The organism is Truepera radiovictrix DSM 17093 (assembly GCF_000092425.1).
Taxonomy (GTDB): Bacteria; Deinococcota; Deinococci; order Deinococcales; family Trueperaceae; genus Truepera; species Truepera radiovictrix.
Window position 1 is genome coordinate 2,555,056 of the sequence record NC_014221.1, and the last position, 114,735, is coordinate 2,669,790.

The following is a 114,735-nucleotide window of genomic DNA, read 5'->3' on the forward strand; positions in this document are numbered from 1 at the left end:
CAGGTTCGGCGGGGCGAAGAGCGCGGCGAGTAGGAGCAGACACGTACCGACGAGTTCAGCCGTGAGGCTGCGCGTGAAGCGCTTCGGATCTTCCTGCAGCGTGCCTAACAAGGGGAGCCTCCTCGAGAAGAGCTTTGAGCACAGCCGGAGCCGACCGCCTCCCGGCACCCAGCCCCGCACGACGGCGCCGCTGCGTTCGACCCCGCCGCGAACGCCTCTAGGTCGCGTGTGCCCCGCAACAGCGTAGCAACGTAAGCTACAGCACGCTAGGTAACAAAATCCCTATGCTTAGGTACTTTATGCAGGTACTCGCTGCAGGGACATGCTGATAACACTTACTTTCAACACGTCCCCCTCGTTACGCCCGGCGGGCGCTCGAGCGCGAACCCGTGGCGCCCCGAACGCCCTACTTGCCCCCCAAAGCTCGCGCAACGCCTAGCAGCGCCCCGCTCGCCGCATCCCTAAACCACACCTCGCCGAGCTCAGCGCCGCGAATCGCCACCATCACCCAGGGGTGGGTGAGCGCCTGGGTCGTGAGCGCGCCCGGCGCGGGTTCGGTGATGACGAGCTCGACGACCACCGCCGACCCCTCTTCGCGCACCGCCCGCACGTCCACGCTGTAGCCGCCCGTAGGGCGGGTGCCGAGAAACGCTGCCGCCACGCCCCCCTGGCTGAAGTCGACCTGCGGCAGGGGTGGCGGGCTCGTCAGGTTGCCGTAGGCGCGCCGCCAGAGCCCCTCAAACTCGCTCTGGCTGGTCGCGACCTCGAGCGTCACCCCGTCGCCGCCGGCCGCCTGCGAACCGCTCGCCAAAACCTCCCAGGAGAGCGCCTGCTGACCCTTGTCCACGTCCTCACCTGCACCTTCGTCCTCGGCGCTGTCCGCGGCTTCGGGGACGCTCGCCACCGCGACGCCCTCTTGCACCGCCAAGACGGTGTTGCGGTAGCCGCCCAAACCGCCGATCTGCCGCGTGCGGGCTCCCGCTTCGTCCAGCGCGGCCACCACCAGGGGGCCGCGCGCGGCGAGCGCCGCCTCGAACACCGCCGCCTCCTCACGGGTCAGCTCGCCTAGCCCGTAGAGCCCCCCCAAACGCGTGCGCGGCACCACGCGGGAGCGGTAGCCCGCGCGCGCCTCTCCGAGCAGGGTAAACCACCTTTCGCCGTCGTAGTAGAGCGCCCCCGAGAGGTCGCGGCTCACACTGATCACCAGGTCCGACGAAAAGGGCGCGCGCGTCGCGGTAAAGGGGAAGGGCTCAAGGGGCGGCAGGCTCTGGCTCAGGTAGGGTTCACCGCCCACGAGGAGTGCCCCCGGAACGGCGAGCGGGTCGTCGGCGGTGCCGGCGGTGAGCTCGAGCGTGCGCCCGCCGACCTCGAGCTCGGTCCCTTCGCCGTAGACGTAGCCGTAGAGCACCCCGCCCTCGGCGCTAAAGAGCGAGATGTCGTGCAGCACCGGCGCGCCCGGCTGAAAAGCGGGCAGGCACCCCGCGAGCGCGAGGGGCGCGGCCAGCGTCAGGAGGACTTTGCGTGTCATAGGGAGACTCTAGCACCTTTCGCTGAGGGGTTGAGGAGTCGCGGGGGGCCGCTTCACGGCTCCTAAGCCCGCCCCTGCGCCCGGCCCTTCTGTTAGATTGGCCTATGCCACCTCACCGGACGCTCCGGGGCGTGCGACGCGGGCGCGCGCGCCCCACTTCGCTCGTCGGCGGGCTGCTCGCCGCTTTCGTCTGCTTCGCCCTCGCGCCCCTCTGCGCCGCTGCCCCCACGCCCCTACCCTCCGCGGTCGACGTCCTGGTCGTCGGCAGCGAGCCCGAGGGGATCATCGCGGCCGTCGCCGCCGCCGAGGAGGGCGCGCGGACGCTCCTGGTGACCGAAGCCGCGCGCGTCGGCGGCCTTTTCGTCACCGGCGAGATGAACTCGCTCGACCTGCGCACCTCGCCGACGCTTTTGCAACGCGGGCTTTTCGAGAGGTGGTGGCACCGGGTGGGGCGCGCCTCGGCGTTCGACGTGCGGGAGGCCGAAGCCGCGTTTGAGGCGATGCTCGCCGACGCCGGCGTCGAGGTCGTGCGAGGCGCGCCGAGCCCGCGCGTGCTGAGCGAGGACGGGCGCGTGACGGGCGTTCAGGTGGGCGCCTGGACGGTTCACGCGCACCAGGTCGTCGACGCCACCCCCGAAGGCGACCTCGCCGCCGCCGCGGGCGCCCCCTACACGCTGGGCTTCGCCTCGCTCGGCCTAGAGGCGCGCATGGCCGACACGCTCGTTTTCCGCATGACGGGCGTCGACTGGCGGAGGCTGCAGCAAAGCGTGCGGGAGCGCGGCCCCGCCTACGCCGAAGCCGACGCTTACGCCGCCTGGGGGCACTTCGGCGGCTTCCCGGCGGCCTACGAAGCGCAGGAGGAAGGGGTGCGGCTGCGCGGCCTCAACCTGGGGCGGCAGGCGGACGGATCGGTGCTGGTCAACGCGCTGCTCGTTTACGGCGTCGACCCCTTCGACCCAGCGAGCCGCGCCGCGGGGCGGGCGCGGGCCGAGCGGGAGGCGCCGCGCATCGTCGCCTACTTGCGCGCGCTGCCGGGGCTCGAGGGGGCGACCTACGGCGGCGTCGCCGAGACGCTCTACGTGCGCGAGACGCGGCACTTCCGCGCGCGCTGCACCCTTTCGGTCGACGACGTGCTCGACAACGTCGTCACCGAGCGCGACGTCGCGGCCGGGAGCTACCCGCTCGACGTGCAGAGCTTGACCCCAGCGGACAACGGTTTCGTCTACGGGGTGCCCGAGGTCTACGGCGCGCAGCTCTGCGTGGCGCTCCCCGAAGGGGTGGATGACCTCTGGATCGCCGGTAAAACCGCCGGTTACGACCCGCTGGCGGCCTCCTCGGCGCGGGTGGTGCCCTTCGGGATGGCGCTCGGCGAGGCGATCGGGGTCGCGGCGGCGCAGGCCGCGCGGGGCGGCGTGCGCGCGCACGCCTACGCCGACGACGAGGCGCTCATCCAGAGCGTGCGCACGCGCCTGCGGGAGCGGGGTGCGTACCTCCCCGAGGTGCGCGCGCGCGCCCCGAGCGGCCCCGCCGAGCACCCGCACTTCGGCGCCTATCGGACCCTGCGCCGCCGCGGTCTGGCCTTGGGCGGCTACGACAACGACCCCCAGCTCGACGCGGCGATGCCCGCGCGCGGCTTTCTCTACCTGCTCGCGAACGTCGGCGCGCGCTTCTGGGGGGACGCGGGGCTCGGCGAGGCGCTCGTGGCGGCGTTTCCGGAGCTGCCCGAACACCTGACGCCCGAGGTCGCCGGGGGCTTGGTCGAAGCGGCGGGTTGCGCGCTGGGGCGCTGCGAGGGGTGGGCGGAGGTCTTAAGCGGCCTCGAGCCGAGCGGCGTACTGACTCGAGGCGAGGCGTACGCGCTCGCCGCGCACCTGGCTGAGTGGGGGACGCGCGATTAGTCACGACCGGCGCTGCACGGGTGACGACCGGATGCTACCCGCTAGCTGCAACCGGATGCTACCCGCCAACCGTAAGCGCAGACGGTCTTGGCGCTCTGGCGGGGGGATACGCTGGTAGGCGTGGCGTCCGGTGCGCAACCGACCAAATGCGTCTAGCACGCACGGGAGCGGCTGAGCGCCCCTCACGGTTCGGGCACACCGCTGCCAAAAGCTAGCTCAGGAGGCCCTATGGAGAACTCCCGCTGGAACGCCGCCGCCACCGTCGTCGTGGTCGGCGCCAAAGACGGCGTCATCACCAACCGCCCCGAGGACAAGCAGCGCTTCCCTACGCTCAGCGAGGCGGCCCGCGTCTTCCCCGACCTCACCCCCGACGTCGGCGGCTACCGCTTTACCGCCGCCCGCTACGACGATGACACCGACGAGATGGTCTTCTGGACGCGGGCGCTGGCGGAAGCTCAGGAGGCAGGGTCCTGAGGGTCGTAGTAGGGCGACTGGTGCCGGAAGTAGGTGTTGTACAGCTCGGCGTAGTGCCCGTTGCGCTCTAAAAGCGCCGCGTGCGTACCCGACTCGATCACCTCGCCCTGGCGTAGCACGACGATGCGGTCGGCTTGCCGAACCGTCGAGAGCCGGTGGGCGATAACCAGAGCGGTGCGGCCCTTTAAGACGACCTCGAGCCCCTCTTGGATCTGCGCTTCGGTCAGGGGGTCGACGCTCGCGGTCGCCTCGTCGAGGATCAGGATGCTCGGGTCTTGCAGCAGCGTCCGGGCGAGCGCCACGAGCTGCCGCTGCCCCATCGAGATCCCCCGCCCCGCCTCGCCGACGTCGGTATCCAGGCCCTGCGGCAGCGCGTCCAACCAGTCGCCGCCGCCGATGCTGCGCGCGGCGGCCAGAACCGCCTCGTCTGAAGCCTCCTGGGCGCCGTAGCGGATGTTGTCGCGCACCGTCCCGCTAAAGAGAAAGGGGGTCTGCTGCACGATGCCCAGGTGCCGCCGATAGCTGCGGAGGTCGAGCGTGCGGATGTCGCGCCCGTCGATGAGCAGCTCGCCCCCCTGAAACTCGTAAAAGCGCGCTACCAACTTGCCGAGGCTCGACTTGCCCGCGCCGGTGTGCCCGACGAGCGCGACCGTCTCCCCCGCGCCAATGGTGAGGTCAAAACCCCACAGGACCCGCTCCCGCGCGGTGTAGCGAAAGTCCACCCCGCGAAACGCGATGTGCCCCGCGAGCCGCGCCACGGGCTCGTGCGCGCGCTGCACCACGCGCGGCTCGGCGTCGATAAGCGCGAAGACGCGCTCGCTCGCCGAGAGCCCCAGCTGAAACTGGCTCCAAAACGAGGCGACGCTAGTGAGAGGAAACCAGAAGAGCGCGACGCTCTCGGCGAACAAAAACCAGGCGCCGGGGGTGATCTCACCGGCGAGCACGCTGAGCCCGCCGAAATAGACCACGAGCGCCGTCCCGACCCCCGCGATGGTGCCCAGCAGGGGAAAGATAGCGCTAAACACGAGCCCCTGGCGGAGGTTGAGCCGGTACGCCTGCGCGTTCACACGCCCGAAGTCGCCGTAGATGGCCCCCTCCTGGCGAAAGGTCTTGGCGACCGAGATCCCCGTCAAAGATTCCTGGATGTTGGCGTTGACCTCGGCGAGCACGCGCCGCGCGCTCCGCGTGGTGACGCGCGCGACGTGGCGAAAACCGAGCGCCGCGGCGACGATGGCGGGCGCGATGGCGAGCGCGATAAGCGCGAGGCGCGCGTTGATGGCAAACAGCACCCCGACGATGATGCCGACCTGCAAAAGCTGGCTGATGAGGTTTAAGCTCAGCGTCACGACGGTGGCGAAGTCCTGCGTGTCGTTGGTTACGCGCGACACGATCCTGCCGGTGGAAAACTCGTCGTAAAAGGACATGTCGCGCGCCATCACGGCGTCAAAAGCGTCTTTGCGGAGGTTGAAGACGACGTCGCCGACGACCCGCGCTGTAAGGCGCTGCCGGAGGTAGTTGAGCGTCCACGACAAGATCCCCGCCGCGAGGAGGGCTAGCAGCAACCACCCCGTGCGGCGCCACAGCTCCCCCGGGGCGACGCGACCCTCTTGCGCGAGCTGATCGATGCCGCGCGCGATGAGAATAGGGAGCGCCGCGTCGAGCGCGGCGGTGAGCACGATCGCCAGCGCGACAACGAGCATGAGGAGTCCAAAAGGGCGGAAGTAGCGGAGGATGCGGCGCAGCAGCTGCGCGTCCGAGTAGGAGCGGTCGTAGGCCTCGGCCTCGAGCCCGTCCATCACGAAGCCCACGCGCTACCCCCTCTCCACGCGCGCCGCGCCGTGCGGCGCGCACGCAGGCTCGTCGTCGTAGCGCGCGAAGAGGCGCCGGTAGAGGCGGCTGCGCGCGAGCAGCGCCTCGTGCGTCCCCTGGTCGACGACCTCGCCCTGATGCAAGAGCACGATGAGGTCGGCGCGCCGGATCTGCGACAGGCGGTGCGTGATCAGCAGCGTCGTGCGCCCCTCTAGCACCCTGTCGATGGCCCGCTGGATCGCGTCCTCGGTAGCGCTGTCGACCGCGCTCGTGGCGTCGTCCAGGATGAGGATGCGCGGGTCGGTTAAAAGCGCCCGGGCGATCGCGAGGCGCTGCCGCTGCCCCCCCGAGAGCGTGACCCCGCGCTCACCGATCACCGTGTCGTAACCGTCGGTAAACCCCATGATGAAGTCGTGCGCTTGCGCCGCCTTGGCCGCCGCGACGACCGCCGGTTTCGTCGCCCGCTCGCCGAGCCCGAAGGCGATGTTCTCGGCGATGGTGCGCGAAAACAAAAACACGTCTTGCTCAATTACCGACACCTGCGAGCGCAGCGCCCCCAACTGCCACGCGCGCACGTCGACCCCGTCGATCAGGATGCGCCCCGCGGTGACGTCGTAGGCGCGGTTGATGAGCTTAGTCAGGGTGCTCTTGCCCGAACCGGTCTGCCCGACGATGGCGACCGTCGCGCCCGGTGCGGCGCGAAAGGAGACGTTGCGGAGGCTCGGCCGCTCCCCCGCCTCGTAGGCGAAGCTCACGCCGTCGAAAACGATCTCCCCGCGCATCGGGGCGCTGTAGCCGAGCGCGTTCTCATCGAGCTCGGTCTCCTCGCGGATCAGCTCCAAGATGCGCGCCGCCCCCGCCAACCCGAGCTGCACGAGCGAAAAGGTAAAGATGGAGATAAAGGCGGGGAAGCGCAGCGCCCCCATCAGCCCCATGTAGGCGACCAGTTCGCCCGTGGTGAGCTGCGCGCGCGAGAGCAGCACGAGGCCGTGCGCGAAGGCGCCGGTCAGCGCCACGCCGAGCAGCAGCAGCGGCAAGTAGCGCGCCTGCACCCGCCCCTGCGCGACGAAGGCGTCGCGGTAAGCGGACGCGTGACGCGCGAACTTCGCCTTTTCCTGCGCCTCCTGCGCCGTCCCCTTGACCACCTCGATCCCGGTGATCGTCTCGTTGAGCCCCGCGTTCATGGTGCCGAACGCGGTGCGCATGGCCGCCGAGACGGGGCTCAGCTGCCGCAGGTAGTGGCGCAGCGCCAACGCAAACGCCACGACGAAAAGGAGCGGCGCAAGGAGCAGCCGGGGGTCTAAAAAGGCGATGAAGACAAGCGGCACGACGAGCCCAAAGAGCGCCTCGGTGATGAGCGCCACCCCGGGGTTCATCATGGGGTTGAGCTGCCGCACGTCGCCGTTGGCCCGCGCCATGAGGTCCCCGACGCGCTGGCGGTTGTGAAACGTCTGGCTCTTACCGAGCAGGCTGACGTAGAGCTCATCCCTGGCGTCGCGCTCGAGGCGCTGCCCCAAGGTCTCGATGGAGAAGCTGTTGACGAGGTCTACCGCCCCGCGCACGAGCACCGCGCCGAGGATAGCGGCGGCGAGGAGCAGCAACCGGCGGGCGCTGGGGTCACCCCGGAGCACCTCATCGAACGCAAGCCCCGTGAGGCGCGGCACCGCCGAGACGAGCACGTTGGTGAGGAGCGCCGCACCGAGAAAGCTCGCCACGAGCCCCTTGTAGCGCCCCAGGTGCGACAGCACCCAACGCACCGGACTGCGGTGGTCGTAAGCGTAGCGGTCTACGCTAAACTCGCTGCGACTCGCCCGGGTGGGCGGGCTAACGGCCATCGGGGGTGCTCAGGGTGCCTTGCACGCTGTTACGCTCCCATAGACCGCTTGCAACAGTGCGGTTGTGTCGCATGTGTGGTCGCTCATACGCGCTCCCCTCGGCGACAGTGGGGAGCGGGCGAACGCCCGCCTTTCGCACAAGATCAGATGTAGACAAGACCACAGGCCTCCTTAACGCCCGCCCCAATGCCCCGCTCGTCTGACCGAGAAATGGTGGTGACCGAAAGACAGTGGCACGACCCCATCATGCAACACAACCCCATAACCGCCGCGCCGTCGACAACGAAGCTCTCCCCTCGTCGGTGCGCGGGGTCCCTCCAAGCGGGTCGGGACTGGCGACGAAACCCTGCGCCGCTCCGATACCTTAAATATTAAGTATCATGCCAGCGCGCCACCGCGTCTGTCAACCCCCACCGGACAGCTCACAACCCCTGACAGGGGACGCCCCTAAACACCGGGATACTTGGCCGTCGCCACCCAAAGGCGCGTCAGCCGGCACCCCCATAGGCAACCAGACGACTCCTGAGCCCCGCGGGGCTCAGGAGTCGCGTGACGTCTCGGCGGCGCTACGTTACTCGAAGCGGATGTTCATCTCGTCTTCAAGGCCAAAAGCGTGCATCTTGCTGGGGTTAGCGAGCAGCTCCACTTGGTCACCCGGGCTCACGCGCGCGTGCGCGTCGATACGCGCGACCAAGCTCTGGTCGCCGTCGACGGAGGTGATGATCTGCGTCTCGGCGCCCAAGGGCTCGACCACCTCGACGGTCGCCTTGATGACGTTGTCCTGTTCGGGGATGGCGTCGACGCCGCGCAGACCCAAGTCTTCGGGGCGGATCCCGAAGTAGACCTTTTGACCGTTGTGGCGCTGCAGCTTCTGCGCCAGCTCGGGGTCGGGGCGGACGCTAAAGCTCTGCGAGGTGATCTTACCGTCTTGCACGGTGCCGACGAGGAAATTCATGGCGGGCGAACCCATAAAGCCCCCCACGAACTTGTTGATGGGCTTTTCGTAGAGGTTAATAGGCGAGTCGACCTGTTGGATGACCCCGTCTTTCATCACCACGATGCGCGTTCCCATGGTCATCGCCTCGACCTGGTCGTGGGTAACGTAGACGGTCGTAACGCCCAAGCGGCGGTGCAGCTTGGTGATCGAGGCGCGCATCTCGACGCGCAGCTTGGCGTCGAGGTTAGACAGCGGTTCGTCCATCAAAAAGACCTTCGGCTCACGCACGATGGCGCGACCCAACGCGACGCGCTGCCGCTGCCCCCCCGAAAGCTCGCGCGGGCGGCGCTCTAAAAGGTGTTCGATCTGGAGGATCTTGGCCGCTTCGCGTACGCGCTGATCGATCTCCGCTTTGGGCGTTTTGCGCAGCCGGAGCCCGAACGACATGTTCTGGTAGACGTTCATGTGGGGGTACAGGGCGTAGTTCTGGAAGACCATGGCGATGTCGCGGTCTTTGGGCGGCACGTCGTTGACGACGCGGTCGCCGATGCGCAAGGTGCCCTCGCTGATCTCCTCGAGGCCGGCGATCATCCGGAGCGTCGTGGTCTTGCCGCACCCCGACGGGCCGACGAAGACCATGAACTCTTCATCCTTGATGTGAAGGTTAAAGTCCTTGACGACCGTGACCGGTCCGTAACGCTTGTAGATGCTGTCCAGCACGACCTCTGCCATAACTCCTCCAGTGGCGCGACATCCCAGGCGCGAACCGTCCCAGGCGCGGTGGTGTAACCCGTGTGAGCAGAGTTTAACACATGCCAGGGGGGGCGTAAAGCGACGCGCGGGGCCGAAGGCGGGCTGCATAAACCCCCTTGAGCCCTGCATCAAGTTCCATTTTTGCCGTTCTGATCGCGCTTTTTGCCGCGCGTGCTATCTTGAGGCCATGATCAGCATCCTGGGGATTCCGATGGATCTAGGTGCGGGGCGACGGGGCGTCGACATGGGCCCCTCGGCGATCCGGCTCGCGGGGCTCGAGGCCTCCTTAAGGCGCCTCGGCTACGAGGTCAAAGACTACGGCAACGTCGAGTCGCCCGTCGCCGAGTCCTTGGGCGGTACCCCCGAGGCCGAGCCCAACGGGCTCCTCTACGCCGACACCATCGCGGCCGCCTGCCGCGCCGCTTACGAGCGGCTGCGCGGACTCCCCGGAGGGTTCCCCATCGTTTTAGGCGGCGATCACTCGGTGTCGATGGGGAGCGTTGCGGGTGTCGCCCACGCTGCGGAGGGCGCCGGGCGCACGGGGCTCTTGTGGATCGACGCCCACGCCGACCTCAACACCCCGGCCACGAGCCCGAGCGGCAACATCCACGGGATGCCGGTCGCCCACCTTTTGGGGGAGGGTGACCCGCGGCTTTTGGGCATCTGGGGGGGCGGCGCCGTCATTCGCCCCGAAGACGTCGTCTTTATCGGGCTCCGCAGCGTCGACCCGGACGAGCGCAGCTTGATTCGCGAACGCGGGCTGCGCGTCTACACGATGAAAGAGATTGACCGGCGCGGGATCGCGCCGGTCGCCGAGGAGGCCCTGGCGCACCTCGCCCACGTGCCGCGGCTGCACGTTTCGTTCGACGCCGACGTCCTCGACCCGAGCATCGCGCCGGGGGTCGGCACGCCGGTGCCGGGGGGGCTCAGCTACCGCGAGGCGCACCTCTTGATGGAGCTCTTGGCGGACGCCGACGTCGTGACGAGCCTCGACCTCGTCGAGGTCAACCCCATCTTGGACGTGCGCAACGCGACCGCCCGCATCACCGTGGAGATGGCCGCGAGCCTCCTGGGTAAGGCGATCCTCTAGGGCTCCTCTAGGGCTCACGTGTGCGGCGCGCAGCGCGTGGCGCGCAGGGAAGGCCACGCGCTACACGCTGCGCGCCACGAGCGCGCTTAGGCTACCAACACACTTAAAATTTAAGGTATAGTGTCGCTATGACACTCAGCTCCCCTTTGCAAGGCACGTCGTCGAGAGCGGCGCGGCGCATATGAGCCCCGAAGTGGCCGTTTTGGTGCGGGCCGCCCTGGTGGCGCTCGCCGTCTTTGGGCTCGAGGCCCTCGGTAGCGCCCGCACGCGGCGCAGGGGCGCCCTCGCGGCGAAAACGAGGCCGCCCGCCTCACCCCCCCAAGCTCCGGGCCCTGCGCCCGCTATTGTGCGGCTCGCCCCCCGCCCTCGAGCGCCGCACCAGGGCGAAAAGGCGGCCTGACCCCCACCCGAACCCACCGAAGATGGGGGGGTAACATAGGGACATGGCCGACGCTCCTGAACGCTCCACCCCCCTAGCGGCGCCCGCGCACGGTGCGGACTGCGCTTGCCAACCCGTCAAGTTCGCGCACCTCCACCAGCACACGGCGTACAGCCTCCTGGACGGGGCGGCGCGGATCAAAGACCTCATGGCGTGGGTCAAGGAGGTCTCGCCGGAGAACCCCACGGTCGCCATGACCGACCACGGCAACATGCACGGCGCGGTGGAGTTTTACAAAACGGCGGAGAAGTTTGGCGTCAAACCCATCCTCGGTTTCGAGGCCTACGTCACGGCGGGGAGCCGCTTTGAAAAACGGCGCCCCGCCGGCGCCTCGAAGCTCGACGGCGGTTACTTTCACCTAACGCTCCTCGCCAAAAACTTTAAGGGCTACCAAAACCTCTGCAAGCTCAACTCGCGGGGGTGGCTCGAGGGCTTCTACATGAAGCCGCGCGTCGACCACGAGCTCCTGCGCGAGTACTCGGAAGGGGTCATCGCCCTCTCGGGGTGCTTGGGGGCGCAGCTCCCCAGGTACCTGCTCGACTTGGGCGAAGAGGCGGGCGAGGAGATCCTCAAACAGTACCTCGATATCTACGGCGACAACTTCTTTATCGAGCTGCAAAACCACGTCCCCGAAAACCCGAGCGAGATGACCGAAAGCCTGCGCGAACTCACCGAGCAGCAGACGCGCCTCAACCCGATGCTTAAAAGCCTCGCGCACAAGTACGGCCTCGGCATGGTCGCCACCAACGACGGGCACTACGTCAAGAAGGGGGACGCCAAAGCGCACGAGGCGCTCCTCGCCATTCAGACCAAGACGACGCTCTCGGACCCCAACCGCTTCCGCTTTCCCTGCGACGAGTTCTACGTCAAAACCCCCGAGGAGATGGCGCGGGCGATCCCCGAAAGCGAGTACGAGGGGGCGCTCTCGAATAGCGTCTTGGTGGCGGAGATGTGCAACGTGGAGCTGCCCATCGGCTCCAAACGGGTCTATCAGATGCCCGAACTGCCGGTACCGGCGGGTCGCACGCTCGCCGAACAGCTCCGCGTGCAGACCTATGAGGGGCTTTTGGCGCGCTACCCCGTCATCGACGAGGCGCTGCTCCGGCGTTACCTCGCCCTGTCGGAGGTAGCCCCCAAATTAGGGCCTCTAAACACGCTTGAAGAGGTGCTGAGCGGCCTCGCCACCGCCGGGGAGGTGTGTCAGCGGCGGGCGCGCGAGGAGGGCACCAAATACGTCTCTTACGCGCACCTCGAAAAGCTCAAGGCGCAAGGGGGGGTGAGCGAGGAGGCGCTCACCATCTTGGAGCGCGCCGAGTACGAGCTCGGCGTGATCATCGCCATGGGTTTCCCCGACTACTTTCTGATCGTCGCCGACTTTATCAACTGGGCCAAAAGCCAGGGGATCGCGGTCGGACCGGGGCGCGGGTCGGGGGCGGGGAGCCTCGTGGCGTACGCGACGCGCATCACCGACATCGACCCCTTGGCGTTCGACCTGCTCTTCGAGCGCTTTTTGAACCCCGACCGCGTCTCGATGCCCGACTTCGACGTCGACTTCTCCGACGCGCGGCGCATGGAGGTCGTCGATTACGTCCGGCGCAAGTACGGCGAGGAGAAAGTCGCGCAGATCGCCACGTTTGGGACGATGGCCTCCAAAGCGGCCGTGCGCGACGCCGCCAGGGTGCTCGAGGTCCCCTACGCCGACGCCGACGCCGTCTCTAAACTTATCCCCGTCGTCTTCGGACGTTCGACCCCCATCAAAAAGGCGCTCGAAGAGGTTTCCGAGATCCGCACCCTCTACGAGGGGGGCGCCAAGGAGTTCATGGACGTCGCCATGACCCTAGAGGGTTTGACGCGCCACGCCTCGGTCCACGCCGCGGGCGTGATCATCGCGCGCGAGCCCATCCAGGAGCTCGCGCCGGTCTTTCGCAGCGGCGACGGCCCGATCGTCTGCCAGTACGACATGGGTTCGGTCGAGGAGCTGGGCTTTCTCAAGATGGACTTTTTGGGGCTGCGCACGCTCACCTTTATCGAGACGGCGGTGCGCATCATCGAGGAGTCGCGCGGCGTCACCTTGGATCCCGACGCCTTCCCCCAGGGCGACCCGAAGACCTTTGAGCTGCTCTCGCGCGGCGAGGCGGCGGGGGTGTTTCAGTTCGAGTCGCCAGGGATGGTCGACACGCTTAAAAAGCTCCGTCCCAACCGGATCCAGGACCTGATCGCCGTCTCCGCGCTCTACCGCCCCGGCCCGATGGAAAACATCCCGACCTATATCCGGCGCCACCACGGGCTCGAGGAGGTCGACTACACCGCCCAGTTCCCCGTCGCGGGCGAGTATTTGGCCCCCATCTTGGAGGAGACCTACGGCATCCCGGTCTACCAGGAGCAGATCATGCAGATCGCCCAGGCGGTCGCCGGCTACACCTTGGGCGAAGCGGACCTCTTGCGCCGCGCGATGGGGAAGAAAAAGGTCGAGGAGATGCTTAAGCAGCGCGAGGTGTTCCTCGCGGGCGCGGCCAAAAAGGGCATCCCGGCGGCCGAGGCGAGCGCCATTTTCGACCTTTTAGAGAAGTTCGCCAACTACGGCTTTAACAAGTGCTTGGTGGGCGACACGCTCATTCCAAACGCAGAAACGGGCGAACTCGTAACGATAAGAGAGCTTCACGAGGCCGGGTTGCGCCCCACAGTCGTCAGCGTGTCGGCGCTCGAGCTGGTTCGGGCGCCCGTTGCGGAGACGCTCGAAAACGGCGTCAAACCGGTTTGGACGCTCGTGACGTCGCTCGGCAAGCGCATCACGGCGACCGGCAACCACCCCTTTTTGACGCTCGACGGCTGGAAAGACCTCAAAGATCTCCGCGTCGGCGACCGTATCGCTTCACCGGCGAAGCTGCCCGTGCAGGGCACCGAGCGTTGGGAGCCGCATCAGCTCGTGCTGCTCGGTTGGACGCTCTCCGAGGGCAACACGTGCCACCCTTGTGGGGTCTACCTCTACAGCCAAGACGACCAGGCGGTCGCCGACATGGTGGCAGCGGCGCAGCGCTTCAGCAACACCTGCCCGACCGTCACGCGTCGGCCGGAGCGCCAGAACACCTACGACGTCTATCTGGGTACGGGGCGGCGTGGCGCCTCCAGCGGGGGCCGCTCTGGCGCACGGTTGTGGCTCGAGTCGCTCGGGGTCGTGGGGCAAAGCGCTTCAGAGAAGCACTTTCCTAAAGCCGTCTTTTCGCTCACCAACAGCTGCCTCGCCATCCTCCTGGGACGTTACTGGTCGGGAGACGGCTTCGTGGCCGGCAACGGCAACGTCACACCTTACGCAGCGACCGCCTCGAAAAAGCTCGCCACGCAGCTGCAGCACCTTCTGTTGCGCTTGGGCGTGGTCAGCCGCGTGACCCAAAAGCACTTCGCCTATAAAGAGGGCCGCGTAGGCTACACCGTACACGTCGTCGGGCGGCGCAGCGTCGAGGCGTTTTTGGAGCACCTCGCCCCACACATCGTCGGTAAAGAGGCGCAGCTCGCCTGCTTGCGCGAGGTGCTCAAGCGCACCCCGCCAGCGTGTGAAAGCGTCGACACGTTACCCCCGGAGGTCAAAACGTGGGTGCAGGAGGCGCAGCGCGAAAGCGGCTTGACCTGGCGTGAGATTGAAGCGCGGAGCGGGGTCTGTACAAAGGAGTTCTACAGCTCTTTGGGGGCGCACAAAAAGGGGTTTCGGCGCGCCACCATCGGCAAGCTCGCCGCGTTTTTCGGCTCCGAAAAGCTTCTGCGCGCGTGCAGTGAGGACCTCTTCTGGGAGCGCGTCGAGCGCATCGAACCTGCAGGCGAAGCGATGACCTACGACCTCACCGTCGAGGGCACGCACAACTTCGTCGCGGGTGACCTCATCGTGCACAACTCGCACTCGGCCGCCTACGGCGCGCTCTCTTACCAGACTGCCTACTTAAAGGCGCACTACCCGGTCGAGTTCACCGCTGCGCTCCTCACCGTCGAACGCGGCGACTCGGACAAGGTCGCGCAGTACGTTACCGACGCGCGCAAGTTGGGCGTGCAGGTCCTGCCCCCCGACATCAACGAGTCGCGGAGCGACTTTACACCGGTCGGCGAGGTCGTGCGCTTCGGGCTCTACGGGATCAAAAACGTCGGCGACGGGGCGGTCGAGCACATCTTGGAGGTGCGCAAAGCGGGACCTTTTAAAGACCTCTTCGACTTCTGCAAACGGGTCGACTCGAGCCTCGTCAACAAGCGCGCGTTGGAGCACCTCGTCAAAGCGGGGGCGTTCGACAAACTCGGCGACCGCAGCGCGATGCTCGCCAACTTAGAGAGCGCCATGAAGTGGGGTGCGGCGCAGCGCGAGCAGGCGGCGGCCGGGCAGCTGTCGCTCTTCGGCGCCGAGGAGGTCAAACCGCCCGAGGTCAAGGTCGAAAAGCCCTACAGCACCCTCGAGCTGCTGCGCTTTGAAAAGGAGGCGCTGGGGCTCTACATCTCCGACCACCCCATGAACTCGTACCCGGGGCTCGCGCACGCGGCGAGCTGCACGGTCGCGGGGCTCGAGGCGTGCTACCGGGAGCTCGTCGCCGCCTCGCGGGGGGAGACGCGGCAGCGCCTGGTGCTCGCGGGCATCATGCAAAACGTCGTCAAAAAGGCCGCGCGTTCGGGCAACATGATGGCGTTTTTCGACCTCACCGACGAGACCGGCAGCAAGGAGGTGGTCGCTTTCGGGCGCACCTACGAGGAGGTCGCCGACAAGCTCCGGGAGGACGCGCCCGTGGTGCTCGTGGTCGAGGTCTCCGAACGCGAGGGGACGCTGCGGCTGATGGTCGACAAACTCATCCGCTGGGACATGCGGGAAAACCTCCCCGAGGTCGCGGTCGTCACGTTCGACCTCAGCGAGGTCGACGAGCCGCTCCTGACCGACTTTCGCAGCCGCGTCGACGAGCTTGCGGGCACCACCCCTTTGCAGCTCAAGGTGCGCGCCCCGTGGGGCACCGCGACCTATCAGACCGAGGGGCTACGCATCGACAGCGCGCGCCTTAAGGAGCTCGAGCACACCTGCCCCTGGCTCCGCGCGGACGTGACGTTAGACCGCGACGGGCTCCTGCGGGCGGCAGCCAACCGGGGGCGCTTCGGCAAACCCCAGGAGGCGGCGTTCCGCCCCGCCGAGGTGCCCTTTTAGGGGTCCGGTGTCGAGCCTGGGGCGCGCTGCGTGTCCGTATCCGTAGCCCCCACGCGCCACGGGCCACAACCCCGCGACTGCTCTGGTACCTGCAGCACCCGGTGAGGGCGCTCGAGGCTGCACACTTGAGGTATGGCTCCCTACCCCGCCAGAGGGCTGCGCCGCACCGTGCTCGCCGTCGCCCTGCTCAACCTCGCCTACTTCGGCCTCGAGTTCGGCGTCGCGCGGGCGATCGGCTCGGTTGCGCTCTTTGCCGACAGCATCGACTTTTTAGAGGACGGGTCGGTAAACCTGCTGATCCTCTTCGCGCTCGGTTGGAGCGCCCCCAACCGGGCGCGTTTGGGCGTGGGGCTCTCGCTGTTGCTGCTCGTCCCGGGGTTCGCCGCCCTCTGGACGGCGGGGAGCAAGCTCCTGCACCCCCTCCCCCCCGACCCGGCGCCGCTCTCGGCTGTGGGCCTAGGGGCGCTCGGGGTCAACCTGCTCTGCGCGTGGCTGCTGGTGCGCTACCGCGAGCACCGGGGCAGTCTGGTCCGCGCGGCGTTTTTGTCGGCGCGCAACGACGCGCTCGCCAACCTCGCCATCCTCGCCGCCGCACTTCTGACGCTCGCGACCCTCTCGGCGTGGCCCGACCTCGTCGTGGGGCTTGGGATTGCGGCGCTGAACGCCGGCGCGGCCGCCGAGGTCTACCGGGCAGCCCGCGCCGAACGGCACCCCGCCGCCCCGTAGCACCCTCCGTCACGAACCGCGATGCGGGGTCGTGCTGGGGTGAGGTTGGCGAGCCGCGCGCCAATCCGCTAGCAGCGGGGGTGGAGCCACACACCCCCGCGGCGCCCTCACGTCCCGTCACCGCTACGCCAACAGGGTGTCTGGGGGCGGAGGCAGATGAGAGACGTGTGTAAGACGTTGGCCACGTGAGCACCCAGGGGTTCGTTATACTGCCCCAATGGCAGATTACTACGAGCTTTTAGGGGTTTCTAGAACCGCGGACGCCGCCGAGATCAAGTCCGCTTACCGAAAGCTCGCGCTCAAGTATCACCCCGACCGCAACCCCGGCGACAAGACGGCCGAAGAGAGGTTTAAAAAACTCAACGAGGCCTACGCGGTGCTCTCCGACCCGGAAAAGCGCGCCCACTACGACCGCTACGGCACCGCCGAACCGGGCCCCGTGGCGGGCGACATCTTCGACATCTTCGCCTCGGTCTTTGGCGGCGGCGGGTTCGGGACGGGCTTCGGGACGCGCGTGCAGCGCGCGCAGCAGGGTGAGGACCTCGAGACCACCTTGACGATCACCCTCGAGCAGGCGCGCGCCGGGGCTGAGGTCCCCTTGGAGGTCGAGCACCTAGGGGTCTGCAGGCGCTGTGACGGCGCGCGCGCCGAACCGGGTTCGGGGGGGCGGCAGATCTGCCCCACGTGCCGCGGCGCCGGTCAGGTGCGGGCGCAGACGCAGTCGTTTTTCGGCACCGTGGTGACCAACCAACTCTGCGGGCAGTGCCGCGGCCTCGGCGAGGTGATCACCACCCCCTGCAGCGCGTGCCGGGGTGCGGGGCGCACGCGGGTGACGGAGACCGTGACGGTCAAGCTCCCGCGCGGTATCGACGGGGGGTACCGGCTGCGCATCCCGCGCGCGGGCAACGCCGGGCTCGACGGCGGCCCGGCGGGCGACCTGTACGTCTACATTCAGCTCGAGCCGCACCCGCACTTTTCCCGCGACGGCGACGATTTGCGCTACGAGCTCGCGGTCGGCATCGCCCAAGCCGCGCTCGGCTGCGCCTTCGAGGTGCCCACGATGGACGGCAGCGAGGTCATCCAGGTCCCCCCCGGCACCCAACCCGGCACCGAGTTCCGCCTCCGCGGGGAGGGGATGCCGCGGCTCCAGGGTCACGGCGTGGGCGACCTCATCGTCACCGTCCGGGTCGAGGTCCCGCAGAAGCTCTCGCCGCGCGCGCGCGAGCTGCTCGAGCACTACGCCGCCGAGGTGGGCGAGACCATCGAACCGCACGAGGGGTTGGGCGAACGGCTGCGCGGGCTTTTCCGTCGGCCCAAAGTCGAGCGCTAGACCCGTCCGGCCCGCCGCTGACGACCGGCGCCGTGTCCGGCACGCACGCTTTGGCACGCACGCTCGGTGGTGACCGTAAAGCGCGGGGGGCGCAGGCGACGCGCGCCTACATCCACCGCCGGCGCCGCTTGTACGCCTTGACCTCGCGAAACGACTTGCGCTCGCCGCCCCCCGTGGTTCCCATGTAGAACTCCTTAACGTCCGGGTTGTCGCGCAAGGCGGCGGCGCTCCCCTCGAGCACGATCCGCCCCCCCTCCATGATGTAGCCGTAGTCGGCGATAGAGAGCGCGACATTAGCGTTCTGCTCGACCACCACGACCGTCGTCCCGGCAGCGTTGATGGCCCTGATGCGCTCAAAGATGTCGCGCACCAACAGGGGCGCCAAACCGAGCGAGGGTTCGTCGAGCAAGAGCAGCTTGGGCCGCGCCATCAAGGCCCGCCCGATAGCGAGCATCTGCTGCTCACCCCCCGAGGTGTACCCCGCTTGGCGCTGCCGGAGGTCGTAGAGGCGCGGGAAGATCTCGTAGATCCCTTGCAGCTCGGCCCTGACGTCGGTGCCGGCGGGGCGGGTGATCGAACCGACGCGCAGGTTCTCCTCGACGGTGAGGTGCTTAAAGACGCGGCGCCCCTCGGGCACGCTGACGATGCCCAACTTGACGAGCGCGCGCCCCCCGAGGGCGTTTGTACGCCGCCCCTCGAAGGTGATGGTGCCCCCCTGCAGCGAGCCGTTTTCGGGCTTTAACAGGCCCGAGAGAGCGCGCAGCGTCGTCGTCTTGCCCGCCCCGTTGGTGCCGAGCAGCGCGACCACCTTGCCGCGCGGCACCGCGAACGAGACGCCGCGCAGCACCTGGACGATGTCGTGGTAGACGACCTCTAAGTTGTTGACCTCGAGCTGCAGCTCGCCGAGGTCGCTCGGGCGCACGGGGGCGCTGTGAGGGCCTGAGCTAGGCGCGTCCGCTTGGGTCATAGGTGTCCCGTCGGGCGGGTGTGGGGGCGCTAGGGCCCCCGGGCGCCCTAATCGCGAGGGTGAACCTGCGCGAAGGTCTCGGAGTTGTAGGGCTCGGTGATGGCGACAAACTCGCCCTCTTGCACCTGCAGCAGCCTGAGCGCGTCGACCCCGACCCGGTCGGTGTCGCTAAAGGAGATCGGCCCGACGGCGAAACCGGGGTCGAAGGCGCCGTCGGCGTCGTCGTTCATCGCGAGCAGCGCTTCGTACATCGTCGCCGAGGTCACCTCGTCGCCCCGCTCTAGCACCCGCCGCGCCGCCTCCGCGTAGATCGCGACTTGCATCAGACCGGTGGTGTAGTTTACGTCGGCGATCGTCGTTTCGGAGCGGCCGTAGCGCTCGCCGATCTCACGTTGCAGCGCCATACCGGGTGCGTCTTCGTCGCTGCGTACAAAGTACGAGGTCGCCCAGATGTACCCCTCGGCGGCGTCCCCCGCGAGGTCGGTGAGCGTCGCACCGCCCGTGTAGTGCGCGCCCATAAAGGTCATCGTGTCAAAGAGCCCCAACGCTTGTGCCGCGTTGAGCATCGCCGCTACGGGCGACTCGACCGTCTGCGCCAGGACGTACTGCACCCCCTGCGAGCTCCAGCGCTGGAGCATGGCGGTGTAGTCGGTCGCCTCGCCGTGCTCTTGCACGTCAATGATCTCGACGCCCAAAAGCTCCGCCGCCGCCCGCGCGTCGGTTACAGGGTCGCGACCGAACGGGCTCGGGTGGCTCAAGATCGCGATGCGCACCGGGTCCTCACCCTCGTGGTTGTCGGCGACGTACTCCATCAAGGCGAGCAGCTGCTCGCTATAGGTGGTGATCGGCAGGAAGTTGTACTCGTTGTCGGGCGGGTCGATGACCCCGATGTGGTAGCTCGCCGAGATAACCGGCATCTCCTCCTCGACGGCGTTGACTTTGAGCTGCAAGGTCGCGCCGGTCGAGTACGAGATAAAGGCGACCATCCCCTCGTCTAGGTAAGCTTCAAAGTTGCGCAGGGTGTTGTTGTTGTCATACGCGTCGTCGTTGATCAGGCAGCGCAGCGTCGCGCCGTCGGGCAGTAACCCCTCGTCGTTGACGTAGCGGCAGTAGTCGGTCACCCCCTCGAAGACGAAGCGGCCCGCGTCGCTCGTGGGCCCCGTCGCGGCCCCCGACCACCCGATGACGACCTCCTGCGCCGACGCGGCGCCCAAGAGAAGCGGCAGTAGCAGTGCAGCTCTTTTCATCTCTCCTCCTTCAAGCCTTTAGCGCGTGACAAGACGACCGGACATCCAACGAGCGGTAGCTATACCCTGTAGCTATACGTAGCTGTACCCTGGTCGAACCCCCTTTACCTGCAGCCCACGCTTAGGGCGCGGCGCCTGAGCACCGTTAAGCTGCCCTAGTAGCGAAACGGCCAGCGTTTGGCGTACTGCCGCAGCAGGCGCCACCAGTTGGCGAGCCCGCGCGGCTCGAAGATCAAAAAGAGCACGATGATAAGCCCGAAAACGGTCGGCCGCATCGCGGTCGCGACGTCGATCGTAGCGGGCATAAAGCCCCCGACAAAGCCGGCGAACGACTCCACCCAGGGATCCAAAAAGGTGAGGAAGGCGGGGCCGATGAGCGAGCCCACCATCGTCCCGAGGCCGCCGACGATCGCCATCGCGAGGAAGTTGATCGAGATGCCCAGGGTAAACGACTCGATGATCACCGAGCCGTCGTAAAGGGCCAAGAGCGCCCCCGCGACGCCCGCGTAAAAGCCGGCGATGGCAAAGGCCATGACCTTCGTGCGCCCCGGGTCGATCCCCATGGCGTCGGCAGCGCGGTCGTTGTCGCGCACCGCCACGAGCGCCCGGCCGAACTTGCTCCTCAAAAGGTTGCGCATCGCCACCGCGAGGATGATCACCACCACGAGCGCGAAGTAGTAGTAAAAGGGGCCGATAAGCGCCGAGCCGCGGATCTCCTCGCCGAAAAAGCTCACCCGGGGCACCCGGATGCTCCCCCCCTGGTTGAGCCAGGGGGTGTGCCCGACGCTCCAGGTAAAGATGACCTGAAAGGCGAGCGTGGCGATCGCCAGGTAGAGGTGCTTTAAGCGCAAGCTGGGCAGACCGACGAAAGCGCCGACCGCCGCCGCGACGGCGCCCCCCAACGGGAGGAGCAGCGCGGCGAACCAGAAGGGGATGGTGCTTTCAAAGCCCAACACGGGGCCCCCGACGTCGCGCGCCAACACCGCCGCGGTGTAGGCGCCGACCCCCATGAACGCCGCCTGACCGATCGAGATCTGCCCCGCGTAACCGGTGACGATGTTAAGCCCCATGACCGCGACCGTGTAGATGAGCGCGATGTCGAAGAGGCGAAAGAGCGAGCGCGTCATAAAGGGCGCCTGCGGAAGCCAGAAGAGCAGCGCCAGCAGCGCGATCAGCGAGGCGAGCTCGCTGTAAGAGGCGAAGATCGTCTGGTCCTCTTTGTAGGTGCGGCGGTAGTTGCCGGACTGAAACCAGCGGTTAACGGCCATGGGGGAGGGTCCTGTAGGGTTGCGAGCGAGGGCTTATAGCGTGCTCAGAGGTCCGGGGCCGGGGGGCCGTAGCCACTGCTGACTTCTGGCTTCTGGCTTCTGACTCCTGCCTACACACGCTCGATCTCCTCGGTGCCGAAAAGGCCGTGTGGTTTAATGAGCAGAATCAGCAGCAGCACGATAAAGGGAAACACCTCGCCGGTGCCGCCGCCGGGGACGTAGGTGTCTAGGTAGCCCGACGAGAGCTGTTCCAACACGCCGATCAAGATCCCTCCTACGACCGCGCCGGCGATCGAATCGAGGCCGCCCAAGATGACCGCCGGAAAGACGCGCAACCCCACGGCGGTCAGCCCCGAAAACTCGAGCCCGTAAAGCCCGCCGACGATAAACCCCGCCGCCGTCGCGCTGAGCCCCGCCGCCGCCCACGCGAGGCCGAACACCCGCTCGACCGAGACCCCGACGCTGAGGCTCGCGAGCTGATCGTCGGCGACCGCGCGCATGGCGATACCGAGCGTGCTGCGTTTAAAAAACCACATGAGCAGGGCGATAAAAACGAGCGTAAAAAGGATCGCCAGGGCCTGCTCCCAGCGCAAGATGAGCGTCCCACCGGCGACGTTAAAGCGCAGCGGCACCTGCGGCAAAAAGTTGGGGTAGCGCGCTGTAAGGGTGCCGAAGGGCGTAAAGTACACGAGGCCCGAGAGAAGGCTCGCTAGGCCGATCGTTACCATGATGACGCTGATGATCGGTTCGCCGACCATCGGCCGCAGAAAGAGCCGCTCGATACCGCGCCCTAAAAAGAACATCAGGGCGAGCGCGAGGGCGAGCGCCAGCCAGATGTTGAGCCCCGCCCACACGGTGAGGCCAAAGACCGCAAAGGCCCCGATGGCGATAAGCTCGCCGTGGGCGAAGTTGATCACCCGGCTCGACTTGTAGATGAGCACGAAGCCGAGGGCGGCGAGCGCGTAGATGCAGCCGACCGCTACGCCCGTCAGCAAAAGCTGCAGAAAGTAGATCACCCGCTCCTCCCAACCGCCTCGCGCGGCTCGAGGCTCCCCACCGCGCGCGGGGCGTAGACCGTCACTTCGGTCTCGAAGCGCACGCGCTGCCCGTCTTGGTAGCGAAACTCCGCGCTCACCGGTACCCGCGTCCGCGCCGGGTCGTACAGCGCCTCCAGGAGCGCTTTGTAACGCTCCGCGATCACCTTGCGCCGCACCTTGCCGGTGCGGGTCAGCTCCTCGTCGTCGGCGTCGAGGAGTTTGTAGAGGAGCACAAAGCGGTGCACGCGCTCCTCAGGGCGGAGCGTCTCGTTGGCCCGTTCGACCTCGCCGGTGATCAGCTCGCCCACGGCGGGGAGCTGCGAGAGGTCCATATAGGTGGTGTAGGAGATCCCCCGCTCTTCGGCCCAGGTGCCGACCGTGAGCGGATCGATGTTGATCATGGCGGTCAAAAACGGTTTGCCCCCTCCGTAGACCACCGCCTCCTTGATAAAGGGGCTGAACTTGAGTTTGTTCTCGACCGCCTGCGGCGAGAACATGTGCCCGCTCTCGGTGTGCATCACGTCGCTCACCCGGTCGATGATGACGAGGTGCCCGCGCTCGTCTAGGTAGCCCGCGTCCCCCGAGCGGAAAAAACCGTCTTCAGTGATGGTCTCCTCGAACGCTTCGGGGCGGCGGAAGTAGCCGTGGCAGACCCCGGCGCAGCGCGTGAGCACCTCCCCCGCTTCGGAGATGCGCACCTCGACCCCCGGCAGGGGCACCCCGACGGTGTCGGGGCGGATGTCGCCATCGGGTTGGACGTAGGCGAGCCCAGCCGTCTCGGTCTGGCCGTAGACCTGCTTGAGGTTGACCCCGATCCCCTGGAAAAAGGTGAAGGTGTCGGGGCCGAGCGCCGCCCCCCCCGTGTAGGCGCGGCGCAGGCGCAAAAACCCGAGCTGGTCTTTGAGCGGCCGGAAGAGCAGCGCGTGCGCCAAGCGGTAGGCGAGCGCGAGCCCCCAAGGCAGGCGCTCGCCGCGCATGCGGTAGGCCGCCGCGCGCTCGCCGACGCGCATGAGCCGCCGGTAGACCCAACGGTTGAGCGTGTACGACTCGCTGATCTTGACCCAGATGGCGGCTTGCACCCCCTCCCAGACGCGCGGCGCACCGAGCATCATGTGGGGGCCGATCTCCTTAAGGTCGCTCATCGCCGTCTCGCTGTCTTCGGGGAAGTTCACGACCATCCCCGTCAGCAAGGGGAGCGCAACGGCAAAGACCTGCTCGACGATCCAGGCAAAGGGCAGGTACGACACGTAGTCGTCGCCGGAGGCGATCGGGTCGACCTGGTGGAGCGCTGTGGCCATCGCGAGGTAGTTGCGGTGGCTGAGCATCGCCGCCTTCGGGCGGCCGGTGGTGCCCGAGGTCGTCGAGAGGTGGCAGATGTCGTCTGGGTTGCCCTGCGCGACGTGCGCGCGAAAGAGCTCGGGCTCGCGCGCGCCGAGCGCTTCGCCGAGCCTTAAGAGCTCGCTCCAGGTGATAAACCAGGGGTCTTCTAAGTAGGCGCGCATCCCGCGCGGGTCCTCGACGATGACCTTTTTAAGGTGCGGCAGGCGTTCGCGCAACCCGAGCACCTTGTCGACCTGCTCCTGGTCCTCGGCGAGCAACACGCTCGCTTCGGTGTAGCTGAGCAAATAGTCGACCTCGTCGGGGGAGCTCGAGGCGTAGATACCGACCGTCATCGCCCCTAGGCTCTGGGCGGCGAGCTCGAGCAGCAACCACTCGGGGATGTTGTCGGCGAGCACGGCGACGCGGTCGCCGGGCACCACGCCGAGCGACAGCAGCCCCAGCGCGGCGCGGCGCACCTCGCTTTCGACCTCCCCCCAGGTGCGCTCCTGCCACACCCCGAAGTGCTTGTGGCGCAGCGCTACGGCCTTCGGCGCGCGCGCCGCGCGCTCCAAAAGAAGCTGCGGCAGGGTTTTGTCGGGCGTTTTTTCGATCACCTCTACGCCCACGCGCGGTCCCCCCAACCGTTCTCCCCCACGTAAGCGGCGATGACCGCCGGGTCGGCGGCGACCTCCTGCGGCGTCCCGGCGGCGATGCGCTGGCCGAAGTCGAGCACCACGACCTGATCGCTAATGTCCATCACCACGCCGAGGTCGTGCTCGATCAACACCACCGTCACCCCCATCTCCGCCTGCACGTCGAGGATAAAGCGCACGATATCCTCCTTTTCGGCCAGCGTCATCCCCGCCATCGGCTCGTCAAGGAGGAGCAGCTTGGGTGCGAGCGTCAGGGCGCGCGCCATCTCGATCCGTTTGCGCACCCCGTAGGCGAGCTCGCCGACCACCGCCTTGCGAAAGGGCTGCAGCTCCATAAAGTCGATCACGCGCTCTACGTGGGCGCGGTTTTCGGCCTCTTGCTGGCTCGCCCGCCCGTAAAAGACGAGCGACGACCAGAAACCGTACGCGAGGTGGCGGTGGCGCGCGAGCATGAGGTTGTCGACGACCGACAACCCCGAAAAGAGCTCGATGTTCTGAAAGGCGCGCGCGATGCCGAGCTGCGAGACGCGGTGCGGTGGGGCGCCGCCGATCTCGACGCCTTCAAAGCGGATGCTCCCGGACTGCGCCCGGTAAAACCCCGAGATGCAGTTGAGCAAACTTGTTTTGCCCGCACCGTTGGGACCGATGATCGAGGTGATGCTCCCCGCTTCGACGGCTAACGACACCGATGTGAGGGCGTTGAGGCCGCCGAAGGTCAGCGTCAAGTTGTCCACCACGAGCTGCGACGACACGCCGATAAACCCTCCCTGGGTGGCTACCCCCCTTGAGCGTCCTCACGTTGTACAGGCCGTTATGGGGGCAGTATAGCAGCGCGCAGCGTCTTGTCAACCAGCATGCTGCGCCCTTGGGACACCGCCCAGAAGGGTTGACAAGGCCCCGCCGGGCTCTATAGAATCTCTTTCGGCCTCAGGCCTTTGGGGCACGCGGTGGGGTGTCGTCTAATGGTAGGACCGCGGATTTTGGTTCCGTTAATCGGGGTTCGAGTCCCTGCACCCCAGCCAAAAAGCGCTCAGCGTACGCTGAGCGCTTTTTTTGTCGGCCCGTCTTTTGTGAACCCGTCGCGGGCCTGACGAAAGCAGCTCCACGAAGGGCTACCGGTAGCCTCCGTACGGGCAGGGGTGGTTGGGACGAGCGCGTTTCCGCCACGCCTGCTGGGCTACCGCGCGCGAGACCGCGGCGGCCGCACCAGCTGGTGGTGTGCGACGAAGCGCGCGGCGCGCGGGTCGCTGAGGAGCGGGCGCCCCAGCTGCAACGAGAGCACCGCCGGTGCCGGGTTGCCCTCCAACACGTAAAACCCGCCGTCTGTCACCATGACGTCCCAACCGACGCAGCGCAAAAAGGGAAAGCGGCGCACGAGCGCTAGGAGCTGCCCGGTGATCGCCGACCAGTAGGGGACTTTAAGCCCCCGGATGGCCTTGCCCGTCTCGGGGTGCGCGTCGAAGTACACGGGGCGCCCCGCCGTCTGCTCGGGGTACCTGAGCGCCGCGCCGAGCGTTCCCGTCGCGACGTCTAAGGGGACGACGATCCCCCCGCGCGACCAGTTGTCGGTCGGGGCGCTCGAGCGCACCCCGAACTTGTGGTAGGCGGCGGCGATAAAGGGGGCGTCGTCGGCTGCGGGGTCTTGCAGGGTCACGACGCGGAGCGCGTTGCCCGCCTCCGGAAACACCTCCGTCGCGTAGGCGGCGGGTTGCAGCCAGGGGGTGACGAGGTAAGCGTCGAGGGTGCCGATAAGCGCTAGCGCCGCGGCCGGCGAGGTCGTCTCGCCGTTGACGACAAACCGCCCTCCGTCGGCGTGCAGGCGAAAGACCCCCTTGCCCTTGCTGCCGTAGATGGGCTTGAAGACGAGCGGCCGCTGCGCGCGCGCGAGGAGCCCCTGCGGGCTCAGCGCCTCGCCGCTCGGCGACACCACCCGCCCCTGCGCAATGAGCGCTAGGTTGGGCGGCACGCTCACGTGCGCCCCCAAAAAGCGCTCGAAGAGCAGCTTGTCGTTAAGCACGCCCATCGCAAGCGCCCCGTTGGTGCCCCGCAGCGCCCTAAACGCCGCGTCGGGGAGGTAGGCCGAACGGTCCGAAGCGCCGTGCGCGAGGGCGTAAAAGGTCTTCGAGCTCCGCTTGAAGCCGCCGCGCCAGCGCCATACGAGCGCCGCGCGAAGGCGGCTGAAAGGCCCCTCGGACGCCCCGCTCGAGGGGCCGGGGTTAGGGTGCGGGGGGGCGCTCGCGGGCGCACCGTGGGGCGCACCGTGGTAGGGCGCCCCCCCTACCGAGCGCCCCGCGGGGCGAGCGGAGGGCCGCGGCGACGGCCGCGGTGAGTTGGGCAGGTTTGGAGGGTTCATGTGCCTAGGGTAGCGGACCTAGCCTGCGCGCCGCGGCGCATCTGCACAGCGGCGCCCCCACACCCGAACGCTCGCGAGCGCCGCGCCCAACGCTCAAATCCGCCCCCGCCGGGGGTGGGGCGAGGGGGTACACAAGCCCCGGCGTACACCAGCGTTACGGCGTCGCGGGGTGCATAGGGGGTGCATGGGGGGCACAGCTACAGGGCTCCGATAGGCCAGCGCCGTGCGGCGCGGGACCAAGCGAGGGAGCGGGACCTGTTAGGCTAGAGCAACCCCCCACAGCGGGTGATCTCGCTTGTATCTCACGACCGCTATGTCGCTTATGACCGACACGCCCCCCGACGCGCCCCCCCTCGAGGCCGCCCTCGCCGCCTTTGCCGACGTGCTCGAGAAGGCCCGGGCCGACCCCGAGCTCGCCGCAGCGCTGCGGCGAGCAGCGCGCGCGCTGCTCGCCGCGCTCCCCGAGCCCCGTGAGGAGGCCCCGCAGGGCGACGAAGGGGACCCCTCACCGGCCGCGCCGCCGGCCACGGCGGACGAGGTCGCGGCGCTCGTCGCGACCTTCGCGCGCCGGGCGGCGCCCGAAGCTCCCGTGGCCCCCCAACCCTTGCCGCTCGAGGCGGTGCCCGCCCGCCTGCGCCTCAAAGCGCGCGCCTGTCGCTGGCTCCGCGAGCACGGCTTTACCAACGACGAGGAGGCTTTGCGAGCGCGCTACCGGCTGTTAGACGAGGGCCGCGCCGCGGGGTGCCACCTCTGGATGCTCGACCCGAACGTCGTCAACCCCTACGCCACCACCCCCTTGGAGACGCTCGCGGCGGCGTTTGACGCTGCCGCCCGCCTCCTCGAGGCGTGGCTGGCGTCGCCGCCGCCAGCGCCCGAAACCGAGCTGGCGCCGCTGCTCGACGAGGCGCAGGGCGCCCTGCGCGGGGCGGTCGCGGCGGTGCATACGCGCGAGGAGCTCTGGTTCGACGAGGACCAACGGGCGATCTTTGAAGACCTCAAGCGCTACGGCGCCGAGAGGCGGCTCTTTTTGCCCTACTTGAGCCTCAAGCGCCACCCCGACCCCGCGGCGAGCGCCGAGCGCTTGGCGCGGCTCGAGGCGCTCCTCGAGCGCTCGCGCGGCAGCGCCGCGCAGCTCAAAGAGCGGCAAAAGGCGCTTAACCGGCTCGCCTATCACGCGCGGCAGCTCGTCAAAGGCTCGCCGCAACCGGCGCACGAGTGGGCGCGCCTCGAGGAGGCGTTCGCGCGCCTTTTGGAGCTCGGCGTACCGGAGAGCGACCCCGCGCTGCGCGAGCACCTAGGGCCGCTCGCCCCGTTGCGCGCCGCCGCCCCCGCCGAACGGCTCGGGCGCGTGCTCGAGCTGTGCGCGGCGCCCAAACCCGCCCCAGCGCACACGGTACCCCCCCCGCCGCCACCCGACCCCCTGGTGGCGGAGGCCGCCGCGCTCCTCGCGGGGCGGACGCTCGTGCTGATCGGCGGCGAGCCGCGCCCCGAGGCCCGAGAGCAGCTCGAGGCCGCCCTCGGCTGCCGGGTGGACTGGCCGGACGCCCCCAAACACGCCAGCCCAGACCTCTTCAAGCCCGCGATCAGCCGCCAGGAGGTCGGCGCGGTGCTGCTCCTGATTCGCTGGAGCAGCCACGTCTTCGGCGAGCTCGAGCCGCTCTGCGCGGCGCACGGCAAACCGTTTGTGCGGGTGACCGGGGGCTACAACCCCAGGGCGCTCGCGCGGGCGATCCTCGAGCAAGCCGGCGAGCAGCTGCGCGCGCAGCGGGCCGCGGGAGCGCTGCCCAGAGCGTGACGCCGCCTCACGTTTCGCCCTCGGCGCGGCGTATGCGATACTGGCCGCATGCAGATCGGTTTGGTCTTAAGCGGCGGCGGCGCCCGCTGCTTCGCGCAGGTAGGGGCGCTTAGAGCCCTCGAGGAGCAAGGTGCCGAGGTGACCGCGATTGCGGGCAACTCGGCGGGGGCCATTATCGGCGCGTTCTACGCCGCGGGGCACCGCGCCGAAGCCATCGCCGAGATCCTCTGCAACGCCGACTACGGCGCCCTCTTGCGCGTCAAAGGCGGTGCGGGGCTCAGCGGACACGAAAACATCGCGGCGTTTTTGGCCGAGCACCTGCCGGAGACCTTCGACGCGCTCAAAGTCCCCCTCGCGGTTCCCGCTACCGACATTCAGAGCGCCGAGCAGGTGGTCTTTAGCGCCGGCCCCCTCGTCCCCGCCGTGTGCGCCAGCAACGCTTTTCCGGGGCTTTTCTTGCCCATCGAGCACGCCGGCCGCACGCTCGTCGACGGCGGGCTGCTCAACAACTTCCCCCTCGACCTCATCCGCCCCCTGACCTCGGCGCGGGTCGTCGCGCTCGACACCCGCCCCTCCCCTACCGCCCGCCTCGACCTCCCCGCCGAGGACGCGGGGCTGTGGGGGCGCCTCAAGGGCTCGTTCGACGGCCGCATCCCGATGATCGCGCGCGTGCTTGAAAAAGCCTACACGATCACCCAGTCGCGGCTCATCGAGCTGCTCGCCGCCATGCACCCCCCCGACCTGTGGATCAGACCGGCGCTCAGCGACGACTTCGACATCCAGGATTTCGGCCGCTTCGAGGAGGCTTACGAGCTCGGTTATGAGGCCGTGAGCCGCGCGGCGGACGAGCTCAAACGCGTCACGCGCGCGGTCACGTCCGCCGAAGACGCCTGACTCACGTCACCCCGCCAGCCGCCCGAAACGCCCGGTGCGCCCCGCTCCGCAGCAGCTCCTGCAGCGCCGCGACGGTCTGTTCAAGCTCCGCTTCGGTGTTGTAGAGCGCCACGGGCGCGAGCCGCAACAAGTTGGGTGCGCGGTAGTCGGGGATGATGTGGCGCGCGCGCAGCGCGAGGCTCAGCAGGTGCGCTTCGGGGTGCTCGAGCGCGACGTGCGCCCCCCGCGCGCGCGGGTCGCGCGGCGTCTTGACGGAACACTCCGGCAGGTGCGTATCGGCGAGCGCGATGAGGTAGTCCGTGAGCGCCAGAGACCGCTGCCGGACGTCCGCGATCGTCACCTCCTCGAAGACGCCCAGAGCGCCCTCGAGCCCTGCAAGCGCCAGGATGCTCGGCGTCCCCATCTGAAAGGCCCCCGCGCCGCGCGCCTTGCGAAAGGTGGGGGCCATCTCGAACTGCACCGCCTTGTCGCTCCCCCACCACCCCGGCAGCCCCGGCGCGCGCTCAAAGTGCCGTTCGTGGACGAAGAGCCCCCCCGGCGCCCCCGGCCCCGCGTTGAGGTACTTGTACGAGCACCACACCGCGAAGTCCACCCCGTCGTCATGAAAGTCGTGCGGTACCGCGCCGATGGAGTGCGCCGCGTCCCAACCGATGAGCACCCCCGCCTCGTGCGCGGCGCGCGTCAGCGCCGCGACGTCTAGCAGCTGCCCGCTCCGGTAGAGCACGGTCGGCAGCACGGCCACGGCGACGTCGGGCGTCAGGGCCGCCAGGAGGTCCTCTTCGTGCAGCGTGTGCCCGTCGCGCGAGGGCACGAGTTTAAGCTCGCCGCCCCCGCGCTCCGCCCACGCCGCGAGCGCGTAGAGGTCGCTGGGGAAGTCCAGCGCGGTCGCCAGCAGGTTGCGGCGCGCCCCCTCGGGGCGGTAGAAGGTCGCGAGCAGCGCGTGCAGGTTGCTCGTGATGCTGCCCGTGGCGATGACCTCGTCCGGACGCGCCCCCACGAGCTTGGCGAGCGCGGGCGAAAGGCGCTCGGCGAGACCAAACCACTCCTCCCAGGCGCTCACCGCCAGGTGCTGCCACCCCTTCAAGCGGCGCTCGATGGCCGCCTGCGCCCCGTAGCAGAGGGGTCCCAGCGAGTTGCCGTCTAGGTAGATGCCGCGCGGCAGCAAAAAGGCGTCGCGTTTCACGTCGGCCTAGGGCTTGCGCAGCACGGCCCGCACCGGCGAAGCGTCGGCCTCGGGGAGGTTGAGGGGCAAACAGAGGAGCTCGTAACGCCCCTCGTTCACACCCTGCAGGTTGAGCCCCTCGAGGATAAGCACGTCGCGCTCGGCACACGCCCGGTGCGCCGGGAGGTCCTTGCTGTTTAGCGCGTCCACACTCGGCGCGTCCGTACCGATGAGCCGCACCCCGCGGTCCGCCAGCAGGTGGATGACCTCGGGTGAAAAGGTGTGAAAGCGCTCCGGAAACGCCTCCCACACCTCGGGCTGACCGGTAAAGAAGAGCACCCGCTCGGGGAGCCTGGGAAAGGGCTCCAAAAGCCCCGCCTCGAGCCCCGCCAGGGCGTAGATCACCTGCGCGGGGCCGCTTAGCCGCTCGAGCGCCACCTCCCCCAGACGCACCCCGTCCTCGTCGTAGTGGTACGGCGCGTCGAGGTGCGTACCCACGTGCGTCGAGGTCGAGAGCGCCATGACGTTGACAGCGGCGCCCTCGGCGATCTTGGAGGTGGGCTCGAGCGTAAAGGGCGTGTCACCGGGCCAGTTGGGGTGCCCCCGATAGAGGGCGCGGGTAAGGTCGATCATGCGCTACTCTAACGCACCCGTCTGAAGCTTTAGAGCGCTCCAGAACCCGAAACCCTAGCGGCGAACCCCCCTCGTCCGGTTTCAATCCCCTGACGGGGCAGATCCTTTTGCAACCCGCATCCGAAACGTAACATGGCTTGCGGTTGACGAGGTTTTGTTTCAATCCCCTGACGGGGCAGATCCTTTTGCAACCACCGGCTACGACATGGGCACTTTTGAGTTCGGCGGCACCGGTTTCAATCCCCTGACGGGGCAGATCCTTTTGCAACAGGTTTTGACGCCGAGGGGAGCGTCCCCCAGACTCAGGCGGGTTTCAATCCCCTGACGGGGCAGATCCTTTTGCAACAGAGTCCTGGCACGCGCATGTCGAGCGCGCCGGTATCGAGTTTCAATCCCCTGACGGGGCAGATCCTTTTGCAACCGGGGGACATCTACCTCGTCGTACATGGGGCCGCATACTTGTTTCAATCCCCTGACGGGGCAGATCCTTTTGCAACACTCTTAAACATCCCGGCTGAGTTACGGGGTGTCGAGTTTCAATCCCCTGACGGGGCAGATCCTTTTGCAACTTGACGTTACTGACAACGAGTTCTACTCGGTGGACGAGAGGTTTCAATCCCCTGACGGGGCAGATCCTTTTGCAACCTGGGACTCAGGTCAAGTGGGTTGGGCGTACGTCACACGTGTTTCAATCCCCTGACGGGGCAGATCCTTTTGCAACTACTAGAAAGGAGCGGAGATGCAGTACGAGGACTGCGTTAAGTTTCAATCCCCTGACGGGGCAGATCCTTTTGCAACTCAACCCGAACGTGATCAGAGACGACCGGCGACGCTTCAGTTTCAATCCCCTGACGGGGCAGATCCTTTTGCAACCACAGACCCTAGGAAAGATAGGACTGCCTACGAGACGCTCCTGTTTCAATCCCCTGACGGGGCAGATCCTTTTGCAACCGCACCTCGAGCGCCGCAACCTCGACGCCGCCGGTACGCGTGTGTTTCAATCCCCTGACGGGGCAGATCCTTTTGCAACTCACAAGCATTTGGAGGGGAGAAATGATAGTTAATTTTAAAGTTTCAATCCCCTGACGGGGCAGATCCTTTTGCAACATGGCGAGTTTGTTGACCGTCTCCGTAAAACGTGAGATGTGTTTCAATCCCCTGACGGGGCAGATCCTTTTGCAACTCTACCCTCTGGAAGGGCCGTCTGGCAAGGGGTTTTCGAGGGGTCAATTTGCACCCTTCAAGTTATCCACAGCTTGGCCTGTGGATAACCCCAAAAGGACGAGGCGCGGGCTGTGGATAACTGCTAAAGATGACTGACAAACGCTGAAACGTTCTCGGTCGGCGCGGGTTGTCAAGGTGCGCGTCACGGTGGGGGCGTGACGGTATAAGGATAACATACGCTGCGGGGTTATGCAGCTGGGGAGGTGGGGTGGCGGGGTGGGCCGGTGCTGGGGTGCTCGCGAAAGCCGCAGCGCCGCGTCACCCGGGTGGGCAACGCGGCGCGCGGTGGGCGCGGGGGGGTTAAAAGGCCGCCCGTTCGACCACCGAGGCGAGGTCGCGGGCGACCTGTTCGATCACCACGGGGTCGCGCCCCTCGACCATGACCCGCACCAAAGGCTCGGTGCCGGAGGGGCGCAAATTGACGCGCCCCTCGCCGTTGAGGCGCGCTTTGGCGAGCTCGAGCGCGGCGACGACGTGGGTGTGCTCGGCGACCTTGGCCTTGGTCTCCGGCGCCACGCGGACGTTGAGGAGCGTCTGCGGGTACATGGTGATGGCGTCAAACCACGCTTCGAGCGGTTTCCCCGAAGCGCGCACCGCCGCGAGCGTCTGCAGGGCGCTCAAGATGCCGTCGCCGGTGGGGGCTTTGTCGAGAAAGAGCAGGTGCCCCGACTGCTCGCCGCCCAGGGTGAGGCCTTCGGCGCGGAGCATCGCGTGTACGTAGCGGTCGCCGACCGGCGCGCGGTGAAAGGCGACGCCGTGCGAGCGCAGAAAGTGCTCGAGCCCCAAGTTGCCCATCACCGTCGAGACGACCGCCCGTTCGCCGCGGTGCAGCGCGCAGATGGCGAGCATGTGGTCGCCCGTGACGAGGCGCCCGCGGCGGTCGACGAGGAGCGCGCGGTCGGCGTCGCCGTCGAAGGTGACGCCGAGGTCTAGGTTTTCGGCCGCGACGAAGCGCTGCAGCGCGGCGGGGTGGGTGGAGCCGCAGCGGGTGTTGATGTTGAGGCCGTCGGGTTCGGCGTGCAGGGTGCGCACGTCGGCGCCGAGCGCGCGAAAGACCTCCGGCGCGAGGCGGTAGGCGGCGCCGTGGGCGCAGTCGAGGGCGACCTTGAGGCCGCTCAGGTCGGGGCCGTGCGAGAGCAGAAAGTCGCGGTAGGGGTGCGACCCGTTGGTGGTAAAGGTGCTCGCCTCGCCGATCTCGGCGCCCGTGACCTCACCTAGCTCGTGCGTGCGCGCGAGCAGCGCCTCGATCTCGGCCTCGAGCGCGTCGGGGAGCTTTTCCCCCTCGCGGTTAAAGAACTTGATGCCGTTGTCGTCGAAGGGGTTGTGTGAGGCGCTGATCACCACGCCCGCGTCGGCTTGGAGCTCGCGGCAGAGAAACGACACCCCGGGGGTCGGCAGCACGCCGAGGTCGCGCACGTGCGCCCCCCTCGAGGTGAGGCCGGCGGCGAGCGCGAAGGCGAGCATCTGCCCTGAGCGCCGCGTGTCGCGGCCGAGAAGGAGGGTGGGCGCCCCCGAGCGGTCCGCGCGGCCGTGCTGCGCGAGCACCTCGGCGGCGGCGACGCCGACTTTAAAAGCGAACTCCGCGGTCATGGGGGGGCGACCGGCGACCCCACGGATGCCGTCGGTACCGAAATAGCGTCTCACCATACCGGGTATTGTAGCGTGAGAGAGCTTAAGGGAAGCTTAAGATGCACTTTATCTTGCCCCCGCTACTTGGCCCCTGACTACTTGGCCTCGAGCCAGTTGCGCCCCCGCCCGACCTCGGCAACTAGGGGTACGCGCATCGCAAAGGCCCCCTCCATGACCGCTTTGACCTCCGCCGCGACCGCCTCGGCGGCCCCCTCGGGCGCCTCGAGCACGAGCTCGTCGTGCACCTGCAAAAGCAGCTTCGCCCCGTGCGCTTTAAGGCGCGGCAAAAGCCTCACCATGGCGAGCTTGACGATGTCGGCCTGCGTCCCCTGGATGGGCATGTTGTAGGCGGTGCGCTCGGCGTACTCGCGGGCGTTGCGGTTGCTGCTCCTGATGTCGGGGATCGGGCGGCGGCGGCCGAAGAGCGTCTCGACGTAGCCCTTGTCGCGGGCGAAGGCGAGGGTCTCGTCGATGTAGGCGCGCACCTTCGGGTAGCCCTCGAAGTAGGAGCGGATAAAGGCGTCGGCTTCGGCGTAGGGGATGCTCAGCTCGCGCGCCAGGCGGTGCGCCGACATCCCGTAGAGGACACCGAAGTTGATCACTTTCGCGACGCGCCGCCCTTCCGGTGTGACCGCCTCGGGGGGGACGCCGAAGATCTGCGCGGCGGTGCGGCGGTGGATGTCCTCGCCGCGCCGGAAGGTCTCGACGAGCGCCTCCTCGCCGGTGATGTGCGCGAGGATGCGCAGCTCGATCTGCGAGTAGTCGGCCACGAGCAGCGTCGCGCCCTCGTCGGCGACGAAAGCGCGCCGGATCTCGCGCCCCACGGCGGTGCGCACGGGGATGTTCTGCAGGTTCGGGTTGGCGCTCGAGAGGCGCCCGGTGGCCGTGGCGGTCTGGTTGAAGGTGGTGTGGAGCCGCCCAGTGTGCGGGTTGATAAGCCGCGGCAAAGGGTCTAAGTAGGTGCTCTTGAGTTTCGCGAGCTCGCGGTACTCCAGGATAAGGGGCACCACGGGGTGCGCGTCTTTAAGGGGCTCTAGTGCGCTCACGGCGGTCGAGCGTTTGCCGGTGCTCGTCTTGCGGCCCGCTTGCAGCTCGAGCTTTTCAAAAAGGAGCTCGGCTAACTGGTCGCGCGAGTTGAGGTTGAGGTTCGGGTTGCCCGCGAGCTCGCGCACCTCGCGCTCGAGCGCGGCGAGCTTCTCGGCCAGGCTTTCTGACTGCGCCGCGAGGGCGGCGGTGTCGAGGCGGACGCCCGTGACCTCCATGTGCGCGAGCACCTCGGCCACGGGCCGCTCGATCTCCTCGTAGAGCCGCCGGAGCGCCCCCGCCAGCTTGGGGCGCAGGGTGCGGCTCAGCTCGGCGGTCGCGACCGCCCGCGCCACCGCCGTCGCCCCCCACGCGGGGGTGCCGTAGCGCCGCGTCAGGGTCTCGGGGTCGGCGGCGCTGGGGTCGAGCACGTAGGCCATCAAGAGCGGGTCGTCGCCCGGGCGGACCTCGAGGCCGCAGCGCTGCGCGTACACCGCCAGCGCCTTGGCGTCGGCCGCGTGCAGCACCTCCTCGCTGCGCAGCAGCTCGAGCGCGCGCTCCGGCGGCACCTCGGCGACCGCCCCGCCGGCGGCCACGGCGAGCTCCAACAGCTCCCCCGTCATGGGCGAGACGTCGGAGAGCACGAACCCGAGCGAACCGCCGAAAAAGAGGTCTTCGAGGCGCGCCGTCCGGTAGCTCTGGCGCGCCGCCGCCTCCGGCGCCCCCCCCTGGGCGGGGGTGAGCCCCAACTCGCGGATGATCGAGCCGAACTCGAGGCGCTCCAAAAGCTCGCGCAGCGCCTCGCGCTGCGGTTCGCGCTGCGCCCACACCTCGGGTGTGACCGTAAGGTCGGCGTCGGTGATGATGCGCGACAGCTCGCGTGAAAACTTCACGTCCTCCAGGCTGGCGCGCACCTTTTTCGCGGCGCTCTCGGGTTTCACCCGCTCCAGGTTCTCCAAGATGGCGTCGAGCGACCCGTAGTCTTGCAGCAGCTTGGCGGCGGTCTTGGGGCCGATGCCCTTGGCGCCGGGGATGTTGTCCGAGGCGTCGCCGGTGAGCGCGCGAAAGTCGACCCACTGATCGACGCGCACACCGAACTTTTCAAACACCTCGTCGGGGCCGAAGCGCTCGGCTTTGGCGAGCCCACGCACATAGACCCTGTCCGACACGAGCTGATAGGCGTCGCGGTCGGAGGTGACGATCTCGACGGTGTAGCCCTTTTCGGCGCAGCGCGCGGCGATGGTGCCGATGAGGTCGTCCGCCTCGAGCCCGGGCACCTCGATCCGGTAGAGCCCCAAAAGGTCGACGAGCTGCTTGATGATCCGGATCTGCTCCGGCAGGTCCTCGGGGGTGTCGCGCCGCCCCGCCTTGTAGCCCTCGAACTGCTCGTGGCGAAAGCTCTTGGCGGGCGCGTCGAAGGTCACCACCGTCGCGTCGAACTCCCCCTCCTCGGCCAAGATGCGCAGCAGCGAGCGGAGAAAGCCGTAGATCGCGTTTGTCGGCTCGCCGCGCGAGTTGGAGAGCTCGCGAATGGCGTAGTAGGAGCGAAAGGCGAGCGCGTGCCCGTCGATGATGACGATCTTGTGCCCGTTCGTGGGGCGGCGCGCGTCGCCCGGGTCGTCCGTGGCGCCAAGGCCGAGCGCCCGCTGCGCGCTATCCGGCGGCGCCTCAGCCACGACGCGCGTCCTGCAAGGGGTTAGGCGTAAGCATACGCGAGTTTACCGCGCCGGGCGCCCACGGGCCGTCGGCGGCGGGGCGCGCCCCGAAGCGCTGGAGCACGCGGCGCTTTGTACCTCGCTCTGCTTTGTACCTCGCTCTATAGTGTTCGGCCGCTAAAGCGCCCCACAGTGGAGGGGCGGGACCGACCCACCTCGCGTCGTCCTGTGGACGCCGACACCCTTGCCCCCGGTGGATTGCCGTCGGTGCACGCGAGGCGGCTTCCGGTGGGGGGTCCCGCCCTTTTGCCCCGAGCCCGGAGTGGCGCTGACCCCGGCACGATGGGCGCCCGCACGCGTTGCTATAGTTGCCCCATGAAGCTCTTTTCCGCCCACGAGATGCGCGCCGCCGACCAGGCGGCCGCGGATGCGGGGATCCCGCTGCTTCTGCTGATGGAGGCGGCGGGGCGCGCGGTCGCGGACGCCGTCACCCGCCACTTTGCGCACCCCGAGGTGCTCGTCCTCTGCGGTGGGGGCAACAACGGCGGCGACGGCTACGTGGCGGCGCGGCACCTGCTCGCGTCGCGGCGCGTCAGCGTCCTCGAGCTCTCGAGCGCGCCGCGTTCGGACGACGCCCGCACGATGCGGCGGGCGCTCCTCGCGCACGGCCTCACGCCTCGGCCCCTGGAGGAGGCGGCGCTCACGCGCGCGCTCGAGGGGCGCCCCCTCGTCGTCGACGCGCTCTTTGGCAGCGGCTTGACGCGGCCGCTTGAGGGGGAGGTCGCGGCGGCCGTGGCGCGCGTCAACGCGAGCGGCTGCGAGGTCCTGAGCGTCGACGTGCCCTCGGGCGTCGCGTCGGACACGGGCGAGCTGCTCGGGCCGCACGTGCGGGCGACGCGCACGGTGCAGCTCGCTGGTGCCAAGGTCGCCAGCCTCTTTCACCCCGCCCGGGCCGCTTTCGGCGCGGCCGAGGTCGCCGACATCGGGATTCCCAAGGCGATCCTCGAGGCCCACGCCAGCGTCACGGTGCTCTCCCCCGATGGGGTTCGCGCCCATCTGCCGACGCGCGCCCCCGACACCCACAAGTACGAGGTCGGCACCCTGCTCGTCATCGCGGGCTCAGCGACCTACTTGGGCGCGGCCGAGATGGCCTGCCGCGCGGCGCTCCGCGCGGGGGCGGGGCTCGTGACGCTGGCCTCAGAGGGGAGCTTTCCGGGGACCTGGCCGGAGATCATCCACGAACGCCTGGCGTGGGACCACGACCCCTTGGGGACGCTCGCCGAACTCGGCGAGAACCGCGCGCAGGTGCGCCTGATCGGCCCCGGGCTCGACCGCCGCGCGGCGGCGGTGCTGCCGGCCCTTATCGGGCAGCGGCGCGTACCGACGGTGCTCGACGCGGGCGCCCTGGGGGGCGGCGACGCTTGGGAGCGCGCGGTGCGCGACCACGGCCGCTGCGTCCTCACCCCGCACCACGGCGAGGCGGCGAAGCTCCTCGAAACGTCCGCCAAGGCAGTTCGCACCGCACCCCTCGAGGCGGCCCGGACGCTCGCCGAGCGCACCGGCGCGGTGGTCGTCCTCAAGGGCGCGACCACGGTCGTCGCCGCCCCCGACGGGCGCACGGCCGCCCATGCGGGCGGGCACCCGGGGATGGCGACCGGCGGCACCGGCGACGTGCTGGCGGGCCTTTTGGGCGCCTGGTGCAGCGATGAGGGGGCGCTCTTCGAGCGCGCCTGCGCGGGCGTCGTCGCCCACGCCCGCGCGGGGGAGCGCGCGGGCGCGCGCTTCGGCGACGGGCTCATCGCCACCGATCTCATCGGCGCGTTTCCGGAGGCGTGGCGGGAGCTCCGTGAGGGCCGGTGAGCGTGGGGGTGAACGTGGGGGGCGACGTGGGGGGCGGTGAAGCGGAGGGCGCGAGGGTCCGCGTCCCCGCCACGAGCGCCAACCTGGGCCCCGGTTTCGACTGCTTGGGGCTGGCCGTGGGGCTCTACCTCGAGGTGCGCGCGCAGCTCGCCCCCTGCGACGCGTTTTTCTACCGCGGCCCAGGCAGCGTCCCGAGCCGCCCCGACAACCTCACCCACGAGGGGTTCCGGGCGGCCTACGCGGCGCTCGGCCGCCCCGCCCCGCGGGTCCGGTTCGAGGCGCACAACGAGATCCCGCTCGCGCGCGGCCTCGGGTCGTCGTCGGCGGCGCTCGTCGCGGGCGTCGCGCTCGCCGACCACTTTTCGGGGGGGGCGCTCGGGCGGGAGGGGGTCTTCGAGGTCGCTGCGGCGCTCGAGGGCCACCCCGACAACGTCGCGCCGGCGGTCTACGGCGGCTTTACCGTCTCCGCCAAGCGCGACGGCGACGGCTACCTCACCCAGGTGCTCGCTCTGCCCGCGCGCTGGCGGCTGCTCTTTGCCGTCCCCGACTTTGAGCTCTTGACCAGCGCGGCCCGCGCCGTGCTGCCCTCGCGCTACGGGCGCGACGACGCGGTCTTTACCGCGAGCCGCTGCGCCCTCTGGACGACCGCGGTAGCGCTCGACCGGCCCGAGCTCCTGGGGGTCGCCTCGCAAGACCGGCTGCACGAACCCTTTCGTGAACCCCTCATCCCGGGGCTCGCCGCCTGTCGCCGCGCGCTGCTTGGGGCGGGGGCGAGCGCGGCCTTTTTGTCCGGCGCGGGGCCGACGCTCGGGGTGATCTACGTCGAACGCCCCGGCGACGACGGGCTCGGCGAGCGCCTCAAGGGGCTCTTGCGGGCGTTCGCGGGGGCGGGGGAGGTGCTGGCGCTGCCGCCGAGCGCGGGCTACGTGATAGAGGCCGGTGGCTCGTAGCGCGTGGCCTGTGGTTCGTGGCGCGGTCAGTGGGGTTCGGCGTAGGGCGAGCGGCTCAAAGTCGGGGCCTTGGCGCCCCCCTCGGCGACCGTCTCGAGCGCCTCTAAGCCGAGCGCCAGCCCTGCGGTGATCACCAGGGCGTAGAGCGCGATGCTGAGCCCCGAAAAGACCGCCAGCCGGTAGCGGTCCATCCCGAGCCCGACGCCCGTGACCGCGAGCGCCCACACCCCGATGAGCGGGGTGGTCGCGAGCACGAGCCACATCCCGTAGCGGTCGGCGAGCGCGCGAAAGCGTTCGGAGGTGCGCGTCTGGAGCCAAGGGCCGACGCGCGGAAGCCGCCTCAAACGCTCGAAGGCGAGGACGATGAGGAGGATCGGGGTGAAGTTCCCGAGAGCCGCCCACAGGGTCGCCGAGGCGTAGTCGAGGCCGAGCGCCACGGCTGCGGGGATCGCCACGTAGAGCCCGAAAAAGGGCAGAAAGCCGGCCAGCCACGCCGTCGCGGCGCCGATCAGGTACGCCGTCACGGCCCCCTCCGCGGCGCCACGGGCGCGCATGGGCCCATCTTGGTTGGTGTCACGAATAACCTCACAGAGTCGTAGCGAGATTGCGGCCGTAGGGCGACGCCAGCGCCCGCCTAGAGGCGCGCACACGCCCCAGAGACGCCCCCCGGCTAGGTCTTGGTTCCTTTGACTCTACCATACGCTCTGCGGGCAAGAGCGGGGTGTAAAAACGCTCAAAGGGGCTTCATGTTCGCGCGTGGCCCGTGGCCTGTAGCTCGTGGTCCACACACGGGCCACAAGCCACGCGCAAGACGCGTCGGGGTCCCCCCCGCCACCCGACACCGCGGCTTACAGCAACCCCGCCCGCAGCACCTCGATAAACTGCTGCGCCGTGCGCCCAGAAAAGCCGTTGCCCCAGGCGGCAAAGCGCAGGGCCGCCTCGTCGCTGGCGGCGAGCTGCTCGCGCGCGGCGAGGGCGCGGACGATCTCCAGGTAGCGCCGCTGCGTGGCGTCGGGAAACGTGATCACGAGGCCGAAGCGGTCGGCCAGGGCCAAGCGTTCGTGCTGCGTGTCCCAGGCGTGCACGTCGTCGTCTAGGGGGTCGGGGCGGTCGGAGAAGCGCTCGCCGACAAGGTGGCGGCGGTTAGAGGTGGCGCACAAGAGGACGTTCTCGGGGCGCGCCGCGAGCGACCCCTCGAGGAGCGACTTGAGGGGGGCGTAGGCGGCGCTGCCCGCCTCGAACGCGAGGTCATCGGTAAAGAGCAGGTAGCGGTGCGGGCGCCCCCGCAGCACCTCGAGGATCGCCGGAAGGTCGCCGAGGCGCTCCGGCGGGACCTCGACGAGGCGCAGCCCCCGGTCGGCGTAACGCGGCCCCAAGCTCCTAGCAGCGGTCGACTTCCCCGACCCACGCGGCCCGTAGAGGAGGGTGTGCTGCGCCCCCGGCGCGCCCGAGACGAACGCCTCAATGTTGCGAAAAAGGCGTTCTAGCGCCCCCTCCAACCCCACGAGGCGCGCCGCGTCGGGTTGCGCGGGGTGGGAAATCCCCCGGACGCCCGCGGCGCTCCAGCGAAACGCAACGTAGCGCGCCAGCTCGCCCGCGCCGTGCGCGGCGTAGCGCCCGAGCAACCGCGTCAACAGCGCCGCGGCGCCCTCGCGCTGGAGCGCCGCGGCGAGCTCAGCGACGGGCGCGGCGGGGGGCGGGGCCAGGGGCGACAGCGGGGGCAAGGAGCGCCCCAGAGCGCTCTGGGCGTACGCGTGCCAGTCGCGGCGCACGAGCGGCAAGAGGGCCTCCAGGTCGGCGCGGCCCCCCCGAACGAGGCCCTCCGGGGGCGCCTCGGCGCGCTTTGAGAGCGGCGTCTCGAGGTAGAGGAGCGCCTCGGCGGCGGCGTCGGGGAGGCTGCGCGCGCCCGCTTCGCCGAGCGCGCGGTAGAGCTCACAGTAGGCCGCCTCGAGGCTGGTCGCGCACGCCTCGTGGCGCGCGAGCCGCCCGAGCGCGCGGCACCACGGCAGCTCGGCAAGGGCACCGAAGACGAACAGGTTCACCCCCCTACGATAAACCGGCGCGCACCCCCGAGCGCTACCGGCTCGCGTCGGGTGATAGCATAAACGCGTATGGCGGCGATCTACCAACGTGCAAGGCCGATCACGTTTGCTCAGGTGGTCGGTCAAGAACACGTCAAGGCGCCCCTGCAAGCGGCGCTCGCCAAAGGGCGCGTCGGTCACGCCTACCTCTTCTCCGGCCCGCGCGGCGTCGGCAAAACCACCACCGCGCGCCTGCTCGCCATGGCGGTCAACTGCGAAGGGGAGGACAGACCGTGCGGCGCGTGCGAGTCGTGCCTCTTGGTGCGGCGCGGCGCGCACCCCGACGTCACCGAACTCGACGCGGCCAGCAACAACTCGGTCGAAGACATCCGCGACCTGCGCGAAAAGGTGCGCCTCGCGTCGCTGCGCGGCGGGCGACGGGTGTGGGTGCTCGACGAAGCGCACATGCTCTCCAAGTCGGCCTCGAACGCGCTCTTAAAGACGCTCGAGGAGCCCCCCGAGGGGCTCGTCTTCATCCTCGCCACCACCGAGCCCGAAAAGCTCCCCCCGACGATCCTCTCGCGCACCCAGCACTTCCGCTTCCGCCGGCTTTCCGAAGCGGAGATCGCCAGCAAGCTGCGCGCGCTCTGCCACGAGGCGGGGGTGAGCGCCGAGGAGGGGGCGCTCGCGCTCGTCGCGCGCGCCGCCGACGGCGCCATGCGCGACGCCGAGTCGCTTCTAGAGCGGCTCCTCACCACGGGCGCGCCGATCACCCTGCAGGACGCCGAAGGGGCGCTCGGGCTGCCCCCGCAGGCGCGCCTCCAGGCGCTCGCGCGGCACCTCGCGGCGGGCGACTTGGCCTCGCTCTTCGCCGAAGCGAGCGCTCTTTACCGCGACGGCTTCGCCCCGCGCACCCTCGCCGAACGGCTCGCCGCCGAGCTGCGCGGGGCGCTCTACGCGCGCGTGGGGCTCGGCGGCGACTTCACCTTGGAGCTCGGTGAACGCGACCTCTTGCGCGCGCTCCACGCGCTCGACGACGAGATGGAGCGCTTCGTGCGCTACGACGACCTGTTCTCGCTCGAGGTCGCGCTCATCAAGACGCTCAACGCGCTCACGCACAACGTGCCCGCCGAAGCGGTCGCCGACGTCGCGCCGCAGCCGCCCGCCACGAGCGCTGAGACCCGCACTCCGGCGCCGGACACCCCGCCCTTTCGCGTAGGCCCGTCGGCCCAAACCCCAGCCGCGGCCGCCGCGCGCGCGCCCCTACCCGACTTCGACCCGACCGGCCGCCCCGCCCCCGTCCACCCGCGTTCATCCCAGGCGCCCGCGCCGACCGCCACGACGCCCGCCACGACACCCACAACGACATCCAGCGCCACGACACCCAGCGCCACGGCACCCGCCGCCGCGAGCGCCGGGGCGCCGCTGCGGTGGCGCGACGTCACCGCCAAAGCGGGGGTGCAGCTGCGCGCCTTTTTAAACGACGCGCGGGTCACCGTCGAAGACGGGCGCGTGCACCTGAAGTTCGCGCACGACTTTCACTACAAGGAGACGGTTAAACGCCAGGCGGAGCTCGCGGCGCTCGTCGCGCAGGTCTCGGGGCAGGCGCTCAGCCTCGAGCTCGAGAGCCCCAAGGGGGACCTTGTAAAAAAGCCCTAGCGGAGCGCCGCGAGGCCGCTCCGCGCCCCACCCCGCCAGAGCCCCCCGCCGAACCCGCCGCGCCGCGCGCCGCGGCGGCCCCACCGCCGCAGCCCGACCCGCCACCGGGCCCCGGCAGCGCGCCGCTCGTCCCGCCCCCCGGGGTGAGCGCGCTCGGCGCCGTCCGCCCCGAGCGCGCCGCGCGGGACGAAACGGCGCCGCTCGGCCCCGAAGCCCCGACACCCGCTGCGCCCCCCGACGACGCGAGCGCGTTCGCCGACGAGCTGCCACCCGACTTCTGGGAGGAGGTGCCGCTCCCCGACCCGCCGCAGCGCGCGCCCCAGGACGCCGCCCCCGCCGGAGCGGGCACCGACAGAGCGGCGCAGCACCCCGAGGACGACCCGCGGTTTCGGCTGCTCCAGTCGCTCTTCCCAGGGCGCCTCGTCGCGTGGCAGGCGCACGCGCCGCGCAGCGAGGAGGACGCGTACGGCGACGCGGCGTATCGTGACACCCCCGAGACCCTGCACGGCGACGCACACGACGGCTTGGAGGAGGGCGAAACGGTAGACTGAGGTATTAGGTCGCTAGCGCCCGCGTGAAGGGCGGGTGCCGCCCGACGGAGCCGTTGCGAAGCCGGGTCGACCCACACACAAGGAGACGCGCATGAACATGCAGAAGCTGATGAAAGAAGCCCAACGCGCCCAGCAGAAGATGCAGGAGGCGCAGGAGCGCCTCGCTACGCTCTCGGTCGAGGGGAGCGCTGGGGGCGGGCTCGTCACGGCGACCGCCAACGGCGAGGGGACCATCACCGCGATCAAGATCGACCCGAGCACGGTCGACCCGGACGACCTCGAGCTTTTAGAAGACCTCGTGATGGCCGCCGTCAACGACGCCCAGCGCAAGGCCAAAGAGCTGCAAGAGAGCGAGATGAGCGCGGCCATGGGCGGCCTCGGGGGCTTGGGCGGTCTGGGGGGGATGTTCTAAAGGCTCACCAGAAGTCAGGAGGCAGAAGTCAGCCATCTTCTGACGCCTGGCTTCTGACCCCTGACCCCTCCCTATGCGCTACCCCCCCGCTTTGACCCAACTCATCCGCGAGCTCGGCCGCCTCCCCGGGATCGGCCCCAAGAGCGCCCAGCGGCTCGCGTTTTACCTCTTTAACCAACCCGAAGAGGACGTTAAAAGCCTCGCCGAGGCGCTCCTCAACGCCAAGGGCAACCTGCGGCAGTGCGAGCGGTGCTTTAACATCACCGACCAGGAGGTGTGCAGCGTCTGCCGCGACCCGGGGCGTGAACAGGGTCTTATCTGCGTCGTCGAGGCGCCCGCCGACCTGCTCGCCATCGAGCGTAGCGGCGAGTATAGCGGGCTCTACCACGTGCTCCACGGGGCGCTCTCACCGATGAACGGCGTCGGGCCGGACCAGCTGACCATTCAACCGCTGCTCGCGCGCCTGGGCGGGGTGCGCGAGGTGATCCTCGCGACCGCCACGACCGTCGAGGGGGAGGCGACCGCGATGTACCTCGCGCGTCTTTTGGGTGAACTCAAGGTGCCGACCTCGCGGATCGCCTACGGGTTGCCGGTCGGCGGCGACCTCGAGTACGCCGACGAGGTCACCCTGGGCCGCGCCATCAGCAACCGGCGCCCACTCTAGGCCTGTAACCACATTGACAATCTCGAAGCGCTCTATATAATGGCAGCCCGGCTCTGCGCGCGCGGGGGCTGCTTGCGAGCCGTTTGTAAGCTGCGCGGGCGCGCCGCTCCGGCATGCTAGGCACACTGTCGTAAGGCGCCGCCGTCACCACCCGTCACGGCAGCCGCCGCGCAGCCTGTAAAGGAGGAACATGGGTAGGACGAGAGCAGAGACCGGGGGACGCCGGTTGGTGATCGTCGAGTCGCCGACCAAGGCCAAGACCATCCGGCGCTTTTTGCCCCCGTCTTACCGCGTCGAGGCGTCGATGGGGCACGTGCGCGACCTGCCGGCCTCGGCCGCCGAGATCCCCGCCGAGTACAAGAACCAACCGTGGGCGCGGCTCGGGATCGAGGTCGAACGCGACTTTCGCCCGCTCTACATCGTCCCCAGCAAAAAGAAGCGGGTCGTGAGCGAGCTGCGCGCCGCCCTTAAGGACGCCGACGAACTGCTGATCGCCACCGACGAGGACCGCGAGGGCGAGTCGATCGGTTGGCACCTTTTAGAGGTGCTTAAACCCAAGGTGCCGGTGCGCCGGATGGTGTTTCACGAGATCACCGAGGAGGCCATCCGGAACGCGCTGCAAAACACCCGCGACATCGACCGGCACCTCGTCGACGCGCAGGAGACGCGCCGGGTGCTCGACCGCCTGGTCGGCTACACCCTCTCGCCGCTGCTATGGAAGAAGATCGCCCCCAAGCTCTCGGCGGGCCGGGTGCAGAGCGTCGCGGTGCGGCTCATGGTGCTGCGCGAACGCGAGCGCATCCTCTTCGTACCGGCGAGCTACTGGGACCTCAAGGCGTCGCTCGCCAAAGCGGACGGCGCAGCGCAGGCCTTCGAGGCCGTGATGACGCACCACGGCGGCGTGCGGCTCGCCTCGGGCCGCGACTTCGACGACGCCACCGGAGAGCTCAAGGCGGGACTCACCCCCGGCAAAGACGTGCTGCTCTTGTCCGAAGCGCGCGCGCGCGAGCTCGCGTCGCGGCTCCGCACGGCCCCCTGGACGGTCAAAGAGGTCGAGACGCGCGACGGCAAACGCACCCCCGCCGCCCCCTTTACCACCTCGACTTTGCAGCAAGAGGCGAGCCGCAAGCTCGGGCTCTCGGCCAAAGAGACGATGCGCGTCGCCCAGGGGCTCTACGAAAACGGCTACATCACCTACATGCGCACCGACTCGACCAACCTCTCGCGCGAGGCGATCGAGGGGGCGCGGCGGGCGGTGCGGACGCGCTACGGCGCCGAGTACTTGAGCCCCGCCCCGCGCACCTACGCGAGCAAGGCCAAAAACGCTCAAGAGGCGCACGAGGCGATCCGGCCGGCCGGGAGCGAGATGAAAACGCAGGCCGAGCACGGGCTCTCGGGGGTCGAGGGGCGCCTGTATGACCTTATCTGGAAGCGCACCGTGGCGACGCAGATGGCCGACGCCAGGCTGCGCTTCGTCACCGCGCGCATCACCGTCGGGGAGGGCGAGGACGCGAGCGAGTTTCGCGCGTCGGGCCGCACGACCCTCTTCCCCGGCTTTTTCCGCGCCTACGTCGAGGGCTCCGACGACCCCGAGGCCGCCCTCGACGACCAGGAGCAGCCGCTCCCCGAGCTCGCCAGAGGGGACGCGCTGCGCTGCCGGGCGCTCGAGGCCTTGGGCCACGAGACGAAGCCACCGGCGCGCTTTACCGAGGCGTCACTGGTCAAACTCTTGGAGAGCGAAGGCATCGGCCGTCCCAGCACCTACGCCAGCATCATCGACACCGTCATCAGCCGCGGCTACGCGCGTAAAAACGGCGCGCAGCTCGTCCCGACCTTTACCGCTTTCGCCACCAACAACCTCCTCGAGGCGCGCTTCGCGCAGCTCGTCGACACCGGTTTCACCGCCCAGATGGAGGGGGTATTAGACGACATCGCGGCGGGCGAGCAGGAGGCGGGGCCCTACTTGGAGCGCTTCTACCGCGGCCAGGAGGGGCTCGCCGCGCGCACCCAGAGGAGCCTAGGCGACGTCGACGCCAAAGCCATCTCGACGCTGAGCTTTCCCAAGTGGGGCGAGTTCGTCGTGCGGGTCGGGCGTTTCGGCCCCTACGCCGAAGGGGTCATCGGCGGCGAGGTCAAAACCGCCTCGCTCCCCGCCGAGCTCGCACCGGACGAGGTCACGCGCGAGCTGCTCGAAAAGGCGCTCGTCGCGGGCAACGCCGACGACAACGTCATCGGGACGTTTCCCGAAACGCATCAGCCGATGCTGCTCAAGTCCGGCCCCTACGGCCCCTACTTGCAGCTCGGCGACGACGACCAGGAGAAACCCAAACGGGTGTCGCTGCCGCGTGGGCTCGAGCCGAGCGCGGTGACCTACGAGCAAGCGGTCGGCTTGCTGTCGCTCCCGCGCACCCTGGGCGCGCACCCGGAGACGGGCGAAGCGGTCACCGCGGCGATCGGGCGTTTCGGCCCCTACGTCAAACACCAGAGCACCTTCGCCTCGCTCCCCAAAGACGAGGACGTGCTCCGCGTGGGGCTTCAGCGGGCGCTCGAGCTGCTTGCCAAAAAGGCCGCCAGAAACCGGCCGCTGCGCGTCCTCGGCGCACACCCCGAGACGGGCGACCCCGTCGAGCTGCACGACGGGCGCTACGGCCTCTACGTCAAACACGGCAAGACCAACGCGTCGCTCGCGAGCGGGCAGTCGCCGGATGAGTTGACGCTGGAGGGTGCGCTCGCGCTCCTCGCCGAACGCGAGGGGGGCGCGCGCAAGGCCGCCAAGCCAAAACGCGCCCCCGCCAAAGCGGCGAAGGGGGCGGGCAAAGCGGCGGGCAAAGCGCCAAAGGGCTCCAAGGCGCCCGCAAAGGCGTCCAAGGGGCGCCCAAAAACCAAGGGGGCGACCAAGGCCAGCACAAAGCAGCTCGAGGCCTTTTTGGACACCCTCTCCCCCACCGACGCCGAGGTCGTGGCGCGGCTCGAAGGGATGCGCGGCAGCGCGCCGCAGGACCTCGAGGCGGTCGCCGACGCGGTCGGGCTCAGCGAAGAGGCGGTCCGCGCGGCGCACAAGCGGGGGATGTTCAAGCTCCGCATGGCCTTCGGGCGCGCCCGCAAAGAGGCCGAACCGGTCGCCGCGTGAGCGCCTCTGCGGGGTCGCCCCTTAACCTGCTGCACCTCGCCAAGGGCGACCCCGGCGCGCCCCAAACGGTCCCCGGGACGGCGCTGCAGGTCCAGGCCCTGGCCGAGCCGACCCCCCTGGACGCCGCCCCCATGTGGCTCGCGCTGTTAGCGGGTGAGCTCATCGTCGACTTGCCTCACGGCGACTTTCGGCTCCTCAAGGTGGGCGAGTGCCTGACGCTGCACACCCCGAGTGCGACCCTGACGCCCCTTGACACCGCCGTGGTGCTGCGCTGCCCCCTCGGCGCGGCGACCGGCCAGTAGGCCGCAGGCCTAGCGCTCGTCAGGCGCCGCTACGCGCGACCGCGCGAGCGGCGCGCGGGCCCAAGCCCTCAGACCACCGCGCGCGCACTGCGTTAAACTGTAGACCTCGTGATCGAGTTTGAGCACGTCACCAAAACCTACCCGCGCACGCACACCCACGCCCTCAAAAACGTCCACTTCAGCATCCAGAAGGGGGAGTTTCTCTACATCACCGGGCACTCGGGGGCGGGTAAGTCCACGCTGCTGTCGCTGATCCTGCGCCGCATCACGCCGACCGAGGGGCGCGTCTTTATCTTGGGCCAAGACCTCAGCCGCCTCCGCCCGAGCCGCTTGCCGCTGCTGCGCCGCCGCATCGGCATGGTGTTTCAAAACCACCGCCTGCTCCCCAACATGAGCGCGCTCGACAACCTCGTCTTCGCCCTACGCGCCACCGGCGAACGCGGCAACCTCGAGCACCGCGCGCTGCTCGCTCTGCGGCAGGTCGCGCTCGCACACAAACGCAAAGCCTACCCGGTCGAGCTCTCGTTGGGCGAGCAGCAGCGCGTCGCCATCGCCCGCGCGATGGTCACCAACCCGCCGCTGCTACTCTGCGACGAACCGACCGGCAACCTCGACCCCGACACGAGTTGGGAGATTTTAGAGCTGCTTAACGACATCAACATCAAGGGCACGACGGTCGTCGTCGCCACGCACGCCAAAGAGCTCGTCGACCAGCTCCGCCGCCGCACCATCGTGCTGCGTAGCGGCCAGATCGTCCGCGACGACGACGCGGGGGGGTACTCGCTCTAACGTCCCGCCGGCCGCCGCTGCGCGTTATGCAGGCGCCTGCACGAGCCCCGCGCCCACGTCGAGGGGGTTAAAACCGGGGGCGAGCGGTTCGTGCGTGGCGCTCGCGATGATCTTGGCGGAGAACGTCGACCACGAAAAGGCGTCTGACCGCTGGAGCGCCTCGGCGTAGAGCGCCGCGACGCCGGCGGCGTGGGGCGCCGCCATGCTGGTGCCCTGCAAGCTCCGCAGACCGCCTCCTGGCCACGCCGAGACGACCCCGACGCCGGGCGCCACGACGCTCGGGCGGGTGTTGGAAAAGGGCGCGACCTCGAGCGCCTCGCTGAGCGCCCCTACCGAGATGGCCCCGTCGGCGGCAGCGGGGGGCGCGGTAAAGATGCGGTAGGGCGGCTCGGAGGGGCGCGCTTTGGCGCCGATGTTGCTCTCGTTACCGGCGGCGGCCACCAAGACGCACGGCGTCTGCAGCTTGCTGCGCGCCTCCATAAGCTCGACGAGCGCGTCGAACATGCGGACGTTCGCGCGGTAGAGCTCGAGCCCCTGCGAGATGGCCGCGAGCTCCGGCAGGCCGCGCAGGCGCAGGTCGAGCACGATGTGCGGAAACGAGATGCCGAGCGACATGGAGATCACGTGCGCCCCCTCGTTGATCGCCCAGGTGAGCCCCTTGACGACCCCTTCGGTAGTCCCGCTCCCGCTTGTCGTAAGCACCTTGCCGACGAGCAGGCGCGCCACCCCCCGCGCCACCCCGATGCGCCCGCCGGCAGTGTCCTGACCGCAGAGGGTACCGGCGCAGTGGGTGCCGTGGCCGTTGCCGTCGCCGTCGCCCTCACCCGTAAAGTCGCGCTCGACGAGCGAGAGCCCGCGGAAGGCCGGGTGCTCCCTGTCGATCCCCGTGTCGAGCACCGCCACCGTCACCCCCGCGCCGTCGTAGGGGCTGACGTCGGCGCGCACCGCCCGGACGCCCCACGTCACGGGGGGCGGCGCCGCGACCGCCTCCCCGTCGGTCAGCGGGCGAATAAGCTGCACCGGTACGACGGGGGCGATGCTCGCCACGTCGGGTTCCCGGCGCAGGGCGTTAAAGTCGGCCGTGCTCAGCGTGTCGATCTCGACGGTGAGGTCGTCGACGCGGGCGTTATCTTTGAGCGCGAAGCTCCCCAAAAAGGGTTCGGCCAGCGCGGCGCGGGGTTTGTCGATGTCCGGCTGCCGCAGGATGATCTGTTTGAACTCGCTGAGTCTCATGGCCCTCCGCTCCCCCCTTGAAACAACCTCGGCAACAACCTCTACGGTGCGGCCGCCGCCCCCTCGGGGGCAAAGACGATCCAGTGCCTAAAGGGCGTCAGGTCGACCACCTCGCCCGCGGCGGTGACGAACTGAAAGCCGCCGGCGGGCGTCCAGCGCCCCGGTACCGCTCTGCCGCGCACGTAGAGCGTCGCCGCGCCCCCTTCATACGGAAGGTAGAGGCGGTCCTCGGGGTCGTTCGGGAAGGGGAAGGCGGTCACCTCCGCGACGACCACCGCGTCGACCACGACGGCGTTGCCGGCGGCGTCGGCGGCGTCCTCCCCCGAGCGCACCCAGCGGTACTGGTCGACCTCGCTTACGTAGCGAAAGCCGCTCGAGTAGACCGCCGAGAAGGCGACCGTGACCTCCGCGGCCTCCGGCGCGTCCGCCGCGGGTTGAAAGACGAGGCCGCTCACGGGGCGACCCGGCAGACGCCCCACGGCGCTGCGCAAGTCGGTGCCGGCGGCGAAGGTGCTGTAGGGCGCGTCGCGGCCCGGCGCTTGGGCGAAGAGCTCACCCTGCGCGAGCGCGTCGACCGTCGGGATCTCCTGCGAGGCGATGCGGCTGACCGTGCTGGGCGCCCCACCGACGTGCACCAGGGTGCCGTTCATCCGCAGCGCCGCCTCGAGGAAGTAGTCGCGGGCGCTGCGGATGGGGCCCACCTGCGCCGGTTCGCCCTGGGTGTAGACGCTCATCAGCCGCGTAAGCCCCCCCTCGACGGGCATCTCGAAGACCGCGGTCGCCTCCTGGAGGCCCATCTGCGGGTAACCGGCGTCGGTGTTGTCGAGCAGCACCGCGAGCGGCTGCAAGAGGGTGGCGTTAAAGGTCTGCGGCGCCTGAGCGCCCGCGGCCTCGGCCCCGTCGGGGGCGGCGGCGGCCCCCTGGGCGCCGGCTTGGGCCGCTTCGTCCGCTTGCGCCTGGGTCGTCGCGGGGGCCGCGCCCGCAGCGGGCTCGGGCGCCTGAGCGGCAGAGGGCGCGACCGCAACGCTCACCTCGGGGAGCTCGAGCGGGAGCGTCTCGGCGAGCACCGCCGACGGCGCGACCGCGAGCGGCCGCTCGGCGGGGAGCGCCACCGAAACCTCGGGCTGGGGCACGGCGGTCGGCAGCGACACGGCAGCGCCCACCGCCGGTTGCGGCAGCGGCGCGGCCTCCGCGACTGTAGCGCTCGCCGCAGGTTGGGGCACGGCGCGCGCGGGCACCTCGGCGGTGACGCTGGGGAGCGGCACGGGGTCGGCCTCCGCGACCGTGGCGCTCACCGCCGGTTGCGGCAGCGCACGCGAGGCGACCGAGACCTGCACCTCCGGCTCGGGGAGCGGGTCGGCGGCGGCGACCTCGGCCGCCGCTGCGGGCTGCGGCACGGCGCGCGAGGCGACCTCGGCGCGCACCTCGGGTTGCGGCACCGCCACCGCCTCGGCGAGTTCGACCTGCGGCGTGGCGGTGATAAGCCGCGCGGGGGCGACGCTCACCTCCGGGTTCGGCCGCGGGAGGTCGATGGCTTCGGCGAGCGGCTGCGGGGCGATCTCCGGGGCGGCGATCTCCGGCAGCGTGGTGCTCGGCGGTCTCGCGGGGAGCTGCGGCAGCGCCTCGGCGAGGCTCGGCGTCGGCGGCTCGGGCGCGACGACCTCGGGCGCCGGGGCGCTCGGAGGGGGTGCAGGGGCGTCGACCGCTTCAGCCGGAGCGGCTGGGGGCGGGGCGGCGGTGCGCTCCGGCAACGCCTCTGAGGCCGCTTCGGGGGCCCGCTCGAGCGCCCCCTCCGGCGGCGTCGGCAGCGCGAGCGTCGCCTCACCCGCGGTCTCGGCGGCGACCTCGGGCCGCGGCGCCTGCGGGGCGGGGGCGTCGACGCTCGGCGCGTCGACCGCCGCGCTCGCCTCCTCGGGGGGGGCGAGCTCGAGCACCACCACGCGCTCGTCCGGGCGCGGCCCCACGTAGAACCAGGTCACCCCGAGGAGCGCCGCGAGGTGCAGCAGCAGCGACAACAGCAGCGCGCGGCGGCGCTCGGGGTCGCGCCAGAGGGGGAGGCGGTCGTCTCGGCGGGCGCGCTTGACGAGGACGCGGTGGCGCGATGGGCGCTGCACGCTTCTCTACTCCCCTCCGGTCGCGATGGCGACGCGTTCGGCGCCCGCCTGACGGATGAGGTCCATCACGCGCACCGAGACCCCGTACTGGATCGTCTGATCGGCGCGCAGCACCACGGTGCGGTCGGGCGCCTCGGCGAGCGCCGCGCGCAGCGCGCTCACGAGGTCGCCCTCGCTCACCTCGGCGCCCGCCAAAAAGATGCGCCCGTCTTGCGTGATGGTCACCGTCGGTACGTCCGCGGTTTGCGCTTGGGTGGTCTGCGCCTGCGGCAGGTCGACCGGCAGCCCCGACTCGAGGGTGATAAAGGTCGTCGAGACCATGAAAAAGATCACCAGCTGAAAGACCACGTCCACCATCGGGGTGAGGTCGAGCCCGGCCCCTTGGGAGAGCGGGCGGGTGCGCCTCAAGCGGCGCATCGGCAGCTCCTAGGCGCGGCGCGCGTCATACGCCCCGTTCGACGACGCTCGCGCGCCGCACCCGCTCGCCGGTCTCGTCGACCGGCACCTCGCGCACCTGCCCCACGCGGCTCCGCACGTCCTCGTACCCGCCCTCGCGCGGGCTCGGTTTGGTCGAGACCGCCTGCGCCACGTTGCCCATGAGCTCCTCGCGGCGGCGCTCGATCTCGAGCAAAATCCCCTCGACGCGGCTCGAGAGGTACGAGTGGCCGATCACCGCCGGGATGGCGACGATAAGCCCCGCGGCGGTCGTGACGAGCGCCTGCCCGATGCCGCCCGCTAACGCCGCCGGGTTGCCGGTGCCCTGCTGCGAAATCTCGGCGAACGCGACGATCATCCCCGTCACCGTCCCCAGAAGCCCCAAGAGCGTGGCGACTTGCGCAATGGTCGCGAGCGGCCTGAGCCCCCGCGTCAGGCGCTGCTCCTCGCCCAAGTACGCCTCCTGAAAGGCCGCTTCGACCGCCGGACGCCCGTAGGGGATGCGCGCCAACGCGGCTTTGAGCACCCGCGCGACGGGGCCGCCGTGGTTGTCGCAGGCGATCATCGCCATCTCGAGGTTGCGCTCGCGCACGGCGCTGTTAACCCGCGCCATGAGCCGGTCGGCGTCGAGGCGCTCTTTGGAGAGTTTAAAGAGGCGTTCGAAAAAGAGGTAGAGCGCGTATAAAGAGACCAGCAAAATGGCGACGAGCACCGGGCCACCACTCAGGAGAAGTTCCATAGTCCTCGCTATCCTAAAAGCTCGCCCGCTAAACCGTATGAGAGGCCGGTGCCGAGCAGAGCGGCCCTGAGCGGCGCCAACGCAGCGGCACCAGCGGCACTAACAGCGGCAGGGCGACGGCAACGTTAAAGAGACCCCCTGCAGGTCGCCGCGTAGAGAGAGCAGCGGGTCTCCCTTGCACCTTAGTGTAGCGCGCTTAAGGGGAGCTTAAGCGGTTTTGTGACCCCTCCGCAGTCTGTAGGTGGTTCGTGGCCTGTGGCTCGTGGCGCACCGACCCGCAACGTGACGCGGTCGTGAACGGGTTAGCCCGTGTTGCGCAACCCCGTCGCCACCCCGAGGAGGCTGATCATCACCGCCTCCTCGAGGCCACCACGCTCCGGCGCCCCCTCGGGAAGCGAGCGCAGGCGCCGCAGCAGCTCGACCTGCACGTAGGAGATGGGGTCGACGTAGGGGTTGCGCAGCTCGATGCCGCGCGCGAGCGTCGGGTCGCTCGCCAACAGGGGCTGCCCCGTCGCCGCCGTCACCCGCTCTACCGAGAGCCGGTACTCGCGCTCGATGAGCGGCCAAAAGCGTTCGCGCAGCGCGTCCGGGACGAGCGTTAAGTAGGCGGTAAAGATCCCCAGGTCGGCCTTTGCGAGACTCATCTGGGCAAAGTCCAAGATGGTGCGAAAAAACGACCACTCCCGGTACATCTCCCGCAAAAGCGCCCCGTCGACGCTCGAGAGCCCCGTGCCGAGCCCGAACCACCCCGGCAAGTTGGCGCGGCACTGCGTCCACGAGAACACCCACGGGATCGCCCGCAAATTGGCGAGCGAGCGCTCCCCCTTGCGCCGCGCGGGGCGCGACCCGATGTTGAGGCGGCTAATCTCCTCAATGGGGGTGACCGTGTGGTAAAAGTCCAGAAAGCCGTCCGCTTCGAGCAGGGCGCGGTAGCGGGCGCGCGCCCCCTCGGCCGCGCGGGTCATGGCCTCGCGGTAACGCACCGGCGGCTCGGGCAGGTCGCCGCGCGCGCCGCGCGCCGACGAGAGGATAAAGGCGTGGGCGAGCTGCTCGAGGTGCCGGTGGGCCAGGTCGGGGTCGGTGTAGCGCTCCGAGAGCGCTTCGCCCTGTTCGGTGAGCCGCATCCGCCCCCCCAGCGTCCCCGGCGGCTGCGCCAAGATGGCGCGCCCCGCCGGCCCCCCCCCGCGGCCGATCGAGGTGCCCCGGCCGTGAAAGAGCCGCAGGGGCACCCCGACCTCGCGGCAGACCGCCGCGACGCGCTCTTGGGCCTCGTAGAGCGCCCAGTTGGCCGCCAGAAAGCCCGCGTCCTTGTTCGAGTCGGAGTAGCCGATCATCACCTCTTGGATGCCGCGCCTCCGGACGTGCTCGAGGTAGACGGGCAGGGCGAAGAGCTCCTGCAGGATGCGGGGCGCGGCGCGCAGATCGGCGAGCGTCTCGAAAAGGGGGGTGACGTCGAGGTCGGGGATGCCCGCCTCTTTGGCGAGCAGCAAGGGCTCCAAAACATCCGACACCCCGGCCGTCATCGAGACGATGTACGAACCCACCGCCGCCGGACCGTAACGGGCGCGCAGACGGCGCAGGACGCGCAAAAAGCCGAGCGCGCGGCCCGTTTCCTCCTCGAGGGGGGCGTCTTCGGGGGCGAGCGGGCGTTTGGAGCGGAGCTCGCGCGCGAGCAGCGCCACGCGCGCCGCCTCGTCTTGCGCCGCGTAGTCGTCGCAGACCCCGGCGTAGCGCAGGAGGTCGGCGACCGCCGCCTCGTGGAGCGACGAGTGCTCGCGCAGGTCGAGCGCGGCGAGGTGCACCCCAAAGGCGGCGGCGCGGTAGCGCACGGGCCGGACGAACGCCTCGGCAACGCGCCCCTCGCCCCCCGCCCAGAGGCTCTCCTCGACCGTCCGCAGGTCCTCTAGGTAGCGCTCGGCGACGCCCGCGGGGAGGTCGCCGCGCCCGAGCGCCTCGTGGGCGCGGCGCAGGTCGGCGTACGTCACGGCCAGTTTGAGGCGGTAGGGCTCCCCGGCGAAGCGGCGCGGCCGCCTGTCGGCGGGGAGCGCCGCGAGCTCGCGCGCGAGCTCGGGGCTGATGCGGGTGCGCCCGCCCCACTGCGAGAGCCGCTGCACCAACCCGTCGAGGTCGGCGAGGTGCTGCCCGAAGGCCACCTCGGACTGGAGCGCGTAGGCCTCCTCGGTGACCTCGGGGGTGACGAAGGGGTTGCCGTCGCGGTCGCCGCCGATCCACGAACGAAAGCGCACCACGGGCGGCAGGGGCGCCTCGCCGCGCGCGCAGCCGTAGAGGCTCTCCAGAGCGTCCTCGAGGTCTTGCATAAGCTGCGGCACGGCGCTCAGCAGCGAGCGCTGAAAGTAGTAGAGCGCCGCCTTGACCTCGTCGGTCACCGAGGGCTTTTCGGAGGTGAGCTCGCGGGTACGCCAGAGCGACGCGACCTCGGCGGCGAGCTCCCCCTCCAAACGCCGCCGCGCCTGCGGCGAGAGCTCGAGCTCGGTGCGCGCGCGCAGCCGCGAGGCGATGCGCTCGAGCTTGAGCCGCACCGTGTAGCGTTTGACCTCGGTGGGGTGCGCCGTCAGGGTCGGTTGGATGTCGAGCCCCTCGATAAAGCGCCGCACCTCCGAGGCCGACCAGCCGTCGTCGCGCAGCGCCTTGACGGCCGCCGCCACCGACTCGCGGCGCGGCGCCTCGGGGGTCGCCTGCGCCTCGCGGAGGCGGTTGACGCGCACGCGGTGGACCTCCTCGGCGAGGTTGATCAGCTGAAAGTAGACGCTAAAGGCGCGCAGGAGCCGCTCGGCGTCCTCGGTGGTGAGGCTTTTAAGCAGGCCGCCGAGGTCGCGCCCCAGCTCGCGCCGCCGCGCCGCGTCCTCGGGTGCGGCGCGCAGCGCTTTGGTGAGCGCCCGCACCCGTTCGACGAGCCCGAAAAAGGCCTCGCCCTCGAGCTCTTTGAGGCACTCCCCGAGGGTGCGCCCCAAGTAGTCCACGTCGGCGCGAAGGGCGCGAAAGGCGTCGTCGGCGTCCGCGGGGGCGCCGCTTGGGGGTTGCAGCGGGGGGCGGAGTTCGGTGTCAAGGTCGGCCATACCCACCTCGGTTTCAGCGGGGCCGTGCCCGCAACCAGCGCGGTCGCCCCGGAGAGTAGCGCGGCAGATGTCGCGGGCGGCGCCGACAGCCCTTGGGAGCAGCTCTGGACTGGGCGGCGCCCTCCTTTAGCTTATAACGGGTGCGGCCCCAGCCTTCAAAACGCCCCCCTACGCGGCGCCGTCCGGCTCCGCCCACTGAATCCGCGCGACGCTCTTGGCGCGGCCGCCGGCGAGTTCGAGCGCCACCGCGCAGACCGTAGCGGGCCCCTCGGCCGGTTTGTAGCGTTTGGGGAGCCCCGTCACGAAGCGGTAGATGACCTCGTCGAAGCGCATCCCAATGGCCGAGTCCTGCACCCCGGTCATGCCCACGTCGGTGAGGTAGGCGGTGCCGCGCTTAATCAGCTCGTCGGCGGTCTGCACGTGGGTGTGGGTGCCGAGCGCCGCCGCCACCCGCCCCGCGAGAAACTCCCCCAGGGCGCGCTTTTCGGAGGTCGCTTCGGCGTGCAGGTCGACGATCACCGTGCTCGCCTCGGGCAGCTCGGTCAAGAGCGCGTCCAGGGCCCGAAAGGGGCAGTCGAGTGCCGGCAGGAAGATGCGGCCCATGACCTGCACGACCGTGACCCGCTCGCCGGTGCGCGCCTCGAGGGTGGTGTAGCCGAGCCCCGGCGCCCCGGGGGGGTAGTTCAGGGGGCGGATGAGGCGGGGGGTCTCTTCGAGCAGCTCAAAGGCGTCTTTCGCGTCCCACGTGTGGTTGCCGAGCGTCACCACGTCGACCCCGGCCTCTAAAAGCTCGTGGAGGTGCTTGCGGGTGATCCCGAAGCCGCCCGCGACGTTTTCACCGTTGGCGATGACGAAGTCGTAGTCCTCACCGAAGCGCTTGAGGAAAGCTTTGGCGGCCCGCAACCCCGGGGTGCTAAAGATGTCGCCGATGTAGAGGACGCGCACGCCTCAGGCTACCACGCGGCCCGCGCGGCCTAGCCGCCCCGTTCGGCCGCGACCGCCTCGCGCCAGAAGGCGTCGTCCCAACCGAGGGTGAGGCGCGAGCCGCTGCGAACCAGCGGCTGCACCATGAGCGCGGGCTCACCGAGCAGGTACTGCAAGAGCGCCGCGTCATCCAGGCGCCGGTACTCGAGCCCCGAACGCTCGTAGGCGCGGCTCTGGGTGTTGATGAGCGCCCGCACCCCGAAGCGCTCCACGAAGCGTTTAAGCTCCCCCGGGGCGGTCTTTCTGGCACTGAGGTCGATAAACTGCGGCGACAGCCCCCGCTCTTTAAAAAAGCGCAGCGCTTTTTTCGTGTCCTGCGACTTTTGCGTTCCAAAAATCTGCACGTTCACCCGTTTACTTTACGCCGTTTGCCGCGCTATTCCGTTGCGCGGCTTTGCCCCTCCCGGGCGGCGCGCTCCGCTTAAAGCCCCGAAGCGTGGAGTTGCCGAAAGCGTCACATCGGCGCTACGCGGGAGGTGGTGTGAAGAATCTAGAGGAGCGCGGGGCGCGCGCGCTGCTAAAGTAACGCGGCATGGACGCGCAGCGCGGGCACTACGGGAGGGACAGACCCTGCAGGAGGACGCACCTTGCCTAGACGCCTCTGGCTTAGCGTCGTCGTTCCCGTCGCCTTGGCGCTTTTGACCTCGTTCGCGGTCTACCGGATGCTCCTAACGCACACGCGCTCGCTGCAGCAAGTGTCGGACACGCGGGTGATCGAGAGCGACCTCAACGCCCTGATGCGCGTCGTCGTCGACGCCGAGACGGGCGAACGCGGTTTTATCATCACCGGCAACGAGTCGTTTTTGACGCCCTACACCACGAGCACGCGCGACTTCGGCACGGTGCTCTCCCGCCTGCGGCGGCAGCTGCCGGAGCAGGGGGCGGTGCTCAGCGAGATCGACGCGCTCTTCGAGAGCTGGCGCCGCGAGGTTGCCGAGGTCGCTATCCGCGCGCGGCGCCGCACGCCGGTCGGCTTGGCGAGCAGCTTAGACGCGGCCAGCGACGCCTTTTCGGCGGCGCGCGCCGTCGAGCTGCGCGTGCGCCTTACGGGTGACCAGACGCTCCTGACGCGCCTCACGAGCTTTCTCGACGAGTCGGAGCGCGCGCTTACGCGCGCGCAAGAGCTCGACCACACGGGGCAGCGCCGGGCCGCGCTGCAGAGCGCCCAAGCGGCGCTCGAGCGTTACCGGAGCCAGCTCGGTCCGGATCTTGGCGCCAACGCGGCCGCCCGCGACGAGACGGCGCCCGCGCTGCGCGACGCGCTGATGGCGCTCGCGCGCGAGGCGACGGCGACCGAAGCGCAGATCGCCCAACTCATCCAGACGGGCGCGGGCAAAGAGCGCATCGACCGGATTCGTCTGCTCGTCGACCGCACGCTCGGGGAGGCCGAACGCCGGCTCGAGCGCGACCTGTTGCTGAGCGACCTGAGCAGCCGGCGCGCCCAGACGCTCGCCCTTGTCGGGCCGCTGTTTGCCGCCTTTATCAGCTTCTACGCGACGCTCCAGGGGCAGCGCCGCCTCAAGGCGTCGGTACACCAACTCGCGGCCGTCGCCAAAGAGGTCGCGAGCGGCCAGCTCGGCAAACGCCTGACGCTCGCACCGGGGGACGACCTGGGCGGCCTAGCGGCCGACTTTAACCGCATGGCCGAGAGCCTCGCCGAGCGCGAGCGGCAGACGACCCTCCTCGTCGAACTTAGCAGCGCGCTGCAGACGTGTCTTACGGCCGAGGAGGCCTACCGCGTGAGCGAGCGCTACGCCGCTAGCTTGTTCGCCGGGCTCTCGGGCACCCTCTACGTGCTTCGCGCCTCGCGCAACCTGATGGCGTGCGTCGCGCACTGGGGCGAGCCTCACGAGGGGGGCGCGCTCCCCCCCGAGGCGTGTTGGGCCTTCCGGCGCGGCCGCGCGCAGCAGACGGGGCGGGGCCGCGCCGAGATGCCCTGCGCGCATCTACCGACGCCCGCTCCCGCCGAAGCGCTCTGCTTACCGCTTATTAGCCAAGACGAGACGCTCGGCGTCCTCTCGCTCTACACCCCCTCCGCGCACGACGCCCGCTTGGGGGATCACACCGTGCAGCGCGTCGCCAGCGCCGTCGCCGAGGCGCTCGCGCTCACGCTCTCTAACCTCAAGCTGCGCGAACGCCTCCGCCAACAGTCGGTGCGCGACCCGCTGACGGGCCTTTTCAACCGGCGGCACCTCGAGGAGGCTTTAGAGCTCGAGCTGCACCGCGCCGAGCGCCGCCGGGAACCCTTGAGCGTGGTGATGTTCGACGTCGACCACTTCAAGCGCTTTAACGACACCTACGGCCACGACGCCGGCGACGCCGTGCTGCGCAGCGTGAGCGCCCTCGTCACGCGCCACATCCGCGCGGGCGACCTGCCCTGCCGCTTCGGCGGGGAGGAGTTTCTGCTCGTGCAACCGGGGCTCGGCGCCCCGCACGCCTGGGAGCGCGCCGAGAGCCTGCGCGCAGCCGTGCAAGCGCTGGCGCTCGAGCACGCGGGGCGCGCCCTCGGGCGCGTCAGCATCTCGGTCGGCGTCGCCACCTATCCGGACCACGCCGCGAGCGCCGAGGCGCTCGTGCGGGCCGCCGACGAGGCGCTCTACCGCGCCAAACGCGCCGGCCGCAACCGCACCGTGCTCGCTGCTCTCGAGGGGGGGGCGCCACCCGTCGCCGCCCTCCCCGAAGCGCGCACCTAACGCCGCCAGCCGGTGCGGCGGGGGCCGCCCGCCGAGGCCGTTACAATGGGGCGATGTTCGATTCGGTCGACCAACAGATCCTGCGCATCCTGCGCGAACAGGGGCGCGCGAGCCACGCGCGGATCGCCAAAGCGGTCGGGTTGTCCGCGCCCGCCGTGGGCGAACGCATCCGCAAGCTCGAGCAGGCCGGGGTGATCACCGGCTACCGCGCGGTGCTCAGCCCCGAAGCGTTGGGGCTCGGCATCTGCGCCTTCGTCTCCATCGCGCCGCAGCCGCGCAACCCCGGCGCCAACCTCGTCGAGACCCTGAGCACGCTCCCCGAGATCGAGGAGCTGCACGCGGTCGCCGGTCCGTACGGTTACATCGCCAAGGTGCGCGTCACCACCCCCGAGGCGCTCGACGCCTTTTTAGACCGGCTCTGGGTCCTCGACGGGGTCGAACGCACGGAGACCACGATGGTCCTGCGCACGAGCGTCGAGCGCCCCATGTACCTGCCTTTTAACGACGAGGCGCCGAGCGCGTGAGCGACGCCGTCCGCCCGCTGCGCGAAAGGGAGCTCGAACAGCTCCTCGCCATCCGGCAGATCGCCTTTCTCGACCGCGCGACGGTCGACGACCCTGAGACCCGCGCGCGGCACCTCGCGCGCCTCCCCTACACCTGGGGCCACTTCGTCGGCGAAGCGCTCGCGAGCGCCGCCGTGATGTACCCGTTCGAGGCGTTCGTGGCGGGCGCGCGCGTCCCGGTCGGCGGGCTCGCAGCCGTTCTCAGCGCTCCCGAACACCGCCGCCGCGGCGGGGTCCGGAAGCTCCTCGCGCGGCTTCTCGCGGAGCTGCAGCGCGCCGGCGTGGGGTGGTGCCTCGAGTACCCCTTCGACAGCCGCTTCTACGCCCGCTACGGCTTCGCGAGCGTGCCGAGTGGCGCCGCGCTCAAGGTCCCCAGCGAGCGGCTCTACCGCGGGGCCGCCCCCGCGGGGGCGCGCCGCGTCGGCGCCGAGGCCGCGCCCCAGCTAGCGGAGATCTACGCCGCGTGGGCCGCGTCTTACACCTTCGCGCTCGTCCGCGGGGGGCGCGCCGAGGCCGCGCGCGCCAGTTGGCCGCGCCTCCTCGAGGCGCCGCGCTTTAGCTACCTCCTCGAAGACGCCTACTGCGTGCTCGAGCTGACCGAAGCGGAGGGCGAGCAGACGCTCACCGTCCACGACTACGCCTACCGCAGCCCGGCGGGTTACGACGCGCTCTGGCGCTTTATCGGGTCGTTTCACGGTCAGGTGCGCTGGGTGCGCGTGCAGCTCGCCGACGACGACCCCCTGCTGCTCGAGCTGCAACCCTACGGCACGGGCGCCCTGCCACCCCTGCAGGCGCGCCTCGTGGACGTGCCGCGGGCGCTCGCGGCGTTTTCGAGCCCGCACTCCACGCGCTTTGTCCTCCGCGTCGAGGACGCATTTTGTCCGTGGAACGCCCGCACCTTTGGCGTTGAGCTCGGCCCCGAGGTGGCGCTCACCCCGACCGCCGCCCTGCCCGACCTCACCCTCGACGTCGCGACGCTGGCGCAGCTCGTCTCCGGCGCGCTGAGCGCTTCGGCGGCGGCGCGGACGGGCGCCGTGCGGGGTGACCTGAGGGCGGCCCGCGCGCTCGCTGCGCTCGCGGGCGAGCACCGCCCCTTTATGCCCGTCGCCGACTTTTTCTAGCACGGAGGTGCTGTTGCCTCGTCCGCAGCTTCCGCCACGACCGTTTTGGCGGGGTAGGTAGCCCGTGGTTCGTGGCCTGTAGTTTGTGGCCTGTAGTTTGTGGCCTGTGGCTCGTGGTCCACAGGCCAGGCGACGCGCTCGCTGGACGCTAGTCTGAAGCTAGACGGCATGGCGCACGACGGTCGAGGGCTAGTGGACAGCACCGGGCCAGCCACCTTTTCACACCAGCGCACCGACTGCACGCACCCTCTGGAAGGAAGCCGTAGAGCGCGCCGCCCTACTCGGCGAGCGCCACCCACCCCTGCGCCCACATCCCCCGACCCGCCGCGCGCGCCTCCCGCGCGGCGGCCACGTACTCGTCGGCGAACTCGACGTTCGGCGGGATCGTCAGGGGGTCGGCCCAACCCGCGCGGACGAGCTCCAAGTTGACCTGGGTAAAGCGCTCGCCGCCAACCTCCCACGCACCTTCCGGGTCGCGCACGTAGAGGTAGGCCAACAGCCGCCCGTAGCGGTCGCGCTCGCGCGTCCCGGGTTGGACGTAGACCTCACCGCCGGCGAGCAGACGCTCGGTAAAGGCGCTCGCCTGCTCCCCGAGCGCCTGAATCTCGTCCGCGCTCAGCGGCGAGCTCTCGGCGTCGCGCGTCAGCTTGGCGCCGCGGTGCTTTTCGGGGGTGTCGACCCCGATAAGCCGCACGTTCTCCTCCTGACCGTCGAGGGAGATGCGCACCGTGTCGCCGTCGGAGACGCGGACGACCTCGGCGGGCCCCATGAGCCCCTCGACCTGCGGCCCCGCGCCGACAAGCTCACTCAAGTAGGCTGCGAGGTCGCCCAAAACCGGCACCCGCTCGCCGAAAAGCGTCGCCGCACCGACTGCGACGAGCACCAAAAGGGCCAGCAGCGGGCTGACGGTGCGGCGGCCCTGTGAGGTGCGGCGGCCTTGCGGGGTGCGTCGGCCGCGCTGGGGGCTACCGGGCACCGCCCACCCCCTCGAGCCCCGGCGACGGGTCTCGGGCGCTGCGCCGCTGGCGGGGAGGGTCGAACCAGCCGGGGCGCTGAGGCGCCCCGGCACCGAAACGGGGGTGAAGCTGCACCATGTCCGTCAGTATAGACGGGTTGGCGCTGTAGACGTAGCACCCACCTCGGTAGCACCCACCTCGGGGTGCGCCGCGCTGCGAGTTGCTACCATGCAACGATGAGCGCACCGCACCCCAAGGGTTCGTTTCGCAGCCAGATCAGCGTGCGCGAGGCCATCGCCGTCTTGCAAACGCACGCCCCGACGCTGGGCGCCGAGACCGTGCCCCTCACTGCGGCGGCCGACAGGGTCCTCGCGGAGGACCTCGCCAGCCGCGTCGACCACCCGAGCTGCGACAACTCGGCCTTAGACGGCTACGCCTGCCGCGCGGCGGACACGCTGGGCGCGAGCGCGGACGCGCCGGTGACGCTCAGGCTCGTCGGCGACGTACCCGCGGGCAGCGTCTTCGACGGTACCGTCGGCCCCGGCGAGGCGGTCGGCATCTACACGGGCGCGCCGCTGCCTAGAGGCGCCGACGCGATCATCGGCGTGGAGTTTACCCGAGCGCTCGGCGGCGAGGTCGCCCTGACCAAACCCGCCAGCGGCGACGACGTCCGCCCCAGAGCGCAGGACCTCAGAGCGGGCGAGGTGTACTTAAAGCGCGGCCAAAAGCTCTCCCCGGCGGCGCTCGGGGTCGCCGCGGCGATGGGTTACGCCGAGCTGCCCGTGGTCCAAAAGCCCAAGGTCGGCATTCTCGCGACGGGCGATGAGGTCGTCGAACCGGGCCGGCCCATCCGCGAGGGGCAGGTCTACAACGCCAACGGCTACGCGCTCGCCGCCCTCGTCGCGCGCGCGGGCGGCGAGGCGGTGCTGCTGCCGCACGTCCGCGACGACCTCGGGGCGTTAGAGGCCGCGCTCGGCCGCCTCGAGCTCGACTTGCTGCTCACCTCCGGCGGCGTCTCGATGGGACGCTACGACCTCGTGCGCGACCTCCTCTTCGAGCGGGGCCGGGTGCACTTCTGGAAAGTCGCCATGAAACCGGGCGGCCCCGCCTTGTTCGGGCACTACGGCGAGCTGCCGGTCCTGGGGCTGCCGGGCAACCCGGTGTCGAGCCTCGTCGTCTTCGAGCTTTTGGGCCGCGCGTGGCTGCAGCGCGCCCTCGGCAGCCTCTCGCGGCTGCCCTACGACGCGCGCGTCACGGGGGTCGCCGAAACGCCCTTTAGGGGCTCTGGTTTCAAAGAGACCTTCGCCAGGGCGACGCTCACCTTTGAGAACGGGGGCTACCGCGCGCGCAGCACCGGCAACCAGAGTTCGGGGGTGCTGCGCTCGCTGCTCGTCGCCGACGCGCTCGCGGTGGTGCCGCCTCACACCGACATCCTTGCGGGGGAGCGGCTCGAGCTCATCATGCTCTAGCTCGCTAGCGGTTGACGGTGCGGCGCAGCCGTAGGCGGCTTAGAGCTGAAGCTCGAGCCGCTCGGCCGCCGCCCGCACGGCCGCCTCGCCGAAGAGTTCCCGGGCGAGCTCGAGCCCCCCCGCGAGCGCCGACGCGCCCCCACCGACAAACCAGCGCCCCCCGGCGTTTTTGGCCACCCCCGACGCCAGGATCTCCCCCGCTTCGTAGTCGCGCAGCCGCTCCAAGGCGCCTGCCCAGGCGGTCGCGCGTTGGTCGCGCACCAACCCGAGCTCGCCCAGCAAAAAGGCCCCCGACCCGATCCCCAAAAGGAACCGAACGTTGGGCGCGTGTTCGCCCAGATAGCCCATCACCGCGCGGTCGCGTTTGACTGTGTCGACCGCCCCCCCCGGGACGAGCAGCACGTCCGGCGCGGGCGCGCTCATAAACGCCCAGTGCGGCGTCACGACGAGGCCGCCGGCGGTGAGCACCGACATGCGCGAGCGCGCTACGGTGTAGAGGTTCATGGCGTCCTCGGCGAGCGCCCCCTGGGCCGCCGCGAGGACGCCAAAGGGTCCGAAGGCGTCGAGCTCGGAAACCTCGTTGTAGAGGAGCACGGCGATATTCATGTGAAGACTTTACCCAGTTCAGCGAGGGCGTGGGGGCGCCCCGCGTACGGTCGCCGCGCCCCGGCGTCGTAAGCTCGGACCGTGACCCCCCTCCCCCGCACCTTTTACCTCCCGAACGCCGAGGTCGTCGCTAGAGCCCTCCTCGGCGCGACGCTCACCTTCGAGGACAAACGCGTCCGCATCGTCGAGACCGAAGCGTACGTGGGGCCGCACGACCTCGCGTCGCACGCTTCAAAGGGCCGCACGCCGCGCACCGAGGTGATGTTCGGCCCCCCGGGGCGCGCCTACATCTACCTGATCTACGGGATGTACGAGCTCCTCAACGTCGTCACCGGCCCCGAGGGGGACGCGCAAGCGGTGCTCATCCGGGCCGCGGAGCCGCTCTCGGGCGCGCTAAAGGGTAAGACCGACGGCCCCGGCAAGCTCACCCGCGCCCTCGGCGTCACCCGCGCACACAACCGCCACGACCTGTGCGCGCCCCCCCTGACGATCACAGCGGGCACGCCGCCCACGCGCGTGGTGAGAGCGCCCCGCATCGGTGTGGACTACGCCGGCACCTGGAGGGACGCGCCGCTGCGCTTTTACGACGCCGACAGCCCGTTCGTCTCGAGGCGCTGAGGCGGATCAAGCCTCTAACGCGACGGCTCGAGGACGTAGATGTGCCGCTCTGCCGGGAGCGTTTCGGGGGTCAGCGCCAAGCTCGGCCCCCCCACGCGCGCGATCATCTCGCCTGGGTAGCGTGACAACAACGTCTCGACCGGCTCGACTTGAGCCAACCGCGCGGGTGAACGTGGTGCATGGGGATCACCACGCGCGGGTTGATCGCCTCGGTGGCGGCGTCGCGGTCGTCAAAGGCGATGGTCGCGAGCGCCAGCAAGACACCAGCGTTTCCGCGCAGCGCCTCTAGGTTCGGGCCGGGGGTGTAGGGTCGGGGACGACGTTGAGGAGCTCGTACATCCCGTAGAGCACCTGACGCCGAGAACCACTCCGTCGCGGCGCGAAACACACCGCTTCCAGACACCAAAAGGAGCAGGTGGGGTGCCGCTACCCACACGCCGCGACGGAGGGCCGCGCAAACGGCTAAACTCTTCGGGGGGACTCGATGCTCGTACACCTGATCGCCGACTACGGACTGGGCGACCTCGCGTTCGCCGAGGTGGTGCAGCGCCTTAAATGCTACCTGCCGGACGCGGAAGCGGTCCTCACCCCCGTACCGCCCTTTGCGACCCTCGCCGCTGGCTTTTGCCTCGCGCAGCTCGGGTTAAACGACGCCCCGCCGGGCACCTTGATCTACCACAACGTCGCGCCGCGCCGAGACGAGGTAGCTGCGCGGCCCGACAACGCCGGTGAGCGGCTCGCCTTTGCCCGCCTGCCCACGGGCGTCCGGGTCGTCGGCGTCAATGCTGGTTACACCTTTTCGTTCGTGCGCGACGCCGCCCTCGAGCTGCGCTGGGCCTCTGTCCCCGCTGCGGGTTCGCAGTTTCGCTCGCGCGACCTCTTTCCGCGCGCCGTCGCCGCCATCGCCCTGGGCGAACCCGACGCGCTGGGGGATGCGCTCCGTCCGGGAGACGTCCCCGACCCGCCACCTAGCTGCGTCGCCTACGTCGACGGGTACGGCAACCTAAAGACGACCATCGCCGCGCGCACCACCTCGCTCCCGGCGGGCGCGCGGGTGCGGGTGCGCGTCGGCGAGGTCGAGCGCGAGGCGGTGGCGAGCGATGGGAGCTTTAACGTCGCACCCGGTCACCTGGCGTTCGCGCCGGGGAGCAGCGGTTGGCGCCTCGCTCACGGTGCGGTCCGCTGGATGGAGCTCTTTTTGCGCGGCGGCAGCGCTTGGGAGCACTTTGGCCGTCCGGACGTCGGCAGCGCTATCGAGATCGAACCCAAAAGCCCCTAGCGGCTGTCCGCTTCTACGCCCTCTAACTTGGCCTGATGCCCGCAGCGCCCTAGCGGCGTCGGACAAACCTGAGAGCGGACCTTGCTCGAACGACCTGGACGAGAAGCCACCCTCAAACCCTTGGCGGGTAGAACCCGCCGAGGGTGCGCGCTGGGCGGGTGAGAGGAGACGCTCTCGGTCGAGACGACCGAGATGAGGTCTAGGCAGCGACGCCCTGAGCGCTGCCGATGAGCCTGCTCGCGACCGCTACGAGCCGCCGCGCTTGGTGCCGGATCGCCGCCTTGTCCGCGTCACTCAGGGGCTCACCGCTCGCCGTGACGCTCACGCCGTAGGGGTTGCCGCCGGCGGCGAAGACGGCCGGGTCGGTGTAACCCGGCGGGACGATGATCGATCCCCAGTGCATAAAGGTGATGTAGAGGTTTTGCAGCGTCGTCTCCTGGCCGCCGTTGGGGTTTTGGGCGCTCGTCATCGCGGTCACCGCTTTGTCGGCGAGCTTACCCTGCCCCCAGAGCCCCCCCAGCGTGTCGATAAAGGCCCGCATCTGGCTGGCGGCGCCGCCGAAGCGGGTCGGGGTGCTAAACAGGTACGCGTCCGCCCACTCGAGGTCCGCGGGCGTCGCCTCGGGGAGGTGCGCCGTCGCCTCCTGCTGCGCGCGCCACGCGTCTTGGCTGTTCACGACCTCTTGCGGGGCGGTCTCACGCACCCTCAAAAGGCGCACCTCGGCCCCCGCCTCGCGCGCCGCTTCGGCCGCGACTTCGGCCATCTGGTAGTTGGTCCCGTAGGTGCTGTAGTAGATGACGGCGACTTTGGGTTTGGACATGCTGGTCTCCTTTGCTAGGGGGTGAAGGGTCAACGTTGACTGCGCTCGAGCTTGCGCAAAAGCCGCGAGAGCTCCCCCTGCTCGTCGGGGGTGAGCGCGGCGAAGCGCTCCGGTAGCCACGCCTCGTGCGCCGGCACCAGGTCGTGAAAGAGCGCCCTGCCCGCGGCGCTGAGGAAAAGCTGCTTGGTCCGGCCTTGAGGGCGCCGCTCGATGAGGCCGCGTTTTTCAAGGCCCTGCAGAAGCTGACAGACGTTGCCCTGCGTGGTCAGCAGGCGCTCGGCGAGCCGCCCTTGCGTCATCCCCTCGTCGGCGCCGACCTGCGCGATCACGTCGAACTGCGCCAGCGACACCCCCCAGCCCCGCAAGCGCTCGGCGCTCAGGCGCTGCGTGCGGCTCACAAAGCGCAGCATCCGCAACCAGGCCAGCACCGCCGGCTGGCGGAAGGTGGCGTTCTGCGAGGGGGTTGCGGGGGCGGTCTCGAGCATCGGCTGCAAACACTTTAGAACTAAACTGTCGCGCTCAGTGTGGGCGAGCTCACGCTGAGCGCAAGCCCCCCTCGCCGGCTGCCGCACGCACCTGCGCGCGTCCCAGCGCACGGCCGCCGTGGCCGGTCTAGATCACCACGGTCGCTAGGCGCTACGCCTTGCGGTGGGGGGAGGCGCGGAACTCCTCACGGGGCGAGCGCGTCCCCTCGCGCACGCCAGCTACAAAGGGTTCGACGTGGATAGTGGTGACCAACCCCGGCAAGCACTTTCGGAGGCGCGCCTCGAGCCCGCTCACGAGCTCGTGCGCCTCACCCACGGTCATCTCCGGCGGGACAAAGACGTCGACCTCGGCGAACCGACCGCTCCCCGAGCGCCTCGAGCGCAGCCGGTGGTAACCGAGCACCTGGGGGTGGGCGTCGAGCACCTCGAGGATCAGCCGCTCCTCGTCGTCGGGCAGCCGCGCGTCTAAAAGCGACGAGAACGACCCGCGCAGCACGAGCCACCCCTCGCGGACGATGTTGAGCGCCACCAAGGCGGCGATGGCGGGGTCGAGCCGCAACCACCCCGTCAGGGCGACGAGGAGCACCCCGAGCACGACGCCCACCGAGGTCCAGACGTCCGTCCAGAGGTGCCGCGCGTTCGCCGCCAGCGCGGCCGAGCCCGTGCGCTCTGCGACGCGCCCCACGAGCAGGGCGCCGCCGCCATTAAGGGCGATCGCGGCGACCGCGACCAGGGTGCCGGCGAGCGGGTTTTCGAGCGGTTGCGGCGTCACGAGCCTGGGCACCGCGCTCGCCAAGATGGCCGCCGCCGCGAGCAGGATGAGCCCCCCCTCGAACGCCGAGGAGAGGTACTCGACCTTGTGGTGGCCGTAAGGGTGCCGGTAGTCGGGCGGCAGGCGCGCGACGCGCACCGCCGCGAGCACCATCACCGCCGCTACCACGTTGACGAGCGACTCGGCGGCGTCCGAGAGGAGCGCGACGGAGCCCGTAAGGGCGAAAGCGCCCCCCTTAAGCGCGAGCACGACGATGGCCAAGGCGAAGCTGAACCACGCCCCTTGCCTGGAGTCGGTCACCGGCCTCGCACCCCTTTGCCCCCGCGCAGCCCCTCTGCCGCCCTCACACCTCGTCCTCGCCAAGGTCGTCGCCCAAACCGCCTTTTACGTCGCCCTCTAACTCGGCGAGCAGCGCCTCGAGCTCCTCGCCCTCGTAGTCGGTGACGGTCTCGGCGATGAGCGCCAGGGCGGCCTCGGCCTGCGCCTCAGGGACGAGCACGAGGGTCGTCTCGCCGCTCACCCCGCCTAGAGACGAGAGCACATCGGCAAAGGGCGCCGCGCCGCGCACGAGCACGACAAACCCCTCCTCCTCGAGGATGGTCGCCACCATCTCCGCGAGCGGTTCGGCGGGGGCGACGTCTACGACCGTCCAGAGGTCACCATTGAGGCGCACGGTTTCGCCTTTGGCCGTCACGCCCGTCACGCCCCCTCCGCGAGAAAGGCGCGTAGCAGCGCGGCGTAACCCCGACGCGCGACGCGCAGGTGCGCTAAGGGCACGCTCTCCTGGGTGGTGTGCGCGAGCTCCTCCTCGCCAGGTCCGAAGCCGATAACGACCCCGCCCGCGCCCTCAGCGCACCTCGCTAAGTGCGGCGCGTCGGTGCCGAACCACCAACCATCCTCGGCGAAGGGGTACCCCTCGGCCGCCAGGGTCGCCCGGAGCACCTCCCGCGCCCGCGCGACCTGCGGGTGATCCTTGGGGGCGAGATAAGGCGGCACGATCCGCGGGAAGGTGTAGCGCACCGCGCCGCTCTCGCTCACCGCCTCCTCGAGGGGGACCGCCAGCTCGGCCTCCGGCTCGAGCGCCTGCAGCCGCGCCAAGACCGCTTCGGGGGGGTCCTCGGGGAGGTTGCGGTAGTCGATGGTCACGACCGCCCGCCCCGGCACGACGTTTTTGCCGTTTAAGGGGTGCGAGACGAGCGAGGTCGGCGTCAGCGACGACCCGCCCAGGGGGCCGCCGGTGGGGAGCTTAAGGTCGCGTAGGCGGCTTAGCAGCGCCCCCGCCTTGTAGAGCGCGTTGTCCCCCAGCTCCCCCCGCGCGGCGTGGGCGATGCGGCCCGGCAAGCTCACCTCGACCTCGACGCGGCCGCGGTGCCCGAGCATCAGCTTGAGCTTGCTCGGCTCGCCCAGGATCACCACGTCCGCGCGCTGCGTCTCACCGAGAAAGCGCGCCCCCAAACCGCCGACCTCCTCCTGCACAGCCCCGGTGACGAGGATCGTGCCGCGCACCTCGTCCGCGACGTCGCGCGCCGCGTAGGCCATACACGCCAGCGCCGCTTTCATGTCGCACGCCCCGCGCCCCCAGAGCCGCGCCGCCTCCCCCTCGCCGACGACCTCCCCCGAGAGCGGCGGGTAGGGCCACTTGGCCTCGTCGCCTAGGGGCACCGTGTCGAGGTGCCCGTTTAGCATCACCGTCTTCCCCGCGCCCCCGGCCGGACCGCAGCGCAGCACCCCGACGGCGTTGCCCGCGCCGTCGAGAAACGCTTCGTCGAACCCCAGCTCGCGAAAGGCGCCGAGCAGCACCTCGGCGGCGGGGCGCTCGCGGCCCGAAGGGCTAAACGCCTGAACCAGGCGCTGGGTGAGCGCGACCTCACCCGCGAGCGCCGGTCTAAGGTCTTGAGAGGCTCTCGTCATGGCCCAGTATACGGCGCGCCTCGCGGGAGCTTGGGGCAGCAGAAAGCCCCGGCGGGGTGCCGGGGCTTTTGGGGGCGCTTACGTTAGCGCGACCAGACCCGTTTGCCTTGACTGTCGAGGCGGAGCAAGAAGGCGTCGAGCTCACCGAAATTCTTCCCGTTGACCTTGCCGTCTGTTGCACCCACCACGAACACCGAGCTGCTATCCGTAAGGGCAACCTCGCTAGCGTACTCCCGAGTGCCCTTGAGCCTCGGTGTATAGGTCCAGACAGTTTGAAGAGCTGGGGTGTACTTGCGTACGAAAAGGTCGGTGTCACTGCTGCGCACAAGATCACCGGCGAGGTAGAGGTCGCCAGCAGCGTCGGCGCGGAAGGCCCGTGGGTTCACAGCTTCGGTCGATGGAAACGCGCTGTTCAAAACGCGTTTGCCGCTCGCGTCGTACTTGAGGACTGGGACTCTACCGCCCTGACCTGCAGCGCGGCCCAGGTTGACTAGGTACACGTCGTTGGCGACAGACGCCACAGTAGCGTGTGAGAAGGCGCGTGGCAACGTCCGCTGCCAGAGAACGTGTCCCGTGCGGCTATATTTGGTGAGCACAGGACCGTCGAGGACACCTGTGACGTAAAGGGAGCCGTCAACCGCCGGACTGAGCGTCTGCGGCGTAGGTACCTCAACGCCAGACGGCTCTCCGTAGTCGTCGTAAACGCGTTCTCGAGCCCACACCAGTACCCCCCGGGCGTCGTACTTACGCACAAACTGACGCTGACGATCTATAGTGCCGTCGTGGTCATTAAGACCGGACACGTAAGCGTTGCCCGCAGCGTCGAGCTCAAAATCACGAAGACCGTCAACGATGTCGACCCGGTAGCGTTGCTTGCCCGAGGGGTCGAACTTCTGCAGAGCGGCACCCTCAGAGCCATTGTCGGAGAAGAGCGACCAACCCACGTAGACATTACCGGAAGCGTCGGTGTGAAGACCAGCGACGGAAAGACCCAGCCCGGGTGTTGAGACCAGGCGCTTTCGCCAAACAAGCGTTCCATCTCGGTTGTAGCGGCGCAAGAAGATGTTGCCGCCGCTCTCGTAAGGGTATGTCAGATCGGCAGAATCAACGCCCGCAACATACACCGCGCCCCGTCTCGGGTCCGTCGCAACGGCCTCTGCGGAGTCGTTTAACGGGGTGCCGAACTGCGCCTCGAGCTCCGCTGCGGGCAGGTCGGTGCTCTGATTGCAGGCGGCGAGAAAGGTAAGGGTGGAGAGCAGAAGAAACAAGCGTCTAAGCGTCATACGTAGCTCCTTGCCTGAAGATCATGTAACGACTGATTGCGTACGATTGCGTACACGGCCCGACTCCGGGCGGTGACTTGACCTGCTCGTGCGCCCCGAGGGTTTAGGCCCCAAGGCGCACGTCATGCGTTAGCGCGACCAGACCCGTTTGCCAGCGCCGTCGAGGCGCATCAGGAAGGCGTCGTAGCCGCCGAAATTCTTACCGTTGACCTTGCCGTCGGTAGCACCGACGACGTAGATTTCGTCCTTCGTCCGGGCAGCTACACCTGACGAAAACTCCGAACTGTTCGGGAGTTTGGGGTTATAGCGCCACAAAAGATCGCCCGAAGGTGCGTATTTGTTGACGAAGAGGTCGGTGGAGGTGTTGGGGTCGCTTAGGTAACCGCTCGTGATGAAACCAGTCAGATAGACGTTGCCAACCTCATCTGCAGCGACACCACGCACGCCAAGATCATCGTTGATGCTCGTTGCAAACTCACGCTTGAATAGCAGCGTACCCGCACTGCTGTACTTCCTCAAGTAGATGGGAGTACCGGGGACGCTGTCGCTGCGATAGGCCACGTAAACGGCGTTGCCACCAAACGCGATGCCCTGCACTTCAGAACGCCAAAAGATCTTGCGCTCGAACTGCAGCTGACCGTTAGGGTTGTACTTCTGGAGGAGGTGCCCTGGACCTTCGGGGCTATTGAAGCGGTTGTCTATCAGGACGTAAGCGTCACCCGCAGGTGAGAGGGCGACGTCCGTGACCCAAGCGTTGGATGAAGAGCCGCGCTCCCAGACCAACCGGCCAGCTGATGTGTACTTTTGTAACCATGCACCGCCCTCGCTCGAGCCAACATATACGCTACCGTCACCATCGACAGCAAGAACACTGTAGGAGCTCGGGCTTAGCATCTTGCGCCAGAGCTGCGTACCATCCTTATCAAACTTGACGAGGTAGCGCTCCCAAAGATCTTGAAAGGGGTCCGGGTCAACGTCGCCAGCATAGATGGCGTAGACATTTCCCGCGGCGTCGGTGCCGACGCCGCCAATCTCAGCACCACGGACGAAACGCGCGCGAGGCGTCAAACGCTCCCACACCAGCGTGCCGTCACGGTTGTAGCGCCGCAAAAAACCACGCCTGTAATGGTCGGGGCTGTCGACCTCGTTCATGCGCGTGCCCGCCACAAAAACGTAGGGGTGTTTCGGGTGGGTGGCCACCTCATAGGCGTAGTCGTCATCAGCCGTACCGAACTGCGGCTCGAGCTCCGCTGTCGGCAGATCCGCGGGTTGGCTGCAGGCGGCGAGGAGGGCGAGGGTGAAGAGCGCTAAGAAAAAGAACCGTAGGCGCTTCATGGCAAACTCCTTTGAGAAGCGTGAGGTATATGAGAAACTCAAAGACCCGTACTCTGCTAGGCTGGCTCGCCCTTCCAGCTCTTCCCCCTTTGCAGCAGGTTTGCGTTGTGCGTACCTTAGACCCGCGAGCTTAAGTGAAACTTAAGTAGCCTTTATGTAAGCCCCGGTCTCGGTGCAGCGCACCTCACCCTAGCGCTCGGAGATAACCTGGGCGTTACCCGTTCGGCCGACCTCGGGGTAACGTTCGGGGGGGTTTGAGAAGAGGCGCGTCAGGGCCCATCGGGAGCGCAGCGCACAGACAAACGCCTATAGGCGCTGCTTACTGTCGTAACGGCTGTCGACAAAAACATCCGACGCCCCCAGCTCCCAAAATCCCCTAAACTGTTCCTTACGTACCCGTCAGGAGACCCGATGACGCAGATCCCTACCGCTGAAGCCGAGCCCGCTGCCCAAAATGTCACGATCCCCGAGTCGCACCCCCGCACCGAGGGGGGCGCCAAGTATCACCGCATCTTGGTCATCATGAACCCGGTCTCCGGGCAGCACAACCCGGATGAGACGACGCGGCTCATCGAGACGCGCGCCGCGCGCGCGGGGGTGACGGTCGAGGTGCGGCGCACCGAGGGCGAGGGTGACGCCGAAAGGTGGGCGCGCGGCGCCGCCGAGGAGGGTTTTGACGTCGTGCTCACCGCCGGCGGCGACGGCACCGTGGTCGAGGCGATCACGGGGCTTATTCGGAGCGGCAACAAGATCCCTTTGGCGCAGCTGCCCTCGGGCACCGCCAGCCAGATCGCCCTGGCGCTCACGATCTCCCCCCAACTCGACGAGGCGCTCGAGCTCCTGTTCGAGGCGCCCTCCAAGGTGGTCGAGCTCGACGTCGGCTACTTGCCGCAGCACGACCGCTACTTCGCCCTGATCACCGGCGCGGGCTTTGACGCGCGCGTCATCGAGGAGTCGCCGCGCGAGCTCAAACGCCGCTTCGGGTTCATGGCCTACGTCATGGTCGGCGTCAAGGAGCTCTTTCGCCTCAAACGCCGCTCGATCACCCTCGAGCTCGACGGCAAGACGAAACGGGTGCGCGGCCACACGGCGATGATCGTCAACATCGGCCGTATCGACAAGGCCAACATCTCCATCGGCCCCGACATCTGGCACCACGACGGCGTGCTCGACATCATCGTGCTCGGCGCCGAGGGGTTGCGCGAAAACCTCGCCCTCGCCTGGCGGCTCCTGCGGCGCGAGTACCGCGGCTCGCGGCACCTGCGCTACTACCAGGCGAGACAGCGCGTGCGCATCACCGCGCGCCCCCCCTTGCCGACGCAGATCGACGGCGACCCGCTCGGCGAGACTCCTCTAGAGGTCGAGATCGTCCCGAAAGGCGTGCGGGTGCTCGTCCCCGAGGCCTACGACCCCACCACCCCGCCCGAGGCGCCCATCAAAGCGCTCGCCTGAGGGGTTCGGACGCGGGGCGCGCAGCACCCAAAGGCTTACGTGAACGGGCGCTCACGCAAACAGGTGGCGGTAGCGCGCGAGGTCGAGGCGGCCCGCCGCATCGAAGCGCACCCCCTCGGCCTCTAGGAGCGCCCGCTGCAGCTCGCCGGCGCCGACCTTGTAGGTCGAGAGCCCCCCACGGGCGTTGACGACCCGCTGCCACGGCACCACCGCCGCCTCGCGGGGGGAGAGCCCGCGCAGCACCCCGCCGACCTGCCGCGCCGCGCCCGGGTGCCCCGCCGCGAGCGCCACCTGGCTGTAGGTGACGACGCAGCCGGCGGGAACTTGGGCAACCAGCGCCAACACGCGTTGCCGAAACGAGGCTGCTGACACCTCCTGCTCTCGCACCCTTCCATCCTAAACCGCGCTGGCAAGCGCCCATCAGGGTACACTGTAGCCGTGACGCAGCGCGCGCTAAAGACGGCTCTTGGGTTGAGGTTACTTGGGGTGCTCCTCGCGCTTAGCGCCTGCGCCCCCGCCGCCGACGTCGCGCAGACGCCGCCCACGACCTACGCGGGCCCTTACGACGCGGTCTTTTCGGCCACGCTGCAGCTCGTCACGCAAGACCCCGGCGTGCCCGGTTACAACCCGGGCGGCATCAACGGCTACTGGCGCGCGCCGTCTGGGCCCTGGCTGGTGACCTCGAGCGACCGCCAAGCGGGGCTGATCGCCGCCCAGGCGCGCTCGCAAGCGGCCGGGTTTATCGGCTCGGGCGCCGCGCCGGACGTGCACAGCGTCAACATCCTCATCGTGCCCCTTTCGGAAGACCCGCCGCGCACCCAGGTCACGGTGCAGGGCACCGCGCGCTCGCGCCTCCTGCAAAACCGGTTGCAGCGCGCACTCACCGAGCGCTTCGGGCGCGTGCCCTAACGCCGCTTTAGCCCCTTCCACCTCACCCACCATCCCGTCTCGTCCCGCTTCGGGTGCGGTTGGCTTTTACCCCGTGCGCTTTAGGACCACGTCGCCGCCCCGCACCTCGCCGACGCCTCACCCGTAGCTCGAGGGTCTTGCAGCTCGGCTGACCCCTTTTGGAAGGGTGAGCCTTTGCACCGCGGCTGAGAGCGCCGGCTATTCACCGCTTTGGCAAGATGCTCTCTGTTTTCTAGGCATTTTACCGGTTTTACCAAGGCTAGCCCGCCGAACTCCCAATTTTTCTGCAGAACGCTCGCCGAGAGGTGAGCAAACTGCAAACTTATGCTTGACATCCTGTAAAAACACGCCTATTCTAAGCGCAGGTGGCCGGTAGGCCCCATCCCTAGGAGGTCAACCTATGTTTAGGCGCTCCAGCACCCTGCTTTTCTCGCTACTGGGTTTTACCCTGCTGGGCACGGCCCTTGCGCAAGACGCGCCGCTCGCCGAGACCGTAGCGGCGCTCGAGGCGCAGCTCGCCGAGACCAACTTCGCGCTGGAAAGCCTTTTTCTGCTCTTTTTCGCGGTGCTCGTCGCGCTCATGCAACCGGGCTTCGCGCTGCTCGAGGCGGGGCTGCACAGCGCCAAAAACGTGGTCAACATCTTTATGAAAAACATCGCCGACTTCGCGGTCGCCGGCCTCGCCTTCTGGGCGATCGGGTTTGGCCTTATGTACCGCGACGGCGGCCAGATCTTCTGGTTTTTGCAGGGCTACGAGAGCGACTTCGCCGTCAGCGCCGACTTCTTTTTCCAGATGGTCTTCGCCGCGACCGCCGCGACCATCGTCTCGGGCGCCATCGGGGGGCGGATGAAGTTTAGCGCCTACCTCATCTTTTCGGCGGTGATGACCGCGCTCATCTACCCCTTTATGGGGCAGTGGCAGTGGGGGGGCGGCTGGCTCAGCGACCGGGGCTTTTACGACTTCGCCGGGTCGTCGATCGTCCACGCCGTCGGCGGGTTTGCCGCCCTCGGCGCGGTGCTCGCCATCGGGCCGCGCCTCGGGCGCTACGCGGGCGGTAAGGTCAACGCCATGCCGGGGCACAACATGGCACTGGCTGGGCTCGGGGTCTTTCTGCTCTGGCTCGGGTGGTTCGGCTTCAACCCCGGGTCGCAGCTCGCTTTTGCCTCGACCGGGGACGCGACCGCCGTCGCCGACATCTTCGTCAACACCAACTTAGCCGCCGCCGCCGGCGCGCTCGCCGCCATGGTCACCTCGTGGCTGCTCTTTAAAAAGCCCGACTTCTCGATGACCATTAACGGCATCCTGGCGGGTCTGGTTGGCATCACCGCCGGACCCGACGTGATCGTCGGCGCCTGGGCGGCGCTCACGGGCGCCGTCGCCGGGATTATCGTGGTCTTTAGCGTGCTGCTCTTCGATAGGCTGCGCGTCGACGACCCGGTGGGCGCCATCTCGGTGCACGGCGTCTGCGGCATCTGGGGGACGCTCGCGGTCGGCGTCTTCGCCCCATCGGCGGCGAACCTCGGCGTGCAGCTGTTGGGGACTCTTAGCTACAGCGCGGGCGCGCTGGTCGCGGGCTACCTCATCTTCATGATCCTCAAAGCGCTGATCGGCATCCGCGTCTCCCCGCAGGAGGAGATCGAAGGGCTCGACATCGCCGAGCACGGCATCGAGGGTTACATCGCCAACGACCAACTCGGTGCGCCGGTCGTGCTGCAGGCGAGCCCCGCCGGCGACTAGCGCGGGGTACGAGGGACCAGGGGTCAACGCATGAAACTGATTACGGCCATTATCCGTCCGGGGCAGCTCGCCAAGGTCAAAGAGGCGCTCTTTCGGGCCGGCGTGCGCGGCATCACCATCTCCCGCGTCAGCGGGCACGGGGGCCAGGGGGGCATCGTCGAGCAGTACCGTGGCAGCCAGTTCGTGGTCGAGTTTCACGAAAAAGTGCAGCTCACCATCGCCGTGAGCGAGAGCTTCGTCGCCCCCACCATTGAGGCCATCGTCGGCGCGGCGCGCACCGGCGAGGTCGGCGACGGCAAGATCTTCGTGCAACCGCTCGAGCAGGTCGTGCGCATCCGCACTGGCGAGCGCGACACCGAGGCGCTCACCCCCGTCGGGGCCTGACGAGAGCACCGCCGCGCTAGCAGCGTTGCGAGCGAGTGGGTCTCACTCGCTCGTTGTTGTGGCGCCGTGGGCCTTTTCGGAGACCCCCTGGGCGCGCCCCCGATACGCCGCCCCCAGCCCCCCCTGCTACAATGGCAGACGTGACTTTGGGCGTGTGCTAGAAGTCATCTCAACAACCCATGGGGGCAAAGCCCCGATGGGTTTTGCGAGCAGAGCGAGTAAGCTAAGACGCTCTGGGTCAAAAGAGCCTTTTTTGAGGTGGCTTGTAGGGAGTTTTCGCTATGTTGGTCCACGTTATCACCCACGGGTGTCAGATGAACGAGTACGACACCCACACCATCTTGTCCGAACTCGTCGCCGGGGGGCACCAGATCGTCGACACCCCCGCCGACGCGGAGCTCATCATCCTGAACACCTGCGCGGTGCGCGGCAAACCCGTCGAAAAGGTCATCTCGCTGCTCGGCGAGTTTCGCAAACAGAAGCTCGCCGGGCGTGACCTCACGGTCGGGATGATGGGCTGTCTCGCGCAGCTCGAGGAGGGCCAAGCGCTCGCCAAAAAGTTCGGCGTGGATATCCTCGTGGGCCCGGGGGCGATCACCGACATCTTAAAAGCCATCGAAGCGGTCGAGACGCGCGGCGAGAGCTTCTGGAGCCTCGACTTCAAAGACGACCTGCACAGCTACCTCACACCCCCGCCAAACACCCTGACCGGCTTTTTGACCATCATGCGCGGCTGCAACCACCACTGCACCTACTGCATCGTGCCGCAGACGCGCGGCCCGGAGGTCTCACGGTCGCTCGAGTCGATCATGCACGAGGCGCGGGCGATGCAGGCGGCCGGCGTGCAGGAGATCTACCTCTTGGGCCAGAACGTCAACTCGTACGGCCTGGGCCGCCCCGACCTGCCGTCGTTCGCCGAGCTGCTGCGGCTGGTCGCCGCCACGGGCATCCCCCGGGTCAAATTCACCACCTCGCACCCGATGAACTTCACCTCGGACGTGATCGACGCGATGGCCGAGTGCGACAACGTCTGCAAGTACATCCACCTGCCCGTGCAGTCGGGTTCGGACCGGGTGCTGCGGCGTATGGCGCGCGAGTACCGCCGCGCGCGCTACCTCGAGATCATCGCCGAGATCAAGGCGAAGATCCCCGACGTGGTCATCTCGACCGACATCATCGTGGGCTTCCCCGGCGAGACCGAGGAGGACTTTGAGGCCACCTTGACGCTTTACGACGAGGTCGGCTTCGACCACGCCTACATGTTTATGTACTCCGCCCGCCCCGGCACCCCCTCGTACAAGCACTTTAAAGACCTGCCGCGGGAGGTCAAGACCGAGCGGTTGGGGCGGCTCATCGAGCGGCAGAAGTACTGGTCGAACCGCCGCAACGCGCGCTGGGTCGGGCGCAACCTGCGCGTGCTCGTCAAAGAGGTCGCCACTGACGGGCAGTACCTGGTCGGCCACAGCGACCAGAACCACACCGTGCTCGTCCCCAAGGAGCAGGTGCGGACGCTCGGGCTGCACGAGGTGCGCATCGACAGCGCGACGCCGCACACGCTCTACGGGACGGTAGCGGGTTTTGCCACCGAGGCCATCCCGCTCATGATGGCGTCGTAGTTGGCCCTGACCCGCGACTTTACCGCCACCGCCTTTGTCGTGTGGCGCAACCGCGTGCTCCTACACCGGCACAAAAAGCTCGGGCTCTGGTTTCCCTGCGGCGGCCACCTCGAGCCCAACGAGCTCCCCGACGAGGCAGCGGTGCGCGAGGTGTTCGAGGAGTCCGGGGTCCGGGTGGTGCTCGTCGGCGAACGCGCCCTTCAAACGGAGCCGCCCCGGCAGCTCGTGCGCCCGCGCGGGGTGCAGCTCGAGCGCATCGCCGAGGGGCACGAGCACATCGACCTCATCTACTTCGCGCGGCCCGTCGCGGGCTATAGCGGCGCGCTCCTCCCGAGCGACCCCACCCTGGGCTGGTATGACGCAGACGCGCTCAGCGCGCTCGAGCTGACCGACGAGATCCGCGAGTGGACGGCCTTGGCGCTCCGCGAGCTCGGCGAGGCGGTCTCTGAAGGCGCCAACCCCTAGGGCGCCTCCACCGGTTCGACCTGCACCGGCACGTTGCCGAAGGTGCTGCCGCCACCTAGGTCGGTCAGGCGCTCGCCGGTGAGGTCGTTAAGGCTGCGGCCGTCCGGCGCGAGCTTCGGCCACCACTGCCCGAGGGCGACGAGCACCCCCTCTTTGGCATCGTCGCTCACCACGACCTTGCGGAGGATGCTCCCGTGAGCGCTCACGACGCGGTGGCGTTCGCCGTGGCGGACGCCCAAGCGCGCCGCGTCGCGCGGGTTAATCACGACCTGCGGTTCACCGCCCGCCGCTTTGAGGAGCGCCGGGATGTTGCCCATGGTGGTGTTTAGCAGGTGCGAACCGGGCGGCGAGATGAGCCGCAGCGGGAAGCGCTCGGAGAGCCGCTCCTCGAACTCGAGCTGCTCGGGTGCGGGGGCGAAGCGGATCTTGCGGTCCGCGAAGCTGCTCCCCGCGGCATACGGCCGGTAGGGTTGGGGCAGCGCCAGCTTGACGCTCCGCTCGCGTTGGAGGCGCTCGAACGTAATGCCCCGAAGGTGCGGGTGCTCGCTGTCCAAAAGCGCGCGCGCCACCTCCTCGGCGCCCCAGAAGAGCGTTTCGTCCGCTAGACCGAGGCGCGACGCGAGCTCGCGGAAGACCCAGGTGTTCGGCTTGCACTCGCCCAAGGGCGCCACCACCGGCTCCGCCCACCCGAGGTAGTGGTGCCCGTACGAGGTGTAGAGGTCGGGGTGCTCCAAAAACGTGGTCGCGGGGAGCAGGTAGTCGGCGTAGTCGGCGGTGTCGGTCTGAAAGTGCTCGAGCACGACGGTGAACAGATCCTCGCGCGCGAGCCCCGCGCGGACGCGGCTCGAGTCGGGGGCGACCGCCGCCGGGTTCGCGTTAAAGACGAAAAGCGCTTTGATAGGGTTTTCGGTCAGCTCGAGGGCCGAAGCGAGACGGTTCATGTTGACGCGCCGCACGCCGCGCCTCAGCAGGTGCTGGCCGCCCAGGCGCGACGTGTTGAGGCCGAAGCTGCCGCTCGTCGAGAGCATCGCGCCGCCCCCGCGGTGCCGCCACGCGCCGGTGAGCGCGGGCAGGAGCGTCACCGCGCGCAGCGCGTTGCCGCCCCCCTCGTTGCGCGTCATACCGTAGCCGACCCGGATGAAAGCGGCCCCCGCCGCCGCGAAGGCGCGCGCGAGCTCGCGGACGCGCGCCGCCCCGCCCGGCCCCAGACCGCAAAAGGCCGCCGCCCGCTCCGGCGGCCAGGCCGCGCAGGCCGCGCGGTAGGCCCCCAGGCCCTTCGCGTGGGCGCTCAGGTACGCGGCGTCCTCCAGACCTTCTTCGAGGATCACGCCCCCCAGAGCGAGCGCCAGGGCCGCGTCGGTGCCGGGGGTGAGCTGCAGGTGCTCGTCGGCGAAGCGCGAGGTCTCGTTGCGGTAGGGGTCGATGTGGATCACCCGGGCGCCCCGCGCTCGAGCCCGCTTTAAAAAGGGGGTGAGGTGCGAGTTCGAGCGCAGGCTGTTGATCCCCCAGAGGAGGATGAGCCGCGCGTGTTCGACGTCGCCGAGCTCGGGGGCGAGCTTGCCGGGGCCGTAGTTCATCTCCCACGCCGCGCCCCCCGTGGTCGCGCAGATCGTCTGCTCGAGCTCAGAGGCGCCGATGGCGCGGAAAAAGGCGAGGGGCTGGTCGCGCTCGCAGAGCCCCATGGTGCCCGCGTAGTTGTACGGGAGCACGCTCTCGGCGCCGTAAGCGCGCACGACCTCCTGCGTGCGCGCCGCGATGTCATCTAACGCTTCGTCCCACGAGACGCGTCTAAAGCGCCCCTCCCCTTTGCGGCCGACGCGCTTTAGGGGTACGCGCAGCCGCTCGGGGTGGTTTTGCCGCGCGGGGTAGTGGCGCGTCTTGACGCAGGCGAAACCCTGGGTGACGGGGTGCTCGGGGTCGCCCGCTAGCTGCGTCATCACCCCGTCTTCGACGGTGATGTGCAGCGAGCAGGCGTCCGGACAGTCGAGCGGGCAGACCGAGCGCAGGATAGGCATGCCCTTACTATAGGCCGTAAGCGCGCCCACGCTCGGTCGCGAGCCCCGCAGCGCCACGAAGGTAGGGCGGACCCATGCGCGTGGCGGCGCACACCCCGCAAACAGCCCGCGGAGCTATACTGGGACTCAGCACCACTTTCTCGGCAAAGGGGCAACGACAAGCGCGGAGGTCCTTATGGCGACGCTTTTGCAGATCTCGTTCTACAGCCTTCTCGTCTTTTCCGGTATCACCGTGCTCGCGGCCGCCTTTGTGCTGGCGAGCCACGCGGTCGCCACCGAAGCGGTCGAGGAGCACGACCCGCACGGGCACTGACGCAGTGGCTACCTCGCTAGGCGGGGTGCCCGCGAAGGTCGTCCAGCCTCCGGTAGGTAGACCACAAGCCACGGGCTACAAGCTTCTTTAGAGAGCTAGCGGCTTGGGGCGCCCGTCCAAACGCCCCTCTGTCCGGCGCCGCCTCTACTCGGGATACCCCGAGAGCAGCTTATGGAGTCTGGTGTACGAAGACGATACGCGTCTCAGGGTCGATGTCGACGTCGTTGGGACCAAAGCCCCGCACTTCGTGACCGCCGTGCCAGCCCGTACCAACGATGCTAAGGTCGCCAGTGGCTATGCCTTCTTCCGTCAGGCTGCTGGCGTCTGGCAAGATCCTGCCATCGCGCAACGTGATGTTCCAGTACGCCGGCTGCGTCCCCGACAACTCGAGGCTCTGTACATCGGTCCACGGGACAAAGATGACCTCTTGCTTGATGACGGCGTAGATACCCTCGCTCTGCACCGATGTAAAAACCGTTTGATAGCCTATCTCGGCGTCGTGAAGCTCGAGCCTCTCTTCGCTATTGATCAAAACGATGTGCAGATCGCCAAAAGGCTCCACGGGCTCCCGCACCTGCGCGTATGCAAGCGCTAACAGTAGCCACAACCCACCAACCTTGAGTGATTTAAGCATAATTTGCATCTTAGAAAGGCTCCTTGAACAGTGCTTCTAGGTAAAAGGCCAAACGTCAGGTGCAGTGACAATTCCGTCGTCTAATAAAAATAAACTTGGCACCTCCCTAACGTCAAAATATTCTCCTAGCACGTCTGCCGAGTCGTACCATACGTTAATACTGTCCTCTAGTTGCATACTCTGATTTCTATTGGTTACCAATATTACTCTGTCGAGTGATTCGAGGTCTTCTGTGATCCAAGACTAAACAACCACCGACTAAAGTCGGAGGGTTTGAAAGAGCGACTGAAAGTCGGGATACGGGTCATAGACCCGTCAGTCCTCTGTCCTGAAGTTGTCCTCTCGGGTCGGCTCGAAGTGATGCTCCAGGTAGCTCTTGATCATCTCTTCCGTGACTTGCCCCACCGTCGCACAGAAGTACCCTCTAGCCCAAAAGTGCCGCCCCCAATAACGTGCTTTTAGCTTCGGATACTCCTCGAATAGCTTGCTCGCACTTCGCCCTTTGATCCGCCGCATGATCTCACTCGGCGCCATTGTCGGCGGCGCACTCACCAGAATATGCACGTGGTCGCTACTCACCACTCCGCTCAGAATCCGTATCTCGAACGCCTCGCAGGTTTGCCGCACCAACTCCCTAACACGCTCGGCTATGTCCCCTTTCAGCACCTTGTAGCGGTACTTCGTGACCCACACAAAGTGGTACTCGATGTTGAAGACGGTATGGCTGCCATAGCGATACTCCATCCGCCAAGGCTAGCAGATGAAATCTGACCGCCTAAAGGCGGTGGTTTCAACCTTACGCTTGGAATAATGAAAGAGGTCACATGCTGCACAACTGTCAGGTAGGGTGAATACAAGCATACACCGGCCACTAACCAGATCACCTGGGTGAACCATTGCAGCATCTGAAAAGATGGAGAGCGTGTCTAAGTGATCAAGGTCGATAGGCTGGCTTAAGGCACTACCTACAACCAGGGATGCAGCTAATACCGAATACCTTTTCACCTTGCGTCACCTCGTCGTTCAACGCGAACAAGGATTTACTATCGGGCAGTGCGATTCTACCCCCCCTCTCTTTTGTCAATATAGTTTCGCAGCCAAGTGGACTTCTTCACACGTGGGTACACTGCGCCCGCCTCTAGTAGCGACTGCCGAGCGCAAAGCACGGCGGAGGCATCGTGGGACAAGCGCGGTTGGGACCGAGCAGGTGACCACCAGAGCAGCCATGATCGCCCAGCTAACGCCCCTGGCCGACCGCAGTTCGAGGCGGGTCGGCGCCAGCCTAGTTTGACGGCCGGGAGCAGCGGTAGAGCGTCACATGCCGCCGACGTTCGTGAGAGGCCATCGTTACGCCGCGACTTCCACTTTTGTCACCCTTCTCACCCTCTGCCCCTAAGGTGTGAACGCCAAAGGGGTACGCTGCGCGCGACGTAGGGATATAGGGGTAGATTAGGCCATGCACTACCGCACCGTAGGACGCACCGGGGTGAGGGTCTCGAGCCTGTGCTTGGGGACCATGTCGTTCGGCGACACCGCCGACGAAGGGGAGGCGAAGCGGATGTTTGGGCGCGCGCTCGCCGCCGGCATCAACTTCTTCGACTGCGCGGACGTCTACGCGGCGGGGCGCGCGGAGGAGATCCTCGGCAGGCTGATCGCGGGGATGCGCGACGAGCTTGTAATCACCAGCAAGGTGTTCGGCAGAACCGGCGAGGACCCCAACGCCCGGGGGCTCTCACGGCGCCACATGACGCGCGCCGTCGAGGCGAGCCTGAAGCGGCTCGGGACCGACCGGCTCGACTTCTACTTCGTCCACCAGTTTGACCCCGACACCCCCATCGAGGAGACGCTGAGGGGGCTGCACGACCTCGTGCGGCGCGGGCTGATCCTCTACCCGGCGGTGTCGAACTGGGCGGCGTGGCAGATCATGAAAGCCCAGGGCGTCGCGGCGCGCGAGCACCTGACCCGCTTCGAGCTGATGCAGCCGATGTACAACCTCGTCAAACGCCAAGCCGAGGTCGAGCTCTTGCCGATGGCTCGGAGCGAACAGCTGGGCGTGATCCCCTATAGCCCGCTGGGGGGCGGCCTTTTGAGCGGCAAGTACGGCGTGCGGCGGCGGCCCGAGGGGGGTCGGCTGGTGGACAACCGCATGTACGCCGAGCGCTACGCGCTGCCGAGCTACTTCGAGACCGCCGAGCGCTTTACCGCCTACGCCGAGGAGCACGGCGTTCACCCCGCGACGCTGGCGGTCGCTTGGGTGGCGTCGCATCCGGCGGTCACGGCGCCGATAGTCGGCGCGCGCAGCGCCGAGCAGCTCGAGCCCTCGCTCGCGGCCGCAAACTTTACGATGACGCCGGCCATGCGCGAGGAGATCGCCGCGCTCACCCCCGAAGTGCCGCCCTTTCACGACCGGCGCGAGGAGCGGAGCGCCAGCGCCCTCGGGGAGCGCTAGGGGTGCTCGCGCAGCTGCGGGCGTTTCTCCTCGAGCCCGACCCCACCCCCGCCCAGGCCGCCGCGCCGCTCCGCCTGCTCTTCGCGCTCGCTTTCGGCGGCCAGTTCGGCGTCGTCGCGCTCGCGTGGCTCGTGCTCGCCCTGCTGGTCACCCCGACCCCGAGCGAGCGCGCGCTCACCGCGCAGGTGCTCTTGGGGGTCACGCTCCTCGAGCTCCCCCTCGCGCTCGGCGCGGCAGCTTTCGTGGCCCGCTCCGGCGGCAAGGAGGGGGCGATGGCCGCCAGCATCGCCCTCGGCGTGGTGCTCGCCGCGCCGGCGTGGTTTGCGCTCTTCGTCTGGCTTTCGGGTGGGGCGCGCCTCTACCTGGCGGCGTTTCTGGGCGCCTTGGCGCTCTACTACCTCCTCGGCTGGATGCTCGCGGCGCGTTACAGCGCCCTCGTCGAGACGGCGTGACGTGGCGGCGCCCTCACGGCACCGGCTCCGGCACCTCCGGCTCCTCTCGCCCCTCGAGCTGCGCAAACCACGCCTTCCAGTTCCAGGCGCTCTTGACGACCTCGGCGAGCTGAAACGTTTCGGTGTAGGTCACGTGCGGCAGCGCCCGCGGCAGCTCGACGCTCATAAAGCGGTGCAGGCTCCCGATGTCGGGGTGCAGCGTCTGGATGATGATGTCCGCCGAACCGAACGAGGTGCCGACAAAGCGCACGTGTGGGTACGCCCTAAGCGCCTCCGCGCTCTCTTGCACGTGACCGGGCCGCACGCGAATCAGGCATATCGCGACGACTTTGAGGCCCAACTGAAAGTAGTTGCCAACCGCGGTGATGCGGATGCTCCCGCTCTCTAAAAGCCGGTTGACGCGCGCCCGCACCGTGGCCTCGGCGACGTCGAGGTCGCGCGCGATGTCGCGGTAGGGGCGGCGCCCGTCGTCCTCTAACGCGCTGATAATCTGCTGGTCCAAACGGTCTAGCTTCATCCAACCTCCTCGCAAACAGCTTATAACGAGCGGTCTGCGTGCGCATAAAGAAACGATAGCCGGTATAAAGTTTGACAAAGCGCAGCGTTCAGCCCTAATATTACTGCAACGCGTGGTTTTTTGCCTTTTTTGCTGCGCGCTTCTTACCGAGGGAGGAACGATGAAGCGAACCCTGATCGTCTCGCTAGGCGTGCTGCTCGGCCTGTCGTGGGCGCAGACGGTGCGCGTCGGGCTCAACGAGGACCCCGACACGCTCGACCCCGACTTAAGCCGCACCTACGTCGGGCGCATCGTCTTCGCCAGCTTGTGCGACAAGCTCTTCGACATCTCGACCGACCTGGAGATCATCCCGCAGCTCGCCACGGCTTACGCGTTCTCCGAGGACAACCTCTCGCTGACCATCACCCTGCGCGACGGGGTCGTGTTCCACGACGGCACCCCGCTAGACGCCGAAGCGGTCCGCTACAACTTGGAGCGCTCGAAAAACCTCCCCGGCTCCAACCGCGCGAGCGAGATCGAACAGCTCCAGAGCGTCGAGGTCGTCGACGACACCACCGTCCGCCTCACCCTGTCGCAACCCTTTGCCCCCATCCTGGCACAGCTCGCCGACCGCGCCGGGATGATGGTCTCGCCGACCGCCGCCGAGGAAGCGGGCGAGAATTTTGGCAACGCGCCCGTCTGCGCCGGTCCCTTTCGCTTCGTCGAGCGCGTCGCCCAAGACCGCATCGTCTTAGAGCGGTTCCCCGACTACTGGGACGCGGCGAGCATCCACCTAGAAGGGGTCGTCTTCCTCCCCATCCCCGACACCAGCGTCCGCTTGGCCAACCTTCAAGCGGGCGACCTAGAGCTCATCGAGCGCCCCGCGCCCACCGACTTAGAGACCATCCGCAACGCCCCCAACCTCGAGCTGCCCACCGCCCCCAGCCTGGGTTACCAGGGGCTGACCATCAACCTCGCCAACCCCGAGCCGCTCGACACCCCGCTCGCTACCAGCCCGCAGGTCAGAGAGGCGCTCGAGCTCGCGTTGGACCGCGACATCATCAACCAAGCGGTCTTTGACGGCGAGTACCTCGTCGGCAACCAACCCGTACCGCCCAGCAGCCCCTGGTACAACGAGAACTTCCCGATCCCCGAACGCGACGTCGAGCGCGCCAGGGCACTTTTGCAAGAAGCGGGCTTTGAGCGGGTCGCGTTTGAGCTGATGGTCGGCAACAACCCCGAGTCGGTGCGCCTCGGCGAGGTGATCCAGGCGCTGGCCGGCGAGGCGGGGTTTGACATCACGCTGCGCGCCACCGAGTTCGCCACCGCCCTCGACTTGCAAGAGCAGGGGCAGTACGAGGTCTTTCAGATCGGCTGGTCGGGCCGCCTCGACCCCGACGGCAACATCCACCAGTTCTACACCTGCGAGGGCGCCCTCAACGAAACGGGTTACTGCGACGAGGAGGTCGATAGGCTCCTCAACGAGGCGCGTTCGGTCGCCGACATCGACGAGCGCAAAGCCCTCTACGACGAGGCGAGCGCGCGCTACTTGCCCAACCGCAACATCATCTACCTCTACCACACCCAGCTCTTTTTCCCGCACGTCGACCGCTTGGAGGGGTTCCAGCCCTACCCCGACGGGTTGCTGCGCTGGCAGGGCGTCACGCTGAACTGAGCTGACACTTCTGCGCGGGCGCCCGCACTTAACATTTAAGGGGTGCGGGCCCCGCTCTAGCTACCGCCTCGAGAGGGGGTGACCGTGCTTCTATTTATCCTCCGGCGCTGCGTTACCGCCGTACCCACGCTCATCATCGTTACGCTCATGGTCTTCGGCATCCAGCGCGCGCTTCCCGGTGACCCGGCCCTTATCATCGCGGGCGAGCAGCGCGACCCCGAGGTGATCGCCTACATCCGCGAGCGCTACCGCCTGAACGACCCGGTGCCCGTGCAGTACGTCGCTTGGCTTGCGCAGGTGGTGCGCGGCGACCTCGGGCGCTCTATCCGCACCAATCAGAGCGTGACCGAACTGATCCTCCAAAAGCTGCCGGTGACGCTCCAGCTCGCCCTCTTGAGCATGCTGGTCGCGCTTCTTATCGCCATCCCCATCGGCGTGCTCTCGGCCGTGCGCAAAGACACCGCGCTGGACTACGCGGGCACGCTCTTTGCCCTCTCGGGTCTCTCGGTGCCCAACTTCTGGCTCGGCATCCTGCTCATCCTCGTCGTCTCGGTTCAGTGGAACCTCCTACCCGCGTCCGGTTACGTCGAGTTTAGCCGCGACCCCGTCGAAAACCTCCGGCGGATGATCATGCCCTCGCTGGTGCTCGGCACGGGCCTCGCGGCGGTTATCATGCGGCAGCTGCGCGCGTCGATGCTGGAGGCTCTCAAGCAGGACTACGTGCGCACCGCCCGCGCGAAAGGGCTCTTCGGGCGGCGGGTGGTGCTGCGCCACGCACTGCGCAACGCGCTCATCCCCGTCGTCACGCTGATCGGGTTGCAGATGGGCGCCCTGCTTTCGGGCGCCGTGCTGACCGAACAGGTCTTCTCCATCCCCGGCTTCGGCAAGCTCATCGTCGACGCCGTCTTTAACCGCGACTACGCCGTGGTGCAAGGGGTGGTGCTCGTCACCGCCACCGCCTACATCGTGATCAACCTGCTCGTCGACATCGCCTACGCGCTCCTAAACCCGCGCATCGGGGTGGGGCGGGCGTGACCGGAAGCGCGCAGCGTTTGGCGACGGGGCTCGAGGCGCGGCCGCAGGCGCAACACCGCGCGCTCAAGCGGCTCCTGGGCCGCCCGTTGGCCGTTCTCGGCGCCATCATCATCCTTGTTTTTGTGATGCTGGCGCTGTTTGCCCCACAGATCGCCCCCTATGACCCGGCCCGCACGGACTTTCTGGCGGTGCGCCAAGCGCCCAGCAGCACCTATCTGCTCGGCACCGACGACGTGGGGCGGGACGTCTTGTCGCGGGTGATCTACGGCTCGAGGGCCAGCCTCGTAGCGGGCGTCTTGTCGGTGGTGATCGCGCTCGGTTTGGGGGTCCCCCTGGGCCTTTTGTCGGGCTACTACCGCGGCGCTCTCGACGAACTCATCATGCGCTTTACCGACGCGCTCCTGTCGTTCCCCTTTCTCATCTTGGCTGTGGCGCTCGCCGCCGCCTTGGGCCCCAGCTTGCAAAACGCGATGATCGCCATCGGCATCGCTTCGGCACCGACCTTTATCCGGCTGACCCGCGGCCAGGTGCTCGCCATCGGCGCCGAGGAGTACGTGCAGGCGGCGCGGGCGCTCGGCGTCGGCGACGGGCGCATCCTGGCGCGGCACGTGCTGCCCAACGCCTTGGCACCGCTTCTGATTCAAGCGACGCTGACGATCGCCCAGGCCATCATCGCCGAGTCGTCGCTGTCGTTTCTGGGTCTCGGGGTGCAGCCGCCGACGCCGAGTTGGGGCGGGATGCTCAACACCGCCAAAAACTTCATGACGCAAGCGCCCTGGATGGCGATCTGGCCGGGGCTCAGCATCTTCGTCACGGTGCTCGCCTTTAACGTGTTCGGCGACGGGCTACGCGACGCGCTCGACCCACGTGAATAACGCCGCACCGAGCGCCGTGCGCGCAGCCGTTCACCGTTAGAGTAGGGAGTCATGGTCCTCTTTGATCTTCTCTGGTCGTTCGGCAAAGTCGGCGTGTTCGGCTTTGGCGGCGGCCCCTCGATGATCCCGCTCATCCAAGCTGAGGTCGTGGACGTGCGGGGTTGGCTCACCCGCGAGGAGTTTTTGGACGCCTTCGCCTTCGGCAACACCCTGCCAGGACCCATCGCCACGAAGCTCGCGGGTTACGTCGGCTACAAAGTCGGCGGCTGGGGCGGCGCGCTGGCCGGGCTCGCGGGCATGACGGTGCCGACGGTTCTAGCTATGATCGCACTCGCCACCCTCTACCTGCGCTTTCGCGACCACCCGGCGGTCGGGGGCTTTCTGCGCGGGGTGCGGCCCATCGTCATCGCGCTTTTAGCGCTGGTGGTCTACGAGTTTTTGCCGAGTGCGCTGGGCAGCCCGCCGCAGTGGCTCGCCAACTGGGCGCTCTGGGCGCTCGCGGTCGCGGCCTTCGTGCTGTCGGTGCGCTTTAACGTCCACCCGGCGCTGCTGATCGTCGCTGGGGGCGCGCTCGGCGTGGCGTTTTTCCGTTAAAGAGGAGTTTTATGGTTGCCTACGACTTCCCCTACCCCTCGCAGCGGATGCCCGTGATGGCGAAGAACGTGGTCGCGACCTCGCAGCCCCTGGCGGCGCAGGCGGGGCTCACGATGCTCTACCGGGGCGGCAACGCCGTCGACGCCGCCATAGCCGCCGCAGCCACCCTCACGGTGGTCGAACCGACCTCGAACGGCATCGGCGGCGACGCCTTCGCCATCGTCTGGGACGGCAGGCGGTTGCACGGCCTCAACGCCTCGGGGCGCGCCCCGGCGGCGCTCACGTTGGCGCGCTTCGCGGGGCAGAGGAGCGTGCCGCTGCGCGGCCCGGATTCGGTGACGGTGCCGGGGGCGGTGTCGGGGTGGGTGGCGCTCTCGGAGCGCTTCGGGAGGCTGCCCTTTACGCAGCTTTTCGAGCCCGCGGTGCGCTACGCGTCGGAGGGGTTTCTGGTCTCCCCGCTGACCGCCAAGGCGTGGGCGGCGGCCGAGAGGGTCTTTGCGGACACCCCTGAGTTCGCGCAGGCGTTTTTGCCCGGGGGGCGAGCGCCCAGGGCGGGGGAGGTGTTTCGGTTCCCCGAGCAAGCGAAGACTTTAGAGCGCATCGCCGAGACGAAGGGGGAGGCGTTTTACCGGGGTGAGCTGGCCGCGGCCATGGCCGCCTACGTGCGCGCCTCGGGGGGGCTTTTAAGCGAGGCGGACCTCGAGGCGCACCGCGCCGACTGGGTCGGGACGATCTCCCAGGGCTACCGCGGCGTGGCGCTCCACGAGATCCCACCCAACGGCCAGGGTCTGGCGGCGCTCCTCGCGCTGGGCATCTTGGAACACCACCCGCTCGCCGAGCTGCCCGCGGACTCGGCCGACAGCCTGCACCTGCAGATCGAAGCGATGAAGCTCGCCTTTGCCGACGCGCACCGCTACGTCGCCGACCCCGAGAGCATGGACGTGCGCGCCGAAGACCTCCTCGACCCGAACTACCTCGCGGCGCGCGCGCGGCTCATCGACCCGGAGCGCGCGTCGGTGCCCGCGTGCGGCGTCCCCAGACGCGGCGGGACGGTCTACCTCACGGCCGCCGACGAGAGCGGCATGATGGTGTCTTTGATCCAGTCCAACTACTACGGCTTCGGCTCCGGGCTGGTGGTGCCGGGGACGGGGATCAGCCTGCAAAACCGTGGGGCGGGGTTCGTGCTCGAGCCCGGTCACCCGAACGTCGTGGCGGGCGGCAAACGCCCCTTTCACACCATCATCCCGGGGTTCGTCACGCAAGGGGGGGCGCCTTTGATGAGCTTCGGCGTTATGGGCGGCCCCATGCAGCCCCAAGGGCACGTGCAGATGCTCGTGCGGCTGCGCGACTACGGCCAGAACCCGCAGGCGGCTTCGGACGCGCCGCGCTGGCGCGTCGTCGAGGGGCTCGAGGTCGCCGTCGAGCCGGGCTTTAAACCCGACGTGCTAGACGAGCTGGCGGCGCGGGGCCACCGCCTCACCCAGACGCCGCCCGAAGCGAGCTTTTCGTTCGGCGGGGCGCAGCTCATCCTGCGGACGGAAGGTGGGTACGTAGCGGGGTCGGACGCCCGCAAGGACGGGCAGGCGGTGGGGTTTTAGCGCCATCGACAAACGGCGATGGCTTTAGAGCACCCGGGCCGGCAGCGCCGCCGCAGCACCTCTGTGGTAGCGCCTCTGTAGACGCCGCACGCGGGCACCGACGCGTGACGTGGGGGCGCACGTGGGGGCGCTGTCAACCGCCCCCGTCAGCGGTGCCCCCACCACCACCACCCCGTTGCGAAGAACACGCTACCTTACGAGCCGAGCTTCCCTTTCACCGTCGTGCGCGCGCGCCCCCATAGGGCGTACCACACGAGGCTGAGCAAGACGAGCCCCAGCCCCGTGAGCTGCGACGCCGTATCCATCGTCGCGATCACCGCGAGCGCCGCCAGGCCGCCGAGCGCGGGTAGCCAAGGGGCGAAGGGTACGCGAAAAGCGGGCCTGTAGGCTTCCCCCCCAAAACGCCGCATCGCGATGACGCTCGCGGCGAGCAGCGCGTAAGACACCATAAAGAGCGCGCTCGAAACCTCAGCGAGGCGCGGCGCGGTGCCCGTAAGCGCCAGAGCAGTCGCCAACCCCCCCGTGATGAGCACCGCTCGGTAGGGGGTGCCGCGCCTTTTCTCGAGGGTGGCGATCCCTGCAGGTAAGATGTCGTCGCGGCCCATCGCGTAGCCGATGCGCGAGGCAGCGAGCACGGCGGCGTTGACGCTCGAGGCCGTCGCCAACAGTCCACCCAGGAGCATCGCGACGCGGCCAAAGGTACCCAAAAGGCGCGCGGCGGCCGTGACGAGGGCCGTCTCCGCGTCGCCGAGTTCGCGCGTCGGCACGAGCCCCGTCAGGGCGTAGAGCACAGCGGCGTAGAGCAAGGTCGCCAGCACGACCGAGCCGATGATGGCTCGAGGCAGGTTCCGCTCTGGCCGCCGCACCTCCCCCGCTACAGTCGAGATCTTTTCAAAGCCCGTAAAGGACACGATGATAAGGCCGAGCGCGCTCAGCACGCCGCTCCAACCAAAAGGGAGAAAGGGGGTGTGGAGGTCGGGGTCGCGCTGGAACAACCCAGCGGTTACAAAACCGCCGAGCAGGAGCACGAGCAGGGCCACGATCACGACCTGCAACCGCCCCGTGAGCTTGGCGCCGAAGTAGTTGAGGGCGGTAAAGAGGGCACCACCCCCTACGATGACGATCCAGGGTGCGAGGGGCGCGAGGTCGGTGACGAACTGCGCCAATCCCACCAGGTAGAAGCCTCCGGCGAAGATGAGGCCCAACCAGTTCGCGGGGCCGACCACAGCCCCCGCAACGGGCCCCAGCGTGCGGGAAACGAGGTGGTACGAACCGCCCTCTTGCGGCATGGCGGTTGCCAGTTCGGACACCACCATCGCCGTCGGTAAGACGATAAGCCCCGCGAGCAGAAACGACACCACGGCCCCCGGACCCGCCCGCTGCGCTGCGTCCGCTGAAAGCACGAAGATACCAGCCCCCAACATGGTGCCGAGACCGACGGCGATCGCGCCGGGGAGATGTAACGTCCGTGAGAACGACCCTTCGCTCGTCGCCCCCTTGTTCACCCTGCTTCGCTTCGACACCCCTACCTCCAATCTCGAGCAGGTTACCGGACCCCCACCTCAGATCGCCACCACCCGAGCGGCTTCTAGCGCGAGCCCCGGTGCCGAGGCAGCGCCGAGGTTGAGCCAACCTCGGACGGTCGCGCGTTGCCGAGCGGGACCGGCGGCCCCTAGACCTTCGACCCCGCGCGACATCCTTTCTGCCAGCCTGGTTTACCCTGGCCTACAGGGCGCCGCGCGCGGCGCCGGTTAGGAGTCTTATGACGACGGCAAAACAGGGCGACACCGTTCGCGTCCACTACCGCGGCACCTTGGCCGACGGCCGCGAGTTCGACGCGTCGTTTGGCCGCGAGCCGCTTGAATTTACGCTGGGCGCCGGGGAGGTGATCGCCGGCTTTGACAAGGCGGTCACCGGCCTCGCCCCCGGCCAGTCGCGTACGGCGCATATCAGCGCCGACGAGGCGTACGGGCCGCACCGCGAAGAGATGGTGCTCGAGGTCCCGCGCGACAACTTCCCCGACGGCATCACGCCCGAAGCGGGGCAGCAGCTCGAGCTCACCCACGAGGACGGTCAGCGCATCCCGGTCCTCGTCACTGCCGTGAGCGAGGCGTCGGTGACGCTAGACGCCAACCACCCGCTGGCGGGTCACGACCTTACCTTCGAGGTCGAGCTCGTGGAGATCGTTTAAACCGGTCCCGCCTACGACAGCGTAGGCACACCTCAAACGGTGGCCTCGGGTTGTCATTTAGCTACTCGTAACTACTTGGTAGTAGCGACTTCATAGCGCTTTGCCAGCCGTCCGCCAGAGCTCTGGACGGCTGGCGCTTTTCGTTGCCGTTTACGGCAAGAGCGCCCCAGCTGTTTTATCAGCAGTTCTACGGGCGACGACCGGCACCGTTTCGGAGAGCGCGCAAAGGGGCGCCTTTTCGGGGCCTTCCGTGCAGGTAGCTTGTCAATGAGTCACATCGTTGCTTTCGGTGAGTACGAACTTCTGGAAGCAGACCGTCCCGCAGATGCCCCAAGCGGCACCACCGTCTCTCTAGAAGCCTGGTGCTACGGAGAGAGCGACGAACTAGGCTACTTCAGGCTGGAAAAACCGTGGTTCGGCAGCGTAGCCAATGAGGCCATTTTTGTCCGTCCGCCCGTGCCACCTGAGGAACGTGAAACCTGTCTAACCGGAACCGAAGAAAGAGGCGAGGTGCCATGTGTCTTTAGCGGACTACTCAAATACAAATAAAGGAGCGACGATGAAGAGGTCCTTTTTCCTTCTTCTCCCCCTCGCCCTCCTCCTCACCGCCTGCCCCGCCGCAGAAGGCCCCAACCCCCCCGAACCACCGGAGCCGGAGACCATCACGCAGCTTGGCCGCGTGCAGCTCGTCGAGACGACGGGCGCTGGCTTCCCCGAGTCCACCTCCGCCGTCGCCTCATTTAACGAAGTCCCCGACGTTCGTGCGCCCGACAACCCCTTTGCGTCCTCCTTGGACACCTGCTTCATCACGCAAGACCGGGACGCCAACCCGCCTTTTCTAGGCTCCCCCGGTGGCGTCATCCCCGGCCGCGACCTAGATGCCGGGGAGGCTATCACGGTGTTCGCCGGTGAGCAGACGCTCACCACCCTCCGCCGCGAAGATGGGGACGACCCTTTCTATCTGCAAGATGACCAGAGCCTCGGCGCGCTGCCCGAGGTGCCGCTGAGCGTGTCGGTGCCGGGGGCGGAGTTTCCGGCGTTTGAACGTGCGAGCTTCGTCGGCGCGCCGCGCCTCGCGCTAGGTGCGCCAGAAGCGTCCGAGCCCATCACGCCGGAGAGCACCTTTACCTGGACGCCTTTTACTCCGGCAGACGGTTACAGCGCTGTCTTCTTGAGCGCCGTGCAGCTCGACCCGGAAGCTCCGGAGAACGGGGTTTTCCTCGCGTGCTTGGCGAGCAACGACGGCACCTTTGCGTTCCCGGAGGCCACGAAAGCGGAGCTCGAGGCAGCGGGGTTTGTCGGCGGCGAGCTGTTTGCCGTCGGGCGTTTTACCAGCCGCGTCGAACGCGCTGAGGGAGCGGCGCTCTACCTTCAGACGCTTAGACAAGAGGTGCTTTTTACGGGTTCGGGCCTCTAAGGCTCGAAGAGGGACATTTGGCGGCAGCCCGCGCGGCGCGTTTTGGCTTATCGTAAAGGGATGCTAAGACGCGCCCTTTCCCTTTTCGGCCTGCTGCTCTGCCTCTCGCTCGCCCCGGCCGCTTTCGCCCACGCGTTTCCGGTCATCGGCGAGCTGCAGGTCTCCCCCGAAACCCCCGCGCCCAACGAACCCTTTACCCTGACCGTCACCCTGATGGACCCCACGCAGGTGCCCGTCGAGGACGCCTACGTGTTCGCCGAGCTGCGCCCGCAGGGGCAGCCCGACGCCGAACCCGTGCGGGTCGAGCTCGAGGAGACCGAGGTGGGCGGCACCTACGTCGGCACCGCCACGCTCCCCGAAGCGGGCGCCTACGCCGTCTTTATGCGCGACCAGACCTACCGCCAAGAGGAGGCCACGGCCAACCTCGCCGAGCCCATCCAGGTCGGCGGTGCAAACGCCGTCCAGGGCTTTATCCTGCCGCCGACGGCGGTCGGTGGGGCGAGTTTGCGCACCTGGCTGCTCTGGCTGATTGGGTTGCCGCTCGTCGCGGGGGCGGTCGTGACGGTGCTCGTCTTGACGCGCGGCGACACCACCCCCAAGACGGCGTAGCGGGGCCGTGCTCTTCGGCGTGAGCGCGGGGGTGGGCGCGTGAGCCCCCTCGAGCAGACCTCCGGCACGCTCCTCAACATCGTCACCGTCCTCGTGGGCTCGTCGCTCGGGCTCGCGCTGCGCGGTCGGTTGCCGGAGCGCATCGTCCGCACCGTGATGCAGGCGATCGGCCTCACGACGCTCTTTATCGGCGTCGACAACGCCTTTGATTTGGGCGGGGTGGCCCGCCCCCCCGGGATCATCCTGGCGCTTATGGCGCTCGCCCTGGGCGGGGCGCTCGGCGAGTGGTGGCGCTTAGGCGAGCGGCTCGAGGGTTTGGGCGAGCTGCTTAAACGCCGCTTTCGGGGGCAGGGGCGCTTTACCGAGGGGTTCGTGGCGGCAAGCCTCCTCTTTTGCGTGGGGCCGCTGACGCTCATCGGCTCGGTGCAAAACGGCCTGGTCGGCGACGCCTCGTTTTTGGTCCTCAAGTCCACCCTAGACGGCTTCGCCTCGCTCGCCCTCGCGGCGACCTTCGGCTTCGGGGTGGTGTTCTCGGTCGTCGTCATCGCGCTCTACCAAGGGGGGTTGTCGCTCGCCGCGGGGCTTTTCGCCAACCTCATCCCCGACCCCGCGACCGACCCGCGCGTGCTGCTTGTCAATGGCGTGGGCGGGCTGATGATCATCGGGTTGGGGTTGGGCCTTCTTGAGATCAAACGGGTGCAGGTCGCAAGCCTCCTACCCGCCTTGGTGCTCGTCGTGGGGCTCTACTACGCGGGGCTGCTGTTTTACTAAGCTTTGCTCCCCAGTTTGTGCTAGACTGCGCTTAACGCCCCTTAAGGACGTGGCCTATGACACCCCTTCGCCCGGCACGCCTTGTTAAGCTCTTGGCCCTTATCGGCCTCCTAAGTGGCACGGCAGTGGCTCAGATCGACCCGCGTGCTCAAGCGCTGCTGGACGGCTTTCAGAAGAGCTTTTCGCACCTAGAGGGCACCGTCCCCGAGGACGTCACGTCCATGGACCTCACCCTCTGCTTCACCTTTTTCGAAGCGGGCGAGGCGCAGCCCGAAAGCTGCACCCGCATGGTGATGGACCGCGCCAACCACAGGTTGATGCAGGAGCTGCGGATGACCGTTGAGGGCGACGCGGGCCCCGAGGAGCACGTGATCACGACCGTCTACCGAGACGGTCAGCTAATGATGCGCGACAGCACCGTCGGGGAGGCTTTTGAGCTGCCCGAGTCGCAGCTCGAGGTGCTCGAGGCCACCTTCGAGAGCATCTTCGACGAGTTCGCCGAGATGCAGGCCGCGTTTCCCGAAGCGTTCGAGCGGGCGACGTACGACGGCGAGGTCGACTACGGCGGCGTCCTCGTCGGCGAGCAGGTCACGGCCACAATGCCCATCCCGAACTTCATGACGGGCGGCGCGGCGGTGCAGGAGAGGGCGGTGCGGCTGGTCTTCGGCGCGCAGGGGCGCCTTATCGGCAGCGTCATCGAGGCCCCCGAGGGCGACCTGGTGATGGTGTATGACGACCTCGAGGAGGCGCCCTTACCCATCGTCAACCACACGCTCTACCGGTTGGAGGGCGACACGGCGCTCATCCAAGCGCGGACGCGCGTCACGCACGTCGCCTTTAACGAACCCCTGGACGACGCGCTCTTCGAGCTCGACTAGCGGCGCCGGTATACTGGCCTCCACGACGCTTTGCGCAGGTCCCCCTTGGAGACTGGTTTGGAGGCGCCATGGACAGAACCGCTCGGCTCCGTGAGATCGTCGCGCGGGCCAAAACGCTCCCCTTTTTCGCCCCGCGGCTGCGCGAGGTCTCCCCGGAGGACGTCTCCGCGGAGGACCTCAGCGCGCTGCCCCTGACGACGCGCGAGGAGCTGACCGCGCACTTCCGCGCGCACGCCCCGCACGGCGGCTTTTGGCGCGACGACGTCGTGCAGCTGCACCTCACGCCGGCGCCCGACATCGGCCGGATGCCCGAGTACCTCACGCGGCGCGACTTAGAGGCGCAGGCGGCGGCCATCGCCCGGCACCTGGCGCGCTGCGGCGTGGGGCGAGGCGACCGCTGCTTGGTGGTCTTAAGCTATCACCTCTTAGCGGGCGGCTGGCTCTTTCACGAGGGGTTGCAGCGGTGCGGCGCCGCGGTGCTCGCGCTCGGGCCGGAGCGCGCCGAGACGGTCGCCGAGATAGCGCGCGCATACGGCTTTAACGTGCTCGTCGCCAACCCCTCGTTTGCACGCCGGCTCGGCGAGGCGGGGGCGCGCTTCGAGCTCCTGCTGGCGGCGGGCGAACCCTTTAGCGCCGTACCGGGTTACCGCGAGGGGGTCGAGGCGGCGCTCGGCGGCACCGCCCTAGACGCCTACGGGCTCTCGGAGACCGGCATCGTCGCGGCCGAGACGCGCGAACGCGACGGGCTCTACGTGCTCGAGGACGCCTGCATCTTGGAGGTCATCGACCCCGTCACGCTCGCCCCGACGCCCGACGGCGAGAAGGGTGAGGTGGTGCTCACCAGCCTCACGCGCGAGGGGCTGCCGGTGCTGCGCTTTCGCACGGGGGACCTGACCCTCAAGGGGTCGCGCAGCGGGCGCACGGTGCTGCCGCGCGGCGTCTTCGGCCGCACCGACGCGATGGTCAAGGTCAAGGGGGTCAAGGTCTACCCGCGCGAGCTGCTCTTTTTGTTGGCGGGCACCCCCGGGGTCAACTTCCGCAACTACCAGCTGCATATCCGGCGGGGCGAGGGGGGGAGCGACGTGGTGACCCTGCGGCTCGAGGGCGACCCCGCGACCGACACCCGCGAGCTCGGTGAACGCATCCGCCGCGCGCTGGGGATCGGCATGAACGAGATCCGGCTCGAGCCGAGCGTCACCGGTGAGCTGGTGGTCGACGAACGGTTTTAGGGCCCTGCTACACTAGAGCGCGTGGCCGACACACCCCTCTCTCCTAACGCCCCCCTGCCCCACGCCGCCGCAAGCAGCGTCCCGTGCGACGTGCTGGTCGTCGGCGCGGGGCCGGCGGGGTTGGCGGCGGCGGCGGCGCTAGCGGAGCAGGGGCTCGGCGTCACGGTCCTCTCGGCGGCGGCGGGGCCCGACGAACACGCCCCTTGGCCCAACACCTACGGCGTCTGGCTCGACGAGGTCGAAGGGCTCGGGTACGCCCCCCTGTTGGCACACCGCTGGCACGACACCGTGGCCCACTTCGGGCGCGGCGAGGTCGCCTTGGGCCGCACCTACGGCCGCTTCGACAACGGGCGCTTGCAGCGCCACCTGCTAGAGCGCTGCGTGCGCGGCGGGGTGCGCTGGCGGCGCGGCCGCGCCGCCGGGGCCACGCACACCGCGAACGCTTCGCTGGTCCACCTCCAAGACGGCGCGGCGGTGCCTGCGCGCCTCGTGCTCGACGCGAGCGGGCACGCCCCGGCGCTCGTCGCGCGCCGCGGGCGCGAGCGGCCCGCCTTCCAGACCGCCTACGGCGTCCTCGGCACCTTTTCGGCGCCCCCCGTCGCCCCTGGCAAGATGCTCCTCATGGACTTTCGCGACGACTTTTTGCCCCCGGGCGAGCGGGGGCGCGACCCGACCTTTCTCTACGCCATGGACATGACGGGCGGGCGCTTTTTCGTCGAGGAGACCTCCCTGGCGCGGCGGCCGGGGTTGCCCATGGCCGTCCTTAAAGACCGGTTGCAGCGCCGCCTCGCGCACTTAGGCGTCGCCGTGCAAGAGACCCTCGAGCTCGAGCACTGCGCCTTCCCGATGGGCCTCCCCCTCCCCGACCGCCAGCAGCGCGTCGTGGGGTTGGGGGGCGCGGCCAGCATGGTGCACCCCGCTTCGGGTTACATGATCGCGGCCACCCTGCGAGCCGCCCCCGCCCTCGCACGGACCCTCGCGAGCGCGCTCGGAGCACCCCACGCCACCCCGCAGCGGGCCGCCGAGGCCGCCTGGCAGACCCTCTGGAGCGACGCGCGCGTGCGCCAGCGCCAGCTCTACCTGTTCGGCCTAGAGGGGCTCTTAAGGCTCGACGGCCCCCAGCTCCGGGACTTTTTCAGCGCCTTTTTCGCGCTGCCGCCCCACCGCTGGCAGGGCTACCTCGCGGGTACCCTCTCGACCCCCGAGATCGCGCGCACCATGACCGCCATGTTCGCCCACGTCCCCGGCGGGGTGCGGGGGGCGCTCATCCGCACCGCCCTAGGCCGGCACGGGGGTCTACTCCTGCGGGCGCTCGGCGCGCCCCTCTAGCGGGCTCAGAAGCTACGCCAAGTAGAGGTAGCCCACGTAGAGGGCGTAAGCGGCGAGCAGCAGCCCCCCTTCGCGCCGCCCTAGGCGCAGCCCCGTCATGAGAAAGAGGAGCAGCGCCGCGCTAAACCCGAGCATGAGCCAGAGGTTGAGCGCGACGCTGCGGTAGGGCACCCCGATGGGCTGCACCAGGGCGGTCGCGCCGAGGATCAGGAGGACGTTAAAGATGTTCGAGCCGACGATGTTGCCAAGAGCGATCTCGGGTTCGCGTTTGAGAGCGGCGATCACCGAGGTCGCGAGCTCGGGCAAGCTGGTCCCGACGGCCACCAGCGTCAGGCCGATGATGAGTTCGGGCACCCCGAAAAGGCGTGCGAGCGCGGTTGCCCCCGCGACCAAAAGCTGCGCGCCCGCGACGAGCAGCGCGAGCCCCAAAAGGGTCCCGAAGACCGAGCGCCAGAGCGGCGCGGCGTCCTTGGCGCCGTACTCGGCGGCGAACTCGAGCTCCGTCTCGGGCGCCTCTTGGCGGCTAAAGAGCACCCACAGGTAGACGCCCATGAGCCCCACCAAGAGCGCCCCCTCGAGGCGCCCCAAGGCGCCGTTGAGAAAGAGCAGGATGAGCAGCGCCGCTACCCCGATCATCACGGGCATCTCCCGCCGCAAAAAGGCCGCTTCGGTGCGCAGCGGGTAGACGAGGGCGGTCAGGGCGAGGATCAGGCCGACGTTGGCGATGTTCGAGCCGATCACGTTGCCCAGGGCGATCTCCGGCGCGCCGCGCAGCGCCGCTGTAAGGCTCGCGGCGAGCTCCGGCGCCGAGGTGCCAAACGCCACGATGGTCAGCCCGATGACGAGCGGGCGCACCCCGAAACGCTGCGCTAGGAGGCTCGAGTGCTTGACCAACGACTCCCCGCCGACGTAGAGCAGGAAGATACCCAAAACGATGAAAAGGAGGTCCACGGGGGCTAGCTTACCCGACGCCACGCGGGTCGGATGCTGCAGCGCCGTCACGGCGCTCGGGTAACCCCCAGCTGCAACACGCTCGGCTGCGTTAAGCTGCCCTATATGCCCCGCCGCCCCCTCCTCTTTACCGTCTTCGCGATCGCCTACTTTTTGTCGTACTTTTTCCGCTCGACAAACGCCGTGATCGCCGAGGATCTCACCCGCGACCTCGGCTTGAGCGCGTCGCAGCTCGGGCTCATGACGAGCCTTTTTTTCCTCACCTTCGCCGCCGCGCAGCTGCCGCTCGGGCGGGCGCTCGACCGCTTCGGGCCGCGCTTCGTGACGCCCGCGCTGATGCTCGCGGCGGTGGTGGGGAGCGCGCTCTTCGCCGCCGCCGAAGCGTTCGCCCTGCTCGCTCTCGGGCGGGCGCTCATCGGCCTCGGCATGGCAGGGGTGCTGATGGGGGCGCTCAAGGCCTTTAGCGCGTGGTTCTCGCCGGCGCGCTTCGCCACCGTCTCGGGGGTTTTTCTCGCGATCGGTTCCTCCGGCGCGTTAGGCGCCGCGACGCCGCTCGCGTGGTTAAACGCGGCCGTCGGCTGGCGCGCGGTGTTCTGGGGGGGCGCGGTCGTGACGCTTTTCAGCGCGCTCCTCATCGCGCTCTTTAGCCGCAACGCGCCCCCCCACGCCGCTGCGCCCCCCTCACAGGGTCCCGCCGCCGGCGGGTTCCGCGACATCTTCCGAGACCCCGTCTTCTGGCGCCTCGCCGCTCTAAGCTTCGCGATGATCGGCAGCATGTTCGCCTACCAGGGGCTGTGGGCGGGCCCCTTTTTGGCCGCCCTCGGGCTGCCCAGCACGCAGGTCGGCAACCTGCTCCTGCTCCTTAGCGGCGGGGTGGTGCTCGGCTACTTCACGGTGGGGTGGCTCGCCGACCGGTTCGGGTTGGTGCGGGTAGCGGCCGCGAGCGCGCTGCTTTTCACGCTCACCCAGTTCGGGATGGCCGCCTACCAACCCACCTGGCCCCTCTGGCCGCTGGGGGGGTTGTTTTTAGTGTTCGGCGTGACGGGAGCCTCGAGCGTGCTGCACTACGCCCACGCCCGCCAGAGCTTCCCGGCGCACCTCACCGGGCGCGCGGTGACCGCCGTCAACGTCTTCGCCATCGGCGGCGGGGCGCTGTTGCAGTGGGGGTTGGGCGGCATCGTCGGCGGCTTCGCAAGCGGGCGGGGTGACGCGCCGCTCGAGGCGTTCGTCGCCGCGCTGTTCGTCACGGGGGCGCTCTGCCTCGGCGCGACCCTCTTTTACACCGCGCTCGCGTGGCGCCAGAGCCCCGCGATGACCCCGCGTTAGAGGAGCGCCAAGAGCTGCTCGCGCAGCGCCGCGACCGAGGTCACCTCGAAAGTCGGCGGTACCGCCTCGTGCGGCAGGTGGTGACGCACCTGCTCGGGCAACCGGAGGCGGACGCTCCGCCAGCCTAGGCGCGCGGGGGCGTGAAAGTCCTTTTCGGGGTTGTCGCCGACGTACACGAGCCGCTCGGGGGGGAGCGCAAAGGCCTCTGCGACCGCCTCGAAGGCGCGCGCGTGCGGCTTCCAGTAGCGCTGCCCCCAGGCGTCGGTCAGGATCACGGGGTCGGCGTAGCGCGCGACCCCTAGCGCGGCGGCCTTAGCCGCTTGGCTCACCAAGGGGCCGTCGGAGATGACCGCCAAGCGGGCGCCGCGCGCTCTCAGCTCGCAGAGCGCCGCTTCAACCCCCGGCAAAAAGGTGATCGCGGGGGTGTGCTCGCGGTAGCACGCCACCAGCTCGGTGATGCTGCAGCGCCCCTCGAGCTCCGGCAGGGCCGCCAAAAGGCGGTTAAAAGCCCGCCCGCGCACCCCCTGCACGAAGTCCTGCCACAGAATCCCAAAGGCGCGCTCCTCGAGCGCGCGGTCGCCCGCAGCGACGTGCGCGGCGACGGCGCGAAAGCCGCTTTTGACGTAGTCGCGCTCGAGGTAGAGAGTGTCATCGAGGTCGAAGGCGATACCGAGGGTCATGGTGTTTGTGGCTCGTGGCTCATGGTCTGTGCGTCGTCACGGCAACGGCGTCTCACTGGCCGAGAGCCGCACCCTGCGGCCTCCGCCACGGCCGCTAACCCTCCCACAGGAGCTCCGTGGTGAAGTGCTCGACGTTGTAGCGGGTCATGTAGAGCCCCCGCTGGTACTCCCCCAGGCGGGGCGGCACCGCTTCACCCGCGAGCAGGGCGAGCAGCCACTCGGGATAGTGGCCGCCGGCGGCGTAGGCGAGCGGGAAGCCACCCCCGAAGCGCGGGTTGACCTCGATCAGCACGGGGCCGCGCTCGGTCAAAAAGGCCTGCAGGGTGATGGGGCCGCGCGCGCCCAACTTGGCCGCCGCCGCCAAGAGCCCCTCGAGCCACCCGCCGAGGTCGTCGTCGGGGATCGTCACGCCTTGAATCGACTCGCCGGCAAGCGTGCGCAGGCGGATGCGCGGGACGTAGTGCAGCGCCCGCCCCTCGAAGTCGAGGAGCGCGTCGATGGTGACCTCCGGGCCCAAGAGCTCCTCTTGGATGATGGCGTTGGGGACGCGCGTGAGGATGTCGGGCAGGGTCGCCGGGGTCGCGCGGTAGGTGTCGCGGCTCGCGCTCCCGTCTCGAGGTTTGACAAAGAGCCGCTCGGGCAACGCGAGCCCCTTGCGCTGCACCTCCTCGGGGGTCCAGCTCTGCGGCACGTCGAGGCCGTGCGAGGCAAAGGCCTGCTGGGTCAACCACTTGTCGCCGCTAATCTCGACGAACGCGTGGTGCGACACGAGCGCTTTGCACCCCAGTTCGGCGAAGGCAGCGGCGTGCGCCGCGAGCACCCCGAGCTCGGGGTCGATAGTCGGCACGATGAGACCGACGTCGTGCGCCTCGACGAGCTCCAAAAGGTGCGGGACGTAGTCCGGTGAACCGACGCTGGGGAGCCGAAAGGCGGCGTCCGCTAGGTAGAGCGTCGGCGCGAGCGCGCTCGCGTCCCCCGCGAACACCCGCGCGCCGCGCGCGTGCGTGGCGCGTTTAAACGCCTGCACGAGCGAAGCGCGCCGCCCGGCGCTGGTGACGAGGACGTTGTAGGCGCGCGGCGCAGCTGACGTGTGCGTCACACCGACCGCCCGCACCAGCTACCCACGACGCGTCGCCGCGCGCCTGCCACCCTAGCCTGCACCACCATCCACCTCGCCACCCGTTGTCGTCTCGTCATCCTCTGTCCTCGTCGCCCCACGCGCCTGATCGCCTCGGGGGGGCGCGCGATCACCACCTTCGCGCGCTGCGCGCTATCATAACATCACGTTGTAAAGCCGCTTTCAGCGCGCCCCGAAAGGGGCTTAAGGAGCTTTGAAGCGCTGGGCAATGGTGACTCAACCCCGCCCCGCGACCCCCTCGAGCACCTCGCCAAAACGCGCGACGACGCGCTCTGGGGAAAACGCCCGGACCCGCTCCCGCCCACGCTCGCGGAAGCGCGCGCGCGCCTCGGGGTCACTGAGGAGCCCCGCGATCCCCTTTGCCAGCGCCTCGGGGTCTTCGCTCCTAACGAGCACCCCCGCGCGACCACCCTCCAACACCTCGGCGGGGCCGCTCGGGCAGTCGGTCGCCACGACCGGGGTGCCGACCGCCATCGCCTCGGCGATCACGCGGCAAAACCCCTCGAAGCGCGAGCTCGAGACGAACACCTCGGCGCCGCGAATCCAGGCGTAGGGGTTTTCCTGAAAGCCGGGGAAGCGCACCCCGTCCTCGACCCCCAGCGACGCCGCCAGCTCGCGTAGCCGCGCCGCCTCCCGCCCCTCGCCGACGATCACCAAGGGGTGCGTGACGCCCGCAGCGCGCAGCCGCGCGTAGGCGCGCAGGAGGATATCAAAGCCCTTTTGCGGCTCGAGCCGCCCGACCGCGACCAGATAGGGGCGCTCCGGCGCCCCTTCGGGGGGGGGAGCCGCGGCGTAGCGTTCGGCGCGCGCCAGGTCGAGCGGGATGTAGACCGTCTCGGTGCGCCCCGCGAGCGCCGGGTAGAGCTTTTGGACGCTCTCGCGGATACCCTCGGAGATCGCCACAGCGCGCGTCAGGCGCGGGTAAAAAAGCTTCGAGAGCGCTGCGTAGCGCGGCGGCAGGGCCGCTAGCACCTCGGGGAGGGAGTTGCGCACGAACCCCACCGACGGTTTGCCGGTGAGCTGAGCGGCCAAGACCGCCAGAAACGTCGGGGCCATCTCGAGCCCGCCGACGATCACATCCGAGCGCCGTGCGAGCCGGTAGAGCGTTGGCGGCAACTGGGAGGCCTTGCGCAGCGCCCCCCCCGACGAGGCGCCGTAAAGGACCTCGACGCCGCGGAGCACGTCCCCCCACGCTTCGCCGCGTTCCACCACGAAGAGCTGCGGCTGAAAGCGGCGCCGGTCGAGGTGCGCGATCGTGGTGAGGGTGCTGAGCACCGCGCCGTTTTTGCGGAGCGCGCTGAGGATGAAGAGGACGCGCAGCGGCGAGGTCGCCGTGGGGGCCGTCACGCGCGTCTCCACGTGCGCCACCCCCCGCGCAGGCGCTGCCACCAGGCGATGGGGGTGCTGGCCACCGCTTTCTTTTCACGGCTCGCCCACTGCAGCGTGTGAAACCCGAAGAGCGCGACCTTGGCGAGCGGGCCGGAGAGCGCCACGGAGCCCTCGAGCCACGAAAAACCCCACGAGAGGTCCTTGTAAAAGAGCTTGGGTACCGTGCGGCTGCCCGCCGCAGCCCGCCCGGCGCGCGCCCTCTGCACGCGCGCGCCGACGTCACGCACGATCCGGTAGAGGTCGCGCGCCGACAACGCTTTAGCGAGCGGCGCCGCGCGCAGCTCGTTGGGGTCGTCGCTAATCGGCGCCCAGGCGAGCGCGCGCGCCTCGCGGCGGGTCGGGCGCGCGATCAGCATCCCCGTCACCAAGCGCGCGCAGGCGCGCAGCTCGCGCTCGTACAGGCTCGCCGCACTGCGCCCTAGCTCGAGCGCAAACGCTTCTGCGACCCCCTGAATGGTCCGTAAAAACGCCTCGCGTTTGGGGTGCGCGGGCAGCGGTGAGAGCACGGGTTCCACGCGCCCGCTCGCCGTACAGGCGTAGCCGCGCGTGCTGCCGTGGTCGGCCATGGTAAACACCTGGTCGATGAGCCCCTTGTTCTGAAAGAGCGTGCGCACCCCCGAAACGACGTCGTCTTCGACCTCTTCGAGCAGGTACGCCCGCGCCTGACCGTACGCGAGCGCCGAAAAGCGGGTTTTGGAGACGCCTAAGTAGTAACCCAAAAGGTGCGGCTGCCCCTTGGCGGCGAGCAGCTTTTTGAGCGACGCCTGCGTGCGCAGCGTCCACCCGACGTCGACGAGCGCCCAGTGGTCATCCGCTAAGAGCCCCTCTTGTTCAAAGTACGCGAGCGCCACCTCGCGCGCCCGCTCGGCCTCGGCGAGGATGCGGGGCGCCACCTCGGGGTCTTCGACAAAGCGCCAAAACCGCTCCGCCGCCTCCCCGGTGAGCTGCTCCTCCCACGTCTCCGGCGGAAAGCCGTGGCGCCTCAAGGGCGCTTCGAGCGCCTCTGGGGTCAGGTTGAGGCGCCTGAGGTTGTGGCGCGGCGCCGAGGACTGGCCGGTGAGGAGGATAAACTCGACCTCGTCGCGCGCGAGCGAAAACGCCGAGGGCAAGTACCACGCTTGGCGCGAGCCGTAGAGGTAGCGCGCCTCCGGGTAGCGCGCAGCCGCCTCGGGGCGCTTTTCGGTTACGCCCTCGCGCAGCGCACGGGCGACCTTGTGGAGCACCTGGCCGTCGCGCGCCACGAAGTAGAGCCGCTTTAGCGCGCGCGCGCGCGCGTCCTCTAACACCCAGAGGACGAAACCAGCAAGGAGCGGCGCCACCACGCTCGCGGCGATCTCCACGCTCGCGCGCGCCTCGTCTTCGGCGCCCTCCGGAAGGTCGAAACCGAGCCGAACGGCGCGGGCGATGCCGGCCACTTGCGAGGTGACCCAGGGCCTGTCGGTCGGTACCCTTAGCATCGCCTTTTCAAAGCGGTTGAGCTGCGCGCCGGTAAAGAGCTCGGCGCGCACCCCCACCTTGCGCGCCCCCAAAAAGTCGCTCTCGACGCCGTCGCCGCAGTGCAGCAGCTCGGCTGCGGAGACGCCCTCGCGGGCCAAGACGTGTTTAAAGAGGTTGCCGCTGCGCTTGGTCAGCCCGAGGTCGCTCGAGACGTAAAGCGCGTCCTCGGGCACCTCGTAACCGCACGAGACGAGCATCGCGCGCAGCGCATCTTTGGGCAGGTACATGTCCGACACGAAGACCACGCGCGCGCCCGCCTCGCGCAGCGCCCTGACGCGCCGCCGCACCGCGGCCACGGGGCGCATGAGGTCGCGCTCGAGCGCCACCTCCGCCTCCTGCATCGCCGAGGCCGAGACGCCCCAGGCGCTAAAGTCGGGCAGCTCGGCGTAGATGTCAGCGAGCGAGATCTCCTCACCCGAGCGCCGCCGGTGCGCCGCGCGCTCGGCTTCAATGCGCGCGCGCGCGAGCTCGCTCACCTCTTCGCGCCCAAAGCGGCAACCCCCGCCCCCCTCTACCCCCAACACCCGCTCGGCCAAGAGGTAGAACGCGTCGGTCGGCCGCGCGACGGTGCGCACCAAACAGGTGTCAAAAACGTCAAAAGAATAGACTGCCGTACGTTTCATGTCGTCCTCAAAGTCCCCGGTAAGCCCCTGCGAAGCCCTCGGTGGGTTTTGACGTGCGGAGTGCACGGATGCCAGTTGTCGCATGGGCGCCACTTCGCACCCTAGCGTGCACCGATGCCGCCAGCGTTGCAGGCTGCAGCGCCCCCATCACACTCCAGCGAGCATAGCAAAGCCACCCCCCGTGGGAGGCCGCGACGTCACGTTTGTCGCCGTCCGTCGCCGCGCGCCGTCATGTCAGCTCTCGGTTCGGCGGCCGGTGCGCCCACGTCGTCTCGGGGCGACCCCGAGAGGCTTTTACGGCGCCCGGCTGCCGGTCTATAATCGCCTTCTCTGGAGGAAAAATGATGCGACTGACACCCCTACGCTCCGCCGCCCTGCCGCTCGCCCTTCTCGGCCTCGCGTCGCTCGCCCTGGCGCAAGAGGGCGCTCAGGACACAGCCGTGCCCGACCTCGGCGGGCGAACGCTGCTGATCGGTTCGGACACCACCTACCCGCCCTTTGAGACCGTCAACCAAGAGGGCGAGATCGTCGGCTTCGACGTCGACGTGATGAACGCCATCTGCGAGCGCATCAACTGCGTCGCCCAGTTTCAGACGACTGCCTGGGACGGCATCTTCGCCGCGCTGGCCAACGGCGAGTTCGACATGGTCGCCTCCGGCGTATCGATCACGCCCGAGCGCGAGCAGATCGTCGACTTCACCATCCCCTACTACGAGGTCAGCCAAGCGATCGCCGTACGCGTCGGCGACGAAGACCTGACGATCGCCGACTTCGAGGAAGGAAACCTGGTGCTCGGCGCGCAGACCGGTACGACGAACGCCATGACCGCCGAGCGGCTCGCCGGGCGCGAGCGCACGCGCCTCTACGACACCTTCGCGACCGCCATCCAGGCGCTCCTCACGGGCGACGTCGACGGCGTCGTGATCGACGACGTCACCGCCGACGCCTTCGCCGCGCAGTACGCCGGGCAGCTCGTCGTCAGCATCCGCGAGGTCGCATCGGGCGACCAGCTGGGTTTCGTCGTCCCCCAGGGCGACCCGCTCGTCGACGCGCTCAACGCCGGTATCGAGATGATCCAAGCCGACGGCACCCTCGACGCGCTCGTTCAAAAGTGGCTCGTCGCCGAGGAGTAGGCGGGGTGCAGCACCCTCTGGGCCCGGACACGTCCGGGCTCTTTCGCGCTCTAGAGAGCGGCGGCCCCGCTAGCGGCGAGAACGGCCGGTGAGCCGCGCGCCCGACAACCCGCTGAGCGGCTTGGGGAGCGCCCCGGCGCGCCCCGCCCCCGCAGCGCCGAGCCGCCCGCGAGGCCGCTGGAGCCGGCTGCGGCCGAGCTACCTCGTCCTGCTCGCCGCGCTGCCCTTCGTCGTCTACCTGTTTGTCAGCGCCCCCGACTACACGCGGGCGCTCGCCTACATCGGACCCGGGCTCGGGGTGACGGTCGCCGTGACGGTCGCGGCCTACGCGGGAGCGCTCGTGCTCGGTCTGGGGCTCGCAGGGCTTTTGCTCCTTAAACTGGGGCGCCGCACGCTGCTTACCTTCGGCGCCCTCGTCCTCGCCGCGCTCCTCGGCAGCCTCTTTTTCTTTACCCGCCCCCCCGTGACCTACGCGCTCGTCGGGCAGCCGGGTGGGCGCGTCGCCATCATCCAGGGGACCCCCTCGCGGGTCGTCACCCCCATCCAGACGGGCCGCTACGCCGGTGAGGGGGCCGAGGGGGCGGGCTTTGCGGTGCGCGCTGCGATCAGCGCCGAAGCGGCGCTGGCGGCTTTGGAAGCGGGCACCGTGAGCGCCGCCTTGATCCCCCAAGAGGCGCTGCCGGCGGGGGCAAACGTCCTCTGGGAGACGACCTTCTTGCCCCCCGAGGCGCGCAACCCGGCGCTCGTCTTGGGGGTGCTCGGGGTGCTTTTGGCGATGCTCACCGCCGCCGCCGCCCGCAGCCGCGAGCACCCCCTGGCGGTCTTTGCCGAGCTCTACGTCGACATGATCCGCGGTATCCCCATGCTGGTCATTATCCTCTACGTGGGCTTTCCCCTGCAGGCGGCCCTGCGCGACGCCACGGGCGGTCTTCTCAACATGCCCATCCTGATGCGCGGGGGGGTCGCCATCGCCCTCGGGTACGCGGCCTACATGGCCGAAATCTTCCGCGCGGGGATCGAAGCCATCCCCAAAGGGCAGCTCGAGGCGGCGCGCAGCCTGGGGCTCTCGAGCTGGCAGAGCGCGCGCTTCGTCGTGCTGCCCCAAGCCCTGCGGATCGTCACCCCGCCCCTCGGCAACGAGTTTATCGCCATGCTCAAAGACACCTCGCTGCTCTCGATCCTGGGGGTGCGCGAGCTCACGCAGCTCACCCGCGAGTACCAGGCATCGAACTTCCAGGTGTTTCCGCCCTTTAACACCGTGGCGCTCCTCTACATCGGCCTGACGCTGGCCGCCTCGAGCCTACTCAAATGGCTCGAAGGGCGCACGAAGTTCGGCAGGTGAGCTAGCACCGCCACCGTATCCGAACGCACGCCCGTCGTCGTTCAAAACGCGTATTCTTCGCGCGACATCGGCGCTCGCGGCGACGCCACAGCAGGTGATGCCGCGAGCGGCGCTCGGGAGGTGACGGTGAACGCGGTGACGACGGCAGCCGAGGACGTAAGGCGGTGTGGGTAGCGGTATGTCGCCCCTTAGTGTCCTCGCCCTTTTTTTCGTCGCGCTCCTCGTGTGCCGCGCCGCCGCTGGGGCGCTGCGGCGCCTCGGCAGCCCCGCGACGGTCCTCGAGATCGGCTTCGGCTTCGTGATCGGCAACTACCTGCTCCAGGCGCACGAGGTCGCCCTGATGCGCGGCTTTGCGGAGCTCGGCACCGTCATCCTCTTTTTCTTCGTCGGCCTGACCATGCAGACGGCGTCGTTTCGGGGCGCCGGACGCCACGTGCTGCGCATCGCCGGCCTCGGCTCGCTCGTCCCGATGGCCACCATGTTCGCGCTCTCGCCGCTTTTGGCCCTTGGGCGCGCCGAACTCCTGCTCGCGACCGCCGTCATCATGACCTCGGGGGCGGGCGTCGCCGCGCGCGTCCTCAGCGAGGGGGGGTTTCTCGCGTCGCGCACGGGGCGGGTGCTCGTCGCCGCCTCGATCGTCGACGACCTCCCGAGCCTCCTCTTTCTCACGTTTGCCACCACCGTCGCCGCCGCTACCGGTACCTTCGCCGCCGCGCTCGCGCGCCCGCTGCTGACCCTGCTGCTCCTTTTCGGCGGCCTCAAGCTGCTCTCGCGGCTCCCCTGGCTGCGGGGCGCCCCCGCGCTCTACCCGCTCGGCGTCGCCGTGTGCGCCGCTTGGCTCTCGGCGCAAGCGGGCGTGACCGCGCTCGCGGGGGCGTTTTTGAGCGGCTACCTGCTCGGCCCGCTCGTGCGCCAGCGCGAGGTCGTCTACATCGAGTCGCTGCTCGACCTGTGCGTACCCATCTTTTTCCTCTTCGTCGGGACGCTGATCTCGGCGCGCGCCCTTTTCGACACGGGTAGCTGGGCGCTCGCCGCGCCCCTCGTCGGGGCGTGTCTCGTCACCCCCCTACCCATCGCGCTCGCGCTCGGTGAGCGGGCGCGCCGCGACGGCTGCGACCCGTGGCTCGTCGCCTTCGGGATGATGCCGCGGGGCTTGCCGGGGTTGGTGTTCGCGACCACCGCGTTTTTGGGCGGGCTCATCCCCGCCAAGCTCTTTTCAGCCCTCGTCATCGCCGTCACGGTGAGCAACCTCGTCGGCCCCGCCGCGATGACGCTCCGCATGAACCACCTAAGGAGGGTCGGGGGGTTTCTCGACGCCCTCCCCGGCGAGGCGGCGACTTAGACCTGGGCGCGCCAGACGGATACGGCGGCCACACCACGTACTACACGCACTGCGGTGCCGATAGTTCCACCGTCGTCATAGCCGTCCGTGCCACCACACCGAGAGCCCCGGGTAGTACGCCGAGACGATCGCCTGGAAGAGAAAGTAGTCCACGATGAGGTGGACGACGAGCACCCACAGGAGCGCCCTCGAGCGCTCGTACATCGCCCCCTGGGTGAGCGCGAAGAGGTAGACGAACACGGGACCGACGCCGCGAAAGGCCATCGTGTAGAGGACAGTCGTGTAGATCACCGCTTGCGCCACGTTGGCGGTGCGCGCCCCGAAGAGCCCGCGCAGTACGGCGTAGCAGACGTTGATGAAAAACAGCTCGTCCCAGATGCCGACCAAGTTGATCCCGACGAAAAGCCGCAGCAACGAGGCGTCGTCCGGCACCCGCGGCAGGCTCCAGTTAAAGGGCACCTCGGGGCTCAGGACGCCGAAGTAGAGCGCGAACGCCCCCCACGCGAGCGGCACCGAGAGCAGGACGTAGAACAGCTCCAAAGGCTCGAGCCGCTCGGGCAGCAGTTTGAAGGTCACCGGGTGCGGGTCTTCGTGCCACAGCACCAGCGCGGGCAGGGCGATCGCCGAGAGAAAAAAGGCGCCTAGTAGCACGAAGTTGTAGGGGCTCGTGTCGGTGCTGATGGGCGCGAGCGCGAGCACCACCACGGCGGCGGCGAGCGCCAGGTAGCGGCGGCGGCGGTAGGGGCTCTCGTAGCGGAGGGCGACGCCGAAAAGGAGCGCGAAGGGCGCGCCCCAGAGCCACGCCCCGTGCGCCACCCAGAGCACGGTCACGGCGAGGAGCGCGGCGAGCGGTACGAAGCGCTGTACGTGAGGGGGCACGGGGGCATCTTAACGCGCGCCCTTAGCCGCCCAAATGGGTATGCTAAAGGGCGTGCCGCACGCCGAGATCAGCCTCCGCGCCCTCGCGCGCAACCTCGCTTCGCTGCGCGCGCGCACCCGCGCGCAGCTGCTCGTCCCCGTCAAGGCGAACGCCTACGGGCACGGCGCCCCGGAGGTGGCGCGGCAGCTCGAGCGCTTGGGCGTCCCCTGGTTCGGGGTCGCGACCGCCGATGAGGCGCTCGAGCTGCGGGGAGCGGGGATCAGCGCCGACATCCTCATCTTCGGCCCCGTCTACGAGGGCTTGGAGGCGCTGATCGCACAAGGTGTCGCGCTTAGCGTCGTGGACGCGCGCAGCGCCGAGGCCGTGGTGCGGGCGGCGGGAAGCGTCCCGGGCGCCCGCGTGCACCTCAAAACGGACACCGGTATGGGGCGGCTCGGCGAACCGCTCGCCGCTACCCTGAAGACCGCCGAGCGCTTAAGCCGCGCCCGCGGGGTGACGCTCGAGGGGCTCTGGACGCACCTCGCCGCCGCCGACGAACCCGACTCGAGCTTTACGCAGGTCCAGCTGGCGCGCTTTAGCGACACGCTCGCCGCTTTGGGGCGCGCGGGGATCACCGTACCGCTCAAACACGCCGCCAACTCGGCGGCGCTTTTCGCCCACCCCGCCTCGCACTTCGACCTCGTGCGCCCCGGCATCGCCGTCTACGGCTACCATGCAAGCCCCTTTATCGCCGCTCTGGCGCCCGAGCTGACGCCCGTGATGACCCTCTCGGCCCCCGTGACCTTCGTCAAGCGCGTCGCGGCCGGCACCCCCATCTCGTACGGCGGCCTCTGGCGCGCCCCCCGCGACACCACCGTCGCCACCGTCCGCTTCGGCTACGCCGACGGCTACCCGCGCGGCCTGAGCGCCACGCCACACGCCCGCGTCCGCCTCCAAGGGCGCCTCTGCCCAATCGTCGGGCGCGTCTGCATGGACCAGCTGATGGTCGACGTCGGCGACCTTACGGTCACCGTCGGCGAACGCGCCGTGCTCTTCGGCCCCGAAGGCCCGACCGCCGAGGACCTCGCGGGGGGCGTCGGGACGATCTCCTACGAGCTGCTGACGCAGCTCGGTCGGCGCGTCGCGAGGTCTTACGTCGACGCGGTCGACGCGCCCTGATGGGGAGATGCGCTCACACGTGTGCGCTAGGGTCAAAACCGCAGCTAAAGGGACGGTTAACGTGGGCGCGTAGGGGGGGAGCGCTCACCGCGGGGGGTGTCTGGTAGAGTAGAGCACTTTCGAGCGGTGCGCTGCCGTTCCGACTGCACCAGCAAGAAATCGCCGCTTTACCGCGGGACCCCTTTATAAGGAGCCCTATGGACGCCATCGCCCCGCCGACGACCCTTTTTGACGACCTGAAACCACGCACCCCCGCCGGCCTACTAAGCCGCCGGGAGAAAGACCGGCTGATCGAACGCGGTTTTCTGGGCCTCTACCGCTGGTACACCGCCCGCAGCCAAGCGACGCGCAACTGGAACCCCGACAAGTCCTTTGAGTGGCGCAAGCTCCGCCAGGATCTCTCCGAACCGCTCATCCAGATCCTGCAGGGGTTTTTCGCGGTCGAGTACTTTACCCCCGACTACGTCGACGAGATCCT

The 114,735-nt window shown here is 68.8% G+C and carries 96 protein-coding genes, 1 tRNA gene and 1 CRISPR repeat array (2 of these 98 cut by a window edge); of the genes, 51 read left to right on the forward strand and 46 right to left on the reverse strand.

What is annotated here, in order from left to right; all coding sequences use genetic code 11:
• Positions 1 to 111, reverse strand: the beginning of a protein-coding gene (locus TRAD_RS11670; protein ID WP_013178817.1) for an aquaporin. It extends 606 nt beyond the left edge of the window; 111 of the gene's 717 nt are visible here — the first part of the coding sequence; its start codon is at positions 109 to 111; the stop codon falls past the left edge of the window.
• 295 nt (positions 112 to 406) lie between these two features.
• Entirely contained in the window at positions 407 to 1,528 is a 1,122-nt protein-coding gene (locus TRAD_RS11675) for a protease complex subunit PrcB family protein (RefSeq protein ID WP_013178818.1), read from the reverse strand.
• A gap of 104 nt (positions 1,529 to 1,632) precedes the next feature.
• Between TRAD_RS11675 and TRAD_RS11680 the strand changes: the two genes are divergently transcribed.
• Complete coding sequence (locus TRAD_RS11680) at positions 1,633 to 3,426, forward strand: FAD-dependent oxidoreductase (protein WP_013178819.1); 1,794 nt, start codon at positions 1,633 to 1,635, stop codon at positions 3,424 to 3,426.
• Between the two features lie 228 nt (positions 3,427 to 3,654).
• Complete coding sequence (locus TRAD_RS11685) at positions 3,655 to 3,900, forward strand: ADP-ribosylglycohydrolase family protein (protein ID WP_013178820.1); 246 nt, start codon at positions 3,655 to 3,657, stop codon at positions 3,898 to 3,900.
• Here the strand turns inward: TRAD_RS11685 and TRAD_RS11690 are convergent.
• The 3 genes from TRAD_RS11690 to TRAD_RS11700 form a co-directional block, all read right to left on the reverse strand.
• The gene (locus TRAD_RS11690; RefSeq protein ID WP_013178821.1) at positions 3,882 to 5,708 is read right to left on the reverse strand and encodes an ABC transporter ATP-binding protein; all 1,827 of its coding nucleotides are present in this window, start codon (positions 5,706 to 5,708) and stop codon (positions 3,882 to 3,884) included. The genes TRAD_RS11685 and TRAD_RS11690 overlap by 19 nt on opposite strands.
• Before the next feature lie 3 nt (positions 5,709 to 5,711).
• Positions 5,712 to 7,544, reverse strand: a complete 1,833-nt coding sequence (locus tag TRAD_RS11695) for an ABC transporter ATP-binding protein (RefSeq protein WP_013178822.1) — start codon at positions 7,542 to 7,544, stop codon at positions 5,712 to 5,714.
• Positions 7,545 to 8,115: 571 nt separating this feature from the next.
• Positions 8,116 to 9,213 carry an ABC transporter ATP-binding protein gene (locus tag TRAD_RS11700; protein WP_013178823.1) on the reverse strand — a complete coding sequence of 366 codons (1,098 nt, stop codon included), beginning with the start codon at positions 9,211 to 9,213 and terminating at the stop codon, positions 8,116 to 8,118.
• A gap of 208 nt (positions 9,214 to 9,421) precedes the next feature.
• Here TRAD_RS11700 and rocF point away from each other — a divergent pair, with 208 nt between their 5' ends.
• From rocF to dnaJ, 4 genes are all read left to right on the forward strand, one after another.
• On the forward strand, positions 9,422 to 10,324 hold the full coding sequence (gene rocF / locus TRAD_RS11705) for an arginase (protein WP_013178824.1): 903 nt from the start codon (positions 9,422 to 9,424) through the stop codon (positions 10,322 to 10,324).
• 443 nt (positions 10,325 to 10,767) lie between these two features.
• Positions 10,768 to 15,927 carry a DNA polymerase III subunit alpha gene (dnaE, locus tag TRAD_RS11715; protein ID WP_013178825.1) on the forward strand — a complete coding sequence of 1,720 codons (5,160 nt, stop codon included), beginning with the start codon at positions 10,768 to 10,770 and terminating at the stop codon, positions 15,925 to 15,927.
• A 132-nt stretch (positions 15,928 to 16,059) separates the two neighbouring features.
• Positions 16,060 to 16,653, forward strand: a complete 594-nt coding sequence (locus TRAD_RS11720; protein WP_013178826.1) for a cation efflux transmembrane domain-containing protein — start codon at positions 16,060 to 16,062, stop codon at positions 16,651 to 16,653.
• 217 nt (positions 16,654 to 16,870) lie between these two features.
• Entirely contained in the window at positions 16,871 to 17,983 is a 1,113-nt protein-coding gene (dnaJ, locus tag TRAD_RS11725; RefSeq protein WP_013178827.1) for a molecular chaperone DnaJ, read from the forward strand.
• Positions 17,984 to 18,089: 106 nt separating this feature from the next.
• On the opposite strand, the gene TRAD_RS11730 is transcribed toward dnaJ, so the two are convergent.
• The 6 genes from TRAD_RS11730 to TRAD_RS11755 form a co-directional block, all read right to left on the reverse strand.
• A complete protein-coding gene (locus TRAD_RS11730) occupies positions 18,090 to 18,950 on the reverse strand; it encodes an ABC transporter ATP-binding protein (protein ID WP_013178828.1) in 861 nt (286 codons plus the stop codon).
• Positions 18,951 to 18,997: 47 nt separating this feature from the next.
• Positions 18,998 to 20,197, reverse strand: a complete 1,200-nt coding sequence (locus TRAD_RS11735) for an ABC transporter substrate-binding protein (RefSeq protein WP_013178829.1) — start codon at positions 20,195 to 20,197, stop codon at positions 18,998 to 19,000.
• Positions 20,198 to 20,352: 155 nt separating this feature from the next.
• Positions 20,353 to 21,465, reverse strand: coding sequence for a branched-chain amino acid ABC transporter permease (locus TRAD_RS11740; RefSeq protein WP_013178830.1), 1,113 nt, complete (start codon positions 21,463 to 21,465; stop codon positions 20,353 to 20,355).
• 110 nt (positions 21,466 to 21,575) lie between these two features.
• Complete coding sequence (locus tag TRAD_RS11745) at positions 21,576 to 22,481, reverse strand: branched-chain amino acid ABC transporter permease (RefSeq protein ID WP_013178831.1); 906 nt, start codon at positions 22,479 to 22,481, stop codon at positions 21,576 to 21,578.
• Positions 22,478 to 24,436, reverse strand: a complete 1,959-nt coding sequence (locus TRAD_RS11750; protein WP_221401605.1) for an AMP-binding protein — start codon at positions 24,434 to 24,436, stop codon at positions 22,478 to 22,480. Before TRAD_RS11750 ends, TRAD_RS11745 begins: the two co-directional genes overlap by 4 nt.
• A 2-nt stretch (positions 24,437 to 24,438) precedes the next feature.
• The gene (locus TRAD_RS11755) at positions 24,439 to 25,227 is read right to left on the reverse strand and encodes an ABC transporter ATP-binding protein (RefSeq protein WP_013178833.1); all 789 of its coding nucleotides are present in this window, start codon (positions 25,225 to 25,227) and stop codon (positions 24,439 to 24,441) included.
• A gap of 196 nt (positions 25,228 to 25,423) precedes the next feature.
• Between TRAD_RS11755 and TRAD_RS11760 the strand changes: the two genes are divergently transcribed.
• Positions 25,424 to 25,497 (forward strand) — tRNA-Gln (locus TRAD_RS11760).
• Positions 25,498 to 25,652: 155 nt separating this feature from the next.
• Here the strand turns inward: TRAD_RS11760 and TRAD_RS15385 are convergent.
• Positions 25,653 to 26,828 carry a sugar-transfer associated ATP-grasp domain-containing protein gene (locus TRAD_RS15385; RefSeq protein ID WP_013178834.1) on the reverse strand — a complete coding sequence of 392 codons (1,176 nt, stop codon included), beginning with the start codon at positions 26,826 to 26,828 and terminating at the stop codon, positions 25,653 to 25,655.
• Between the two features lie 322 nt (positions 26,829 to 27,150).
• Between TRAD_RS15385 and TRAD_RS11770 the strand changes: the two genes are divergently transcribed.
• Entirely contained in the window at positions 27,151 to 28,623 is a 1,473-nt protein-coding gene (locus tag TRAD_RS11770) for a hypothetical protein (RefSeq protein WP_148221244.1), read from the forward strand.
• Positions 28,624 to 28,671: 48 nt separating this feature from the next.
• Entirely contained in the window at positions 28,672 to 29,517 is an 846-nt protein-coding gene (locus tag TRAD_RS11775) for a patatin-like phospholipase family protein (protein ID WP_013178836.1), read from the forward strand.
• A 1-nt stretch (position 29,518) separates the two neighbouring features.
• On the opposite strand, the gene kynU is transcribed toward TRAD_RS11775, so the two are convergent.
• From kynU to polA, 4 genes are all read right to left on the reverse strand, one after another.
• Positions 29,519 to 30,700: a kynureninase gene (gene kynU / locus TRAD_RS11780; protein ID WP_013178837.1), complete on the reverse strand. Its 1,182-nt coding sequence runs from the start codon at positions 30,698 to 30,700 to the stop codon at positions 29,519 to 29,521.
• A gap of 6 nt (positions 30,701 to 30,706) precedes the next feature.
• Positions 30,707 to 31,312 (reverse strand): cyclase family protein, encoded by a 606-nt coding sequence (locus tag TRAD_RS11785; RefSeq protein WP_013178838.1) that lies wholly within the window; start codon positions 31,310 to 31,312, stop codon positions 30,707 to 30,709.
• A 78-nt stretch (positions 31,313 to 31,390) separates the two neighbouring features.
• A CRISPR array of direct repeats spans positions 31,391 to 32,495; the repeat unit is 36 nt; unit sequence GTTTCAATCCCCTGACGGGGCAGATCCTTTTGCAAC.
• 341 nt (positions 32,496 to 32,836) lie between these two features.
• The gene (gene glmM, locus TRAD_RS11790; RefSeq protein WP_013178839.1) at positions 32,837 to 34,183 is read right to left on the reverse strand and encodes a phosphoglucosamine mutase; all 1,347 of its coding nucleotides are present in this window, start codon (positions 34,181 to 34,183) and stop codon (positions 32,837 to 32,839) included.
• 77 nt (positions 34,184 to 34,260) lie between these two features.
• On the reverse strand, positions 34,261 to 36,768 hold the full coding sequence (polA, locus tag TRAD_RS11795) for a DNA polymerase I (protein WP_041948016.1): 2,508 nt from the start codon (positions 36,766 to 36,768) through the stop codon (positions 34,261 to 34,263).
• 450 nt (positions 36,769 to 37,218) lie between these two features.
• Here polA and TRAD_RS11800 point away from each other — a divergent pair, with 450 nt between their 5' ends.
• Entirely contained in the window at positions 37,219 to 38,703 is a 1,485-nt protein-coding gene (locus TRAD_RS11800; protein ID WP_013178841.1) for a bifunctional ADP-dependent NAD(P)H-hydrate dehydratase/NAD(P)H-hydrate epimerase, read from the forward strand.
• 8 nt (positions 38,704 to 38,711) lie between these two features.
• On the forward strand, positions 38,712 to 39,653 hold the full coding sequence (thrB, locus tag TRAD_RS11805) for a homoserine kinase (RefSeq protein WP_221401606.1): 942 nt from the start codon (positions 38,712 to 38,714) through the stop codon (positions 39,651 to 39,653).
• A 26-nt stretch (positions 39,654 to 39,679) separates the two neighbouring features.
• Here thrB and TRAD_RS11810 read toward each other — a convergent pair whose 3' ends face one another.
• Together TRAD_RS11810 and TRAD_RS11815 are read right to left on the reverse strand one after the other, a co-directional pair.
• Positions 39,680 to 40,207 (reverse strand): small multi-drug export protein, encoded by a 528-nt coding sequence (locus TRAD_RS11810; protein ID WP_049773116.1) that lies wholly within the window; start codon positions 40,205 to 40,207, stop codon positions 39,680 to 39,682.
• Positions 40,208 to 40,501: 294 nt separating this feature from the next.
• Positions 40,502 to 41,695, reverse strand: a complete 1,194-nt coding sequence (locus TRAD_RS11815) for an ATP-binding protein (protein WP_013178844.1) — start codon at positions 41,693 to 41,695, stop codon at positions 40,502 to 40,504.
• 69 nt (positions 41,696 to 41,764) lie between these two features.
• Between TRAD_RS11815 and dnaX the strand changes: the two genes are divergently transcribed.
• The 7 genes from dnaX to ftsE all read left to right on the forward strand — a co-directional run bounded on the left by dnaX (position 41,765) and on the right by ftsE (position 49,181).
• Entirely contained in the window at positions 41,765 to 43,333 is a 1,569-nt protein-coding gene (gene dnaX / locus TRAD_RS11820) for a DNA polymerase III subunit gamma/tau (RefSeq protein WP_013178845.1), read from the forward strand.
• Between the two features lie 143 nt (positions 43,334 to 43,476).
• A complete protein-coding gene (locus TRAD_RS11825; protein WP_013178846.1) occupies positions 43,477 to 43,884 on the forward strand; it encodes a hypothetical protein in 408 nt (135 codons plus the stop codon).
• A gap of 91 nt (positions 43,885 to 43,975) precedes the next feature.
• Positions 43,976 to 44,296, forward strand: a complete 321-nt coding sequence (locus TRAD_RS11830; RefSeq protein ID WP_013178847.1) for a YbaB/EbfC family nucleoid-associated protein — start codon at positions 43,976 to 43,978, stop codon at positions 44,294 to 44,296.
• A 73-nt stretch (positions 44,297 to 44,369) separates the two neighbouring features.
• The gene (recR, locus tag TRAD_RS11835; protein WP_013178848.1) at positions 44,370 to 44,960 is read left to right on the forward strand and encodes a recombination mediator RecR; all 591 of its coding nucleotides are present in this window, start codon (positions 44,370 to 44,372) and stop codon (positions 44,958 to 44,960) included.
• Between the two features lie 190 nt (positions 44,961 to 45,150).
• Entirely contained in the window at positions 45,151 to 48,090 is a 2,940-nt protein-coding gene (topA, locus tag TRAD_RS11840) for a type I DNA topoisomerase (protein WP_013178849.1), read from the forward strand.
• Positions 48,087 to 48,392, forward strand: coding sequence for a hypothetical protein (locus TRAD_RS11845; RefSeq protein WP_013178850.1), 306 nt, complete (start codon positions 48,087 to 48,089; stop codon positions 48,390 to 48,392). Before topA ends, TRAD_RS11845 begins: the two co-directional genes overlap by 4 nt.
• A 108-nt stretch (positions 48,393 to 48,500) precedes the next feature.
• A complete protein-coding gene (gene ftsE, locus TRAD_RS11850) occupies positions 48,501 to 49,181 on the forward strand; it encodes a cell division ATP-binding protein FtsE (protein WP_013178851.1) in 681 nt (226 codons plus the stop codon).
• A gap of 24 nt (positions 49,182 to 49,205) precedes the next feature.
• Here the strand turns inward: ftsE and TRAD_RS11855 are convergent, their stop codons facing one another.
• The 7 genes from TRAD_RS11855 to TRAD_RS11885 form a co-directional block, all read right to left on the reverse strand.
• Positions 49,206 to 50,414 (reverse strand): S8 family peptidase, encoded by a 1,209-nt coding sequence (locus tag TRAD_RS11855; RefSeq protein WP_013178852.1) that lies wholly within the window; start codon positions 50,412 to 50,414, stop codon positions 49,206 to 49,208.
• Between the two features lie 41 nt (positions 50,415 to 50,455).
• Complete coding sequence (locus TRAD_RS15390; RefSeq protein WP_013178853.1) at positions 50,456 to 52,528, reverse strand: DUF3048 N-terminal domain-containing protein; 2,073 nt, start codon at positions 52,526 to 52,528, stop codon at positions 50,456 to 50,458.
• Positions 52,529 to 52,534: 6 nt separating this feature from the next.
• A complete protein-coding gene (locus tag TRAD_RS11865; protein ID WP_013178854.1) occupies positions 52,535 to 52,945 on the reverse strand; it encodes an ExbD/TolR family protein in 411 nt (136 codons plus the stop codon).
• Between the two features lie 25 nt (positions 52,946 to 52,970).
• Positions 52,971 to 53,702, reverse strand: coding sequence for a MotA/TolQ/ExbB proton channel family protein (locus tag TRAD_RS11870; RefSeq protein ID WP_013178855.1), 732 nt, complete (start codon positions 53,700 to 53,702; stop codon positions 52,971 to 52,973).
• Positions 53,703 to 54,004: 302 nt separating this feature from the next.
• A complete protein-coding gene (ppc, locus tag TRAD_RS11875; protein WP_013178856.1) occupies positions 54,005 to 56,779 on the reverse strand; it encodes a phosphoenolpyruvate carboxylase in 2,775 nt (924 codons plus the stop codon).
• Positions 56,780 to 56,947: 168 nt separating this feature from the next.
• A complete protein-coding gene (locus TRAD_RS11880; RefSeq protein ID WP_013178857.1) occupies positions 56,948 to 57,724 on the reverse strand; it encodes a TIGR00282 family metallophosphoesterase in 777 nt (258 codons plus the stop codon).
• 29 nt (positions 57,725 to 57,753) lie between these two features.
• Positions 57,754 to 58,113, reverse strand: a complete 360-nt coding sequence (locus tag TRAD_RS11885; RefSeq protein WP_013178858.1) for an arsenate reductase family protein — start codon at positions 58,111 to 58,113, stop codon at positions 57,754 to 57,756.
• Positions 58,114 to 58,350: 237 nt separating this feature from the next.
• On the opposite strand from TRAD_RS11885, the gene TRAD_RS15395 reads away from it, so the two are divergent.
• Genes TRAD_RS15395 through TRAD_RS11900 form a run of 3 tightly spaced genes read left to right on the forward strand, consistent with a single transcriptional unit; the run spans position 58,351 to position 62,140 of the window.
• Positions 58,351 to 60,456, forward strand: a complete 2,106-nt coding sequence (locus TRAD_RS15395; protein WP_013178859.1) for a diguanylate cyclase — start codon at positions 58,351 to 58,353, stop codon at positions 60,454 to 60,456.
• Between the two features lie 53 nt (positions 60,457 to 60,509).
• Positions 60,510 to 60,980, forward strand: coding sequence for an Lrp/AsnC family transcriptional regulator (locus TRAD_RS11895; protein ID WP_013178860.1), 471 nt, complete (start codon positions 60,510 to 60,512; stop codon positions 60,978 to 60,980).
• The gene (locus TRAD_RS11900; protein ID WP_013178861.1) at positions 60,977 to 62,140 is read left to right on the forward strand and encodes a GNAT family N-acetyltransferase; all 1,164 of its coding nucleotides are present in this window, start codon (positions 60,977 to 60,979) and stop codon (positions 62,138 to 62,140) included. The genes TRAD_RS11895 and TRAD_RS11900 overlap by 4 nt, the downstream gene beginning before the upstream one ends.
• A 277-nt stretch (positions 62,141 to 62,417) precedes the next feature.
• Here TRAD_RS11900 and TRAD_RS16105 read toward each other — a convergent pair whose 3' ends face one another.
• Positions 62,418 to 63,116, reverse strand: coding sequence for a thermonuclease family protein (locus TRAD_RS16105; RefSeq protein ID WP_013178862.1), 699 nt, complete (start codon positions 63,114 to 63,116; stop codon positions 62,418 to 62,420).
• Positions 63,117 to 63,332: 216 nt separating this feature from the next.
• On the opposite strand from TRAD_RS16105, the gene TRAD_RS11910 reads away from it, so the two are divergent.
• A complete protein-coding gene (locus tag TRAD_RS11910) occupies positions 63,333 to 64,565 on the forward strand; it encodes a molybdopterin molybdotransferase MoeA (protein WP_013178863.1) in 1,233 nt (410 codons plus the stop codon).
• Positions 64,566 to 64,604: 39 nt separating this feature from the next.
• Here the strand turns inward: TRAD_RS11910 and TRAD_RS11915 are convergent, their stop codons facing one another.
• On the reverse strand, positions 64,605 to 65,171 hold the full coding sequence (locus tag TRAD_RS11915; protein ID WP_013178864.1) for a DJ-1/PfpI family protein: 567 nt from the start codon (positions 65,169 to 65,171) through the stop codon (positions 64,605 to 64,607).
• Between the two features lie 81 nt (positions 65,172 to 65,252).
• Between TRAD_RS11915 and TRAD_RS11920 the strand changes: the two genes are divergently transcribed.
• Together TRAD_RS11920 and TRAD_RS11925 are read left to right on the forward strand one after the other, a co-directional pair.
• Positions 65,253 to 65,789, forward strand: coding sequence for a DNA-3-methyladenine glycosylase (locus TRAD_RS11920; protein ID WP_013178865.1), 537 nt, complete (start codon positions 65,253 to 65,255; stop codon positions 65,787 to 65,789).
• Between the two features lie 484 nt (positions 65,790 to 66,273).
• The gene (locus TRAD_RS11925; RefSeq protein WP_013178866.1) at positions 66,274 to 67,068 is read left to right on the forward strand and encodes an SAM hydrolase/SAM-dependent halogenase family protein; all 795 of its coding nucleotides are present in this window, start codon (positions 66,274 to 66,276) and stop codon (positions 67,066 to 67,068) included.
• Between the two features lie 199 nt (positions 67,069 to 67,267).
• On the opposite strand, the gene wrbA is transcribed toward TRAD_RS11925, so the two are convergent.
• The 7 genes from wrbA to TRAD_RS11960 all read right to left on the reverse strand — a co-directional run bounded on the left by wrbA (position 67,268) and on the right by TRAD_RS11960 (position 73,674).
• Positions 67,268 to 67,888: an NAD(P)H:quinone oxidoreductase gene (gene wrbA / locus TRAD_RS11930; protein WP_013178867.1), complete on the reverse strand. Its 621-nt coding sequence runs from the start codon at positions 67,886 to 67,888 to the stop codon at positions 67,268 to 67,270.
• A gap of 29 nt (positions 67,889 to 67,917) precedes the next feature.
• The gene (locus TRAD_RS11935) at positions 67,918 to 68,373 is read right to left on the reverse strand and encodes a MarR family winged helix-turn-helix transcriptional regulator (protein ID WP_013178868.1); all 456 of its coding nucleotides are present in this window, start codon (positions 68,371 to 68,373) and stop codon (positions 67,918 to 67,920) included.
• A gap of 151 nt (positions 68,374 to 68,524) precedes the next feature.
• Positions 68,525 to 69,445: a cation diffusion facilitator family transporter gene (locus TRAD_RS11940; RefSeq protein ID WP_013178869.1), complete on the reverse strand. Its 921-nt coding sequence runs from the start codon at positions 69,443 to 69,445 to the stop codon at positions 68,525 to 68,527.
• 43 nt (positions 69,446 to 69,488) lie between these two features.
• Positions 69,489 to 69,848: a hypothetical protein gene (locus TRAD_RS11945; protein ID WP_013178870.1), complete on the reverse strand. Its 360-nt coding sequence runs from the start codon at positions 69,846 to 69,848 to the stop codon at positions 69,489 to 69,491.
• Complete coding sequence (locus tag TRAD_RS11950) at positions 69,845 to 71,056, reverse strand: M20/M25/M40 family metallo-hydrolase (RefSeq protein WP_013178871.1); 1,212 nt, start codon at positions 71,054 to 71,056, stop codon at positions 69,845 to 69,847. The genes TRAD_RS11945 and TRAD_RS11950 overlap by 4 nt, the downstream gene beginning before the upstream one ends.
• An 83-nt stretch (positions 71,057 to 71,139) precedes the next feature.
• Entirely contained in the window at positions 71,140 to 72,339 is a 1,200-nt protein-coding gene (locus tag TRAD_RS11955; RefSeq protein ID WP_013178872.1) for an NHL repeat-containing protein, read from the reverse strand.
• Positions 72,340 to 72,468: 129 nt separating this feature from the next.
• Positions 72,469 to 73,674 (reverse strand): NHL repeat-containing protein, encoded by a 1,206-nt coding sequence (locus tag TRAD_RS11960; RefSeq protein WP_013178873.1) that lies wholly within the window; start codon positions 73,672 to 73,674, stop codon positions 72,469 to 72,471.
• A gap of 411 nt (positions 73,675 to 74,085) precedes the next feature.
• Here TRAD_RS11960 and TRAD_RS11965 point away from each other — a divergent pair, with 411 nt between their 5' ends.
• The gene (locus tag TRAD_RS11965) at positions 74,086 to 75,126 is read left to right on the forward strand and encodes a diacylglycerol/lipid kinase family protein (protein ID WP_013178874.1); all 1,041 of its coding nucleotides are present in this window, start codon (positions 74,086 to 74,088) and stop codon (positions 75,124 to 75,126) included.
• Between the two features lie 51 nt (positions 75,127 to 75,177).
• Here TRAD_RS11965 and TRAD_RS11970 read toward each other — a convergent pair whose 3' ends face one another.
• Positions 75,178 to 75,513 (reverse strand): MGMT family protein, encoded by a 336-nt coding sequence (locus tag TRAD_RS11970; protein ID WP_013178875.1) that lies wholly within the window; start codon positions 75,511 to 75,513, stop codon positions 75,178 to 75,180.
• A gap of 51 nt (positions 75,514 to 75,564) precedes the next feature.
• Here TRAD_RS11970 and TRAD_RS11975 point away from each other — a divergent pair, with 51 nt between their 5' ends.
• The 5 genes from TRAD_RS11975 to TRAD_RS11995 all read left to right on the forward strand — a co-directional run bounded on the left by TRAD_RS11975 (position 75,565) and on the right by TRAD_RS11995 (position 80,238).
• On the forward strand, positions 75,565 to 76,035 hold the full coding sequence (locus TRAD_RS11975; protein WP_041947279.1) for a hypothetical protein: 471 nt from the start codon (positions 75,565 to 75,567) through the stop codon (positions 76,033 to 76,035).
• 400 nt (positions 76,036 to 76,435) lie between these two features.
• Positions 76,436 to 77,773 carry an ammonium transporter gene (locus TRAD_RS11980; RefSeq protein ID WP_013178877.1) on the forward strand — a complete coding sequence of 446 codons (1,338 nt, stop codon included), beginning with the start codon at positions 76,436 to 76,438 and terminating at the stop codon, positions 77,771 to 77,773.
• A gap of 30 nt (positions 77,774 to 77,803) precedes the next feature.
• Entirely contained in the window at positions 77,804 to 78,157 is a 354-nt protein-coding gene (locus tag TRAD_RS11985; RefSeq protein ID WP_013178878.1) for a P-II family nitrogen regulator, read from the forward strand.
• 281 nt (positions 78,158 to 78,438) lie between these two features.
• Positions 78,439 to 79,773, forward strand: coding sequence for a tRNA (N6-isopentenyl adenosine(37)-C2)-methylthiotransferase MiaB (miaB, locus tag TRAD_RS11990; RefSeq protein WP_013178879.1), 1,335 nt, complete (start codon positions 78,439 to 78,441; stop codon positions 79,771 to 79,773).
• Complete coding sequence (locus TRAD_RS11995; protein WP_013178880.1) at positions 79,774 to 80,238, forward strand: NUDIX hydrolase; 465 nt, start codon at positions 79,774 to 79,776, stop codon at positions 80,236 to 80,238.
• Here TRAD_RS11995 and TRAD_RS12000 read toward each other — a convergent pair.
• The gene (locus tag TRAD_RS12000; protein WP_013178881.1) at positions 80,235 to 82,253 is read right to left on the reverse strand and encodes a molybdopterin-containing oxidoreductase family protein; all 2,019 of its coding nucleotides are present in this window, start codon (positions 82,251 to 82,253) and stop codon (positions 80,235 to 80,237) included. The genes TRAD_RS11995 and TRAD_RS12000 overlap by 4 nt on opposite strands.
• A gap of 175 nt (positions 82,254 to 82,428) precedes the next feature.
• On the opposite strand from TRAD_RS12000, the gene TRAD_RS16390 reads away from it, so the two are divergent.
• Positions 82,429 to 82,566, forward strand: coding sequence for a hypothetical protein (locus TRAD_RS16390; RefSeq protein WP_013178882.1), 138 nt, complete (start codon positions 82,429 to 82,431; stop codon positions 82,564 to 82,566).
• 169 nt (positions 82,567 to 82,735) lie between these two features.
• On the opposite strand, the gene TRAD_RS12005 is transcribed toward TRAD_RS16390, so the two are convergent.
• Both TRAD_RS12005 and tnpA read right to left on the reverse strand, forming a co-directional pair.
• A complete protein-coding gene (locus tag TRAD_RS12005; protein WP_041947280.1) occupies positions 82,736 to 83,200 on the reverse strand; it encodes a hypothetical protein in 465 nt (154 codons plus the stop codon).
• Positions 83,201 to 83,515: 315 nt separating this feature from the next.
• A complete protein-coding gene (tnpA, locus tag TRAD_RS12010; protein ID WP_013177059.1) occupies positions 83,516 to 83,944 on the reverse strand; it encodes an IS200/IS605 family transposase in 429 nt (142 codons plus the stop codon).
• Positions 83,945 to 84,656: 712 nt separating this feature from the next.
• Between tnpA and TRAD_RS12015 the strand changes: the two genes are divergently transcribed.
• The gene (locus tag TRAD_RS12015) at positions 84,657 to 85,649 is read left to right on the forward strand and encodes an aldo/keto reductase (RefSeq protein ID WP_013178884.1); all 993 of its coding nucleotides are present in this window, start codon (positions 84,657 to 84,659) and stop codon (positions 85,647 to 85,649) included.
• A 2-nt stretch (positions 85,650 to 85,651) separates the two neighbouring features.
• Positions 85,652 to 86,101: a hypothetical protein gene (locus tag TRAD_RS12020; protein WP_013178885.1), complete on the forward strand. Its 450-nt coding sequence runs from the start codon at positions 85,652 to 85,654 to the stop codon at positions 86,099 to 86,101.
• A gap of 13 nt (positions 86,102 to 86,114) precedes the next feature.
• Here the strand turns inward: TRAD_RS12020 and TRAD_RS15400 are convergent, their stop codons facing one another.
• Positions 86,115 to 86,618 carry an Lrp/AsnC family transcriptional regulator gene (locus TRAD_RS15400; protein ID WP_013178886.1) on the reverse strand — a complete coding sequence of 168 codons (504 nt, stop codon included), beginning with the start codon at positions 86,616 to 86,618 and terminating at the stop codon, positions 86,115 to 86,117.
• A 160-nt stretch (positions 86,619 to 86,778) separates the two neighbouring features.
• Between TRAD_RS15400 and TRAD_RS12030 the strand changes: the two genes are divergently transcribed.
• From TRAD_RS12030 to TRAD_RS12050, 5 genes are all read left to right on the forward strand, one after another.
• A complete protein-coding gene (locus TRAD_RS12030) occupies positions 86,779 to 88,272 on the forward strand; it encodes an ABC transporter substrate-binding protein (RefSeq protein ID WP_013178887.1) in 1,494 nt (497 codons plus the stop codon).
• 84 nt (positions 88,273 to 88,356) lie between these two features.
• Entirely contained in the window at positions 88,357 to 89,307 is a 951-nt protein-coding gene (locus tag TRAD_RS12035; RefSeq protein ID WP_013178888.1) for an ABC transporter permease, read from the forward strand.
• On the forward strand, positions 89,304 to 90,182 hold the full coding sequence (locus TRAD_RS12040) for an ABC transporter permease (protein WP_013178889.1): 879 nt from the start codon (positions 89,304 to 89,306) through the stop codon (positions 90,180 to 90,182). The genes TRAD_RS12035 and TRAD_RS12040 overlap by 4 nt, the downstream gene beginning before the upstream one ends.
• A gap of 51 nt (positions 90,183 to 90,233) precedes the next feature.
• Positions 90,234 to 90,776: a chromate transporter gene (locus TRAD_RS12045; RefSeq protein WP_013178890.1), complete on the forward strand. Its 543-nt coding sequence runs from the start codon at positions 90,234 to 90,236 to the stop codon at positions 90,774 to 90,776.
• Between the two features lie 11 nt (positions 90,777 to 90,787).
• Positions 90,788 to 92,374 (forward strand): gamma-glutamyltransferase family protein, encoded by a 1,587-nt coding sequence (locus TRAD_RS12050; RefSeq protein ID WP_013178891.1) that lies wholly within the window; start codon positions 90,788 to 90,790, stop codon positions 92,372 to 92,374.
• Between the two features lie 194 nt (positions 92,375 to 92,568).
• Here the strand turns inward: TRAD_RS12050 and TRAD_RS12055 are convergent, their stop codons facing one another.
• Entirely contained in the window at positions 92,569 to 93,897 is a 1,329-nt protein-coding gene (locus tag TRAD_RS12055; RefSeq protein WP_013178892.1) for an APC family permease, read from the reverse strand.
• A gap of 239 nt (positions 93,898 to 94,136) precedes the next feature.
• Between TRAD_RS12055 and TRAD_RS12060 the strand changes: the two genes are divergently transcribed.
• The 7 genes from TRAD_RS12060 to crtL all read left to right on the forward strand — a co-directional run bounded on the left by TRAD_RS12060 (position 94,137) and on the right by crtL (position 100,798).
• Positions 94,137 to 94,565: an FKBP-type peptidyl-prolyl cis-trans isomerase gene (locus TRAD_RS12060; RefSeq protein ID WP_013178893.1), complete on the forward strand. Its 429-nt coding sequence runs from the start codon at positions 94,137 to 94,139 to the stop codon at positions 94,563 to 94,565.
• 559 nt (positions 94,566 to 95,124) lie between these two features.
• A complete protein-coding gene (locus TRAD_RS15405) occupies positions 95,125 to 95,982 on the forward strand; it encodes a hypothetical protein (protein ID WP_013178894.1) in 858 nt (285 codons plus the stop codon).
• 60 nt (positions 95,983 to 96,042) lie between these two features.
• The gene (locus tag TRAD_RS12070) at positions 96,043 to 96,591 is read left to right on the forward strand and encodes a FixH family protein (RefSeq protein ID WP_013178895.1); all 549 of its coding nucleotides are present in this window, start codon (positions 96,043 to 96,045) and stop codon (positions 96,589 to 96,591) included.
• A 39-nt stretch (positions 96,592 to 96,630) separates the two neighbouring features.
• The gene (locus TRAD_RS12075) at positions 96,631 to 97,362 is read left to right on the forward strand and encodes a DUF554 domain-containing protein (RefSeq protein WP_013178896.1); all 732 of its coding nucleotides are present in this window, start codon (positions 96,631 to 96,633) and stop codon (positions 97,360 to 97,362) included.
• A gap of 56 nt (positions 97,363 to 97,418) precedes the next feature.
• Positions 97,419 to 98,240, forward strand: coding sequence for a hypothetical protein (locus TRAD_RS12080; protein WP_013178897.1), 822 nt, complete (start codon positions 97,419 to 97,421; stop codon positions 98,238 to 98,240).
• A gap of 68 nt (positions 98,241 to 98,308) precedes the next feature.
• Positions 98,309 to 99,469: a phenylacetate--CoA ligase family protein gene (locus TRAD_RS12085; RefSeq protein WP_013178898.1), complete on the forward strand. Its 1,161-nt coding sequence runs from the start codon at positions 98,309 to 98,311 to the stop codon at positions 99,467 to 99,469.
• Between the two features lie 21 nt (positions 99,470 to 99,490).
• Positions 99,491 to 100,798, forward strand: coding sequence for a lycopene beta cyclase (gene crtL / locus TRAD_RS12090; RefSeq protein ID WP_013178899.1), 1,308 nt, complete (start codon positions 99,491 to 99,493; stop codon positions 100,796 to 100,798).
• A gap of 12 nt (positions 100,799 to 100,810) precedes the next feature.
• Here the strand turns inward: crtL and TRAD_RS12095 are convergent, their stop codons facing one another.
• Positions 100,811 to 101,749 (reverse strand): calcium/sodium antiporter, encoded by a 939-nt coding sequence (locus tag TRAD_RS12095; protein ID WP_041947283.1) that lies wholly within the window; start codon positions 101,747 to 101,749, stop codon positions 100,811 to 100,813.
• A 105-nt stretch (positions 101,750 to 101,854) separates the two neighbouring features.
• On the opposite strand from TRAD_RS12095, the gene TRAD_RS12100 reads away from it, so the two are divergent.
• Positions 101,855 to 103,075: an MFS transporter gene (locus tag TRAD_RS12100; RefSeq protein ID WP_013178901.1), complete on the forward strand. Its 1,221-nt coding sequence runs from the start codon at positions 101,855 to 101,857 to the stop codon at positions 103,073 to 103,075.
• Here TRAD_RS12100 and TRAD_RS12105 read toward each other — a convergent pair.
• The 4 genes from TRAD_RS12105 to TRAD_RS12120 form a co-directional block, all read right to left on the reverse strand.
• Positions 103,072 to 103,755, reverse strand: a complete 684-nt coding sequence (locus TRAD_RS12105; protein ID WP_013178902.1) for an HAD family hydrolase — start codon at positions 103,753 to 103,755, stop codon at positions 103,072 to 103,074. The two genes, TRAD_RS12100 and TRAD_RS12105, sit on opposite strands and share 4 nt — an antisense overlap.
• A 94-nt stretch (positions 103,756 to 103,849) precedes the next feature.
• Positions 103,850 to 104,854 (reverse strand): ATP-grasp domain-containing protein, encoded by a 1,005-nt coding sequence (locus tag TRAD_RS12110; protein ID WP_013178903.1) that lies wholly within the window; start codon positions 104,852 to 104,854, stop codon positions 103,850 to 103,852.
• A 255-nt stretch (positions 104,855 to 105,109) separates the two neighbouring features.
• A complete protein-coding gene (locus TRAD_RS12115) occupies positions 105,110 to 106,240 on the reverse strand; it encodes a glycosyltransferase (RefSeq protein ID WP_041948035.1) in 1,131 nt (376 codons plus the stop codon).
• Positions 106,237 to 108,402 (reverse strand): HAD family hydrolase, encoded by a 2,166-nt coding sequence (locus TRAD_RS12120; RefSeq protein ID WP_013178905.1) that lies wholly within the window; start codon positions 108,400 to 108,402, stop codon positions 106,237 to 106,239. The genes TRAD_RS12115 and TRAD_RS12120 overlap by 4 nt, the downstream gene beginning before the upstream one ends.
• A 341-nt stretch (positions 108,403 to 108,743) precedes the next feature.
• On the opposite strand from TRAD_RS12120, the gene TRAD_RS12125 reads away from it, so the two are divergent.
• The 3 genes from TRAD_RS12125 (at position 108,744) to TRAD_RS12135 (ending at position 112,219) form a co-directional block, all read left to right on the forward strand.
• Positions 108,744 to 109,535, forward strand: coding sequence for a transporter substrate-binding domain-containing protein (locus tag TRAD_RS12125; protein WP_013178906.1), 792 nt, complete (start codon positions 108,744 to 108,746; stop codon positions 109,533 to 109,535).
• 88 nt (positions 109,536 to 109,623) lie between these two features.
• Entirely contained in the window at positions 109,624 to 110,877 is a 1,254-nt protein-coding gene (locus tag TRAD_RS15410; RefSeq protein WP_013178907.1) for an amino acid ABC transporter permease, read from the forward strand.
• A gap of 178 nt (positions 110,878 to 111,055) precedes the next feature.
• A complete protein-coding gene (locus TRAD_RS12135; protein WP_013178908.1) occupies positions 111,056 to 112,219 on the forward strand; it encodes a cation:proton antiporter in 1,164 nt (387 codons plus the stop codon).
• Positions 112,220 to 112,294: 75 nt separating this feature from the next.
• Here TRAD_RS12135 and TRAD_RS15415 read toward each other — a convergent pair whose 3' ends face one another.
• On the reverse strand, positions 112,295 to 113,098 hold the full coding sequence (locus TRAD_RS15415) for a CPBP family glutamic-type intramembrane protease (protein ID WP_013178909.1): 804 nt from the start codon (positions 113,096 to 113,098) through the stop codon (positions 112,295 to 112,297).
• A 52-nt stretch (positions 113,099 to 113,150) separates the two neighbouring features.
• On the opposite strand from TRAD_RS15415, the gene alr reads away from it, so the two are divergent.
• Together alr and TRAD_RS12150 are read left to right on the forward strand one after the other, a co-directional pair.
• Positions 113,151 to 114,257 (forward strand): alanine racemase, encoded by a 1,107-nt coding sequence (alr, locus tag TRAD_RS12145; protein WP_185095168.1) that lies wholly within the window; start codon positions 113,151 to 113,153, stop codon positions 114,255 to 114,257.
• Positions 114,258 to 114,454: 197 nt separating this feature from the next.
• Positions 114,455 to 114,735, forward strand: partial view of an acyl-ACP desaturase gene (locus TRAD_RS12150; RefSeq protein WP_013178911.1) — the start only. Its footprint extends 802 nt past the window's final position; 281 of the gene's 1,083 nt are visible here — the first part of the coding sequence; it begins with the start codon at positions 114,455 to 114,457; its stop codon lies off the right edge, out of view.

What these genes read in the sequence shown, in the direction of transcription:
- TRAD_RS11895 (WP_013178860.1), top strand. Translation starts at nt 60,510, where the DNA reads ATGTTCGATTCGGTCGACCAACAGATCCTGCGCATCCTGCGCGAACAG.
- TRAD_RS11855 (WP_013178852.1), bottom strand. Translation starts at nt 50,414, where the DNA reads ATGAGACTCAGCGAGTTCAAACAGATCATCCTGCGGCAGCCGGACATC.
- TRAD_RS11980 (WP_013178877.1), top strand. Translation starts at nt 76,436, where the DNA reads ATGTTTAGGCGCTCCAGCACCCTGCTTTTCTCGCTACTGGGTTTTACC.
- TRAD_RS11910 (WP_013178863.1), top strand. Translation starts at nt 63,333, where the DNA reads ATGAGCGCACCGCACCCCAAGGGTTCGTTTCGCAGCCAGATCAGCGTG.
- dnaJ (WP_013178827.1), top strand. Translation starts at nt 16,871, where the DNA reads ATGGCAGATTACTACGAGCTTTTAGGGGTTTCTAGAACCGCGGACGCC.
- glmM (WP_013178839.1), bottom strand. Translation starts at nt 34,183, where the DNA reads ATGGTGAGACGCTATTTCGGTACCGACGGCATCCGTGGGGTCGCCGGT.
- TRAD_RS11700 (WP_013178823.1), bottom strand. Translation starts at nt 9,213, where the DNA reads ATGGCAGAGGTCGTGCTGGACAGCATCTACAAGCGTTACGGACCGGTC.
- TRAD_RS12050 (WP_013178891.1), top strand. Translation starts at nt 90,788, where the DNA reads ATGGTTGCCTACGACTTCCCCTACCCCTCGCAGCGGATGCCCGTGATG.
- TRAD_RS12080 (WP_013178897.1), top strand. Translation starts at nt 97,419, where the DNA reads ATGACACCCCTTCGCCCGGCACGCCTTGTTAAGCTCTTGGCCCTTATC.
- topA (WP_013178849.1), top strand. Translation starts at nt 45,151, where the DNA reads ATGGGTAGGACGAGAGCAGAGACCGGGGGACGCCGGTTGGTGATCGTC.
- TRAD_RS12030 (WP_013178887.1), top strand. Translation starts at nt 86,779, where the DNA reads ATGAAGCGAACCCTGATCGTCTCGCTAGGCGTGCTGCTCGGCCTGTCG.
- TRAD_RS11675 (WP_013178818.1), bottom strand. Translation starts at nt 1,528, where the DNA reads ATGACACGCAAAGTCCTCCTGACGCTGGCCGCGCCCCTCGCGCTCGCG.
- TRAD_RS11915 (WP_013178864.1), bottom strand. Translation starts at nt 65,171, where the DNA reads ATGAATATCGCCGTGCTCCTCTACAACGAGGTTTCCGAGCTCGACGCC.
- wrbA (WP_013178867.1), bottom strand. Translation starts at nt 67,888, where the DNA reads ATGTCCAAACCCAAAGTCGCCGTCATCTACTACAGCACCTACGGGACC.
- TRAD_RS12135 (WP_013178908.1), top strand. Translation starts at nt 111,056, where the DNA reads ATGTCGCCCCTTAGTGTCCTCGCCCTTTTTTTCGTCGCGCTCCTCGTG.
- TRAD_RS11965 (WP_013178874.1), top strand. Translation starts at nt 74,086, where the DNA reads ATGACGCAGATCCCTACCGCTGAAGCCGAGCCCGCTGCCCAAAATGTC.
- dnaE (WP_013178825.1), top strand. Translation starts at nt 10,768, where the DNA reads ATGGCCGACGCTCCTGAACGCTCCACCCCCCTAGCGGCGCCCGCGCAC.
- TRAD_RS11770 (WP_148221244.1), top strand. Translation starts at nt 27,151, where the DNA reads ATGACCGACACGCCCCCCGACGCGCCCCCCCTCGAGGCCGCCCTCGCC.
- TRAD_RS11865 (WP_013178854.1), bottom strand. Translation starts at nt 52,945, where the DNA reads ATGCGCCGCTTGAGGCGCACCCGCCCGCTCTCCCAAGGGGCCGGGCTC.
- TRAD_RS12060 (WP_013178893.1), top strand. Translation starts at nt 94,137, where the DNA reads ATGACGACGGCAAAACAGGGCGACACCGTTCGCGTCCACTACCGCGGC.
- tnpA (WP_013177059.1), bottom strand. Translation starts at nt 83,944, where the DNA reads ATGGAGTATCGCTATGGCAGCCATACCGTCTTCAACATCGAGTACCAC.
- TRAD_RS11775 (WP_013178836.1), top strand. Translation starts at nt 28,672, where the DNA reads ATGCAGATCGGTTTGGTCTTAAGCGGCGGCGGCGCCCGCTGCTTCGCG.
- TRAD_RS11735 (WP_013178829.1), bottom strand. Translation starts at nt 20,197, where the DNA reads ATGAAAAGAGCTGCACTGCTACTGCCGCTTCTCTTGGGCGCCGCGTCG.
- rocF (WP_013178824.1), top strand. Translation starts at nt 9,422, where the DNA reads ATGATCAGCATCCTGGGGATTCCGATGGATCTAGGTGCGGGGCGACGG.
- TRAD_RS11785 (WP_013178838.1), bottom strand. Translation starts at nt 31,312, where the DNA reads ATGATCGACCTTACCCGCGCCCTCTATCGGGGGCACCCCAACTGGCCC.
- TRAD_RS11925 (WP_013178866.1), top strand. Translation starts at nt 66,274, where the DNA reads ATGCTCGTACACCTGATCGCCGACTACGGACTGGGCGACCTCGCGTTC.
- TRAD_RS12045 (WP_013178890.1), top strand. Translation starts at nt 90,234, where the DNA reads ATGGTCCTCTTTGATCTTCTCTGGTCGTTCGGCAAAGTCGGCGTGTTC.
- TRAD_RS11870 (WP_013178855.1), bottom strand. Translation starts at nt 53,702, where the DNA reads ATGGAACTTCTCCTGAGTGGTGGCCCGGTGCTCGTCGCCATTTTGCTG.
- TRAD_RS15405 (WP_013178894.1), top strand. Translation starts at nt 95,125, where the DNA reads ATGAAGAGGTCCTTTTTCCTTCTTCTCCCCCTCGCCCTCCTCCTCACC.
- TRAD_RS11800 (WP_013178841.1), top strand. Translation starts at nt 37,219, where the DNA reads ATGAAGCTCTTTTCCGCCCACGAGATGCGCGCCGCCGACCAGGCGGCC.
- TRAD_RS15385 (WP_013178834.1), bottom strand. Translation starts at nt 26,828, where the DNA reads ATGAACCCTCCAAACCTGCCCAACTCACCGCGGCCGTCGCCGCGGCCC.
- TRAD_RS11950 (WP_013178871.1), bottom strand. Translation starts at nt 71,056, where the DNA reads ATGACGAGAGCCTCTCAAGACCTTAGACCGGCGCTCGCGGGTGAGGTC.
- recR (WP_013178848.1), top strand. Translation starts at nt 44,370, where the DNA reads ATGCGCTACCCCCCCGCTTTGACCCAACTCATCCGCGAGCTCGGCCGC.
- TRAD_RS16390 (WP_013178882.1), top strand. Translation starts at nt 82,429, where the DNA reads ATGGCGACGCTTTTGCAGATCTCGTTCTACAGCCTTCTCGTCTTTTCC.
- TRAD_RS12005 (WP_041947280.1), bottom strand. Translation starts at nt 83,200, where the DNA reads ATGCTTAAATCACTCAAGGTTGGTGGGTTGTGGCTACTGTTAGCGCTT.
- TRAD_RS11830 (WP_013178847.1), top strand. Translation starts at nt 43,976, where the DNA reads ATGAACATGCAGAAGCTGATGAAAGAAGCCCAACGCGCCCAGCAGAAG.
- TRAD_RS12120 (WP_013178905.1), bottom strand. Translation starts at nt 108,402, where the DNA reads ATGAAACGTACGGCAGTCTATTCTTTTGACGTTTTTGACACCTGTTTG.
- TRAD_RS12100 (WP_013178901.1), top strand. Translation starts at nt 101,855, where the DNA reads ATGCCCCGCCGCCCCCTCCTCTTTACCGTCTTCGCGATCGCCTACTTT.
- TRAD_RS12125 (WP_013178906.1), top strand. Translation starts at nt 108,744, where the DNA reads ATGATGCGACTGACACCCCTACGCTCCGCCGCCCTGCCGCTCGCCCTT.
- ppc (WP_013178856.1), bottom strand. Translation starts at nt 56,779, where the DNA reads ATGGCCGACCTTGACACCGAACTCCGCCCCCCGCTGCAACCCCCAAGC.
- TRAD_RS12015 (WP_013178884.1), top strand. Translation starts at nt 84,657, where the DNA reads ATGCACTACCGCACCGTAGGACGCACCGGGGTGAGGGTCTCGAGCCTG.
- TRAD_RS11730 (WP_013178828.1), bottom strand. Translation starts at nt 18,950, where the DNA reads ATGACCCAAGCGGACGCGCCTAGCTCAGGCCCTCACAGCGCCCCCGTG.
- TRAD_RS11960 (WP_013178873.1), bottom strand. Translation starts at nt 73,674, where the DNA reads ATGAAGCGCCTACGGTTCTTTTTCTTAGCGCTCTTCACCCTCGCCCTC.
- TRAD_RS11810 (WP_049773116.1), bottom strand. Translation starts at nt 40,207, where the DNA reads ATGCGCGCCCGTGGCGCCGCGGAGGGGGCCGTGACGGCGTACCTGATC.
- TRAD_RS11935 (WP_013178868.1), bottom strand. Translation starts at nt 68,373, where the DNA reads ATGCTCGAGACCGCCCCCGCAACCCCCTCGCAGAACGCCACCTTCCGC.
- TRAD_RS11740 (WP_013178830.1), bottom strand. Translation starts at nt 21,465, where the DNA reads ATGGCCGTTAACCGCTGGTTTCAGTCCGGCAACTACCGCCGCACCTAC.
- TRAD_RS12000 (WP_013178881.1), bottom strand. Translation starts at nt 82,253, where the DNA reads ATGCCTATCCTGCGCTCGGTCTGCCCGCTCGACTGTCCGGACGCCTGC.
- TRAD_RS11685 (WP_013178820.1), top strand. Translation starts at nt 3,655, where the DNA reads ATGGAGAACTCCCGCTGGAACGCCGCCGCCACCGTCGTCGTGGTCGGC.
- TRAD_RS11695 (WP_013178822.1), bottom strand. Translation starts at nt 7,544, where the DNA reads ATGGCCGTTAGCCCGCCCACCCGGGCGAGTCGCAGCGAGTTTAGCGTA.
- TRAD_RS12085 (WP_013178898.1), top strand. Translation starts at nt 98,309, where the DNA reads ATGGACAGAACCGCTCGGCTCCGTGAGATCGTCGCGCGGGCCAAAACG.
- TRAD_RS11720 (WP_013178826.1), top strand. Translation starts at nt 16,060, where the DNA reads ATGGCTCCCTACCCCGCCAGAGGGCTGCGCCGCACCGTGCTCGCCGTC.
- TRAD_RS12105 (WP_013178902.1), bottom strand. Translation starts at nt 103,755, where the DNA reads ATGACCCTCGGTATCGCCTTCGACCTCGATGACACTCTCTACCTCGAG.
- TRAD_RS11985 (WP_013178878.1), top strand. Translation starts at nt 77,804, where the DNA reads ATGAAACTGATTACGGCCATTATCCGTCCGGGGCAGCTCGCCAAGGTC.
- TRAD_RS11955 (WP_013178872.1), bottom strand. Translation starts at nt 72,339, where the DNA reads ATGACGCTTAGACGCTTGTTTCTTCTGCTCTCCACCCTTACCTTTCTC.
- dnaX (WP_013178845.1), top strand. Translation starts at nt 41,765, where the DNA reads ATGGCGGCGATCTACCAACGTGCAAGGCCGATCACGTTTGCTCAGGTG.
- TRAD_RS11680 (WP_013178819.1), top strand. Translation starts at nt 1,633, where the DNA reads ATGCCACCTCACCGGACGCTCCGGGGCGTGCGACGCGGGCGCGCGCGC.
- miaB (WP_013178879.1), top strand. Translation starts at nt 78,439, where the DNA reads ATGTTGGTCCACGTTATCACCCACGGGTGTCAGATGAACGAGTACGAC.
- TRAD_RS12070 (WP_013178895.1), top strand. Translation starts at nt 96,043, where the DNA reads ATGCTAAGACGCGCCCTTTCCCTTTTCGGCCTGCTGCTCTGCCTCTCG.
- TRAD_RS15400 (WP_013178886.1), bottom strand. Translation starts at nt 86,618, where the DNA reads ATGAAGCTAGACCGTTTGGACCAGCAGATTATCAGCGCGTTAGAGGAC.